The following is a 103,009-nucleotide window of genomic DNA, read 5'->3' on the forward strand; positions in this document are numbered from 1 at the left end:
ACTTCAATCTCAAACAAGCCATTGAAATCACTCACTACGTGAGTCCCAGTTTCAAACATAAATCGACAGCCACCAACTGCATCGTGCTCGGCCGCACCGAATCCTTCGCCCGCACCAACCCGCCGCTGCCCTCGATGGTCGACGCGCTCGGCAACGGGCTCGGCTACGGGCTGATGCTGGTGGTGATCGGGACCTGCCGCGAATTGTTCGGCACCGGCAAGTTGCTCGGCTTTCAGATCCTGCCGCTGGCCGAGCAGGGCGGCTGGTTCACCCCGCTCAGCCTGATGCTTCTGGCTCCCAGCGCCTTCTTCCTGCTCGGCGGGCTGGTCTGGGCGATGCGCAGCATCTGGCCGGAGCAGGCCGACGATCCCGACTTTCCGCCGCACGAGATCGGGGAGGAGCGCCGATGAACGATCTCGGCGCGCTGTTCCTGCGGGCGATGTTCGTTGAGAACATGCCGCTGACCTATTTCCTCGGCCTGTGCACCTTTCTGGCGCTGTCGCGGCGGCCGGACACGGCCTTCGGTCTCGGCGTCGCCGTCATTCTGGTGATGGGCTTCACGGTGCCGCTCAACCAGCTGATCTATTCAGCGGTGCTGGCGCCGGGGGCATGGCGCTGGGCCGGCTTGCCGGATGTCGACCTTTCCTACCTGTCGCTGCTGACTTTCATCGGTGTGGTGGCGGGCTGCGTCCAGCTGCTCGAAATGGTGCTCGACCGCTACCTGCCGAAGCTGCGGGCGGCGTTCGGAGCCTTCCTGCCTCTGCTGACGATCCATTGCGCCATCATCGGCGGCAGCCTGTTCATGGTCGAGCGCCGCTATGATTTCGCGGAAGCCGCGGTCTACGGCCTCGGCAGCGGCGCGGGCTTCGCGCTCGCTGTGGTGATGCTCGGCGCGGTGCGCGCCCGGCTCGCCTATGCCGACCTGCCCGCCGGCCTGCGCGGGCTCGGCATCGCCTTTCTCATCACCGGCATGATGTCGCTCGGCTTTTCCTCCTTCGCGCAGATGGCGGCCCAATGACCGAGATCGCGCTGGGCTCCCTCTTCGTCATCGCGCTCGTCACCGGCCTGTCGGCGGCGCTGCTCTTCGCGCGAAGGCTGCTGATCCCGCAGGAGGCGGTCGCCGTCGTCGTCAATGGCGGCACGCGCATCGAGGCGGGGCGCGGCGACCAGCTTCTCGCCGTGCTTCATGGCGCCGGCATCGCGGTTCCCGCCGCCTGCGGCGGGGCCGGCACATGCGGGCTTTGCCGGGTGGCGGTCGAGGGGCCGGGGCTGGGCGAGCCGCAGGCGACGGAACTGGGCATCCTGTCGCCCGCCGAGCGGCGCGAACATCTGCGCCTCGCCTGCCAGACCAAGCTGCGCGGGTCGGTCGACGTGACTGTCGCGGCCGACGTGCTGGCGGCGGAATCCTTCCCCTGCAAGGTGCTGTCCAATTGCATGCTCGCGCCGCTGATCCGCGAACTCACGCTCGAACTGCCGCAAGGCCGCGAATTCCGCTTCCGCGCCGGCGGTTTCGCGCAGCTGACGGCCCCGGCCTACAGCCTCGATTTCGCGCAGATCGAGGTCGATCCCGCCCATGAGCAGGCATGGCGCATCGCCGGTTGGCCGGCGCTGAAATCGGCTTCGCCGGTGCCGGTGACCCGCGCGTATTCGATCGCCAGCCGCCCGCAGGATGCCGGGCGCATCGTCTTCAACATCCGCCTCGCCGTGCCGCCGGCTGGCCGCGAGCACGACATTCCGCCCGGCATCGTCTCGTCCTGGCTGTTCTCGCTGAAGCCGGGCGACATGGTGCAGGCCGGCGGCCCGTTCGGCGAGTTCTTCGTCCAGCCGAGCGAGCGCGAGATGGTGTTCATTGGCGGCGGCGTCGGCATGGCGCCGCTGCGCGCCATGATCCACGAGCAGATTGGCCTCGGCACCAAGCGCAAAATGTCGTTCTTCTACGGCGCGCGGGCGGTGGCGGATCTGTTCTATGTCGAGGAGTTCGAGGCGATCGCAGCCACGCATGAAAACTTCTCATGGACGCCGGCGCTCTCCGACCCCGCGCCGTCCGACCGCTGGACCGGCGAGACGGGCTTCATCCACGAGACCGTGCGCAAGGCGCTCGCCGGCCATCCGGCTCCCGACGAGTGCGAATTTTATCTCTGCGGCCCGCCGGTGATGATCTCGGCGGTGCTGGCCATGCTGCACCGGCTGGGCGTCGAGCCGCATTCCATCTACAATGACGATTTCGGAGGTTGAGCCATGCGCTTTCGACACGACCGCCGCCGTTTCCTCGCGCTCAGCGGTGCCGCCTGCCTCGCCGCACCGGCGCTAGCCCGTGGCGCGCCGGCGCTGGCCCACATCGAGGGCGGTGCATTCGGGACGGGCTGGCGCATCTCCCTGCCGGACGTGGCGGAGACCGGAAGTCTGCGCATGAGGGTGGAAAATCTGCTCGCCGATCTCGATCTCGCCTTCTCGCCATGGCGCGGCGACAGCGCGATTTCGCGCTTCAACAGCGGCGCCGCGCGCGACATGGCCGTCTCACCGGAGATCGCCGAAGTCACGCGGGAAGCCCTTGCGGTGGCGGATGCAAGCGAAGGGCGGTTCGATCCGACCGTCGGACCGCTCGTCGCCCGCTGGGGCTTCGGCCCGATCCATCAGGGCAGGGCTGGCGGCTGGCAGGGGCTTGCGGCCGACGACCGCCACATATCCAAAGCCAACCCGGCGCTGACGCTCGACCTGTGCGGCATCGCCAAGGGCCACGCGCTCGACCGGGTGACGGCGCTGCTGCTCGACGGCGGCCATGACCATTTCCTCGCCGATCTCGGCGGCGAGCTTGCCGCGCGCGGCCGCCACCCTTCCGGCCGCATCTGGCAGGTCGGCATCGAAGATCCACGGCGGGAAGCGACTAGTCTTGCCGGCGTGCTGCTTCTGGACGGAATGGCGGTCGCCACCTCGGGCGACCGTGCCAATGGCTACGACATCGGCGGAAGGCGGTTCAGCCACATCATCGATCCGACCAGCGGCGAGCCGGTGGAAAGCAGGCTTGCTTCGGTTTCGGTGCGTGGCGCGACCGCGCGGCAGGCCGATGGCTGGGCGACGGCGCTGATGGCGGCGGGCGACGCCGGGCCTGAATTGGCAAAGCGGCAGGGATTACCGGCCCTGTTCCTGTTCCGTGAAGGCGGCGGGCTGCGCCGCGCCGTCACGGGACGCTTTATGCAGCATCTGGTGTAAAATCATGATGGAAGCCATACTTGCCGTTCTGATCGTCTGCCTCGCCGCCTTGTGCCTCGGTGCCGGCCTGCTGATGGGGCGCGGTGAACTGAAAAGGGGCTGCGACGGCCTCGCCTGCGTCGGCGGACAGCGCTGCGGCGGCTGCCCGCACAAGGACGAGGAACCCGCATGAACACCGGATCCACGATCGAGCCCGTCATGCGCACGGATTTCCTACGCCTGTCGCCCGCGACGCCGATCCGCGAGGCCGCCGCCGCCTTCGTCCGCACGGGCCTCGCCGCCGCGCCGGTGCTCAACGATGCCGGCGTCCTCGTCGGCATGCTGACCGAGAAGGACTGTCTGCGCCCGATGCTGAACGCCAGCTACTACCAGCAATGGGAAGGCAGCGTCGCCGATATCATGAGCAGCGATGCGCGCGCGCTGCCTGTCGATCTCGACCCCGTCTCCGCAGCCGAGGAGTTCCTCACCCGCTCACACCGGGCCTATCCCGTCATGCGCGACGGCGTGGTGGTAGGCCTTTTGCACCGGTCCGACCTGTTCGCGGCAATTCTGATGCTGTCGGAAAGGCATTAATGCGCTGTCTCACTATGTTAGCCGACCATATCGTTCCGTTAACCGAGGTTTAGAGGCCCCGACAGGGATCTGTATACCCTACGCCTTTAGGTGGCAGGGATGGGGCTATTTCCGGTGTAGATTGTCCGGATAGAAGCGTGCAAATGTGGCAGCCACACGGTTTGAGGCTGCAAACCCGCGCTGCATTTGGTCCGAGAAGGTCGTCTTCCGGTCCTGACGTCGAGGCCAGTCTCGATGCTCAGCGCGGAGATGGTTGACGACCGCGCGCTTCTGTCCAGAATGCGATGCGGTCCGAACGCGTCGGGAAAAGAACGTATTTGCGCCGGATGAGCGCGACACGCCGTGGACAGCGATTAGCAAAGAACGCCTTTAGCTTAACCGCCGTAGCCCGCCGGCAGCTCGTGCACGTCCTTGAAACTCCTAGTCGAACACACTCTTCACCGCATCCACCGTCTTCTCCACGATGGTGTCCGCTTCGGCGTGGGTCAGACAAAACGGTGGCGCGAAGCCCAGAATGTCGCCCTGCGGCATGGTGCGGCCAAGGACGCCGCGTTCGGCTAAGGCAGCGGCGATCTGCGGTCCGATCTTGTCGGCGGCATCGAAGCGGTGGACCTCGCTGTGGAGTTGATCAAGCAAAACGAAGATGAACTGCATCAATGCTGGCGCGACGAAGCGGCACATTCGTTCAAATGGCTGCGTCCACTATACTTCTTGGCGTTATTCGTTTGATCTGGTGCGAGGAGGCTGTCATGTATCCCGGTACACAACGCTGGCCTCTGACGAAGAAGGTCTGGCGGCAATTCGACGTCTTCGATCTGGTCATGAAGCGGACCCAGGTCAACCCAGCTTGCGCCGCACGTGAGCGTTCTGGCATCGCTATTGCCGAGGCTCGTAATGTCTGCCTTGCCTGCCCGATGCAGGAGCGATGTCACACATTGCTGGATCGCAACGCCAACCCTGACGAAGTGCAAGCGATCTGTCCCAATTCCGGTTTCTTTGCGCGTCATCGTTTGCCATAAAGCACGGTCGTCGGGAATTTCTGTGTTATCGTAGTAGTTTTATTCAGAGTGCCGATGGTCAATAACGCAGAACACCGCGTTCCTCCGTCGGTCCACTCATGAGCCTCCTCCTATCGTCAGGTCATCGACTTTGCTCTGGATGGCAGATCAATATCCAGCCGCGATGCCCCCGATCCGGAACATACAGTGAATAATTGCAATCTATAGATTGTGCTTTGGTTGTGGCAGGTAGTGAAAAGAGAACAAAGGTTCTGAGTGCTCAGCTGAGGCGCGCCCGCCCTTTCGCTCGACCTCATCTTAGCGGTTGATGCTCGCCCAGGAACTGATCGGGCTATGTGCGGTCATCGCCGTCGGGCTTTCATCTGGCTATCCGGCCTCCGCAGGCTTTGCGTGCACGATTGTCAATTTCGACGTCGGCGCTCACCCCCGACGATCCAGCGTCGTCATGCTCGCAACGGTGATAACGGTTGTGGGCACACATAATCTGGCACTCGGCGTTGGGGTCGGTGTGCTGCTGTCAGGAACCTTCTTTGCATGGACAGTTGACAGATATTCCGTGTCACCTCGACGCTCTCAGAAGACAGCAGGCGCCGGCACTACCGTATCGAAGGTCAGATATTCTTCGCGTCAGCCGATGATTTCCTTGCCGCCATCGACACGGCCGTGTTGAAATTTCGCAAGACCAGCGCGGATGTTGAGGTCATCGGCCTCAACGACGCCAGCGCCACCATCATGGACAAGCTCGCCGTGCATGACCAGCCGAACGCAATGGAAAAGGTGCTTGGGCACTAGCCAGCAGCGAGAGCGGTGAACCAGCAAGTCCACCAGACATATTATGGACGTTGCCCGTGAACGCGCACGCCAGCAGGCCCGCCACCCTCACCCAGAGCTGGAATCAGGTCTCAAGTGAATTTGAGACCGAGTTTCTTTTGTCTGGCGGGAGCCGCTGGCGGAACCTCGGCGGGCGCTGCCTTGCGTCCCAGTCCGGCGGCCTTTGCCAAGGCGGAACGCGAAGCTGAATAGTTTGGCGCCACCATCGGATAGTCCGCTGGCAGGCCCCATTTCGCGCGGTACTCGTCCGGCGTAACTCCGTGGTGGGTCGCCAGGTGCCGCTTCAGGGATTTGAACTGCTTTCCGTCTTCGAGGCAGACGATGTAGTCCGGTGTGACCGACTTCCTGATCGAGACGGCCGGCTTTTGCGGTTCGGAGGTATCTTCCGCCGGTGCTGCAATCTGATGCTGAAGGGCAGCGTGAAAATTGACAATCAGGCCCGTCAATTCCGCGACGGGCACAGGATTGTTCGATACATAGGCCGACACGACATCAGCAGTCAGTTCAATGAGCCTGTCGGCGTCGCTCGGGAGGTTGTCACTCATGAATATTTCCCTTGCCGTTTAAACTTCTTCTACACGTCACTTACAGGATGGCGGCTGTGCAATACAATGGCCGCTTGTGACGCAGCCCTGCAATCAGGGCGGTTGTCGCAACTGAAGCGCTGCGAGGTTTCAGCGGTGGGGGTTGCCATTTCTTGACGCGCAGGAGGCAGTGAGTGGGCATGTTTGCAGCCATCGGCAGCTGGATAGACCATCGGCGGGAGCTGCGCCGCCGCTGGCGGGATGATGCACGACGGCTTCTCGGCGCTGAGGAAATCTACGCCTATTACGAGGCGCAGCGCCGGGCAACTCGTGCCCGTATACATGGCGACAGACGTGAATTCTATCACTGGGCAAAGGTCTCGGCCGAAATCGCCCGTCTCTCGCCGAAGGTGGAAATGGACATCGCAGTGCTGCGCGCGATCGTCGCTGAGGAGAAGGGGCGATGGGAGAGGTCCCGCACGTGAAGTCCGATGGTTATACGCGCGCAAATTCATCGTGGCGTTTCGTGCCGGGCGAGCCGTATGGAGTCATCACCGATCGGTCAGTATGGCAGAAACCGGAAAGCATATCGCTGGCTAAAAAATTGGTCCCGGCCTCTTTGGGCATTGAGGGGGTAAGGGGAGGGCCGGGACCAGGCTCGCAGCGGCAACGCGAGCACGGAGAGATTGCATCTCCCTGCTGAGAAAAACAAGGGCGAGGATCTTGCACAAAGAGCTGACAGCGATACCGAGCAGGATCTCTTGGCAGTTACCCGCAAGGATATGGGCCCAGATCATCAGCGACGACGTGCTCGAGGTGATGTCCACGGCGAACTCGACGACGCGGATGTCGAGGTCATCATCACGTATACCCCCCATATCAGGTCGGGTCGTCCTTATTAGGTCCGCTCGACTATCGCGGCCATAGCTCGGCAGAAATGCCGGGTTGTGTCGTTGTGCTCTTCATCTTTGGCTGGCGAATGGTGAACCTGCCACTGGCGAGCTGGCGGCCGCAAGGGAAGCTCATGCCGCGGCCAGGAGGCCGCGCCCTTGCCCCCGCCGCTCTTCGCGGCCGGTGAGAAGGGTCCCGGTAAGGTTTACGGGGGAAAGAAACCTGACAAAGGAAAGGCCGGCCGCGCCAGGCGCGCCGGGCAAAACATGGAACGAGAAGACATTGACGAGCTACGGAGCCAGGTCAAGTGCGCGGCAGTGCTGGAACAGGCGGGATTTGGTATTGACCAAAAGGAAAGCACACGAAAGGCGATGAAATATCGCCGGAACGCCGAGATCATCATCGTCATCCATGACGGCAAGGGCTGGTTCGACCCACTCGGCGAGAGCAAGGGGGACGTGTTTAATCTCGTCGAGCACCTGCAGGGTGTGCGCTTTGTCGAAGCCATGCACGAGGTGGCAGGTCTTGTCGGATTCGTTCCGTCCGAACCCGTCTGGAAGCGAGAATCGCGCGACCGAAAGCCTGACCTTTCGATTCCCGAGCGATGGCGCACACGGCGCAAGCCCTGGAAGGGATCGGCAACCTGGCGTTATCTGATTGATGAGCGCGGTCTTAGCGAACGGATCGTCCGTATCGCGATTTCCACCAATCTGCTGCGCGAAGGTCCCCATAGCAGCATGTGGGCTGCCCATGCCGACAATGATGGCGCCATCACCGGCTGGGAAGAGCGCGGACCCGACTGGCGTGGCTTTGCATCCGGGGGCGCCAAGGTCCTGTTTCGCCTTGGGCGGCCGGAGGCTTTACGCCTGTGTGTGACCGAGGCCGCGATCGACGCCATGAGCCTTGCGGCGATCGAGGAGATGGGAGCCGGCACACTCTATCTCAGCGCCGGGGGCGGCTGGTCTCCGGCCACATCCGAAGCTCTGAGCCGGCTGGCCGAGCGCCCCGGCGCTGAACTTGTCGCGGCCACCGACGCCAATGCGCAGGGTGAGGTGTTTGCCGAACGGCTCCTCGAGATCGCTGAACAGACCGGCTCTGCCTGGTCGCGTCTTCTGCCTCCGCATGACGACTGGAACGATGCTCTGCGTGCCCGCAACAAGGAGCGAGAATAAAGGAGAGAGGGAGGATAAGGCCTGCCGCATGCCCGCCGGCTGCGTCAAGGGTGAAGCTTCGCCCGGCTAAAGCCGGCCCTTGACCCTGCCGGACGGAGAGGCGGCCGCCCGAAGGTGTTTTTCAACACCAGGAAAAGGGCAAGGCAAATGGACCTGACTGAACGGCTGGGCGCAATCCTGCGGGCGCTCGAGATCACCGAGATCGTCTACTCATTGAACGGGAGCGGCGATTCCGGAGAAACCGACCTTGACAGCGTTACTTATCGCAATGACCCGGAGGCACACGACCTGCCGGATATTCCGATCTTCATCTCCGACCGCGGCGATATCAGATATCTGCCGGCGCTTCTGGAAAACATCGTCTCCGATGCCCCCGATGGCGACTGGGTGAACAATGAAGGCGGTTATGGCACCGTCTATGTGCGCCCCTTTGAGGACGAGGAGGCCCTTACCGTCGAATGCGACATGGCTTTCCGGGAGGATGGCGACTATGGCGATGACGATGACTACGAGGATGAGGATTTCGATGATGACGATGCGTCCGACATGGATGAGACCACTGCGGAGGTCTCGCCATGACCTGTCGAACCTGGAACCGGCTCAAATCCGATGCTGCCACCCTGCTGATCGAGGCGTGTCGGCCACTATCTGATCAGGCTGAGGCGCTCGAGGCGCTGTCGAGCGTTGTTGCTCTGGCAGAGCTGGACTTCACCGTCAGGATTGTCGACGGGCGGCTTGAGCCCGACCTGCGGACCCGCCCAAATGCGATGAATCATCAGCTGGCGCGGGAACTGCTCGATCTCATCGCCGAATTCGCAACGGACCATGTTTCCAGCGCTCGCCCCGACCACGATCCGGCCCTTGGAGGCTGGATAGAAGAGCGCGGCTTTTCGGATCTCATGATCATCTTGCTGGAAAAGGGAGCCGAATGGCAGACCCTCACCGATCTCGCACGGCTCGTGGCCAACGCGATCACCAGCCTGGCGAAGCGGTCGAGGGCGCTCGCCCATGCGCATGTGAAAAAGGTCGTTGTTCGGGACTTGCCGGCAATTGCATCGACCCAGCAGAACCTGTCCGTGATGGCGGCCTGGCTTCTGGCGCCGGAGACGAGTGGACAGCCGCACCGTGCCGAAATCTTGCAGCGTCGCCTGCAGGCTGCCACGATCTACGGTGCGCTTTCGATGACGCTCAGGCAGCCAGACATTACCGAAGCCATCGACACGGGGCGCCCCCTCGCTCCATTGCTGATGGCACGCCACACTCTGACCGTGGCGGAACTGCGAGCGCTGAGAGGTGCCCGGCTCCTGGCGCATACGATCGAAAACCACACCGATTTCCACGTCGCGATCGAGGAGTTAAAAGCCCATCAGGTTGCGCTTTGTGAATGGCCGGGCCGCGGCCGACCGGAGCAACAAGCCGCGTGGGAGCGATCGGCTTGGATCAAATCGCCGCGGCAGCATTTCGTGCGGCCAGACGATCTCGGCCCCAATGGCCAGGGCGTCACAGACGCGATCGAGGCGCTTCGCCAGGATCTCCTGCGCCCGATCGTCGTGGAACGAATTCGCCTTGGCGGGTTCAGACCGAACCATCAGATCGGATCATTCGCCCAGTCGCTAACGCTGGGCGGGGCGAAAGGGGGCGGCCAACCGCGCCGCCTTCTTCTTTCTGGCTTGCACAGGGCCATTGTCGGGCCACGAAAGCCCAAGGCATTCCATGAGGCTGTCGGGATATGGCATCGCCGCGTCGCCTCGCTCTCGGCGCTCCGGCACGAGCGTCGGGCCGACCGCCCCGGATGGCCGCGCCTTTGTGCGCCATGGGTTTCGCCATGCGGTCGATTCGAAGTGGTGGCATTGTCGTCAGCAGCCGATCTCGTGGAAGAAGGCCGGCTGCTCGATCATTGCGTTGGCGGCTATTATGACATCTGCCGCCGCGGCGACACGCAGATTCTCTCGTTGCGAGAGGCTGGCAGACGGGCAGCGACGATCGAAGTCAAGCTCGGTCACGAGACCAACGATCTCACCTTCGAGATTGGCCAATTCAAAGCGCGGCGCAATACGGCGCCGCTTGCGCACCACCATGAGGGATTGCGGGAGTTCCTGCGGGCAATCCGTAAGGGCGGGCATCCCGTCGAGGCGCAGGCCATCGCCCGCCATCGCAAGCGGATGCGAAAAATATGGGACGGCAACTGGCACAGCGACGCCATGACGCTCGCCCATGCCAGGGAGGTTTTTTCTTTCTATCTCCCGTTGCTGCCCCGCGGTACGCCGCCGGATCTGGACTCCTGGGCCGAGAGTTCCGGCCTCAATGCGGTCCTCGATAGCACGCTTGCCTATCTCGAGACCGGCCCGCGGGTCGAGATCGACACCTACATCCCCTACTGAATCCCGACATCCTCAAAGGAGAGCGATATGCACCCCTACGACCATGCGCGCTCGTCGGCGCGCATCCATGGCGGCGTCTGGCAAGATTATTATTCACTTCATGCCTGGTTCGACGCTACAAAGGCCGTCCTGTGCCGATTTACGCACCGGGCGCTGCGCCATCATATTGAAGGCGCCGCCGAGGCAATGGCGCATTTCGGTGCCGATATCCAGAATGCCGACCATGTCGATGTCGACGTGATGACGCTCGGGCTTCAGCATCTCGAGGAAGATTGTCCGCGCATAGTCCACGCGAGCGACTGGCTCGTTGGCTTCGCTGCTCCCGACTGGCTTCCCACCTCGATCCCGGCGCCGGAAAACCTCGCCGAGACGAGCGTCATGCGCTTCGGGGGCGAGGTTTCCGACTATCTGCCACTCCATCGATGGTTCCTTGCGACGGCGCACTGGACGCCGGGGTTGGCGCATCTCGCCTTCCGGCATCATGCGTTCGGGATTTTTGAAGCCGAATCCCGGTTTGGTCCCGTCTTCAGGCTCGGCAATGGCAAGGCCGTCCCGACCAGGGTCGTTGCTGAACGCCATGTGCAGAAAGTGCTTGGGCGCGTGCCCCCTGCAACCGAGTTCCTCAGGCACATCAATGGGGAACGCTGGATGCTGCAGGCAACCTCGCCGCGTCGGCTGGGCCTTGACGATCCGGCTGCTTCCAACGCTGTTCTGGAAAGGACTTCGCCATGACAAGCGCCCCAGAAATCCGCCGCTTTATCGTCGTGTCCACCGGGCATGTCACCGAGACGACCGCCAAACTGCTCGACACCATACCGCCGTCGAGATGGCCCTGCCTGGGCGGCCAATATGGGGACTATGGCTGGTTCGTCTATGCCCATGACGAGAACGCCGGCGTCGGATCCGATGCTATCCCTGACGATTTGTTTGCCGTCATGACCTGGGCGCGTAGCCAAGGATGCGATTACCTGCTTCTCGATTGCGATGCCGACCAGGTGGAGGGGCTTCCTCACTACGAATGGTGAGGCGGCCCGGCCTAGATCCGGCGTTAGCCGTGGGCATGGGAAACTTGGGTGCAGTGGGGTGTGCGCATCAGGAGGGAGAGAAAGAGAAGGAAAGAAGCCGACTGCCGCATGCCCGCCGGCCGCATCAAGGGTGAAGCTTCGCCCGGCTGAAGCCGGCCCTTGACCCGGCCGGACGGAGAGGCGGCCGCGGGGAAGGGTCCGGAAGGGCTGAAGATGATGGTGATCCACGAGGGATAACCGCGCTTCGGCCCGAAAAAGGCCAGGAGCCTCCCCATGACCCATCAAACTTCCCCCAGAAAGATCTATTTCGGCGTCGCAGACCGTCGGCAGATGTGCCGCCTTTTCGACCGCCATGCCCAGCGGCCGAACCGATTTGAGGGCGACAGCGATCATCTCTACGCAGGTGAGTATTTCGAGATCGCACGGACAGAGCATGAATACATGCTCGAGATCCTGCCCCCGCTCTGGATGCGCGGCGAGATGTTCGCCATGCGTGAATTCCTCACCGACCGCGTCACCAGTATTTTCTACCAGCTCAGGATTGACGGGAAGGTCCGCTATTTCCATGGCTATTGCGACCTGACGCAAGCCCGCTCGCCGGTCGAGATGCGCGACGCCATCGTCGAGCGCGAGTCCTGGCCGGTCAGGGCGATGACGCATGAGGAGCGGCTCGAGCATATCTGGAGCGCCACCTACGACGAATATCGCGGCTATGCCGGTGAACGCTGGCTGCCGGAGTTTCGCGGACAGCGCACCGTGCTGGTCTATGGTCGCCGCGGCGGCACGACGCTGAAGCTGTTGAGTGAACTCACCGAGGAGGAGATCCAGGCCAAGCTTCCTGTGCATCTGCGTCACCTGCCCGAGCGGCAGGCAGCGTGAAGGGGAGCGCTGCCATGTTCACCTTTCCGATTCTCGCTGTTCGCAAGGTCATCGCGCGGGGCATCGAAGACGCTGCCGCCAATGGCGGTTTTCGCAATCCCTATTACGGCACCCGTCCGGGCGAGGGTGAACTGCCCGGCCTGTGGCTGGTGGGGGACGAAGGCGTCTACATCCTCTCCAATGGCAAACTCGCCGACGGACAGAAGCCGCTCGTCGTGTACGCCGAGCAGTGCCACCCCAAGGGCGACATCGACTGGTGGGACTACAAGCGCCGCCATTTCGGCGCCGATGACGGCATCGAGTTCATCGACGCCGAGCGGCTGACCCCGCTTTTTGACCGCAACATGGGCGCCACGCACCTCAATGTGCAGCTCACCGAGGCCGAAATCGCGCTCTCGCTGATGTCCCGCTGACATTTTCAACAATCGCAATGCCGATCGCCTGGCCGTCATCAGCGGCCGGGGGATCGCGCACGCCATTATCGCAGGAGAATACCAATGTCGCATGACGACCTGTTCACGATCTCGTCTTCAGCCATCACGTCCCAATCGTCCGGGCTCGGCCTTGGCATCGCCGGGTTTGGTGCAGATCTCGCCGCCAACGATTTCGATGACGATCCGCCACTGAGCGAGCCTGCTCCGGCGATGCCTGCACCGTCTGGTGTCTCGGCGCGCACGTCGTCATCGGCGGAACGCGCCAACTTCTATCTTTCCGGAAGCCGCAATCTCGCGCGCGGCTGGAAGCAGCGAGCGCTCGACAACCTCGCCGCCATCCGTCTCGCCGCCGAAATCGAGGCGGCCGACCGCGCAGCGACGGCGGACGAACAGGCGCAGTTGATCCGCTTTACCGGCTTCGGTGCATCCGAGCTCGCCAATGCCGTGTTTCGCCGTCCCGGCGATGACAGTTTTCGGCCGGGTTGGGATGAAATCGGCAGCGGTCTTGAGGGAACCGTCTCATCTGGCGAATATGCGTCGCTGGCGCGCTGCACCCAATATGCGCATTTCACGCCAGAGTTCATCGTTCGTGCGATCTGGTCCGGACTGCAACGGCTCGGCTGGCGCGGGGGCAGGGTGCTCGAGCCCGGCATCGGAATGGGCCTGTTCCCCGCTACGCTGCCCGAAGCGCTGCGAGAGGTTGCCCACATCACGGGCATCGAGATCGATCCCGTCACGGCTCGCATCGCCCGGTTGCTGCAACCAGGGGCGCATATCGTCAACGCCGACTTTGCCCGCGCCGACCTTCCTGCCAGTTTCGATCTGGCCATCGGCAACCCGCCGTTTTCCGATCGCACTGTCCGGTCGGATCGCGCCTATCGCGCGATGGGACTGCGTCTCCACGACTACTTTATCGCCCGCTCCATCGATCTGCTGAAGCCCGGCGGGCTTGCGGCCTTCGTCACCAGCTCGGGAACGATGGACAAGGCGGATTGCTCGGCGCGGGAGCACATCGCGAAATCGGCCGATCTGATCGCCGCCATCCGGTTGCCCGAAGGCAGCTTTCGCGCCGATGCCGGCACAGACGTCGTGGTCGATGTGCTGTTTTTCCGCAAGCGCAAGATCGGCGAGCCCGAGGGCGAGCAATATTGGCTCGACACAGAGGAGATCAGGCCGGCGACGGCCGATGAGGGGGCCATCCGCGTAAATCGCTGGTTTGCGCGTCATCCCGGTTTTGTCCTGGGCGATCATGCCTTGGCGTCCGGGCCATTCGGCGAAACCTATACCTGCAAGCCCCTTCCGGACGTCGATCTCGAGCAGGCGCTCGCAGCTGCAATCTCTTTTCTTCCGGAAGCGATCTATGACGGCGAGCCCGAGCTTGTCGATGACGATGCTGTTGACAGCGCAGTTTCGCTAGTCGCCCGGTCGGAAAGCGGCGGTATGCGCGAGGGCAGCTTCTACGTCGGCGACAATGCCCAGCTCAAGCAGATGATCGATGGCATTCCTGTCGCGATTACCATCCGCAAAGGCAGGTCGGCCGATGGCGTGCCGGAAAAGCATGCACGTATCATCAGCAAGCTGATCCCGATCCGCGATGCCGTGCGGGAAGTTCTGAAGGCCCAGGAGTACGACAAGCCCTGGAAGCCGGCGCAGGTGAAGCTGCGCATTGCCTGGTCGAACTTCGTCCGGGAGTTCGGCCCGATCAATTTCACCACGGTCTCGGTTTCCGAATACGCAGAGACCGGCGAGGTCCGCGAGACGCATCGGCGGCCCAACCTGCAACCCTTCCTCGACGACCCAGATTGCTGGCTGGTGGCTTCAATCGAGGACTATGATCTTGAGACCAATACCGCACGTCCCGGCCCAATCTTTTCCGAACGGGTCATTGCGCCGCCTTCCGCACCCATCATCGCCTCTCCGGCCGATGCCCTTGCCGTGGTGCTGAACGAGCGGGGTTATGTGGACATCGATCACATCGCCGAGCTGCTGCACAACGACCCCGAGACCGTGATTGCCGCGCTGGGCGACGCGATCTTTCGCGATCCGGAGACCGGCGCCTGGCAGACCGACGATGCCTACCTATCCGGCCAGGTCCGCGACAAGCTCAAGGCGGCTGAGGCCGCCGCCGCGCTCGATCCCGCATTCGAGCGCAATGTCCGCGCCCTGGTCGAGGTGCAGCCTGCCGATCTTGGGCCGTCGGATATCACCGCCCGTCTGGGCGCGCCGTGGATTCCGGCCGCCGATGTCGTCCTCTTCGTCAAGGAGACGATGAATGCCGACATCAAGATCCACCACATGCCCGAACTGGCATCGTGGACGGTGCAGGCGCGCCAGCTTGGCTGGGTGGCCGCCGGCACATCCGAATGGGGCACCGATCGCCGCCATGCCGGCGAGCTGATTGCCGATGCTCTCAACAGCCGCGTGCCGCAGATCTTCGACATTGTGAAGGAAGGCGACAGCGAAAAGCGGGTGCTCAATGTCGTCGACACCGAGGCGGCCAAGGAGAAGCTGCAGAAGATAAAGACCGCGTTCCAGGCCTGGATCTGGTCTGATCCCGACCGCACCGACCGGCTGGCGCGGATCTATAATGATCGCTTCAACAACATCGCCCCGCGAAAATTCAACGGGGATCATCTCCAGCTTCCAGGCGCCTCGGGCGCCTTTTCTCTTTATGGGCACCAGAAACGCGGCATCTGGCGCATCATCTCGGCCGGTTCGACCTATCTTGCCCATGCCGTCGGCGCCGGCAAGACGATGACCATGGCGGCTGCGGTCATGGAGCAAAAGCGCCTCGGCCTGATCGCCAAGGCGATGCTGGTCGTTCCCGGCCATTGCCTGGCGCAGGCTGCGCGCGAGTTTCTGGCGCTCTATCCGACCGCCCGCATCCTGGTTGCCGACGAGACCAATTTTACCAAGGACAAGCGGCATCGCTTCCTCAGTCGTGCCGCGACGGCCACGTGGGATGCGATCATCATCACCCACTCGGCCTTCCGCTTCATCGGCGTCCCTTCCGCCTTCGAGCAACAAATGATTCATGACGAGCTGGAGCTTTACGAAACGCTGCTCACCAAGGTGGAAAGCGATGACCGGGTCTCGCGCAAGCGCCTCGAGCGTTTGAAGGAAGGGCTGAAGGAACGGCTGGAAAACCTCGCCACCAGAAAGGACGATCTCCTCACCATATCCGAAATCGGGATCGACCAGATTATCGTCGATGAGGCGCAGGAGTTCCGCAAACTCAGCTTCGCCACCAATATGTCGACCCTGAAGGGGATCGATCCGAACGGGTCGCAACGGGCCTGGGATCTCTATGTGAAGTCCCGTTTCATCGAGACGAGGAACCCGGGCCGCGCGCTCGTGCTGGCGTCCGGCACGCCGATCACCAACACGCTGGGCGAGATGTTCTCGGTACAGCGTTATCTCGGCTTCGACGCGCTGCATCAGCGCGGCCTGCACGAGTTCGATGCCTGGGCCTCGACCTTCGGCGACGTCACCACCGAACTCGAACTGCAGCCCAACGGCAAGTACAAGCCGGTGACGCGGTTCGCGACCTTCGTCAATGTGCCCGAGCTTATCGCCATGTTCCGCACCTTCGCGGATGTGGTGATGCCCGAGGATCTGCGCGCCTACGTCAAGGTGCCGACGCTCTCGACCGGCGCACGCCAGATCAGAACTTCAAAACCTTCAGCTGCCTTCAAGCGCTACCAGGTCCTGCTCGATGCCCGCATCAAGGCGATCGAAGCACGCGAGGGTCCTCCCCAGCCCGGCGACGATATTCTGCTCTCGGTCATCACCGATGGTCGTCATGCCGCCATCGACCTGCGTCTCGTCGATGCCGACAATGACAATGAGGCGGAAAACAAGCTCAACGACCTTGTCGGCAACGCCTTCCGCATCTGGCGGGAAACGGCAGACCACGGCTACGTCCGGCCCGATGGCAAACCCTTCGAGCTGACCGGCGCGGCCCAGATGATCTTTTCTGATCTCGGGACGATCTCGGTGGAAAAGACGCGCGGTTTCTCAGCCTATCGCTGGATCCGTGACGAGCTCATTCGCCACGGCGTGCCGGCGTCGGAAATCGCCTTCATGCAGGACCACAAAAAGTCCGAAGCCAAGCAGCGGCTGTTTGGTGATGTACGCGCCGGCAAGGTCCGCTTCCTGATCGGGTCGTCGGAAACAATGGGCACGGGCGTCAATGCCCAGCTGCGCTTGAAAGCCCTGCATCACCTCGACGTGCCCTGGCTGCCGTCCCAGATCGAGCAGCGCGAGGGCCGCATCCAGCGGCAAGGCAATCAGCACGATGTCGTCGACATCTTCGCTTACGCAACGGAAGGTTCGATGGATGCGCAGATGTGGCAGAACAACGAGCGCAAGGCCCGGTTCATCGCGGCCGCTCTTTCGGGCGACACTTCGATCCGTCGGCTGGAGGATATGGGTGAAGGGCAGGCGAACCAGTTCGCCATGGCCAAGGCGATTGCCTCAGGCGATCCGCGGCTGATGCAAAAAGCGGGGCTCGAAGCCGATATCGCCCGGCTTGAACGACTCCGTGCTGCACATCAGGACGATCAATTCGCCATTCGCCGGCAAATCCGCGATGCCGAGCGCGACATCGAATACGCCACGCGTCGCATCGGTGAGATCGGGCAGGATATCGACAGGCTGGTGCCAACGGCTGGCCCGTCCTTCTGCATGGGCGTAGGTGATGAGGCTTTCGTGGAGCGCAAGCTCGCTGGTCGCGCATTGATGAAGGAGATCCTCACCCTCGTCCAGCTTCAGCGGGATGGCGATGTCGTGATCGCGTCGCTCGGCGGCTTCGATCTCGAATATTGTGGCGAGCGGTTCGGGAGGGACGGATACCGCTATACCACCATGTTGATGCGTACGGGCGCCGACTACGAGATCGAGCTGGCCGTCACCGCGACCCCGCTGGGTGCTGTTGCCCGGCTTGAGCATGCATTGTCCGGGTTTAGCGATGAGCAAGGGCGGTATCGGCAGCGGCTTGCCGATGCCCAGAATCGCCTCGCTTCCTATCGCTCGCGCCAGGGAGGGGAGTTCTCCTTTTCGGATGAGCTGGATGAGAAGCGCAGACAACTGGCCGACGTGGAAGAGGCACTCGCGGCGAATTTTGGGCTTTCGAGCGACGCTGCCGCAACCGCCGCCTGACGCAATAATTCAAGGATGGCGTGGCGATCTATATGGTTGGTAGCTTCTAGTTCGCGATGGGCATCATTGTCCAACCCCGCTGAAACGGCAAACTTGGGGTGGCTTCCGGAACGGCAGATCATGGTTTACAAGAAGCATTAGCTGCCGCCCCGGCAATACTGGCTATAAGGTCGAACCTTCGCCAGCAGTTAAGTTCAGCCCGTTCGGTGCTGGCGAGGTCGTCAAGCATTTGGGAGTGCTAGATGTCTAGTGAGGAGGGGCTTTCGAAGTGGCTTTCTTCATTTCTGCTAAAGACGAGTTTGCGCCTCCCGGACAATTTGGAACGGCTAGATGGGCGATATGGTGATCTAGATGTTTTTATAAAGAATGTGCCACGGGCACACGGCGAAGAGTACTTTCTTGATTTGAAGTTCGTTTTCAACGCTATCGACATCGATGAAGCTCATGAGGTCGCCGAGGAAATGGCGGCTGAAATCACCCATACACTAAGCTTTGTGAGTGCTGCGAGCGTACGGGTGCATCGCCCAGTGTTTCTCATTAATTGGGATGCTGGAGTAACAATGCGGGACCAGTACGTATATGGTCGCTACCCCATCGTTGACCCCAAAGACGCGCTAGATGCAACTATGTGGCGGACAGTAAACTTGATGTCCGAACATGAAGTGACGTATGCAAAGAGGTCCGCTCTGAGATGGCATACTCGCGGCACACGGGCCTCCAACTTTGAAGATCAGTTTCTTTATCATTTCTTTGCAGTCGAAATTCTGGCAGGCGCAGAGACTTTCATTGGCAAGGTGATCGACAAGTGCCCACATTGCCGGGGAGATCTAACGTGCCCCAATCCCCATTGCGGCAAACCGGAACACCGGCCATACCCAAAGCAAAAGATTGGTCTCCTGCTTCGCGAGGTTGGGTTAAGCTCTAACATTATTGATGAGTTATTGGAACTTCGGAATCTTATTTCACACGGCAAAGAGCGGCCACAAATCAAAGCGCATATGAAGAAGCGCGCCAGCGACTTCGAGTTCGAGAAGGCGATATCGCTAATCGAAGTGGCTTCGACACGTGCGGTTCATCGAGCCCTCGACCTGCCTCAACAAGAACCGCCGTTGGTTTTCTATTTCCAAGAAACTTGGGAGCACGTCATGGCAATACCACGGCTTCATGCACGAATTGGTCTCCCCGGCGACCCCAACAATCCTGATATAGAGGAGGTTTGGATGCCGGAATTAAGCATGATTTTGACCGATCCAAAGACGGGAGAGGAAGAGGTTGTGGTAGTTGGTGGTAAGAATGCATCGCCATAACCGTGTGCGACCGCTTTCGGGATGCAGAAACTCGACAACAATTGACCGCGATGTGGTCGAAAACGGAACGTTGCGTCTATGCTTCCGGATTCCTGATGACGATCAGGCCTGAGCCCGACGCCATCCGACTGCGAGAGCGCCAGCACCGATCATGAGCGATCCCCCCACGCGGTTGACTGCGCGCTGGATGCTCGGCTTTCGGATCGTCTTCCGTGCCATCGAGGCGAGAACACCGTAGAGCGCCGCATTCAGGGTCGCCAGCACGAGGAACGTCACCTCGAAGACGACCATCTGGCCCAAGACGGGCAGGGAGATGTCGAGGAATTGCGGGAGGAATGCCACGAAGAAGATGATGCTCTTCGGGTTCAAGGCTGTCACGACATATGTGTGCAGGAAGATGCGAAAGGGTCGCTCCTTCGATGTGTCCGCCACGGCGTCGTCGACCGCGTCCGTTGACACAGGTGCCCGCCAGAGCTTGATGCCAAGGTAGACAAGATAGGCGGCACCGACCCACTTCAGCACGGTGAACAGCGTGGTCGAGGTCGCAAGGAGCGCGCCGAGACCGATCATTGAGGCCGTCATGGCAGTAAAGTCGCCGAGCGCGACGCCCGCAACAGTCGAGCCGGCCGCCTTCCGGCCGTGGGCGAGCGCATAGGAGATGACGAGAAGAATCGTCGGACCAGGGATCGCGAGCAGCACCGCGGACGCTGCGACGAAAGCTAACCAATGGTCAAGCGACATGAAGGCTCTCCGGTTTGAGGCCTGGAGCAATCCACACAAACCGTGTCAACGCAAGCGCCAAGCCGAGTATCGTAAAGGTCAGCTTTAGGGTGGTTCCGAAAGACCTGCGTCACGGCCGCAAAGGAGTCGGGAGCTGGGTTTGCCGGTTGTCACTCCGCCGACAGTGTGGCACACCCTGCCACATTCACCTCGGACCCGGTGCAATTCCGGGTGGCTCTTCCGGCCGCCAATCCGCCGGACAATCAAGAAAAGCCAATTTTGGTCGGATCGCGCTGCGAACCGCTCATACGGACTTGTGTGCTCTTGATGTTCTCAATCGAAAAAATTCGCCGTGACTGGTTCACGGATGTCCGCTCCAACGGGCTTTCGGGTATCGTCGTTGCTCTTGCCCTCATCCCCGAAGCCATCGGCTTTTCGATCATTGCCGGGGTCGATCCGCGCGTAGGGCTTTACGCCTCGGTCGTGATCGCCATCGTCATATCCTTTGCCGGCGGACGTCCGGCGATGATTTCGGCTGCAACCGCCGCCACCGCGGTCCTGTTTGGCGCTCTGGTGCGCGACTATGGCCTGCAATACCTTTTGGCTGCGTCCATCCTTGCGGGGGTCATCCAGATCGCCGCAGGCTGGCTGCGCGTTGGTTACATCATGCGCTTCGTTTCGCGCTCGGTGCTCACCGGCTTCGTCAATGCGCTGGCCATCCTGATCTTCATGGCGCAATTGCCTGAACTGATCGGGGTCACATGGGAGACCTATGTGATGATCGCGGCGGGCCTGGCCATCATCTATCTATTCCCGCGCCTCACTAAAGCCATTCCCTCCCCGCTCGTTTGCATCCTGGTGCTCACGGCGGTTGCTCTCGCCATCGGCATCGATATCCGTACGGTTGGCGATCTGGGCGAATTGCCTGACGCACTGCCGATGCTGTTGTTCCCCGATGTGCCGCTCAATCTCGAGACGCTGTGGATCATCCTGCCGACCTCAACCGCCGTGGCTGCCGTCGGCTTGCTTGAAAGCCTTCTGACCGCGTCGATCGTCGACCAGATGACCGATACGGGCAGCGACAAAAACCGTGAAAGCGTCGGCCAGGGCATCGCCAACATTGCCAGTGGGTTTTTTGGCGGCATGGCTGGCTGCGCGATGATCGGCCAGTCGGTCATCAACGTGAAATCAGGCGGACGCACACGCCTCTCAACCTTCGTCGCGGGTGCCTTCCTGCTCTTCCTGCTGCTGGCGCTTGGTGATCTGGTGGGGTTGATTCCCATGCCGGCCCTGGTAGCGATCATGATCATGGTGTCGATCAGCACGTTCAACTGGTCCTCGCTCCGCGACCTGGCCCACCATCCGCGCCGCTCCAGCCTCGTCATGCTCGCCACGGTCATCGTGGTGGTCTGGACCCATAACCTCGCGCTCGGGGTCGGCGTTGGCGTGCTGCTCTCGGGCATTTTCTTTGCCTGGAAAGTGGCGCAGATTTTCCGCGTCACCTCGACGTTGAGCCAGGATGGAACCAGGCGCAACTACCTGATTGAAGGACAATTGTTCTTTGCCTCGGCCGAGGACTTTCTGGCCGCCTTCGACTTTTCAGAACCGATCACCGCAGCCAATATCGACGTCAGCAAGGCCCATATCTGGGATCTGACCGGGGTCAACGCCATCGACATCGCCGTGCTCAAGTTCCGCAAGGCGGGGATCGAGGTCGAGGTGATCGGGCTCAACGATGCCAGCGCCACCATCATGGACAAGCTGGCCATGCACGATCAGCCCAATGCCATGGCGAAAGTGCTGGGGCATTAGCGGGTGGCCGATTTGGGGTGTCGATCAGGGTAGAGGCAATGAAGGGCGATAGCTATCGCGACAGCCTGTTTTCGTCATCGATCAAAGTCAGGCGGGAGGGCGGAGTATCGCTCCATGTCCAGAGGACGAGGTTGAAATCATCCTCGCCAGCACCCGGAGCAAAGCTCTTGACCAACAGACCATGATAGCCTGCCATGGCGAGCCGCCGGGCGAACGTCTGGGTTTTGGCCTCTCCAGTCGCCTTCATCTGATCGCGCCAGGTTGGATCGGCGAGCGTCGAGGGATTCATTCCCTCCGATTTAAGGGCCGCGCCGTCGCGCGTGTCAAAGACGTGCTCGATATGCGCCTCGTAGGAGACCAGTGTCGTCGGTTGCAGACTGCCGACCTGGTTAGCCTCCCGCAACGCCGTCATGACGGACAGGGAGAGATAGAGCGCTGGCACACCCTTCCTGTTGAAACGGCCACCATAGATCTCCGCGCCGCGGCCGGACATCGGCTCGCGTGCATAGATCGGGTTCAATGCCCGGTAGAGGGTTCCATGGAAGCGCATCGCTCCGATCAGGCGTGAACGCCAGCGTCGATCGCGTCGATATAGTCGAGCACGTCATCGGCACGCCCGTCGCGCACGAGCTGCATCGCCGTCTGACCGGAAAATCCCGGCAGCGGCTCGGAACGATACCAGGCATAGGCCATCAATGCTGACCCGAAACGCGGCTCGACCTTGTTGACGATCTCGGTCATCTCGCGCAGCCGACGCTGCGTCTTGTCGGACCGGATGCGGTCCTTGCGCTGGATTGCATCCTTTCCAAGACCGGCTGTGCGGGCGATCTCCTCGCTCGTCGTGCGCAGGGCGGCAGCGATCTTGCGCGGCGAAAAGAGCCCATCATCTGCATATTGGGCAAGACCCATGGCACCTTCTCCATTATTCAATGGCGATGATTATGACGCAATATAGCGTCAAAATGGGCGGTATTCAATGGAAGTTGAAATAATGAAGAAAGGGAGGGCGGAAAAATCCGTTCGCAGACCTGGCGGGTCGCAGACGCTGACGCTCAATCGCCGCCTGCGCGATCCCGGCCCGTCGTCCTGCGCAGGGCTGTGAGCCCCACTTGGCCAGCCGGACAGGGATGCTCGCCCGCAATTGCTCCGGCCCGCCCGCTCCGCGGGTCGGGGGGTGTCTTCGGCAAGAAGACGGGAAAGGGCCGGCGCAGTGCCGGCTCCAAAAGGAGCATCCCCATGGAAATCAAGCTGATCGATCCGCGCTCGCTCGTGGAAAATCCCGATAGAACCCGCCGGAGCAAATCCAGTCCGCAATCCGACGCGCTGCTCTTGGCCACCATCAAGGCGGTCGGCATTGTGCAGCCGCCGGTGGTCGCGCCGCAGACGGACGGCGGCAACGGATTTGTCATCCACTCCGGGCATCGCCGTGTCAGGCAGGCCATAGCGGCTGGTCTGGAGGAGATTGCCGTTCTGGTAGGCGAGCCCACTGAGGACGGTGGCGCCATGCGGTCGATGGTCGAGAATATCGCCCGCGAAAATCTCAACCCCGTCGATCAGTGGCGGGCTATCGAGCGGCTTGTCGCGCTCGGCTGGACCGAGGAAGCGATCGCCGTCGCCCTCGCGCTGCCGATCCGGCAGATCAAGAAACTTCGCCTTCTCGCCAATGTCCTGCCAGTGATGCTCGATCATATGGCGAAGGGCGATATGCCAGACGAGCGTCAGCTGCGCACGATTGCGGCCGCTTCGCTCGATGAGCAGAAGGAAGTCTGGAAGGCGCACAAGCCCTCCAAGGGTGATCCCCAGGTGTCGTGGTGGAGCGTCGCCAATGGGCTCGCCAGAACCCGCATGTATGCCCGCGATGCCAGCTTCGGTGATGATCTGGCGCAGGCCTATGGCATTGCATGGGTGGAAGACCTGTTTGCCCCGGCCGACCAGGACAGCCGCTACACTGTCGATGTCGAGGCATTCCTCGGCGCGCAGCAGGAGTGGATGAGCCAGAACCTCCCGAAAAAGGGCGTCATCACCGAGGCGAACAACTATGGCGAGGTCAAGCTACCGCCGAAGGCGAGCCGGGTCTACGGCACGCCCAAGAAGTCGGACCACACCGCCATGTATCTCGATCGCGAAGGCAAGGTGAAAACGGTTCATTTCCGCATGCCGGAGGCTAAAAAGACCAAAGGCAATGGCGCAGGGGCGGACGCCGCCGATGAGCCGATCGTTGTCTCCAAGCCCCGACCGGACGTGACGCGCAAGGGGGTCGAGATGATCGGCGACCTGCGCACCGATGCCCTGCATGACGCGTTGTCGCGTGCGCCCATCGAGGATGACACGCTGATGGCGCTGATGGTTCTGGCTTTCGCCGGCCAGAACGTCCGGGTCGACTCCGGCGCCGGTGGCGACTATCGGTTCGGCAATCGTTTCGGCCGGCACGCCGCGATCCTGTTCGACGCCGACGGCAAGCTTGCCTTCGATATGGATACGTTGCGCGTCGCCATGCGCAGCGTGCTGATCGACGTGCTGTCGTGCCGGGAGAACATGACCAAATCCGGCATTCTGGCGCTTGTCGCCGGGCAGATTGTCGGTGCGGACGGCTTTCTGGCCAGTATGGGCACGGAGGATTTCCTGTCCTGCCTGTCCCGTCCGGCACTCGAGGCTTCGTGCAAGGATACGCCGGTGCTCCCGCGCCAGCGGGTCAAGGATACCCGCGCCGCGCTTGTCGAGCATTTCTCGGATGGCCATTTCGTCCACCCTACTGCGCTGTTCGCACCCGACGCGCTGGCGCTTGGGGAATGGCTGACGAGCAACGCTCCCGTCGGGGATGAGGACGATGCCGCCTCCGTCGTCGATCCGGCCGGGTACGATGGCGACGCGCCGGTCGAACCGACCCACGACGACACCGACGTGGTCGATGAAGATTATGCCGACGGCTTCCGCGAGGCTGCCGAGTAGCCGTCCTTCCTCTTCCGCACCCATCTTCCCGCCGCCGGTCATTCCGGCGGCGGTTTTGTTTCCACCGTCAAAATCTGGAGGACATCATGTCCGCACTTTCCATTTTCGAAGATGCCCCGATCGGCTCGATCGTGGCCTGGTCCGACAATACACCGCGCCCGCCGGAGCGGCACCGCAAGAAGCTCTCGGCCTGGCAGAACAACAACAGCAAGGGTCGCCTGATCGCCCGGCAGGGCGAGCGGCACAGCGGCAATGTGGCTTTGGCCGCGTACTTTACCCTGCACGAGGCCGATTTCGGCGCCGGTGGCGTCATTGCGATCCGCGTGCATCGCACCTTTTCGATCGATTCCGCCCTGCGGTTCACGATCGAGGAGCGACCGGCACCTGGTTCGGTGCGCGTCTTCGATCGTCCGGGTGAGAATGCTGAGCTGGTTCATCTCGCCTCGCATCGCGCTGCGGCCGAGGAATGGCTGTCGCGACATGGCTATCCCAATGCAGTGCTTGAGGAGGTCAGCGCTGACGAGGTCGCCGCCGATATTGTCGAAGGGAGGGCTGCATGAGCATGACCGCCTCCCAGTTGAACAGTGACATCACCCCCGGATTTCCGGGGGTTTCTTTTGGTCGCAGCGTCGACGGCCTGCGGGTCGCGCTTGTTGGTGATACGGCATTCGCCATGGTGCCGGGCCGTGATGGCAAGCACTTCCTCGCCAGTGGCTGGCGTATCACCCGGCCGATCGAGCAGTGGCGCCGGGACGATTTCTTCGGACATTCCGGTGATCTCGCCGATGAAGCCGATTTCCGGGCGAGGGTCATAGAGAACGCCGAACATCAGCGGGAGAAGCGCGCGCTTGATCGCCGTGACGTCCATTCGTCGGCCAATACGCCCTGGGGATCGTCTCAGGGCGCAACGATCTATGCCGAAGGCGTCACCGCTCATTCGACGGCCGGCCATGGTGGTTTTCACCTATCCGCCGAGCGCAACCGCAAGGTCCATCCGATGCTCCGCGCTCCGGGCGGATGGTATGAAGAAGATGAATGCTGGGCGATCGTCGCACTCACCTATCCCCATCTCTTTACGACCTTCGAGTGGCGCTGCGCGGAGCGCACGATCAAGGATTCCTGGCCTGACGCCTGGGAGACGATATCCGGCACGATTCTGTTGCCCGGCGAATCTCGCATCAAGGACCAGCGTGCGTTCGAACGGGACCATGCCGAAGACTGGATCGTGATCTCTGCGATCATCTCGGAACAGGAGAAAGGCTTTGTCGAGTGTGTCGCTACCCAAGGTGGGCGGCGCGGCGCCGATGCAGACGAACGGCGTTTCCTTGTTTCCGCCGCCGAATACGAGGTCGGCCGCTTCGGCTTCGTCATCGATCTGGAACGCCATGCTGCCTATGACGGCCCCTCCAGTTTTGTCAGCTGGCTGGGGAGGGGGCGCCATGGCCCGCGCTCATGAGCATCGTCGCCAACTCTCCCGCATGGAAGAAGAGCGGCGCCAGACCCAGCGGCAACTGGATCGGATCGAGCGGCAGATCACGCGGCGCATGACGGCGTTGATCCCGACGCTTTTGCCGAAAAAGACCCACTATCGCCGCGGCCAGGCGCCCGACCCGGGTGCGTTTCTCGAGCGCTATCGATCTCAGCTTGCGGCCCTGACCGCAGAACACCAGGCCGAAATCGACGCCCTAGCGGGCAAACTGGCGCGGCAGGATCAGGCGATCGGGGCGTTGCATGAGAGGAAAGGACAATGGCGATAGTCTGCGGCCGGTCAGCGTAAGTTCCCGACCACGCGCCGATCTGCCATATTAGCGACAACGGAGGGTACGGAAATGGATGATTGGACGCGCGCTGCATTCGAGAGACTGCTGAACCTGGCGCAGAGCGATACGGGACAATCCCGGCGTGCGGCCAACTTCCTTCTCGCATGGTGGAATGCCGATAGCCTGGGCGGCTTCGACATGGGTGATCTTTTCCGCGTCGATAGCGCCATTGCCGCCGATATGGCCACCGTGTTTACCTGGCTCGCCGGGCAGGGTGTTGCAACCTATCCCACCGAGTACCGTGCTTCGATCGAAAAGCTGATCGAAGAATGGCGCCCCGACGTCTGGGCGAAATCCAGAGCGTCGAACTAAAGCCCGCGCTGTCGCTCCGCAGGTCCTGGTCTTCGCCGTGGTACATCGCGGCTAACCCAAGCTCGCCTCTCAAACGGTTTCGGTCCCGGTTTGGAGAGTAGTCTCTGGAGCACCGCCGAAATCTGCCCCCTGCCGCACAAGCGAGCAGGCGGGACCTGGGCAAACGTCCTGTTGTTCGATCTGCATTCTGCATCCACATTGAGCGGGCCTGGCCAGGGGGCTGTTCGTCCGGCATGTTGGCGCGTATCGGGCATATGTGGATGACCGCACTCATGGCAGCGCCGAAAATAGTGTGGGTGATCGCGGCGGCGGCCAACGAGATCCGAGCGTTATACCGGCAGCATATTGGTCATCACCACCTGCCTTTCGCGTTCCCGTGTCGATATCGAGGCCCGTGCCGGTCCTCCTCGGTCCGGTTGCGGTTCTGAACCGGCGGCCGTTCACTTCAAGGTCGCGTTCCGCGCCGCGGGGCGGCCGGATCGGCCCGGCCTCGCCATAACAGGCCCGCGTCCCGCGCGAGGGCTCATAAGCCCTGCTTGTCCGCAAACCTGTCACGCTCGCCTTCGGTCCGCCCGGACCCTGAAGCGCCCGTCATTCCGCCGGTTCCTTTGACCCGCGCCCGAGGGAGGGCCGGCACGGAGCCGGTTCGAGCCTCGGGAAACCGAAGAAAGGACATTCCATGGCCAACCCAACTGCCAATTCCCGCGCATCCGCCCGTGTCGTTCCGCTGCGCAAGGGCACCACACTGGAAATGATCAGGCTCGCCTGCCCAGATGCCGCCCAAAGCACCCTCATTTCCGAAAGCTTCGGCCTTCCCGTCCTTGACAGTGACGGTATCCGCGACCTGCACGAAAAGCTCATTGTCGAGACGGCATCCGCCCTCGATGAAGGACTTGGCGAGCGCGCCATGCAAATCCACCTGCAACGGATTGTCGGGGCATTCGTCGGTTCGGCCTATGGCGCCGGCCAGTTCTACAGTCGGGCGGTGACCGAAGCGCGAGACGCAACGGCCAAGGCCGCGTGCGACGAGCGCGATGAAGACGTCGGTGGACCCGTCGGATTCGACAGCGCCGCCCAGCGCAAGCGCGAATTCGCTGCCGACATGGCGCTCCAGGCTCACGCGCTGCGCATGGCCGCCGAGGGCACAGTCGCAGCCTACGAACACGTCATCGGCGAGAAGTGGAAACCCTTCGAGCGGATCGTCGAGAACCCTGGCCGCAGCGTCGACCGCAAGGCGGCCGAACTCCAGATGTCAGCCCTCGGATAATCCACTCGGGCGGGGCCTCGGCTCCGCCCATCTCCGTGTTAAAAAGTCCATTAACGATAAATAGGAATCCTATCTAAATAGGGCATGGGAACTCCTTTCGCTGCACCGCCGGTCCATGCACGCATTGTCGAAGCCCTTGAACGGATCGCCACGGCATTGCGGGCGGACGATTGGGTGCGTGCTCGCAGCGCCGGCGTGAACCCGACGCAATTGGCGATCCTTCGCCTGCTGGACGGCCGCGGTCCCGGATGGACGGTCAAGGAACTGTCCTTGCAGCTCGGCGTATCGCAGCCGACCGCTACCGATTCCATCCTCGCGCTGGAGCGCAAGGCGCTGATCGAAAAGCGCACCGATCCCGTCGATGGCCGCGCCGTCCGCATCGTCATCACCGGTGCGGGCCGGGCTGTGGTCCGGGCCGGCGGGGAAGCCGCCGGCGCGGTGGATCGGGCCACGGCCGCCCTTGATGATGACGACCAGGAGCAACTGCTCGTGCAGCTCGTGTCCGTCATCCGCCAGCTTCAGGAGCAGGGCGCCATTCCCATCCAGCGCATGTGCGTGAGCTGCCCGTATTTCCGGCCCTATGCGCATGCTGATGCGGCGAAGCCGCATCATTGCAATTTCGTCGACGCGGCCTTCGGCCAACAGGATCTTCGGATCGACTGCCGCGACCACGAAACCGCCGATCCTTCCGTCCGGGCTGCCACCTGGGGCGAGTTTCACAAGGATCACCACCCTCCAGGCGGTTGAAGAAGGAGACGAACACATGCACCGAACAACTTTGACGGCAGCGGCGCTGCTCTGCGTGATGTCGGCCGCGCCGGGCCATGCCCATGACAATGCGGTGACGAGCCAGCCATCCGACGCCGTTCCGGCCTCGTTCGACATCATTGAAACCAATATCGTCACCCATGGCGACAATGCCGTCTTCACCACGCGGGTGCGTGGCGAAGCGGGCGTCGACAAGCCCGACGCCACCGGCAGGTTCGAAGGTTCGGGGGTCTATGCCTATGTCTGGCCGACCAGCCTCGACAGCGGCGACATCGGGTTCGAAGCCGGTCAGGGGATCGTGGCGCTCGCCGTCACCTTCCATCCCGATTTCGACGATGCCGCCTATGGTGGAGAAAACCGCCATGTCTGGCATCCCCACTGGCCCCCATCCCGGTCACCATGCGGCGCTACGGGTTTCGCGGCACCCCATCCTCGGTGCTGATCGGGCGCGAGGGAGCGATGCTGCACGAGACATTCGGCGTCGAGGAAGATCTCGTTGTGGGCGCCCGGATCGCCATGGCGCTGGCGAGCACAGGGACTTCGTGATGACCGTCATTCCATTGCAGGCCCTGCTCGTCGGTGATGTCCGCCCCCTCGGACCGCGCGGCGTTCCGAGCGGGATCGCCAAGTCGCCGGTCGATCGACCGCTGATCCTCGGCGCGCAGGGCCTTGCCGGTGACGCGCAAGGCGACACCCGGCATCACGGCGGCGCTGAAAAAGCCCTCCACCACTATGCGCTCGATCATTATCCCGCATGGCTTGCGGAAATCGGTCAGCGCGATGTGCTCGGCGCCGCCGGCGCCTTTGGCGAAAACCTCGCCACTTCGGGACTGGTGGAGAGCGACGTGGCGGTCGGCGACGTCTTCGCCATCGGCAGTGCCGTCATCGAGGTGAGCCAGGGCCGTCAGCCCTGCTGGAAGCTCAATGAGCGCTTCGCGCAACCAGATATGGCGCGGCGCGTACAGGCCAGTGGTCGCACTGGCTGGTATTATCGGGTGCTGGAGCCGGGTGAAATTGCGCCCGACAGTCGGCTTGAACGCATTCACCGTTCCGCACCGACCTGGACGATCAGCCGCATATGGCGGGTGTTTTATGTCGACACGCTCAATCGCTGCGAACTCGAGGCGCTTGCGGAGCTGCCACAGCTGGCCGAGGGCTGGACACGCCATGCGCGGCGCCGACTGGAAACCGGACGGGTTGAAGACTGGACATCGAGGCTGGCCGGCGACACGCGCGCCGACTGATGTCGACCGGGAGATAATGACGGGCAGAGGTCGCTTCCGAACTCAATCTTTGCCCGCGCGCCGTGGTCTCTAATCCCCGCATCGTCATTCTCCTGCCTTTGGGCTGGCGGTCGGCACAGAGGCGGCCACCGGAAGCCGGCAAATCCGCTCTCTCTTGATGGCGTCCTGACCCGGTCCCGGATCTTCCACGATCAACCCGCAAGGGGTCCGCTACGCAAAGCGTGCGGCCGCTCTGGCTTCGCCTGACGCGGTGATCGCGCCCGGGGCCGGGCCTTTCGAGGAGCCATCGAGCGGGAATTGGCCCGCTCCCAAGATGGAGCCCTCAAATGTCGCACAACCTCGAACTCGCCCAAAAGCACGCCTGGAACCTCGCCCGCACCCTCATGACCACCGTGATCCTCTTCCGGTCCGACAACGAGTACGGCGTCCTGCCCGCCGATGAGCTCGAGGACGCCGAAGTCGAGGCCCTCTACGAGTACGATCCTCACACGGGTAGCCGCTCGGTTCATTGAACCGAGCGGCTACCCGTCATCGCAACAGGGCGGCGCAACGCGCCGCCTTTCTTCTTCCTGTCGCCCGAATGCAGCCCCGTCCGGTCGCGGTCCTGGCGGAGCCGGACAGGCTGCGCAACGGCTGCGCCGTCCGCCGCTTCGCTCCGGCCCTAAGGACCACCCCATTGCGCAAGCGCAACGGGGACCCCGGTGGGTGCGCCGCCTGCCGTGCTGCCCCGCCCTTTTCGGACCTCGTGACGGGGCCGCGATCGGCGCGGCCTCCAAGGATGGAGGTTCATGAAAATGAGCAGGAAAGAAAAGAGCGCAGCCCGGGTCGATATCTATGCGCGGATCACGGAGCGGATCGTCGCGCAGCTCGAAGAAGGTGTTCGCCCATGGGTGCAGCCCTGGCGCGCCGGCAATGCAGCCGGGCGCATCACGCGGCCGCTGCGCCACAATGGCGAGCCTTATTCCGGCATGAACGTGCTTCTGCTGTGGTCCGAGGCCATGGCGCGCGGCTACGCTACGCCGATCTGGATGACGTTCAAGCAGGCAAGCGAGCTGGGCGCGCATGTCCGCAGGGGCGAAACGAGTAGCACCGTCATCTATGCCAGCCGGTTCACCAAGACCGAAACCGATGCCAGGGGCGATGAGGTCGAGCGCGATATTCCGTTCCTGCGGGCATATGGCGTCTTCAATGTCGAACAGATCGACGGCCTGCCTGAGCACTACTACCATAAGCCTGCCCCGGTCATCGACCCGGTCGAAAGGATCGAGAGTGCCGACCGCTTCTTCGCCAATACCGGGGCGACGATCAGGCATGGTGGCTCGCGGGCGTTCTACGCCCCGTCCAGCGACCACATCCAGATGCCGCCGTTCGAGACGTTCCGGGATGCGGCTTCGTATGTCGCTGTTCTCAGCCACGAGCATATCCACTGGACAGCCAAGGCTGATCGCGTCGGGCGCGATCTCACCCGCTACGCCAAGGATAGAACCGAACGCGCGCGCGAGGAACTCGTCGCTGAGATCGGTTCGGCACTGCTCTGTGCGGATCTCGGCATCGTGCCCGAGCTCGAGCCGCGGCCCGACCACGCGGCCTATGTCGGCAGTTGGCTAACCGTGCTGGGCGATGACAGGCGCGCCATCTTCCAGGCCGCCGCCCATGCCCAGCGGGCCGTCAATTTCCTCCACGCGTTGCAGCCGGCCGCGTCCGACGAGCGCGAGGCGGCCTGATGTTCAACGCACCACATGTCGCGGGGGAGGGCATCGGCCCTTCCCCTATCCGGTTGCGCGCGCTTTCGCTTGGCGCTGGAGTGCAATCCACCACCATGGCATTGATGGCCGCACATGAAGAAATTGGGCCCATGCCCGATTGTGCGATCTTTGCCGACACCGGCTGGGAGCCGAAGGCCGTCTACGATCACCTGGCCTGGCTGATGTCGCCCAATGTCCTGCCGTTTCCCGTTTATACCGTCTCGGCAGGCAGTATTCGTGACCAGCTCCTTGCGGCCGGCAATGGAAACCGTTGACCCCGAGGAACGTCGACATCGATCACGAGGTCATCGCGGATGAGCCTGAACGGCCTGGCCTTACTGCCGGCGCTGGGGAGCCAGCTCGCTTTTCCTTCTCGATCGGAGAACGTTGAACACTTGCGCAGGCTGGCCCGGTGAAGGCTGAATCGATCAGGCAGAAGCCGCCTCCAACTGGTGCGGTTCCGCCAATGGCCGGACAGCGCACAGCCGCCAGCCAAGTTGGGGTCGGGCGAACGGTCAAGGATGTCGTTGGTCGCCAATATCGAAGACGCTGGCTAAGATGAAGCGATCAGGCTGCTGGCTTTGATGCGGATTTCATCGGCGTGCCCAGGGCAGGCGTGCGGATACCATGACGGTGCGTCCTTTCCTCGAACGTGTGGCCGCCCCTTTCTGCGGCTCGATTGGGCATGTCTGACCTGAAACCGGCTTCGCCTCGATCGTTCTCCCGCAACGGCCGTTCACGACTTTCTTCCCCTGGCGCTGCGCGCCATTCCTGGCGGTCCAAGAAAGCCGCTTCCGGCCGCCCTCCATTGCATTGCGGCCTCTTCGAGGTGCGGTCCGATCGTCTCCGGTCTTTCGACTGCCATCAAGGCCGCGAAGGGCGCGGCCCGAACAAAGCGAAAAGGAACACCACCATGGCTACCATCGGCACCTTCACCAGCACCGCCAACGGCTTCACCGGCACGATCAAGACCCTCAACCTCAACGTCAAGGCGCGCATCGAGCGGGTCGAGAACCCCTCCGACAAGGGCCCTCACTTCCGCCTCTACTCCGGCGCAGTGGAACTGGGCGCAGCCTGGCAGAAGACCGCCAAAGAGAGCGAACGCGACTATCTCTCGGTCAAGCTGGACGATCCGAGCTTCCCGGCTCCCATCTACGCCACCCTGATCGAGGTGGACGGACAGGACGGCCTCCAGCTGATCTGGTCCCGGCCGAACCGGGACTAAGGTTCCCGGCCCAGCTGGCCCCGCCACCAGGCGGGGCCATTTCCGCGGAAGGTACAGATATTGCAGCAAAGACGGCAATGCTGTATATAACGACTATCAAAGCAAGCTGGAGTTGCCGATGTCCGGATCAAACAGCACATTCACGACCAGCGACTTTTCCCGAAAGTCAGGCGACATCATCGCCGAGGCGCTGCGCCGCCCGGTGACGATCACCCAGCGCAACAAACCGCGCCTGGTGATCCTTAATATCGAAGATTACGAACGCATGCGCCGCCAGGCCGATACCAGAATGGTGGGCACGCTCGAAACCATGCCCGACGCGCTTCTTGATGAAATGGCCGAAGCCATCGAGGCCTATGCCGACGATAATGAGGGCGGCCGGTCTTGAGTTTCGAGGAAATCCAGGCCGCCAGCGTTGTCCGCTACCCCTATCGGTGGGTTCGCGAAGCCGGTCATGGCGAATTCCGGTGCGACGCTACGCAATATACGCCAGAACTTGGCCATTTCGTTGCCTGCTATGGCCGGACTGCTGGCGGGCGTGTTCAACGGCGATGTCCATATGGTTGAGGGTATGCTGATCCATCAGCTTGCAGTGCTGGTGGTGACCGCGAACGCCATTCGCTTTCTTAGCGTCCCGCGTGGTCCCGGCGGGTGCCAATTTGTGCCGGCAGCGGTGCCCGCGACCGCTTAGGTGATTGTTCTTCATAGAAAATTCCGTTTCCGTACCCATGGCACGGGAGCGTTTTCATGGGGGATGACATGACCGATAGCAATAATGCCAGACAGATCGGCGAGGTTCTGGATTTCTGGTTCCCTGAGGACCGCGCACTGGATATCGACCCTGACCGCCATGCCGAGCACTGGCGCTGGCGGATGCATGGCGGCGCGGACGGAACGATTGCGGCGCGCTTTGGCCCGCTGACCGAACGCGGCGCGGCGGGGGCGCTGAATCATTGGGCAGGGACGCCCGAGAGCCGGCTGGCGCTGATCGTGGTGCTGGACCAGTTCCCGCGCTCGCTGTGGCGGGGCAACCCGCGGGCCTGGGCGCAAGACCTGGCGGCATTGGCGCAGGCGCTGGAAGGGTTGGAAAACGGAGACTGGGACGCACTTGACCTGCCGTGGTTCCAGATCGCCTTCACCCAGCCCCTGGGCCATGCAGAGGGGTCGGACCATCTGACCCGCATCGACCGGCTGATCGCCCTGCGCCGCGACATCGCCGCCCGCGCGCCCGCGCCGTTGCGGCCGCTCTATGCCTCGCTCGTCGATCAAGCGGAGCAGGTGCACCGCATCATCGCCAGCTTTGGCCGCCACCCGCACCGCAACGCCATTCTTGGCCGTAGATCGACGCCCGAGGAGGAAGCCTATCTGGAAAAGGGCGCGTTTCCGCATCTGCGCGTCTTTCGGGGGTGAGCGCATCCCCACGGTTCAGGTAGGCTGCGCGACACCCGCCAGCGCCTAGCCGGCAACAGACGCCTTCGGCTGGCGGATCGGGTCGGACAGCAACCGTAGGCCATTCAGCACCACAAGCACGGTTCCGCCTTCATGGCCGATCACCGCCAGCGGAAGCGGCAGGTCAAGGAACAGGCCGCCGAAGACCAGCACCACCATTGCACCAATGGCAAAAGTCAGGTTCTGCCGGATGATCCTCGATGCACGGCGGGAAAGACGGTGCGCGTCGGCCAGCCGCTCCATGTCCTCCGACAGCAGTGCGACGTCGGCTGCCTGGAGCGCGACCTCGGAGCCGGCGGCGCCCATGGCGATGCCGACATCCGCGCGAGCAAGGGCCGCCGCGTCGTTGACGCCGTCGCCGACGAAGGCGATTTTGCCGGTTGCGGCCAGTTCGCCGACCTCGCGCACCTTGTCCTGCGGCAACATCCCGGCAAGTATCTCATCGGGCTCGATCCCGAGTTCCCGGCCGATGCGCAGCGCCACCGGTTGCCGATCCCCGGTCATCATGACGATCCGGCGCACGCCGCTGTCGCGCAGGGCGGCCAGCGCCGAAGCGGAGCTTGCCCTGGCCTCGTCCGCCACGCTGACGGCGCCCAGCACCGTCGCGCCGCGCCCGAGATAGACGACTGTATTGGCGCCGTCCGCAAGCGCCTGCAAAGCGGGGTGCTCGATCGAGGCATTCATTTCCTCGACAAGGTAGGCATTGCCGGCCCAGACCGGCCCACGTGCGTCGACACCTTCGATGCCGATGCCTGGTCGAGCGGTCACGTCGACGACGTTTGCCGCATCGAGCCCGCGCGCAGCGGCCTCACGACGAACCGCCGCCGCGAGGTGATGCTCAGAATGTGCCTCGATCCCGGCCAGCAGCGACAGGAAGCCGTCCTCATCGCCATTCAGCGCCACCATCCCGGTGACCTCGGCCCGGCCAGTGGTCAGCGTTCCGGTTTTGTCGAAGGCAAAGGTATCGACCGTAGCCAGCGTTTCCAGTGCGCCGCCGCCCTTGAACAGCACACCACCGCGTGCCGCCGCCGACAGGGCCGAGAGGATCGCGGCGGGAACCGAGATGACGATGGCGCAGGGGCTGGCCGCGACCAGCAGCGTCGCCGCGCGGTAAAGCGCGATCTCCCAGTCCCGTCCCAGAATATAGAAAATGGCAAAGGCAACCGCCGCGCCCGCCAGAACCGCAATCGTGTAACGCTGCCCGAACCATTCGCTGAAGCGTTCGGAGGGGGCACGGGCGGCTTGAGCCTCCGTCACCAGTCGGATCATGCGGGCAATGGTGCTATCGCCGACCGTGCGTGTGACGGCCATGTCCATGATGCCGTCGAGATTGACTGTCGCTTCGAAGACCTGCGCGCCGACCTCCTTGGAGACTGGCATCGATTCGCCGGTGATGTTGGCCTCATCGATGCCGCCGCGCCCGGCGACGATCACGCCGTCTGTTGGCACCCGCGCTCCGGGCCGCAGCACCACCACATCGCCGATCGCTAACGCCGAGGCGGCAATCTCCTCGATCGCGCCGCCGGGGGTCTTGCGCAGCGCGGTTTCGGGGCGCAACGCCATCAGCGCCTCAATGGCGCGCCGCGCCCGACCGAGCGCGCGGTCCTCCAGCGTGGTCGAGATGCTGAACAGCGTCAGCAACACCGCCCCCTCAAACGGGGCGCCGACGATGGCTGCGGCGATGGCGGCCACGATCATCAGCAGATCGATGTCGAGCACACGCTCGCGCCAGAGCGCGGCGAGCGCGCGCCACGCAGTCGGCAGACCACCCGCCGCGTAGACGAGCACCAGTCCTGGAAGTTCCAGAACGCCGAGAGCGTCATTCAGGGGCCATTTGCCAATCGTTGCCATCGCCATGCCGAGGACGGTGGCAAGTGAAAGGACCAGTGACAGGTCAATCGACGGTAATCGCTTCATATCGGGTTCCTGGCTGGCGCAGTCGCGGCCTCGGCCGCCGGTGCTGGCTGGGTACGGGAATTGTCAGGCGGCTTTTCCGCGCCGCAATGCAAAGGCTGCAATGGCGATCCAGGCAGTTGTACGCAAGACCATCGCGCCCATCGTGCGCGGCTCCCATGCGCCGCCGGAGCCGACATGCCACAGGAACGCAACGAAGACCGCAGCCGTCGCGGCGGCAATGGCAAGCGACAGCATCGGTGCCCATCCGGCGCCGCGCCACAGGCCGACCCCGGCGAGAACATAGGCAAATCCCGCGACGAAATTGAATCGCAGCACGAAAGGCACAACCGCCCCCATATCCACATTGCCGAACAGCGCCCTGCCGCCCGAAAGAATAGTCATAAGACCGAAAGCCATCGCGACGACGGCGGCTATCTTCAGGGTGCGGGATCGTTTTGCAAGCATGGAGCGGCTCCGGATCAGGCGTCGGCAATGCGGCCGTCGCGCAGGTGGATCAGGCGGTCGAAACGGTCGAAGATCTTTTCATCATGGGTGACGGTGACGATGCAGGCTTCCTGCTCGACGGCAAGCTTGCGCATCAGGTCCATCACTAGCCCGGCCCGCGCGCCGTCAAGCGCCGCGGTAGGTTCGTCGGCCAGGATGATGCGGGGGCGGTTGGCCAGCGCGCGCGCGATCGCCACGCGCTGCGCCTCGCCGCCCGAGAGCAGCGCGGGCTTGACCTTGGCGCGGTGGCCGACTTCCAGATAGTCCAGCAATTCGCGTGCCCGCGCCTGGCCTTCCTCGGTCGTGCGGCCGGCAAGGGCCAATACGACCGCGACGTTTTCTTGCGCCGTGAGAAAAGGCAGAAGATTGTGGGCCTGGAAGATGAAGCCGATCTTGTCGAGCCTGAGACGCCTGAGATCGCGGCGCAGCCATTTGCCGTCGAACACCGGCTCGCCGTCCAGAACCACCCGTCCCGCCGAGGGGGCAAGGATGCAGCCGATGATGTTGAGCAGCGTCGTCTTGCCCGAACCGGAAGGGCCGAGCAGTGCGATCACCTCGCCGGCCCGCACGGTCAGATCGACCGAGCGCAGGGCATCGACGCGGGTTTCGCCCTCGCCGAAATGCTTAGCCACGCCCGAGACTTCGATGAGGATATCGCCGAGCGCCATGTCAGCTCCCGAGCGCCGTGGCGGGATCGACCTTCATCGCCGCTCGAACGCCGAGCGCCGAGGAGAGCAGGCAGACGGCGGCAATGATGCCGGCAAGCACCATGGCATTGAACGGTTCCAGCACGACGCGGCGTGGGAAATAGTCCTTCACGCTGAGGATCAGCATCAGGCCGATGCCCCAGCCCGAGGCGCCGAGGATCAGCGCCTGTTGCACGATCAGCGCGACAATGGTGCTGTCGGGGGCGCCGATCAGCTTCAGCGTGGCGATCTGCTTCAGTTTTTCCATCGTCATCGTGTAGATGATGAGCGCGATCACCACGGCGCTGACGGAAAGCAGGATGCCGAGGAACAGGCCGATCTGGCGGCGCGCCTTGTCGACCACCGAGACAAGCAGCAGTTGCTCCTGTTCGGCCTGAGTTACGGCCGCGAGATGTTTCCACTGGCGCACGGTGGCGGTCAACAGATCGACATCGGCTCCCGGCGACAGACGGGCGATCACGGCGGCGACGGACGCCGATTTGACGGAAACGGCGCCGCGTGCGGCCTGCACCCGCTGAGCAGACGGATCGAGTTCGGTCTGAAGCGCCATCGCATCTGCGAGCATCACATAGACTGCCGGGTCGCCGCCTGAATTCATGGCGCCCTCGACGAGCCCGACCACGGTGAAGCGGTTGCGCCCGAGCCGGATCGTTTCGCCGGGCAGAAGACCGGTCTTGCGGTCGGCGATCAGTTCGAAATGGCTGGCGCCGATGCCGCGTCCCTCGGTGATCGTCAGCGGCCCGCCGGGACGGCCCTGTTCGTAACCGACGACGTAGAGCCTGAGTGTGCGCCCGGCGTGGGAGGCCTCGACGTTCTGATAGTTGACCGCGCCCGCCTCGCTCACGCCGGGCATTCGCGCGATCGCATCGCGCGTATCGGCGGGAATGCTGGATGCTTCCGCGAACGGGCCCTTGGTCCCAGCCTCCACGACCCAGACATCGGCCGCTGGCGCTTTCACCACCGCCAGCGCGTCCGAGACGAGGCCGTTGTAGATGCCGATCATCGCCAGCACAACCGTCATCAAAAGCCCCAGCCCGAAACAGGTCAGCACAAAGCGGAACAAGCCGTGGCGGATGTCCTTGAGCGCAAGGTTCATGGCACATCCTTAAGGCGGGCGCGCCGGCCCTCCGCTGCGCCCTTCGGTAGTTGGGCGACGATTGCGGCTCCTTTTGGCAGGCCGCCCGTAACTTCGACGCGGCCGCGATCGTCGCGGGCGCCGAAGGTCAGTTCCACCCGCGCGAGGCGTCCGTCCCGCACCGCCCACACCGTGCCGCGATAGCCGTCGAAGCCGGCGATCGCCACCTCGGGCACCATCAGTGCGGTCGCACGCGTGCCGGTCAGGATACGTACCTCGGCCTGTTCGCCGAGGAACATGTCAGCAGGACAGTCAAAACAGGTCAGCCAGACGCGGCGTTCCTCGTTCACCCGGTCGCTTTCAACGCCGATGCGGGCAATGGAGCCGTGGAACTCAGCCGAAGGCTGCGACCGCAACCGGATCGCGCCGGACTGGCCAAGAGCAAGCTGGCCGGCACGTTCTTCATCGACATAGGCTTGAATCCAGATGGTGGCCGGGTCGATCAGGGTGAAGATCGGATCGCCGGCCTTCACCACCGTCCCCGGCTCTGCATGGCGGGCGACGACCAGCGCATCGTAGGGCGCGACCAGCCGGTGATGGGCGAGAAGGGCTTCCTCCTGTCGCAGAGCCGCTGCCGTGTCCAGGCCCTGCGCCCGGATCACAGCCAGATCGGCTTCCGCTACCGCCAGATCGGCTCGCGCCACGTCCTCATCTCGTTGGGCCTCCTCGGCACGCTGGGCCGAGGCGACGTCGCGCTGCACCAGCCCCTGCTGACGACGATTCGCCGTCTCGCGCTCCGCGAGCACCGCGCGGGCGCGTACGACTGCGGCATCGGCCTTGGAGAGATTGGCCATATTGGCCGCCACTGCCGCGTGGGCGCGCGCCACCCGCGCCTCCTGCTCGGCAGAGTGAAGGATGGCTAGCTCCTGTCCCCGGATCACGCTATCCCCGGCATCGGCGGTAAGAGAGATCAGGGCTGCACCGACCTCGAAGCCGACACGGCTGAGAATCCGCGCCTCGACGGTGCCGAGTCCGTAGATACGAAGGGCGACATCGCGTTCAGGTTGGACGACCGTCACCGCCAGCGGCCGTTCGGTGAAGAATAGAAAGCCTGCTCCTAAAACCAGGACCAGAAGAATGCCCGAAAGCCAGATGCGCCGCATCACCTATTCTCCTATTGCAGCCAGAAGGCGGCATTGCACGTCGAACAGCCGCAACCCCTCTTCGCGCAGGTCGAAATCGCGCGCACCGAGCGCCCAGCGGATTGCCACACCCTGCACGAGCGACGTCAGAAGCACCGCCACATCGTCCGGCATGACGTCACCCCGCAGCTCCCTTGCTTCTTGTCCCGCACTGATCTCGCGCGCGAGCAGGCGGTGAAAAGCCTTGAGCGTGCTGTTGAACGTGGCGCGCAGCTCGGCATTGGTGACATTCAGCTCGCGCGAGAACAGCAGCATGGGAAGTGCGGGGGTGGCAGCGATCTGCGCGAACTGTGCGGAAATCAGTGTCTTCAACCTGACGATCGGGGTGCCTTCGAGGCGCAATGCCCTCTTCCACGCCGTTGCCAGCCCCTCGGCCACATGCTCCGCAGTGGCCTGCCACAGTACGGCCTTGGTCGGGAAGTGCCGGAACAGCGCGGCCTGCGTGACGCCGATCTGCGACGCGACAGCCCCCGTCGTTACCCGGTCCGGCCCGATTCGGTCGGCTAGGTAGAGCACGGTGGCTACGATCTCGGCCTTGCGAAGCTCCGCTGTTTTTCGCACGGGGCGTTCCGTTAGTTAGTGAGTAATCACAAACATATTTAGACAATCGGATGGAATGCGTCAATCACCGAGCATTTTCTGCATGCCTTGATTGCCGATACACTGGAAACTAGGTGACAAAAAGGAAGTCGGCCTACGAGCGCGGCGAGAGCTGCGGAACGCTGTTTACCGGGACGAGCGCCGCTGGATCGAGGATGAGCTTGTGATGGCGCTTGCCGAGCGTGAGGCGATCTGGGCTGAGCAGGAAGGTGTCGTCGGCAGCGCGCCGCCCGTCTAGGTCGGCGTTGCGCCCAAAGGCGCAAGCGCCTGCCGCGCAAGACCGGCGAACCGATGGCCACAATGGATCGGCCGCGTCAGCAATGTCGTGCTTCTGCCGCTGCTGCGCGGAATGGACCCTTCGCCCATGCCGTGATCGAAGTCAGCTGTTCCGGGCCGTTCCGGATGCGGTATAGCCCCGCCGCCGCTTGGCGCGTTCGAGACGCAGTGAGGCGGCTGCGGCCTCATCCTCGCTGTCGAAGGTCTCCATCATCGACTGGCCATTGGTTCCGATGCGGCCCCAGTTGCGGATGACCGACGCGCCGCCGAACAGGGTCGGCTGGATCGCGAGCGTATAAAACCGACGCATGTTCTGCGTCGGGTCGATGCGTTGGAGATGAACCGGGCCGGCGTCCTCTTTTTCCATAGAAGGAGTCTCGCCTCCGGCGAAATCGGCGTCAAACAACTTTCCTGAATCGAACCGGCTCGACCGATTCATTGCCGTGATGGGTCAACGGCACCAGCTCCGGCGCACGCCATCCCACCGACGCGCCAAACCCTCGCCCACCAGTATCTCACCAATCGAGCGCCCGTCGCGCACCACGGTGCGCAACTTGCGGCCATACTGATCTTCGTCGCGCGTCCCCGCGACGAGCGAGAACGGCCCAGCGTTCATAAGTTCGCGCAGCCGGCGCTTGGCGGCTTCACCTTTGATGCGTTCTTCCTCGCAACGCGGGGGATTGATCTCCGGTGTGTCGATATCGGCGATCCGGATCCTTTCTCCTGAGAGCCAGAATGTGTCGCCATCGACGATGCATGTGACACGGCGGCCCTCGCCACAGAAGGAAAACGTCGCGCGCAGCATGTCGGCTTGGGAGATGGCGGCGGCAGGCGCCGGCTGGCCACCTTCCTGATAAAGATGCGCGCCATATATCCCCGCGGCAACAAGGACGACAATCGCCCAGGCCCATTTCAGATTGAAACCACGCCCGGTCGGGCGACTGCTCCGATTATGCCTGGTGGGGCGGGTTGATCTTTTCCTGCCGTAGTGCGGGTTTCGCTTCTTCCCACCGCCCTCGATACGGATGTTTCTGTTCAAACGATTCGATGCCTCTTCCTGCCTGCTGCGCGATGATTGCGGCGATGGGTTACGATCTGCTTCCGGGCTTGGTGACGCTTACTGCTTCCGGAAGAAAGGCGACTGGGCGAGACCCCTTCAGGGTACGGCTCTATTCGCTGCGCTCACCGAACTCGCTGACGCGGTTTCAGCCCATGCGGGTGACGATCCTCTCGCGGCGCGACATGGAACGGTGTGGCGCCGGTGACGCGGTACGGCAGCGGTCGAGGATCCACGAAGGGGTTGAGCCGGCTGGTCGCCGGAAGCGGACACGGCCCCTGGCGGGGCCGTGATTGCACTCACTCTGCCGGCCAATGATACGGGCCGCGCCCATCGCCCCAAGGACGAGCGGTCCCCCCGATTTTGCCGTCGGTCGCTGAAGCGTCCGGCAACAAAACCGGCTCCCCCACTCGCCGCTTCGCGGCCGCAGAAGCGGTCCTTGACCCGATGTCCGACTTGCCCGGGTCGGTCTCCGTCATCGCAATGAAAGGAGACCAGCATGACAAATATCCTCACTGCCTATCTCGTGGAAGTCGAGCGTCGGACGATCCGGATTGTCACGATCGATCCCGGTGACATTCTTGCCGAAATCCGTCGCCAAATCGGATGTGAACTTATCGATATGGTTCGCATCGACCGGAACCATTGCATCGCCGTTGATGACAATGGCCTCACCGACGAGCTGCCCTGTTTCACCGAGCTGAAAGGCTACGGTAGCCCGCTCGCGGGAAACCTGCTGATCATTGGCACCGATGCGGCTGGCGAGACGGTATCGCCAAGCCATGCGATCGAAGATAACGCGGCGATGTTGATGATCCGGTATCCGGTTCTGTCGCCGGAATTCGAGATGCTCAATGGTCCAACCGTCTTTGGAAGCCGCGTAAGCGGGCTTTCCGTCAAGCTGATCGGGGCGATCCCAACCGTCCTCACTGAAGAGCGTGCACACTGATGCACGAAAGAGGCAGGCGGCTTCGGCCGTCTGCCGCATTTCTTTCTTTCGGATGCAAAACTGAGGTTCGGGGCATCCGAATTCTTCGTTGGTCTACATATGGCGCAACCCGACTCTGCCAGAACGTCAAGGGACGGTGCTGGCGCGCTGAGCCTCATGCCTCTCCCCCTTCCGGTGAAATCTGTTTTCGCCGACGGCCGACTTCATGTCGTTTCGCCGGAACCAGATCGCGCGGCCGCATCGCAGCGGCGCATTCCCGGCCGTGAAGATGATCTGCTCGTCACCGCGCATGCGCAGGACCTCCTCGGGGAGGACCAGCGGTCGCGATGCCAGTTGCTTGGATCGTGTTCGGGACGATCCCGACATCTGCGAGGACCGGCTGACCTGGTCGACCTCGACAGTGGTGTTGCCGCAACGGCGGGAGATGTAGTCTGCCGTTTCCGGATCGTTGATCGCCGCGAACGATACCCAGGATGCGCTTTCGAACCATTTGCTTGTCGCGTCGCGCCCACCATAGGCTTCGCGCATCTGACCGATCGACTGAAACAGCAGCACCAGGCTGATGCCATATTTGCGCCCAGCATCGCGGGCGGTTTCGAGGATCCGCAGATAGCCGAGCCGCGCCACCTCATCGAGGAGGAACAGCGCCCGCCCGTTCATTTCTCCATTCCGGTTGTAGATCGCGTTCAGCAGCGCACCGATGATCGTGCGCGCCAAACCCGGATGCGTCTCCAACGTCTTGAGGTCGAGATTGACGAAAATGTCGGTCTTCCCTTCGGCGATAGCATCGGTCGAAAAACTCGATCCGGAGACGAGCGCGGCATAGTTCGGATAGCTCAGCCAATGGGTCTCCTTGACGGCATTGGCATAAACGCCGGAAAACGTCTCCGGCGTCATGGCGATGAAGGGGGCGACATTCTCCTTGACGAACTCGGATTCGGAATTGTCGTAGATCCTTTGCAGCCGCTCGCGCAATTTCGGCTCCGGCTCTGAGAGGTTCGCCCGCATCTGGCGCAGATGCTGGTTTTCTTTTTCCGTATGACCCGAGAGGCAGACATCGGCGATCAGCGCGGTGATGAGCTGCAGGGCCGAAGCCCGGAAGAAGTCGTCGCGGATCGAGGTGGATCGCCCGGTATCGGTCACCACCCAACTGGCGACCGCAACCACATCCTCTTCCTTGGTGCCCCCGAACCGCCCGATCCAGTCCAGCACATTGAATCCGGTTGCCGGATCCTTTGGATCGAGGACGAAGACGTCCCGGCCGGCCTTGCGCCGATGCGCAATCACCATCGGGGCAACCTCATTGGACGGGTCGAGGGCAACGAGGCCGCCACCCCATTTCAGCGCAGTCGGCACGGTCACCGATGTCGTCTTGAACCCGCCCGATCCGGCAAAGACCAGCCCGTGTGTCGAGCCGAAGGACGCATCAAAGCACAGGAGCGGCGATCGACCGCCCGCGCCCCATGTCTCAGCGGCGTCGGAGCGGAATCCGCGATCGGCGACGACGTCCTTGTCGACGCGGTAGGCCTCCCCGACTACAACACCCCCGGCATCGGGAAAGAGACGCTTCGCATCGCTGACGCCCATCCATGCGGCTTCGCCATGGATCGCACGTTTCCCACGAATGCGGCGGGGCGCAGCGGCGGCGAAGGCGGCATTGCCACGAAGGGTGACCCGTAGCGAGAACACGCCGGCGACCATGGCCAGCATCGCGCCGATGGCGGTTGCCGGGTCGACATAGTTGATGATCGTGCTTCCCACCGGTACATCGCCGGCGAAGGAGGCCAGCCTGACGACTTCCCGGATCGCCGCGAGGGAAACGACCATGACAGTCGCGAGCAGCACGCCCGTCCCCGCGAAGCGGATGGCGGCTGCGCCCTTGGCGGCGAAGAGGAATACGATGCCGCTCCCTGCCGCCGCGACGTAGGGCAGAGCAATGCCTACCCGGCCCAGAGCGAGCCGGGAGTCTGGTGTCGTGCCGAAGCTCGCGGTCCACTGCTCGATGCCAATGAGCAGGATGACTGCCATCGCCATGATCACACTGGGCGCGACCAGCAGCGCGATCCTAGTCGGGGTCATGGGTAAACGCCCTTTCCCCGATAGCGAGCAGTCGGGCGCGCTCATTGCCATCGGCCTTGATCCGGCTGGCGCCGTCGATCAGCAGGCCGAGCAGCAGAGCGCGCTTCTCATAGCGCAATCCGGCCTTGGCGATGAGGCCGCCAAGCTGGATTTTCTCGCGTGTGTCCTTCTTCCGATCCTCGGACTGGCTGGCTTGTCGCATGCGCTCAAGCCTCCCCACCCGACCCCGCAGCCGCGCCAGGCGCGACCGGCGCAGGAGCCGACTTGCCCGCCCGACCTCCGCCCTTACGAAACTTCCCTGTCAGGTCGTCGAATGCCGCCACCAGGTCGGCGTCATCGATCTCGATTTCGCCGAGCCCGGCTTTCAGCGCCAGTCTCCCGATGCGCTCGGCTTCGCGTGTTTCGGCGGCTTTCAGTTGCTCCTGGAGTCTGGCGATTTCTTCCCTGATCCTTGACGACGGTTTCTTCATTCCGGTGGCTCCCTTTCTGTCCATCTGCCGTTGGCAGGGACAAGAATTACCCGGGAGGGCGCGAAGCGCACCCCGGCAAAAATGCCGGGTCGGCGGAGCCGACGCTTTCTGAAATCATCCCGGCGTTCCAAAGGAATGCTCCAAGGGCGCAATTATACGTCGCTGGCGCGACGCGTTTGCTTGTCCGTCCTCTGGCCGGCCCGTGAGCTGCCTTCGGTGCGTTGGATCAACCGGATGAAGGGGCGGCGCTGCCGTGGCCATTGCGCATTTCTCTGCCAGCATCGTCAGTCGTGGTAACGGCCGCAGCGCCGTGCTGTCGGCGGCCTACCGGCATTGCGCGAAGATGGATTTTGAGCGCGAGGCCCGGACCATCGACTATTCGCGCAAAGCTGGCCTCCTGCACGAAGAGTTCATGGCCCCGGCAGATGCCCCGGACTGGCTCCGGGTAATAATCGCGGATCGCTCGGTCGCCGGCGCGTCCGAGGCGTTCTGGAACAAGGTCGAGGCGTTTGAGAAACGCGCCGATGCGCAGCTCGCCAAGGACCTGACCATCGCCCTGCCGCTGGAGCTGTCGGCCGAACAGAACATCGCTCTCATGCGAGATTTCGTGACGAGCCAGGTTCTCGGCAGAGGCATGGTCGCCGATTGGGTCTATCACGACAATCCGGGTAATCCGCATGTTCACCTGATGATGACGTTGCGCCCGCTGACGGAAGACGGCTTCGGCGCAAAGAAGATCGCGGTGCTCGGAGCGGACGGCCAGGCGCTGCGGACGAAGGCCGGCAAAATCCAGTATGAGCTGTGGGCCGGTGGAACCGCAGACTTCAATGCGTTCCGTGATGCCTGGTTCGAGCGGCTCAATCACCATCTGGCGCTCAATGGGATTGATTTGCGTGTCGATGGTCGCTCCTACGAAAAGCAGGGCATCGATCTGGTGCCGACCATTCATCTCGGTGTCGGCGCAGCAGCTATGGATCGGAAGGCGAAAGCCGAGGGCGCGGCGATAGAACTGGAGCGGATCGAACTCTTTGAAGCGCGACGCGCCGAGAACACCCGGCGCATCCAGCTCAGTCCGGAACTGGTGCTTGATCTTGTCAGCCGCGAAAAAAGCGTCTTCAATGAGCGCGATATCGCGAAAGTGCTGCATCGCTATGTCGATGATGCAGGTCTCTTCCAGAACCTGCTGTCGCGGATACTGCAGAGCCCCGACATCCTGCGGCTGGAGCGCGAACAGGTCTCGCTGGCGACCGGCAGACGCGAGCCGGCAAAGCTGACAACGCAGGAACTGATCTGGATCGAGGCCGGCATGGCGTCGCGGGCGATCTGGCTTTCCCGTCGCTCGTCGCATGGAGTCAGAAGCACTGTTCTGGAAAACACCTTCGCGCGTCATGCGCGACTGTCGTCCGAGCAGCGTGCGGCGATCGAGCATGTTGCCGGGGCCAGCAGGATTGCGGCCATCGTCGGGCGTGCCGGTGCCGGCAAGACCACCATGATGAAAGCCGCACGCGAGGCGTGGGAAACGGCCGGCTATCGTGTTGTCGGCGGCGCGTTGGCGGGCAAGGCCGCTGAAGGGCTGGAAAAGGAAGCGGGCATTGCAGCCCGGACGCTGTCGTCATGGGAGTTACGTTGGCGACAAGACCGGGAGCAGCTTGATGAGAAAACCATCTTCGTTCTCGATGAAGCCGGCATGGTGTCATCGCGGCAGATGGCGCTCTTTGTCGAAGCCGTCACAAAGGCTGACGCCAAGCTTGTCCTCGTCGGTGATCATGATCAGCTCCAGCCGATCGAGGCGGGTGCGGCGTTTCGGGCGATTACGGAGCGTATCGGCTATGCTGAACTCGGGCTCATCTACCGCCAGCGCGAGACCTGGATGCGGCAGGCATCTACCGATCTTGCCGGTGGCCGGATCGGTTCAGCACTTGCTGCCTATGACGATGCCGGCATGGTCAGAACCGAATGGAGCCGCGATGAGGCCATCGCCTCGCTGATCAGCGACTGGAACCACGATTACGATCCGACGAGGACCGCTCTGATCCTGGCGCATCGCCGTGCTGATGTGCGGCTGCTTAACGAACGCGCGCGAGAAAAACTCGTCGAACGCGGTATTGTCGGTGAAGGCTTTGCTTTCAGGACCGAGGATGGAAGCCGCAACTTTGCCGCCGGCGACCAGATCGTGTTCCTGAAGAACGAAGGGTCGCTCGGCGTCAAGAACGGCATGCTGGCCAAGGTCGTCGATGCATCGGCCGACCGCATCGTGGCGGCGATCGGGGAGGGTGACGATCGCCGTGAGGTCGTGGTCGAACAGCGGTTCTACGCCAATGTCGATCACGGCTATGCGACGACAGTGCACAAAAGCCAGGGCGCCACCGTCGACAGTGTGAAAGTGCTCGCGTCACGCACGCTTGATCGTCACCTGACCTATGTTGCGCTTACCCGCCATCGCGATGATGCAAAACTTTATGTCAGCTTGAGTGAATACACGCAGCGCGGCGGTATTCTCGTCGATCATGGTGTCGCGCCTTATGAGAACAAGCCCGGCAACCGCGACAGCTATTTCGTGACGCTGGAAACCGGTGAGGGGAAACAGAACACAATCTGGGGCGTCGATCTCGAACGTGCCATGAAAAAGGCCGCACCCGAAATCGGGGATCGGATCGGCCTTGAGCATGAAGGTTCAGAGCCCGTCGTGCTCCCGAACGGTGAGATGGTCGAGCGTCATGCCTGGAAGGTAGTCGATGTCCGGGCGCTCGCCCTTGAGCGGCTCACCGAGCGACTGTCGCGTGACGGATCAAAGGAAACCACGCTCGACTATGAAGGCGCTTCTTCCTATCGCGCGGCGCTGCGTTTTGCCGAGAACCGCGGGCTCAATCTCATCAATGTGGCCCGGACCATTGTCCGCGACCGGCTCGACTGGACCGTGCGGCAAAAGCAGCGCCTTGGCCGTATCGGTTCCCGTCTGGTCGCTCTGGCGGGCCGACTGGGGCTTGTTACCGGCGCACAGCAACATGTCCCTTCCAGTCAGATCAGGGAGATCGAACCCATGGTTGCCGGCATCACCATCTTCCCGAAATCAGTCGAACAGGCCGCCGAGGACAAGCTTGCGGCCGACCCGGCACTGAAGGCGCAGTGGGAGGAAGTCTCGACACGCTTTCGTCTGGTCTATGCGCAGCCGGAAGCAGCGTTCAGCGCTGTCAATGTCAACGCCATGCTCAAGGACCCGGCGCTTGCCAAAGTCACGGTCGAGAAAATTGTCAGCGAACCGGAAGGCTTCGGGGCCCTCAAGGGCAAGACTGGCCTGCTTGCCAGCAGGGTCGACAAGCAGGATCGTGAAACCGCCCGCGTCAATGCCCCGGCATTGGCTCGCAACCTCGAAAATTACCTGCGCCAGCGTGGCGAAGCCGAACGCAAGCACGAAGCCGAAGAGCGTACCCGTCGTCTGAAGGTCTCGGTCGACATTCCAGCGCTTTCCGACAATGCACGAAACGTGCTCGAGCGCGTCCGAGACGCCATCGATCGCAACGATCTCCCAGCGGCTCTGGGCTTTGCGCTGGCTGACAGAATGGTCAGAGCCGAGATTGACACGTTCAACAAAGCGGTGTCCGAGCGGTTCGGCGAGCGCAGCCTTCTCTCCAACGCTGCGAAAGATGCGACTGGTCCTGCGTTCGAAAAGCAGGCCTTCGGCATGTCGCCGGGTGAGCGCCAGAAACTGGCAACGGCATGGCCGATGATGCGGGCTGGCCAGCAGCTTGCCGCCCATGAACGAACGACCCAGGCTCTCAAGGAGGCTGAGGCACTGCGTCAGACCCAGCGCCAGTCGCAGGTGCTGAAATGACAATTCAGGTGCGGCGTGCCGCCATCGTGTTGTCGGCGATCGTCACGCCAATCCTGATGTTCACCACATTCTGCGGGTTCGGGTTTCGTCTTAATCTGACACCGAGCTATCCGCTCGGGCTTTGGCAGATTGTCCCTATGGATCGCCCGATAGCCACCGGGGATCTCGTCTTCATCTGCCCGCCGGAAAACGCCGCCTTCTCAGAAGCTCTCGAGCGCGGTTACGTCCGGCGGGGCCTTTGCCCGGGCTGGTTGAGTCCGCTCATCAAGACAGTGGTTGCACTGCCCGGCCAGCACGTCGCCGTCGACGATAGTGTCACAATCGAGGGCAGCGTTCTGGTGCATTCCGACATTCGCAGCACCGATGCTGAGGGCAGGGCGCTTTCTTCCTGGTCCGATGGAATTGTGCCCACGGGTCACCTCTTCCTTCATTCCACTTTCGCAGGTTCCTATGACTCGAGATATTTTGGCCCGATCCCTGCTTCCGGCGTTCTTGGCCTCGCCCGGCCAATCCTTACGGTCGCACCCTGAACTCGTAAAACCGGCATTGCTCATCATCGCGGCAATCGTCATCGGCATGATTGGCTGGAGCGGCAATCCTTATTATCTTGCCGTGGCCATGCTGTTCCCGGCTCTCTGGGCGATGACGCGGACGCGGACAGGCGCAGCGCTGGTTGCCGCCGGGTATTTCCTCGCCGCGTCACACGGCCTGCCGCAGGGGGTCATCAATTTTTACGGTGGCGGCATCGGAGCGGGACTTGCGCTCTGGGTTGCAGCATCGGCTGGTTTTGTGCTCGTTCATGCCGTGCTCTGGACCAAGCGGCCGGGATGGGGCCGGGCGGCTCGCTATGGCATCGCAATGGTGCTGATGAGCCTACCACCTTTCGGTATTGTCGGATGGGCGCATCCGATCACGGGTGCCGGTATGGTGTTTTCCGGATGGGGATGGCTAGGTCTGGTAGCTGCCGCGATCGGCCTTCTGGCGATGACAACCAGAATCTGGCCGATCACGGCGCTCGCGATCGCCGTTCTATGCTTATGGTCCGCAACAACCTGGACGCCTCCGGGCGCCCCTGAAGGATGGGTTGGTATCGACACGCAGTTTCGTGGCGAGAACGGACAATATGCCGACTATGCGCAGCAGGTCGAAACCATCGACCTTGTCATGGATGCAGCCGAAGATGGTGCGCGGGTTGTTGTATTACCGGAAAGTTCAGCAGGCATCTGGACGCCGACGACAGCGCGCCTCTGGGGCAGGGCCTTCACTGATAGTGGCCTGACCGTCATCGCCGGCGCAATCATCGTTGATGCCGCAGGCTACGACAATGTCATGGTGGAAATTTCCGGCAAGGGATCTCGGATTCTCTACCGTGAGCGGATGCCGGTGCCGGTGTCGATGTGGCAGCCCTGGCGGAGACTTGTCGGTGAGCCGGCAGGAGCACGAGCGCATTTCTTCGACAATCCAGTTGTCGAAATCGATGGCCACAGGATCGCCCCGCTGATCTGCTACGAGCAACTCATCATCTGGTCGATCCTGCAATCTGCCTTGTACAGCCCGGACGTCATTGTTGCGACGGGCAATGGCTGGTGGACCGAAAACACCAACATCGTTGCCATCCAGCGAGCAAGTGCGACCGCTTGGGCGCGATTGTTTTCGCTTCCGCTCATCATCTCATTCAACACTTGAAAGAAAGGCTCGCCATGATCGAGGCCGCGCTGATCCATCAATGTGCTGACCCCCAGATCGAGATCGCAATTGTCGAGCGCTTTATTGCTGTGGTGGGATCGGACAATCCCCTTTCCGTAACCATCACGTCCGGTGACAGGATTATCCTGCCACAGGCGCCGCAAAATGCGGATGCTGCAGTGAGTTTGATCCGGCGTTTCGTCGGTCAGGCTACGGTACGTGTTGGGGTCACCCAATATCCCGCAGGCTACGGCGTTTCAGATGCGACGGAAATCCCGGCGGATCTGGTCGACGCCTGTCAGAACATCCGCATGGGTTCGGCACTATTCGGCAAGGTCTATTGGATTGTTGCCCACGCACGTGGAGAGGCAGGTCCCGGCACATTTCGGGAAGCACTCGCAGCCTGGCGGACGGGAATTTTTGAGGACGCTTATGTCTTTGGCGAAGCAGACCCTGGACCGCTTTCTGGTGAGGAGGATACCTCGATGGAGAATACACCAGAAGTGATAGAAGGTTCAGAGTCGGATCGCGCACCGATGTCAGAACAGAACTTCGATCCATATGCTGCCGGCATACGCGTCGATCTTTCCACGCTCAAAGGGCAGAAAAACCATGAATAACATGATGTTGTGCTACAATTTCCAGCCTTTAGCTACTGCGGGCGAGCAGCCCGGTAACGCCGATGTGACCGGGAACAGTCGATTTGTCGCGGATGCAGATTGAGTTCCTGAGGTTTCAAAACCAAAATGGCTAAAGAATTTCACCGCTTAGAGACGCCGCGAAGTCTGGAACAGGAGGTAAACTCGTAGGAGTTCGATAATCGCGGCAAAGTGACGTCGTGAGGAGGACGAAATGCAACCTGCAAGGCGAATAAACCCCTTGTCGGACCAGATTTCTGGCTTGCTCGAAGCGCTAGAACTCAACCGCGACGAACGTGCGGTACGTGCCGCGTTGCATAAATTCACGGTCGCTGCGGGACTGCAACGTTTTGCCTATGTCGGGGTCAGCAGCGATGGGGCTCGTACTCTCACCGATCTGCCGCAGGTGTGGGAGGACTATTATCTCGACGCGCAACTATCGATCGTCGATCCGGTGGTGAGACATGCCCGCAAGACGGCTGCGCCGTTCTGGTGGTCATTGGCGCGAATGGATTTGACTGAGCCTGTTGCACGAAAATATCGCGACGAGATCGGCGATTTCGGCGTCGTGTCCGGTATGACGATCCCCATGCGTGCCGGGTTCGGGAGAATGGCTATGCTGACGTTCATGTCCGAATGCGACATGGACGCGCCGTATAATATCGCCGCGCTTAAATCTGCCGTGGCGGCTGTCGCCTACACTCACATGCACGTATCCAGTGTGGATTTCGCCGCACGCCAGATGCTTTCCAACCCGCTGACCCCGAGAGAACTCGACTGTGTCATGTGGACTTCGATGGGCAAGACAAAAGCGGAAATTGCCCAGATGCACGGGATTACCGAAAGGACGGTCAGGTTTCATATAGAAAATGCTCAAGCCAAGCTGAACGCCACCAATGGGCCTCATATGGTACGAATTGCTCTCGAGCGCGGGCTCATTCCTCTTCGCTAGGGCCTTCCTGATCAATGATCGGGATGTAGCCGAGCCGGTCTGTCAGCGCTGCGACAAGGTTCATCTGGGCCTGGTGCCTTTTCAGGGCGTTGAGGTAGGTGCGCTCAAGCTCTTTCAGTCGGCAGTGTTCGCTGGCGAGCGCAGATTTTGCCTGTTCCCATTGCTGATGGGCATCTTCTGCGCATTGTAGCAGGCGGCGATATTCTCTGATCGCCTCGATCACAAGGGTCAAAAGCTGATCGTTATCGAGTGGAGCGATCAATGGGTCGAGTTTTTCGGACAGATCGGTAATCTGAACCTTTAGCGAAGGGTCTCGCATTGTCATTCGACCTTCAGGGTGGGTGATTTGCGGTACGCCCCCGCAATCGATAATCCTGTGAACCCAAGCCGGGGTTTCGAAACTGCGTCCACCGCAGCCCTGTGACCTTTAGTACCGAGGCACCTGGACATACGTCGCAGGACCCCGGCCAATGGCCATAGGATCGCGGCGCCGTAACGGCCGGCACCAACCGGTGGACAGGGGTTTCGAAGCCCCAAAGCGGCGCGTACCGCCTCAAGGAAACAATATGAAACAAAACGTTAAAGTTCCAGCGTGAATGAGCATCGAACGAAAAATTCGTTCGAGCGTACATTAAAATGATGACGAGAGCGGGAATCTCTACCCATGACCCTGATCGTTCGATAGCTGCTAGCGTAGACTGACGTGTGTGCGCCGAACTGGAACTGAGGACTGATCAGATAGACCATCGCAAACAGGTAGGTTGACGAAGCGAGGTAATTCGGATCCGACGCGAACCCTGGTCGAATATCTTGCTGTCAGTCGTCAGCGATAGCTCACCGGTCGAAGCGTTCCGTCAGGCCCCACCAGGTTCGTTTCCATATGAGGCACGATGTCGGTGTTATGCGCCGAGGCGCAACTCCAGCTCCCATTGCGGCGGTGCACGATAAAAGAAAAGATGGTGTTGCGTACACCCGGACTATCGATTGGCCCGGCACTGCTTTGTCCCTCGATGCGTATCCGGGCGTGGACGATGGCAATATCCTCAGCCAGCATCTTTACCTTGACCTTCATCAGGCGCAGCGTCGATGCACCGAAAATGTGTTCGAAGCCATAAGCGTGCGCCTTGCGGATCGCAGCGCGATCATGCCACCAAAGGCCTGTCACATTGACGAATTCGGCGTCTTCATCGAAAAGAGACGCAAGTTTGTCCGCGTCCCGATGGGCCCATGCTTGTGCAAAGACGTGGGCGATGCTTTCCGGTTGATCGAGCGGGCTGTAATTCAACTTCTTGCCTCCTTGGAGGGCAGTCTGGATTTCGTGCAATGATAAGCGGGACTGCGGTCGTCAATACCCAGTTAACATGCGCTCATGACATTCGGTTCATCATCACCAGGCCTTATATGAAGAAGACCGCAACAATACAGGAAAGGGCAGCATGAAGAATTCATCCGCCCAGTTCGATCTCTTTGACGAAGCACCGGGCTATCGTGAGGTACCGCGGCCTGCCCCGAGACCGGTGAGGAAGCAGGCTACGCCCCCGCTTGATGCCCGGGACGAAGAAGAAGTAGCCCAACGGCTTGAAGCGACTGGTCGATTCCAGGTCCTGCGTAAACTGGTTCCACGCCCGGTCATACCGCGTTCCGAAAGTGCCCATCCCCGACTTGCAGTTCTGGTCGATACGGAGACTACCGGCCTCCAGCATGCAAAGGACGAGGTGATTGAGATCGGCGCAGTTGCTTTCACCTATGACGACGATGGCACGGTGGGCGATGTGGTCGGGGTCTATGGCGGGCTGCGTCAACCTTCCTCACCGATCCCGCCCGAAATCACCCGCCTGACCGGTATCACCGATGAAATGGTCGAGGGTCAGGAAATTGATATTGATGCCCTCGATGTGCTGATCAAACCGGCCGATCTGATTATTGCGCACAATGCCGGCTTCGACCGGCCATTCTGCGAGAAGCTGTCGCCATCCTTTATCCCCAAGGCATGGGCGTGTTCTGTTTCTGAAATCAGATGGGCAGATCTGGGCTTTGAAGGCAACAAGCTTGGCTATCTGGTCGGCCAGTCCGGCCTCTTCCACGAAGGACATCGTGCGACTGACGATTGTCATGCGTTACTCGAAGTTCTTTCCCGGCCAGTGGGCGACGAGATGATCGTACCCTTTGTCGAGCTTCTCCGGTCAAGCACTCGCAGCAGGGTACGAATTTTCGCAGAAAACTCACCCTTTGACATGAAGGATCATCTGAAAGCCCGCGGCTACAGGTGGTCAGACGGAAGCGACGGGCGGCCCAAGGCCTGGTGGACCGAAATCGACGAAGAGCGTTACGACGATGAACTCCGCTATCTTCGCACGGAAATCTACCGCTGGGAGGATGCCGAACCGCTGACATTGCATATCACTGCAGAAAATCGGTTTCGATAAATCATGCGTTGGCAAAATTTGATAGAACCGATCGCTCAGAATGGTAGAAATTGACCCTATTCAAGTCATGTTAGATTAAGTGAAGTATTCCTGAAAGCTGCCATTCATCGTTCAGGAGAGTTGTATGGCGATCAGTCGGGTTGCTGTTCGATTTTGTGCGTAATGTCTTTTACCTGAAACAGCCGACACCACCCGACTTCGAAATCGTCAACATTGAAAATCGCGACATTGTAGCCGTCTTCGCCGAACGAGCTCTTGTACGCCACACCGCCGTATCCGAGAGAACGGAACAGTTCCGCGAGTATCTGTGTGGGAGCGTATTCTGCTGTGTCGACGGACCTATCTGTCGGCGCTGAAAATGCCCTGTCGATATCCGACCAAACAGCCTTCTCCATCTCCATGCGTTCTGGCTCTTTGAAGTATATGAACTGCCTTTCGGTGAGAACGCTGCAGTCGATCAGTTTCAATTCGCGCAAACTTTTCATACCAGCGACGGTCACGTAAGCGCCGATCGCAGGCCTGACTTCCGACACTGCCGTGGCGTCGTTTGTCGCCATATAAAGACAGGGTATGCCGCGGGGGTTCACGCGCCCGTCGCTGGCACGGTCACGCAAAGGCACCATGCGGGCCTTGCTGGCTGCGCACTCGATATCGTCGATGTAGATGTCTTCACCGGCGTCGCCGGTTTGATAACATGGGTCTCAGGCCATGTGCCACTTGGGCGCGTCTTAATCCCGCGCCCACGTTGACGATATTCTCTCGGGCATGACACGTGGCAGCGACGGCTCGCAGAAATGCTTCCGTCTCTGGAGACCGAATGTAACGACGGGACTTCATGACCTCACGTCGAAAATGATGGTAGTCACGGTGCGATTTGAAAGTCGGAGCAAAACTCTCTTCAGTCACGAATTCACTCTCCAAAATCGACAGTCAGGAAGTAAGTCCTAGCAGGCTGTTGAAGAAGTATCTCTTTTGGCTTTAAGGATCGCCTCGTCGCCGTTGTGGTAAGCGAATGTGATCTCGATCGAGCCGTCGTCGAGCAATTCAGCGGAACCATCGCCAGTGACGTCGTCCATCTCATCGAAACCGGCCCATGTGAAGAACACCATATTAGGGCCATAGCTGAGGTCGAGGCCGGCTTGCAGGGCGCCAAAGGCGATCTCACCGTGGTTTTCCGCTCCGATGGTGATAGTGGCGGGATCGACAAGGTCGAGATGATCGCGATCCCACAGATCGGCCTCGACGATCCGCCAACGGCCAATCAACGGGCAGTTCGCCGGCGCACTCATATCGGTGCCGCCAGCAACTTCGGCAACCGCACGAGATTGTAGGCAGCGGCGCTGAAGGTGAAGGCCCATCCGACGCGGTCGCGGCCACGCAACTTCGTCTTCGCCTGTCCGGCGACGATCTTGATCCATCCGAACGCCTCCTCAATGCGCTTGCGAATTCGCTGGCTGACGGCATAGCCGCCGTGCCGCGTCGTGCGCCCGTCGATCGCCGAACGACGGCCGTTCGTGTTCTGCGCCACGTGCGGCGTCACTGTCATCGAGCGCAGCTCATTGATGAAGTCCTCAGCGTCATAGGCCTTGTCGGCGCCGAGTGTGATCGCTTGTGGCCGGTCGGCGCGGGGCTCGATCATGTGCAGCGCCGCCACCCGCTCCGCATGCCCGTCGGCCAACGTCAGGCAGGCGTCGACCAGCAAGCCGTGGCGGTTCTCCATCAGCCCATGCCCCATGAAGCAGAGCTTGGCCTCCTTGCCTTTCCCCTTGCGATAGAGCCTGGCCTCGGGGTCGGTGGTCGAGGCATGCGTGTCGTTCGACCGCTTCTGACCGTGGAAGTCCGCTTCCGCGTTGCGTCCGCCGCCCTCTGCCGGCGGCTCGCTCGAGCGGTTCCCCCGGTCGGCGTCCGACGGCGAGCCCTTCGGCTTGACGCTCTTCATTGACGCCCAAGCCTCGACCAGCGTGCCGTCGACCGAAAAATGATCCGTGGAAAGAAGCCTCTTCACCTTGGGCTGCGCCAGAATCGCGCTCAGAAACTTCGCCGCGATGTCGCCCTCCAGCAGCCGGTCGCGGTTCTTCGAGAACACCGAATGATCCCAAGCTCCATCATCGACGCCGATCCCGACAAACCAGCGGAACAGGAGATCGTATTCCAGCCGTTCCATCAAAAGCCGCTCCGAGCGGATCGAGTAGAACGCCTGCAGCAGCATCGCCCGAAGCAGTTTCTCCGGCGGGATCGATGGCCGCCCAATCGCCGGATATAGCATCGCGAAGTCCCGCTCCAGCGCCGACAGCGCCTCGTTGACGATTACCCGGACCGTGCGCAACGGATGATCCCGCCGCACCCGCGCCTCAACGTCTACGTAGCTGAATAGTTCGCCCGTCTGTCCGTCTTCGCCCCGCATAATTCACTCCCACCCCTTCGTGATCGCAGTGAATCACGAACCTGGGACTGTCGCGAGCCCTTTTTCAACAGCCTGCTAGACCTCGGACATCTAAAAGCCCGATTCATCGATCTCCACCGCGTCTCTCAGAGCTTTACAGTCCTCGTTATTGGTCTGTCGAAGCGTTCAATGGCTCACCGTGGTGTAAAATTTAATAAGGCGATCGTGCGTACTTTTTTTTGAGTACGGCGCAGGGTCTCAGTCAGACTTACTACATTAACCGGTTGTAGGCTTTGGCAATTTCTTGTGCTGCATATATTGCATCTTCAATTGTGGTCGATGAACCGATGCTAAATCTGATAGAAGATCTCGCCTCATCTTCCGTCAGACCTATCGCAGTCAGAACATAGGAAACCTCTTGAGTCCCCGAGGTGCAAGCAGAGCCAGTGGAGGCTGATATTTTTGGCTGGATCAACTGCAGCAATTGCTGGGCATCAGCGCCGTTGATGCTGATATTGAGGTTTCCAGGGTGACGGAGACATAAATCTTTTACTCCATTAATTCGAAAATCAACACCCTGTTCTCGCAGTGCCTTTGAAAAGGCGTCCCTGACTGAGGCGATGCGTTTCCGTCCATCTTCATTTGAGGCAGCAAGGTCGCATGCAGCCCCCATGCCCACACAAAGCGCAAGCGGAAGTGTTCCTGGTCTCATCCCTCCTTGCTGATCGCCACCGAAGAGGATGGGAGCAATCCGAGGCTGTACAGCACGTGCGATATATAATGCGCCAATTCCCATTGGACCTCGCATCTTATGGGCCGATAGCGCCATCAGATCACAGTGGTCCGCCATATTGGCCATGCTTACTGCTTCTGGGCCTTGCGCCGCGTCACAATGGAAGAGAGCTCCTTGCTTGCGGCTATTGATAGCGGCGATATCCTGAATGACGCCGATCTCGCTGTTCACCAAGCCAATTGAGATCAAAGCTGTTTGTTCATCAATATTTTCTTCTATCGCTTCGAGTCTCACTCTGCCGTCTTGATCTATAGGCAAGTCATTGATTTCAAAGCTGAACTCTTGGGATAATGCTCCACATGCTGACAGCACACTCTTGTGCTCTATTGGACTTCGAAGGACCTTGCCCTTCAAGTTTTTCATCGATCTTCTAATGCCGAGAATTGCCAGGTTATTGGCTTCTGTGGCGCCTGACGTAAAAAATACCTCGTCAGGGTCGGCTCCGATTAGAGCAGCGGTTTGCTCCCGAGCGCGGTCCACTTTCTTTGCCGCCTCCCAACCCACCGCGTGTTCGCTCGAGTGAGGGTTCCCGAAGCCGGCGTTCCGCATTTCTTCTGCTACGCGGTCATCAAGCTGCGTGGTTGCCTGACAATCCAAATAGATGGGTTTCATTTAACGACTTCCAATCTGGATAGCTCCTCCAGGTGCCCATTGATCGTATCGCCGGCGTGCTCTATTGTCACCAAAAAATGGCTTGGTGGGTTTAGTTATGGGTAGAGGTCCGCTTTATGAATTTGAATACCGACCACAATTTTCAGGCCATGAAACATTTCCGCTCAAGTACGGCTGGCTAAAAAAGGCAGTCGACGCTGTCTCTGCAAGCCAAGAGTCAGAGTACAATAGAAAATTATTTTTAGCAGATGACGCCATCGGACATTTCGGCGTTGGCAAGAACATGGTTGCCTCAATAAGATACTGGTCTGAGTCAGTGGGCATGATAACGCCAGCAGACTCGGCCGGGAGGATAATGGTTACCCCGCTTGGGAAGCTAATTTTTGGCTCGCACGGATTAGACCCATTTATGGAGGTCGCGGCGACCTCGTGGCTTGCCCATTGGCTTTTGTGCGGCCGGCCAAACCGGACCACATGGTATTGGGTATTTGGATACCTACCTGACATTGATTTTGAGCGTGACGGCCTTACTCGCGCACTTGTGGCACTGGCCCAAGACAGGAGGTGGCCCAGGATTTCTGACGCCACCATCAAGCGTGATGTTGACTGCTTCATAAGGACCTACGCATCGCGTGCGACCTCCGCCGGAGGGGCACACGAAGACAGTCTAGAATCTCCCCTCGTCGAACTCGGTCTCATACGGGGGATCGGGCGCAAAGATGGGTTCCGCATGGTTCGTGGCGGCAAGCCCACGCTCGGCATGGGTGTCTTTCTCTACGCTTTACTCGATTTCTGGGAGCGATACGCAGGATCTGTGGGTTCGCGCAGCAATTCGCTCTCCTTTGAGACGATTGCTTATGAGCCCGGATCTCCCGGTCGGGTCTTTTTGCTTGATGAAGCCGCTCTCTCCGAACGCCTCGCTGATCTCGATTCGTTCACTGACGGTGATCTGATGTGGTCTGAGACGGCCGGCCTCAAGCAAGTGCTGCGCCGTCGCGTCATCGACGAGGCTGCTGCTCTAGAATATGTGGCGCGTGATTTCGCCGATGTTGTCGGTTCCATAAGGGCAGCATCATGAGCCTCATCGAACGTGTAGCCATCGAACCCCGTTTTCAACGCGCCGTGCGCATCGATACCGATCTCGGTGACGCAGAGGCCTTGCGCGGTTTCATCTGCCCTCCATCTTCGATCGCTGTTCTGCAATCGATGGCCGAGCACGTCTCAGATACCGGGCAAGCAGCTTTCACCTGGACGGGTCCCTATGGCTCGGGGAAGTCGAGCCTTGTCGTCGCGCTGAGTGCTCTGATGAACGGCAATGCCTTGCTGCGTGATGAAGCGGCGGGGATCATCGGTCAGGACATAGCTAACGAGATCTGGGGCAAGCTACCACCCCGCAAGAAGGGGTGGCGCATTCTTGGAATCGTCGGCCGCAAGGATGATCCGATAGCGATCTTTGGCGAAGCGCTCGTCAGGTCAGGATTTGCTCCCGCAGACACGGTTTGGACAGAGACTGGCGTCCTAGACACCCTCAAGAGCTTGGCGGCCGAGAAAACTGATAAGCATGGCGGGCTTCTCGTTTTCGTAGATGAAATGGGCAAGATGCTCGAGGCCGTGGCGCGGGGACATGGTGACGTTCATCTAATCCAGCAGGTAGCCGAGATCGCTTCGCGTAGCGGCGGAAGGCTTGTCTTTGTCGGTATCCTGCACCAAGCGTTCGACGAGTATGCCGCGAAGCTCTCGCGTGATCTGCGTGATGAGTGGATCAAGATCCACGGCCGGTTCATCGACCTGCCGGTCAATGTGGGCACAGAAGAACAGATCGCCATCCTTTCGCGTGCCATCAAGGGCGAGCCCGGGAATAAGGCGCATGTGCCTGCGGCCAAAGTCGTGGCTACTTCTATCGCGTCCGGCCGGGCCGAAGCCGTCAAATCACTCACGGAATTACTTGCAACGTGCTGGCCTCTGCACCCGGCAACGGCGGCCCTTCTCGGCCCGATCTCGCGCCGTCGGTTCGGTCAGAACCAGCGCAGTATCTTTGGTTTTCTTAATTCTGCTGAACCACACGGGTTTCGTGATTTTCTGCGGCGCTCACCGAGCGGCATGTTCACCCCCGATCATCTTTGGGACTATTTGAGGGTCAATCTCGAACCAGCCATCCTGTCCTCTCCGGACGGTCACCGCTGGGCTGTAGCGGCCGAGGCGATCGATCGGTGCGGCGCCATGGGTGGGGACGAGGTGCACTTTCGGGTGCTCAAGACAATTGCCGTAATCGATCTGTTCAAGGATCGCTCTGGCCTTTCCGCCTCCGAAGCAGTTCTCGCTGTGTGTATGACCGGCAGTTCAGCATCCGAGATTGATGCAGCGCTTGAGCAGCTGGCTGAATGGTCTCTCATCGTCTTCAAGAAGTTTCTTGGCGGCTTTGCGGTCTACGCCGGCAGCGACTTCGACATCGAGGCAGCGATCGAGGCGGAGGTTGGCGAGCATCCCCAGCCCGACATGGCGTTGGTTCGCTCGCTCTCGGGACTGCAGCCGGTCCTGTGCAAGCGCCATTATCACAAGACCGGCGCACTGCGCTGGTTCGATATCGATATCGTATTGTCGAGCGAGCTCGAAAAACATATTGAGAGCTATCGGCCGGCCGACGGTACAATCGGGCAGTTCGTGCTCGTGGTGCCAGACCAGGGCGAGACCCTCAGGGACCTGGCGACAATGCTCGAGGGGGTGGATGTCACGAACACCGATTGGGACACCGTTTTCGGAATCGCCGCTAGCACCGACTACATCCTCAATCTCGCCCGCGAGGTCCAAGCCCTCGGCCGGGTTCGAGCTCACCCCGATCTACAGGGTGACGCCGTGGCGCGGCGCGAGGTTTCGGCGCGGCTGGCGGCCGCCCAATCAATATTTGAATCAGAAGTGACAAAGGCTTTTGAGCAGGTTGAGTGGCATCACGGTAAGGACCGTGTCGTACGCATACCGTTGCGCCACTTGAGCCAGATGGCCTCCGAGTTTGCGGACCACCGCTTCATCAAGGCGCCGGTCCTGCACAACGAGTTGCTCAACCGTATAAAGCCGTCGAGCAATGCTGTCGCAGCCCAGAATGTCCTTCTCAAGAAAATGGTCACCGAGGGTCACCTCGAGCGGCTTGGGATCGAAGGGTTTCCCGCCGAGGGCGGTCTCTACTTGTCCCTGCTGGCCAAGACCGGATTGCATGGGAAGCAAGGCGATGGATTTGGCTTTCTTGATCCGCGTGAAGGCAAAGACCCCGCTGGCCTAGGGTCACTCTGGAGCGCGGCGGAAAAATACCTCAAAGCCAACGCCAAGCGCTCGGTATCGCTCGACGAGATTTATACCCTTTGGGGCAAGAAGCCGTTTGGTCTCAAGCGCGGAATCATGCCGGTCCTGGCGATCACTTTTTTGATGACCATGCGGTCAACGCTCGCCTTTTATCGCGACAGCATTTTTCAACCCTTTCTGCGGGACATCGACATCGACTATCTCGTCAAGGACGCGACGCTGATACAGATCCGGTGGATGGATCTCAGTGAGGACGCCCGCGAGCTCCTTTCCGGCCTCGCCGACGTGGTTCGCGACCTCGATCCTGAAAACACCTTGAGCAATCTCGAGCCGATCGATGTGGGACGTGGACTTGTGGCAATCTATACCCGTCTGTCTCCATGGTCCCAACGTACCCAGCGCCTATCCTCCAACGCCACGGCGGTGCGGAACATCTTCAAGAAGGCTGCCGACCCTAACAAGCTGATCTTCAATGATCTGCCAGGCCTGTTCTCGGCGAAGGGCGATGACCACGACGGGGTCATCGCCAATGTTCGGCAGGGGCTCGAAGAGCTCGTTGCCGCGCACCCCGAAATGCTACACCGCCTACGCTCTGAGTTACTCTCCGAGCTGCAGGTCCCTAACGCCTCGCCCAATGCGATCGCCGATTTACGAGCCCGGGCCGAAAACATCCGGGATCTAGCGGGGGATTTCCAGCTCGAGGCGTTCGTTGGGCGCATCGCGACATTCCAAGGCAGTGACGAGGACATCGAGGGTTTGGCAAGCCTTGCGGCCAATCGCCCGGTCCGGGACTGGTCCGATGCCGATATTGATCGAGCCGCTATGGGGCTGGCTACGCTCGCGCTGAAATTCAACCACGCCGAAGCCTTTGCGCATGTGAAGGGTCGCAAGGACAAGCGTGAAGCAATGGCATTCGTTGTGAGCGTCGGGGGGCGGCCGGCTCCAATCTTTGGTGAATTCGATGTCAGCGAGACCGAAGGCGAAGTCGTGGACAATCTCGTCGCCAAACTTTCCGCTCAGATGTCGGGTGCCAACAACAAGCTGGTCCTGGCCGCTCTCGCGCGGTACGGGGCCAGAGTTTTGACGTCTGAAAAGGACGACGAAAAGAGAAAGGCCGTCTGATGGTTGAACGCCACGTTCTGGGGTTGTCTGGTGGCAGAGACAGTGCCGCGCTGGCGGTCTATATGCGTCACCACTATCCTGAATTCGACATTGAATACTTCTTTACTGATACCGGCAAGGAGCTTCCCGAGGTCTACGAATATCTCGGACGCCTCGAAGGTGTCCTCGGAAAGCCGATCCTGCGGCTCAATCCCGACCGGGATTTCGATTTCTGGCTCATGCAGTACAATTCGTTCCTTCCCTCAGCGCAGACGCGTTGGTGCACTCGCATGCTCAAGCTACGCCCTTTCGAGAATTGGGTGAAGCCCATGCTCAAGAACGGCGACGAGGTCACCTCCTATGTAGCGATCCGTTCGGACGAAGATTACCGTGAAGGCTACAGTTCGAAATCGCAGAACCTGTCCGTCCGCCTACCCTTCCGTGAAGACGGAGTCGATAAGGCAGGCGTAATCGAGCTGCTTGAGGCCTCAGGCCTGGGATTGCCGTCGTATTATGAATGGCGTTCGCGCAGCGGTTGCACCTTCTGCTTTTTCCAACAGAAGATCGAATGGGTACGCCTTATGGAGCGCCATCCAGAGGCCTTCGAGGAGGCCAAGTCCTACGAAAAGACGGCAGTGGAGCATGGCTCGCCCTTCACCTGGAGCCAGGGGGAATCCCTTGAGGAACTATCCCATCCGGATCGCGTGGCCCAGATTCGCAGCGATCATGCAGCGCGCCTCGAGCGCATGAAGGCAAAGATTCAGCCTAACCCGCTGCGTCCCGACGGGGAGCCGATTGATATCGATGATCTCTATGGTCAGTCCAAGATGTGCCTGACCTGTCACAAGTAACGGGCGGCGGGCTCGACTTTGACGAGTCCTCCAGATTTAATGCCGATTACTCTGGGCAAGGCTCTGTCGGGACTGGTATTCTGAGGGAGCGGAGGGGGCTGGAATGAGTAACAATGCATTGGTCGACTTTCTGGCGGCTTATGGGCCGACGTCGGACGGTAACAACATGTACGACGAGTTCGTCGTTGATGCCGCCGCTCGGGCTGGGGTCGAGCCGATCTCCATTCCGGAAACTCATTCCGGCCGGATCATCGCCGATCTGAGAGGGTCGCCTGCCCGGTCCGTGGTGCTCACGGGAACTGCAGGGGATGGAAAGACCTACACCGCCCGCAAGGTTCTTGAGCGGCTGGGTGGTCCCACCACCCTCAAGGAGATCACACCTTTTACTGATCCTGAAACTGGGCGGTCTATCGTCTTTGTCAAGGATATGAGCGAAGTCACAGCCTCGGAGAAGTCGTCTCTGTTGCCGCGCATGATCGCGTCTTTCACGGATCCGGATCCACGCGAGATCTTTGTCTTTTGCGTCAATGACGGCCATCTGCTGCGCTCGTGGGAAGAGCATATGGGTGGCAGCGCCGCCGGCAGGAATATCCTCACAATATTTCGGGAACTCCTGCGCGACGACGAGGAACTACCCCCCTCCCCTTATTCCTTCCGCCTCGTCAACATGTCGAGGACCTCGCACGCCTCGACGATCAACGCCATCATTGACGAGATCTGCAACCACCCCCGCTGGAGCGATTGTGGCTCGGGGTGTGAGATCGGCGCCCAAGGTCGGTGCCCGGTCCAGACCAACCGCGAGATCCTGCTCAAAAATGGTGGCGCTTCGATGCGCACCCGCCTTCGGGCGCTGGTCGAGATCTCGGCGGCCGATGAACGGCATCTTTCGATCCGGCAGATCATCATCATTGTGGTCAATGCCCTGCTCGGTGACGCCAAGAACGTTTATGCCGCGCCTCTGCTGAATTGTGCGCGGGCGTCCCAGCGCGCCGCGGACGGAGAATATGCCTACACCAACCCCTACACCAATGTTTTCGGCGACAACCATCCGCCGACCCGACGTACCCAGAACGCTGCGTTCTCCGCACTTAATGAATTCGCCATCGGATTTGAGACCAACAATTTCTTCGACGATATCCTGATGGATGCAAAGCTAGACGGCGTCGATCACCCGCAATATGGCAGCGCGAGCTATGCGAAGGCGCGGGCTGACTATATCGAGAATCCGGCTGATCATATCGTCGAGCTTCGTCACATTCTGACCGCGCAGCGCCGCCGGCTGTTCTTTGAATGGCCTAATGCCGCGCCCGACGCGCGAGAACAAAGCCCTTGGCAGCTCTCAGTCCATACCTATGGTGATCACTACCTCAATATCCTATTGAGCGAAGCTGAACGCGATCCAGACATGTTTCGCAGGACGCGACCGCGCTTGGTCAAAGGCCTTAACCGCGCCCTGACGGGATCGCTGACCGAGACATCGGACCGACTCTGGCTGACCCAGCCCTCGGGTGTCTACAAGGGCACCGGCGTCCCGATCCTCGTAACCAGCCCGATCAGCTGGACGGGTAAGCCGTACAACCTCAATTTGGCTGCTCCTGCGTCCCCCGGTCGACCACCCCTTCTTCAGCTGATCGCATCTTACCCGCCGGTTGAGATTTTGGCGTCACTGCCACTCACACCAACGCTTTTCGAATACCTCATGCGGGTCAACGATGGAGCATTGCCGATGAGCTTTTCCAACCAGTGCTTCCAGGATGTGCGCAATTTCCAGATCCGCTGTGTTGGCCGCATTCTCGATCGCGAGCAGGAAGACGGTACCAATTTCAAGGCGGTCGATACTGAAGGCGAAACGCTGGCCGAACGCTCGATCGGTGCCCTGGAGAGTGAAATCTGATGCTTGATGCCGTCGAAGCCCCAGCAGAACCCGTCACGTTGCGTTCGCATCTCGGTGACGGTGCCGATACCCTGATGTGGGTGCAAGAGGAGCTCTTCGGTCACCGGTTCGTCGAAGAACAACTCCCTTACATGCTAGTCCTCGAAGTCCTAGCGATCTGTCGGGTGCTGCAAATTGGCGATGACGGACGGCATTACTCCGAAACGCGGATCTTCAATCAGAAGGGGCACACCCCCCACTCCCACGAATCCATCATCATCCCGGTCATCCGATCGGTCGAGCTGCGCTACATCCTGTTCAGGGACAGTTCGCTCGATATGATCGTCAAGGACGAGCGCATCGCGCCCCAGGATCGCTTCGATACTTGGATAGAGGCCCTCAATCGCGGCTTTTCAAACGAGGTGAGGGTGGCTGGGGTTAACTTCGCCTACCTCAAGGACCGCTTCGATGGCAGTTTCGAGGATGCCCGCCAAGCGGTCCGGATCATCAAGGGCCTCGAACTCGATGTCCTCAACAATCGTCGTTACACGTCGAAATTTCTCGCGCCCCGCGGCCCAAGCCTTATTCTCAACGATGTTGATCTGAAGTTCGTCGCCGACCGCGCCTTCTTTGGCCGCGGCGGCGAAATGATCTACCTGATGCTCAATCGTTCGGCGCTCGCGAGCAATGTGGCACGTGAGGTGAAGCGGTATTTCCTCGGCGCGACCGATCCCGCAGAAATACTGGCCGCTCGCCTCGTTCCAAGTACCAACGATCGCACGCAGGGCGGGCCGATCGGGTATCTCCCGCTCAACACGCACCCCGCCTATGATCGCTTGGCCGAGGATTGGGATGCAATCCTGACCCTGCGCAGCCTGCCGGCGCCGCAAAAGTTCGAGCCCCTCTTTCGCATGACGGCGCTCAATCTCGTGTGCTATTTTGCCGATCGTGCGCGGGAGGTCAGCGGCAGCGCGGTTGACCCCATTCCGCTCGATATGACCGGTGGCGCCAATGCCAACCTGCGTGACGTTTCCAAGAATTATCTCAACCGGCACAAGCAGGTAATCGACGACGCGGTGGAAACCCACATCCGGGAAAAGATTGCTGGCGTTCATGCCTGGAACGTGGCGCTCGCTCACGAAGATCCTGCAACCTGTTCTGAGATGGCCGTCGACTCCATCGTACGAACCTTCGATGCCAAGCGGTGGGCCGACAAGGCGGCTTCGTCTGAAGGCGTTAAGAAACCTGAGGTATGGCTCGAAGCCTTCATCTCCGCAACCAAGCGTCGCGATCGCAACAACATTTCCTCGATGATCACGCCTCTGGGTAAGAGCAGTGGCTTTGTCGTCGCTCGTCGCAGTGCAGGCACCTGGTTTTCGGCATCCGACGAATTCCTCGAGGCCTTGGTACTTGCGACCGTCCGTGGCCCCATCACTATCGACGATTTCCTCGCACAGCTCTACCAGCGCTACGGGATCGTCATCGGGCCGGCCGAGCAGCGTGAGGCTTTTGATGAGCCACCTTGCGATGTCTCCGCTTTTGAAGAAAATTTGCGCGTACTGGAAAAGCGCCTCACGGGCCTTGGTTACGTGAAGCGGCTGTCGGACGATTGCGCCTTTGTCTCCAACGTCTACAGCCGGGACGAACAATCATGAACGCAATCACCATCTCTCCCGGCGCTGCCGACCGTCATGCAATCGAACGCGCCGACCTGATCGGTCGGGTCATCTGGGGCATGGTCGGTCAGGAGGTCGAACGTAAATCCGGCCGTACCCTGATGTTGCTTGCCGGTCTCAAACCTGAGCACCTAGCTGGCGTGGCACGACATTACCCTGTGATCAAGGGCAAGACGGTTACACTTGCCATCTCGAGGGAGGTCGACCCTACCTTGGCACAGACCCTCGACGCCCGGTTCCTGACTGATCGACCGGGTGTATCCTATCGAAATTCCGATGAAGCCGACATTGTTCTGTTCGCTGTTTCCGACAAGCAACGCGATACAGTAGGCGCCAGCCTCAACGCCGTTACACGCGTTGATCGCCGTTCGATACAGGACAAGTCCGATCTGTGGCTCGCGGCCATTCTCGAAGGTGCAGGGGACGCGATCAAGGGTGACGAGCACCGGACGTGGATATCGGCTATGCTCGCCGGGCTCGATGCGGCCGATGTCACGAAGGACCTCGATCAGTTCGCCGAGTTTGTGCGCAGCTTCATGGCGCTCAAGGAAGAACCTCTCGATAATCGACTGCGCAAGTCTGCTCCTGCTCTCAAGCTGCCAATGGCAAGCTTCGGTGCCATTCCTGTTCGGGGGCAGCCCAAGGCCAAGCTCGTTGCCGATTTCAAGGCCATGTTCAGGAATACCTACCGGGACCTTTCCGACATACCCTATCTGCTTGATGCCAAATCGGTCCGTATGCCCGTCGAGCCGATCCTCGATTATCTGGCTGTACGCGAGGGGGAGTTTAAGGCCGAGGAAAAGGTGATGGCTGAGGCGATCGCCGAACTGATCGCCGATCGCAAGCATCTGCGGCACGGAGAATGGCGGCCGAGCCAGCGACGGTTCTGCGAAGTCGTCGAATGGAACGACTTCGGTAAGAACGTCTTCGCCTTTAAGGCACGCAAGCAGACCCCGAGTCTGGTCCAGCGCACGCGCACTTTCATCGAAAACGAGTATCCGGCACGCCTCAAGGAGCCGGCCACCAGTGAATATCTCGAGCGGCTTGAGGGCGGCTCCAACACCCCTGAGCAGGATCAGGAATTTTTTAACGCTTGGCAGGACCAGATCCGCACGGTCAAAGACAAGAAGCTCTATGAGAGCTGGCGCCGGCATCTGTTCACCGACGAGGTGAAGGAGACCGATCTTTTGTCCCTGATCGTCAAAGGCGTGCGCTCGCTGCTGATCAAGAACGCTGAGGACGGGATGATCGTCTCGGACGCCGAGGTCATCGTCAAGATCAAGAACGGGGAGAAGACGTCGGCCTGGACCGATCTCAACCCGCGCCTCGTCAAGCTGCTGCGCCTCGAAGGCCAGCTCGTCCAGGATGTACTGGCAGACCACGTCACCTTCGAATTCGGCAAGTGGCTGACCGCACGCGGCGAGGCGCGCAGCCAGTCGGCCGGTGCCAACCAGATCGAGTTCGAACTCAGGCTCAAGGTCGAGGACGATATCGCACCGGCGCAGGTGCGGCTGTTCTGGCAACCTGGAGCTTCGAGCATCGCTCTTGCTTGGCCCGAGGACATTGAAGCGTTCGGCAAGGCTGCGTCCAGTGGTACGGTGCGTGTCGTCACCGGGCATTTCGACCTCAAGCAGGGCGCGGCTGTGGGTGGCATCCCAGCGTCACTGACAGACACCACCAGTTTTATCGATATCGGCGGCGGCGAGGCGGGCTCCACCGCAGATCCCTTTGATCACCCGGCCGCAAACGACTTCTTTGCGGTGATCCCGTCCAATCTCGAACAGGCTGTCGCTAGTCGCACGATCGAGCCCAAGGCCCGGGATACGATCTCTGAAGCCATAACTAGCTTTAGAGAAGCCTTCGGCGCCGCGGTGACGGCCATCGTCAAGGATCCGAAGACCGTATATGCGGGTCGTCTGATCGAGAATCAGGCCGCCGCCTTTGGCCATCTGTGTCGGGTGGCGCGCGAGAAACTCGGGAACCGCGCCACTGTGCGTGAGACCCTGCTGCGGCCGATCGTCGAGTTTGGCCTTTTGCCATCATCGAACGGGCAGGCTGTGATCGTGCCGGCGTGGCATCCCTTGCGCCTGCTCGAGCGGAAGGCCAAGGCGCGCGATCTCGCCGAATTCATCAGACTCGCCATCGGATCGCAGAACACTTCGGTTGACGGCCTCGAGCGGGCCACCGAGGTCCAACGCTCGATCTTTGTGGAATGGTTCTTCCCTAAGGTCGTCTCTTACGGCCTACAACCGTTTGCAACGGTTGAGGACTGCGCTGGCTATAGCCTCGCCGTTCCGGTCAACTCGCGGGCGTCGAGCGAGCAAAAGCTCGAAGCCACCGCCGGTATCGCCTGCCGCGAGTTCATGCTAGCCTCAGACAAGTTCATTGAGCTCAACCCTCATGAGGAAGGTAATTTCTCCGCAGCTCTCTACAATGCCGACGCGGTCAGTCTTGCCGGATTGGTTGCCAAGGATCTCGAAAAGCGCATGAGCAAGAAGGGGCATTTGCGCGCCAGTCTACTCATCACCCATGATAGCTCGTCGCAGCTGCGCGAGGTCTACACCCAGCAAAATGCCCGTCTGAGCGGGGAGAACCTCGACGAAGTGACAGAAGGGTTTCTCTCGCGGCTGCGCGTGGGGGTGGGGCGAGGTGATCCCACAACCCCTGGGCGGCGCTCCAATATCGACGTCGTCTTCCTGCATGATGCCTTCTTCAAGCATGCGCGCATGGCGTGGGAGCTGGTGGATGGGGCGTCTGAAGATGTCGGTGAAGAGATCGATTTCCGCAACGCCTCCCTGCCCAGGCGCCGCACGGATTCCGATGCGGCCGGCAACATCGCGACCAATGCCATCGAGATCTTCATGACCGCCTCGCGTCCGCCCAGGGCGGTGGCCCAATTCACTGACCTTTGCTTTGTCGCGTCAGAAGATACCAAGGTCCTGCCGGCCGATAAGCGCGCCTTGCCGATCCAGAGGGTGAACTGGAATGACACGGAGGTTTCCAATACGATCCGTAAAGCGCACGAGCTTGGCGAATGGGTGGTGAGCGTAGACACCATGTCAAGCCGGCAGATGCTGGCGGTAAACGGCATCAAGGTAATCCGCGACATACAGTTGCCCGACGTGGATATGCGGGTCCTCGTTTCCTCGCGCGAACCTAGCCAGAACCTGTTGCGTCATCTGCAGGAGGACTTCTCCCAGATGCAGGACAACTATCTTGGCTCCAACGCTGCCACGCTGGCCGCGCAGGTCGTCAACACGGTAGTCGAGGTCTGCGGGCAAAAGATCCTGTCTTCGGCTCGTTCCCGATCCGCCGCACGCGAGATCGTCGGTCTGGCGGCCGCCACCGCAATCGTCGATCGCGAAAAGGCCGTTGGTGGGGTCAAGCCGGTCTGGTTCTCACTCGACGACAATCGCGCGTTTTTTAGCCATAAGGGCAAGCTAGCCGACACGCTCGCGCTCGCCATTCGTCGCGAGGATGGAAAGTTCGTCATCTCCATGACCGTGGTCGAAGCCAAATGCGTCAGCCAAGCGTCTGAGCTGATCGAGGCGAAATCGAGCCGGGACCAGGTGGTTTCGACACTTGCGACAATCGAGACGCATTTCGTCACGCAGGCTGATCTGATGGCCAAGCGTGCCTGGGGGCGGCAATTGCTCTATCTGATGTCACTGCGTCCCGACTACATCCACTTCTTCGCCAACAATGTGGAACTCGAAGAGTTCCGCCAGGCAGTGGCCGATGGCGAGGTCGAATACGAAGCCGAAGGGCGCTCGATCGTCGTGGTCCACGATGATATCGCTTCGACCTCACTTACAGTGGCTGCTGCCGAACAGAATGATGCTGTCTGGCAGTATACGGTGCGCCAGAAATCACTTTCTGCCTTGCTTCAGCTTCTCGTCGATCCTCAAGGCGCGTCACCGTCGGATCTTCCTCGGCCGGTCCGAGAGAGTGCTGTCACTCTGCCCGAGCCGATTGCTAGCCCCGAAGTCGATGAAACGCCCATTGCTACCGATCCAACACCATTGGCCGACGAAGCCCTGATGCAGGCCGTCGCTCAGGGTATCGCGGAGGAAGAGCTTGAGCCTAAGGGACCGGTGGCTGAAGACCTTGAGCCGCTGCCGGCCGTCGAGATATTTCGTCAAAATCCGGGCCTGCCTCCGGCGCTGGAATCCGTTATGCGCAGCGTTGCAGAAGGTAAGGGCACCGGGCGGCTTAAGGAGGCAGAGGAGATCTTTGCCGCCGATACTGCTCGCAATTTGCAAGCGGCGTTAACCGAGTTCAATATGGTTGCGCAACTGGTCGAACCTCGGACCATTTCTACGCCCAACGGGGTTCTTGTAAACTTTGCCGGGCACTCCACTCTGACTGTCCCAAAGCTCACAAGCAAGATCACGGAGTTGCGGACCACATTTGGCCTCGACGTCACCGACATCAGGGCCGGGTTAGGGCGCATCTCCCTGTTTGTGGCCGCCCAGGAACGCCGGGTGGTCGATCTCGCCCGTGTCTGGCTCGAGACGAAATGGCCCGAGAGCTCGCCGCAGGCGATCTCTAACTTCCTGCTCGGGCTGCGTGAGGATACGGGAGAGCCCCTCTGGCTCAACCTGCGCGACAAATACGGTTGCAACGAGGAGCACGGGCCACATACGCTCATCGCCGGCGAGACCGGATCGGGCAAGGGCGTTCTGATGCAAAGCTTGTTGCTGCAGATGGTCGCGCTCAACTCACCCCAAAATCTGAAAATCTATCTTATCGACCCCAAAATGGGTGTCGACTTCCCTTGGATCGAGAACGCGCCGCATATGGCCCGGGACATCATCACGGACCAGGAAGAGGCCGAGATGGTGCTCGAATCGGTCGTCAGAGAGATGGATCGGCGCTACGAGCTAATCAAAGAAAAGCGCGTCCCCAAGATCTCGGAATACAATCGTCTGGTCGCGCCAGAAAAGCAGCTCCCCTACATCTTTGTCATTCACGACGAGATGGCGGACTGGATGGCAAGCTCGGACGAGTACCGTAAGGTGATCCAGCAAAAGGTCACCCGGCTTGCCGCCAAGGCCCGCGCGTGTGGTATCCATGTGATCATGATCACCCAGCGCGCCGCTCAGGAGGCGATACCGCCTGGCATCCGCGACAACCTCAACAACCGGCTTGTACTCAAAGTTGCCGGCGAGGCGGGTTCTGTTCTCGCGTTAGGGGTGAAGGGCGCCGAGCGCCTGTTGGGTAAGGGGCACCTAGCGGCTAGGCTCGGAGGAGACAAGCCTGCCGGCGAGGAGTATTTTGTTGCCCAGGTACCCTTCGCCTCAACCGAGGAGCTCCAAATGTACGCAGATTCCTTGGCAACAGATTGAACCATTTTGAAAAGATTCACAAAATCGCGTGCCCCATGTAACGAGTATATAGCGCGAATTCTTTGATGAATATGAGTTGTAATTCCGCCATGTCACTTGAAAAAGAAGCCTACGAGCAGAACTACCTACAATTCCGGTCGTTAAACCAGATCATGTGGCAAATTCCTGTGCTTGCGATGACGCTGACGGGCGGCTTATGGTTTGCAGTTTCTAGAGCCGATAGTGAATCATTGGTTGCACCCATGCTTCTTTTGACAGCCGTGGTGGGCAATCTCGCACTGGTAGTGGTGTTGCGGCGTTTTCGTTTCGTAATGGGAAAATACCTCGATTGGTTGAAAAAATCTTATCCTTCGGGCTTTGTTGACGCCTCGAGTCCCGATGACGACATGAACCCCGTTCAGCGGTTCTTCGTGTCTAATGAAAGAGTTAGACAGACATTTTCCCTACTTCTTTTTTGGGCTGCCGGCGTAAGCGCAGTGCTTTTTGGTGTTCAGGTATGGGCTGAGATGAACAAGGAGTCGAAAATGGACAACAATCCAGGCATCGCCTTCTATGAGCAGCACGCCGCAGCACTGGCCGATAGTTATGAGGCAGTATCCTTCGCGGACGCTTATCCTTTCTTGGTGCCAGTATTTTCTGGTAATCATCTCCAAGTACTGGATATTGGAGCAGGCACTGGACGAGATGCTGCCTGGATAGCCGAACGCGGGCACCGAGTTTACGCGGTGGAACCATCTGCAGCTATGCGAACTGTTGCGAGATCCTTGCACCCCGACCGACGTATTACGTGGATTGATGCGCGGCTACCAAGTTTAGAGGCACCGCCAATACAGCCTGAAGCATTTGAAATCGTTCTTGCGAATGCCGTATGGATGCATATTGCGCCGGAGGATCGAGGGCGCTCGTTGGCACGTATGTACGAAGTCACTGCCCCAGGCGGTAGCGTATATGTTTCACTCCGTATTGGACCGCAGGACGCGCGGCGTGGAATGTTCGAGGTATCAGCCGATAGCTTTGTAGCTCTGGCTCAGGCTGCCGGCTACGACACCATACATCACGGTGAATTTCCTGATCTTCTCGGACGACCATCTGTCAGTTGGAGTATGTACCAACTGCAGAAGCCTCTTTAGTCGAGGCGGAGTGTAGATACTTCCGCAAGCAGCCGTCGCTAGATGCAATGGGCTTGGCGCTTTCGCTGGCGTGACTACCCATGAGCGATAAGCTTGATTGTCAGCGGTTCACTTGATCCCAGCGGCAGATTTGACTCCAAATACGCTATCTCCTCTCGCAATACTCCTATTCCGCATTAGGTCGGTGCAACATCCTAGCGAATTGCGCTGGGAAAAACGATGTCCTGATCGACCAGCACGTTGAACCGGTATCCCGGTCGGATTTTCAAGGTGGGCTGGACATTGAGGTTCCGCGACAGGGTCTGCTGCGACATCTGGCTGAAGCTTTCGGCAAATGAGCGCCTGGCGGCATCCTCGGCGCTGTTGGATGTTCCGAACGCATTGCGATCCTGCGGGATCATCATGTCGGTGCCGGCACCGATCAGGGCAACGAGGACGACCGAGCCGAAGGTACGGAAGTAGTGGTTGTCGACCTTATCCCTGAACCCGCCATACCCTGCGGCATCGGTTCCAGCCATACCGCCGAGCTGCAGTGTCGACCCATTTGGGAAAACAATATCGGTCCAGATGACCAGCACGCGGTTCTGTCCGAACGATACGTTGGAATCATAGCGGCCGAACAGCTTTGCGCCCTGGGGGATAAGGAGATGCCGGCCTGTGGCGCTGTCATAGACATTCTGGCTGACCTGAGCGCTGATGCGACCGGGAAGATCGGAATTGATGCCGGTTATGAGCGTTGCTGGAATGACCGAGCCGCGCTTGAGTTCATAGGGCGACATCTGTGGCGCGACCGGGTTGGGCAGATATCCAAGCTCCGCGATGTCCTGATTGAAGAAGCGTTCTTTTCCGGCCTGCCCGTTCGGGTCGCCGTTGGGGCCGGTTAGGCCACCTTGCATGGCGGCGGCGTAAAGGTCGAGTGCGCTTGGGGGCCGTCCAGGCGAGCCGGCCGAGCTGGCCCCTCTCGCCGTTTCCACATCCGATTCCCGGTTGAGGTTATTGATGCTGACAGCAATCGGAGAATCATAGGCAGCATCGTTGGCCTGTAGCCGCGCCATGCGTTGCCGGTGCTGCTCACGCAGATATTGCTCGCGCTGTTCCCGCTCAAGCCGCGCCCGCCAGACCTCTTCGGGCTCGAGCTGTGATGTGGCAGGCTGCGGGGCGGTTTGAGGTGCGGTCTCTGCTGCCGGGAAGGGATTGGTAGCGGTCTCTGCCGCTGCGGGCGGCCGTGGCTGGAATTGCGGTTGCGCCGGCTCACCGATGATGCCGTCGGGAACGCCACGGGTGAGCTGGTCGGCATAGGTTGAGGCCGATTGCGATCCGGCCGCACCAGCACCGCCATCGTCGCGAAACCGCAGCCCGCGCGATGTCAGCCCATAGAAGATAACGGCAAGGAAAATCACCACCAGAACAATGGCGCCGATAATCGGCAGCCGGTTGAGACGGCGGATTTTCGGGGTGGCCGCAGTGTCAGCGCCGCCAAGCTTCAAAGACTGCGTCATGCCGTGCCTGCCGAGCCATGTTGCAGGATCGAGAGCGGGCTGACCGGGGTGGCACCGTCAGTGGCGGGCTTGTACATGCGGGTCAGATCGAAGCGCAGCGTCGACAGCCTGACCAGAACTGCTCCCTCGAACTCGTCGACGGTATAGGCAAGGGCAAGGATATTGGCTTCGTCGGTTTTCTGGTCAGTGATGACGGCATAGCCCCAACTTTTCAGGGATGCCTCAAGAGCTTGACCGAATACGGAACCATCAGGGGTGAACCGGATCGTCGTGCTGGCGGGGCCGGCCTGTTCGGCAAGCCTGCCGACCATGTCGCTGGCAATGCTGTTGGCGGCTTCCGGCGACAATTCTGCCGTTACTGTGCTTTGGATCAGCCCGGCTTGCCCCAGCGTCTGACAGCCTGAGAGAAGACCGGTTAAGACGATCGCAGCGATGAGGCGACCGGCTACGGAAAAGCTGCGCATCCCCTACCCTCCCCGCCGGATGGTGATTTTTTGTTGCTGGCGGCCGACGCCGGAGACGAGGATGGCGTGATCGATATGATAGTCGACCACCATCATCGAGCCTTTCATCCGGTAGTTGACGATGCGGTTTTCCCCGCCGGAAACGACGAACAGCACCGGCGCATCCTGGCCGGAAAGCGAGGATGGAAACTGGATATAGGTCTTGCTCCCATCGCTATAGATGCGTATCGGCCGCCAGCGCGCTGTGCCGCTCGTCCGGAAGCCAAAGTTCAACTGGTCGGCGGGCACACCTGCACCTGGAACGATGCTGGCTTCCATGCGCGCACTGATTTCGGCAAAGCGGGCATTGACGTCCTCTGGATAGTCAAAACCGACTCGGGCCATATACTGGCTTTGATGCGATTTGAGCTGGATGTGATAAGTGCGCCGCGAGGTGGTCACCACCATGGAGGTGACAAGTCCGGCCTCCGAGGGCTTGACGATCAGATGCACGGCCTGGCCGCCGGGGGCGCCGGAAGTTGCCGGCTCGACCTTCCAGCGAACCGTGTCGCCAAGCAGCACGTCGCGGACGATTTCGCCTGCTTGCAACTCGATATCGCAGACCTGTAGCGGTGAGCAGACGACTGAAGGCTGGACTTCGCCATAGAGGAAGATGACCTTGCCGTCAGGGCCGCGCGTCACCACCCCCTGCCCCGATTGCCACTGCCCCGACAGATTGGTTCCGCGCACCTCGTTGGCGCTCAGATTCTGAGCTGCGACGGGAAGCGATGTCAACGCCAGGAGCAATGTGGTGCAAAGGCTGATGCTCCGGATGCTGGGTAGACTCATGAAAACTATCCTCCGGGCACTCACAGTTGCGCCGTCCACTCGAAATCTCTCAAATAAAGTCCGATCGGGTTGAAGCGGATGACAGCTTCGTCCTGCGGCGGGTTCAGTGTCACGGTGGCGATGCCACGGTAACGACGCGTGCCAAGTTCCTTGCCCTGCCGGTCGCGCTGGAATTCCGTCCAGTCGACCTGATAGCTCTGGTTCGACAGAGGCACGATGTTGGTGACCTCGATGGCGACGGTCATGGTAACGGCGCGATCAAATGGCGAATTGCCCCGGAACCAGGCATTGATCTTCTCGGTGGCGGGGTCTGACGTGCGCAGCAGCGCATAGGTGCGGTCGATATATTGCTTCTGGACGACGGCATCGGGTGTCACCGAACGGAAGTTGCTCACGAAACTGCCGAGCGTGGCGCGTACGACCCTTGCATCGGCATATTCGATCTGCTGCGGGAACCCGGCGCTGGCGGCTGTTCCGAGGCGATCGACCTCGACGATATAGGGAACGAGTTTGACCTGCGTGCTTTGATAAAGCGCGTAGGAAAAGCCTATCACGGCCATCAGCATGCCGGTGATGCCGACAATGCGCCAGGCCCGCGCCGCCATCACATAGGAGCCGTAGCGCTCGTTCCATTCCTGACGCGCGGCAAGATAGGGGTTCTCGGGTGGATTGCGTCCGGCCATGTCCTGTCACTCACGCCCTGTCGTCGCTGGAGGGTTTACGCGTCGTTCGGCCCTGGGCCTGATCGAGCTTGGAATTGGCAAGACCGAGCGTGGAAGCGCCCCATGTTCCGGGAACGCCGATTGCCTTGTCACGGGCAGCACCTGCCAGTGCGCCACCGGCAGCACCGGCTCCCGATGCCATGCCCTTGAGCGCTGCCGCGCCAAATGAGGAACCGGCGGCACGCGCATCTGAGTAGGCTGCCACTCCTGCCCTTGCGCCGCCGGCGGCAAGGGCCGCGCCACCGACTGCAGAGCTTGCAGCCTGCCCGCCATGGCGGATGGTTTCCATGCCGCCGGTCACGGAAACGCCCTGCACAACGCCCTGAATGATGTTGGGCACATAGATCGAGATGATGAAGACGACGACGGAGATACCGGCAATGGCGAGTGTCGAAAGATATTCGTCAGAACCTGCCGGGCCACTCGCCAGATTGACCAGCACCTGCGATCCAATGCGGGCGATCATCACCAGCGCCATCAGCTTCATCCCGACGCTGAAGGCATACACTAGGTAGCGGACGGCAAAATCCTTGGTGAAGCTTGAGCCTCCAAGGCCCAGCATGATCATGCCGGCGAGCAGTCCGACATACATTTCCACCATTACCGAGATGAAGATTGCAGCGACGAGGCTGAAACAGATGACGACGACGATCATGGCAAAGACCGCGGCGATCGCGAGCGCGTTGTCTTCGAAGAGACCGAACTGGGCCTTGCTCGACATGGCGCTTGCCACCTGAAGGCCGGCATTGAACACATTGGCCGGCGAGGCCGAGCCACCGCCGGCGCCGATCTGGAACAGGCTGTCGACCATGGCTTTTGCAAAGGCAGATCCCTGTTCGAGAATGAAGACGAAGAGACCGATGAACATGATGCGGCGCACGAGTTCGGCAAACCATGTATCGAGCGACGCGGCTGCAAGAGCCAGCCAGACGGCGGCAATGCCGATCTCGATGCCGGCAAGGATCCAGAACAGCGAGCGGGCCGCCTGCAGGACGGTTGTCTCCCAGCCCTGGGCAGCACTTGCCACCTCGTTTTCCAGATTGGTCAGGAGCGAGCCATCCTGCGCGAAGGCCGGTCCGATCAGGATCGACAGGCCAAGCAGGGTGAGGAGCGCCGCCCTAATTCTCGGCGGCGTCATTGCCCTGCTCCTCTGAAGTGTCCCAACGCGGCCGCATTTCCTGGCCGCCGGTCGTGTCGAATTGCGGGGGAGCCACAGTGGCAGGAGCTGCTGAGGCCGGTGCATCGGCGGGGTTCTGAGCAATCCAGACCGTGACGCCGATGCTGATCACAACGGCGATGGCTACAACAATGAAGAAAATCCTGTTCACCAGCGCGGCTCCATCATTTGGCCGCCGGAACTTGACGGCGCGGTTGATCTAAAAAATTCCTCACGCCGTGTCTGGGCAAGGTCCTTTGCCGCCTGTTCGGACTGATACCAGGTGGCCATCATCGTCATTTGCTGGGAGACCAGCCCGCGCAGCTTCTGGGACTGGGCTACCTGCTGGGCTGCGATCTGATGTCCGACCTGAAGGGCCTGCATCTGGCCGACCGCACTTTGCGACATCGAGCGTAACTGCGACATGGTTGCTTCCTCGCTGCCAAATTGTTCGGCAGTGAAACCGGCGGCACGCAATGTCGCTGCGATGGTGTCGCGATTGGTATCGGACCAGTCCTGATAGCTTGAAGAAAAGCTCTCGCCATTGGCAAGGCCGGTTTTGAACTCGGCAAAGCTCTGGAACCGCTGCTTGAGCACATCGTCGATATTGCCCATCGAGAATGCGATCCCCTGCCCCTGATTGACGAGGCCCTGAAGGCGGGTGAGATCGCTTTCCACCTGTCCCCAAATATGGTTCGGGAGCTGCAACGTGTTTTGCAGCATGTTCTCGTAGATCCGGATCTGGTTCTGGATCTGTTCGGCCAGTTGCGTGATTTGCTGCACCTGGTTCTGGATTTGCTCAGCCGACTGACCGACCAGCCCCACCAGCTCGGAATTGTTGAGTAGCTGCGTCCATTCCGTCGCCTGCCCGGTGACAGCGCCGGCATGAGCGGGTGCAGACGGGATTGTGCTGGTGATGATGACCACCGCCACGGCGATCTTAACGGTGTGCGAGAATGGTTTCGGCATTGCCGATCCCCCTTTCCGTAAGCCAGACCTTGGGCCAGTTCGCGCCATGGTCATGGCCAAGCTGCTCAATGCGTTTGAGATCGTCCTTGCCGGCCGCCCCAACGAAGGAAAGCGCGACCGGTCCAAGCGCCATATCGAACAGGCGTCTTCCTTCAGGCGAGGCGACGTAATATTCCCGTTTGGGTGTGGCCAATGCCACGATCTCGATCTGGCGTTCGTTGAAGCCAATGCGCTCGTAGAATTCGCGGGTGCCGGGTTCACGTGCCGCGCCATTCGGCAGGCAGATTTTGGTCGGACAGCTTTCTTTCAGCACATCGATGATGCCGGAGCGCTCAGCGTCCGATATCGACTGTGTGGCGAGCAGCACCGCGCAATTGGCCTTGCGCAGAACCTTGAGCCATTCGCGGATCTTGTCCCTGAACGTTGGATGGCCGAGCATCAACCAGGCTTCATCGAGTACAATCAGGCTTGGCGCACCGGTGAGGCGCTTCTCGATGCGACGGAAGAGATAGAGCAGCACGGGTACGAGATTGCGCTCGCCCATATTCATCAGTTCCTCGACTTCGAAGCACTGGAAGGTACCAAGCGTCAGACCGTCCTGTTCGGCATCAAGCAACTGGCCCATGGGTCCGTCGACGGTGTAATGGTGAAGCGCATCCTTGATCTCGCGCAGCTGCACGCCGCTGACAAAATCCGACAGCGAGCGGCCGGGCGCAGAGACCATGAGCCTGATCTGGCGCGAAATTGCATTGCGATGATCGGGTGTGATCGTCACCCCTTGCATGGCGACCAGCGTTTCGATCCATTCGGCTGCCCAGGCGCGGTCACCATCATTGTCGAGTTCGGCCAGCGGGCAGAAGGCGAGCATGGCATCGCCCTCCCCTGCCCCGATTTCGTAATGATCGCCGCCGGCCGCCAGTGTCAGCGGCAGAAGTGACTTGCCCTTGTCGAAGGCAAAGATCTGCGCATCTCGGTAGCGGCGGAATTGTGCGGCGATCAGGGCCAGCAGGGTTGACTTGCCGGAGCCGGTCGGGCCGAACACCAGCGTGTGGCCGACATCATCAACATGAAGGTTCAACCGGAAGGGAGTGGAGCCGCTGGCAACCTGCATCAGCGGCGGTGAGTTGGGTGGATAAAAGGGACAGGGCGCTGTTGCGCTGCCCGACCATACCGAATTGACTGGGATAAGGTCAGCGAGGTTGCGCGTGTTGATCAGCGGTTCGCGAATATTGGCGTACCAGTTGCCCGGCAGTGAGCCGAGATAGGCTTCTGTGGCATTGAGCGTTTCGATGCGCGCGCCAAAACCTTCGGCCTGGATCAATCGGCGCACCGCCTCGGCCTGTTCGCGCAGGCGGTTATCATCATGATCGAACATGACGATGACGGGCGTATAGTAGCCATAGGCAACCAGTTGCGATGCGGCTTCTGCGATCGCGTTCTCGGCTTCTGCCACCATCAGCATGGCGTCCTGATCGACCGACCGGCTCTGGGTCTGGAACAGCTGGTCGAAGAAGGGGCGCACCTTCTGCTGCCATTTCTTGCGGGTGCGCTCGAGCTTCTGTCGTGCGTCCTGCTCATCGAGGAAGACAAAGCGACTCGACCAGCGATAGGTTAGCGGCATCAGATCAAGGTGGTTCAGGGTGCCCGGCCAGCTTTCTGCTGGAAAGCCATCGATGGCGACGACAGCCAGATAATGACCGTCGACCATCGGCGACAGCCCATGATGGAATTCGGCCGTCGCCAGCCAGTCGAGATACATCGGGATTTCCGGCAGGCGGACTGGATGGTTCTCGCCGACGATGCAAAAGCGAATGAACTGGAAGAGTTCGTCGTAGCGCGCCTCGCGTCCGGTTCCGGGATCAATAACGGTCCGCGTGACCATGCGACGGATCGAAAGAACGTTCGCCAGATATTGCTCGACCTCGCGGATCGATGTCCGAAAACTGTCGAGCGCAGTGTCTGCATAGGTCTCGGAGCGGCTTTCGGCATCAGAATAGACGTAGCGCGCCATCGCCGATCGACGCCGTTCAGGCGGGCGATAGGTGAGGATCAGTGCATGCTGGCTTTCATAGTGGCCGCGCTCAGCCTCGAAATGAGCACGCCGCTCATTATCGATAGCTGCCGTCACTGCGTCGGGGAAATAACTTTCTTCGCGTGACGGGTAGGAAACGGCTGGCACGCGAACGGCCTCGATCTGAATCATCCAGCCGGAACCAAGCCGTGACAGGACCGCGTTGATCTGGCGCGATACCTCATTGCGTTCGGAGTTGGTCGAGCTTTCCGAATCCGGACCGGCAAAATACCATCCGGCCATCAGGCTCCCGTCCTTGAGCAGGATCACGCCATTGTCGACCAGCCCGGCATAAGGAACGAGATCGGAAAACGACGACTGTGTGTTTCGGAACTGACGAAGTGCGACCATGGGCGGATCAGTATCTGCGCCATGGCGAGGACGTCGGGCGGTAGGTCTGCCGATAGCGAATATGGCGCAGATAGACCTGTCGCATCATTGGATCGGCCTTGGCCATCATCCGCAATGCGCCAACGACGCCAATCCAGATTGCGATGCCGAGCAGCGCAGAGAACCAGGTCAGGACCACAAAGATCAAAATGACCGTCGCCAGCCCAGTCAGCAAAACCAGTTCGCGATCGGCGCCCATCAAATGGTTCGGGCGCGACAGCGCCCGATGAATGCGGGATCGTGCGAGCGGAGCGACTGGCTCAACCATCACCGCCCTCCCCTGCCCCGCCCTTTCTTGCAGCGGTCGACTGGACAGTTTCGACTGTGCCGATAGATGCGCCGGAGGCACCGAAGAGCCCGACGATCTGTGTTGCGCCAAGCAGAATGCCGGCGACCAGCACCACATACATCAGCCGTCTGGCAAAATCGTTCAGCTCGCCGCCGAAGATCAGCATCCCGCCGGCGACGGCAACTGCCGCGAGTGCGATGAAGCCGGCCACCGGCCCGGTGATCGATTGCTGGATCTGTTGCAGTGGCCCCTCCCAGGGGAGTCCGCCGCCGCCAGCAGCAAGAGAGGGGCCCATGGAGAGGATGAGAACGGTGAAGCTTACCGTCAGAAAGGTGACGGTCCGGTTATGCTGCATCGAGGTGTCCCTCTTCCGGATAGGTTTCGATCTGGTAGTTGCCGTCGCGCCAGGCCTCGACATGGATGACTTCGCGCACACGCCGACCGGTCGGTGTGCGCTCAATCGAAACAACGAGATCCACGGCCTCGCCGATCACGTCGTGCATCGGCTGCTGGCTGGCTTCGGCGGTCAGTTGTTCCAGCCGTCGCAGGGCCGATAACGCATTGTTGGCGTGGATGGTGGTGATGCCGCCCGGATGACCGGTGTTCCATGCCTTGAGCATGGTGAGCGCTGCACCATCGCGGACCTCGCCGACGATGATACGATCAGGTCGTAACCGCATGGTGCTCTTCAGCAGCCGGGCCATATCGACCGTATCCGTGGTATGAAGCTGAACCGCATTCTCTGCTGCGCATTGGATTTCAGCCGTATCTTCCAGGATCACCAGCCGGTGTTCCGGCGATGTACGCACCATTTCAGCGATGACGGCATTGGCGAGCGTCGTCTTGCCCGAGCCTGTGCCGCCGGAAATGACAATATTGAGGCGTGCCTTGATAGCTTTCCGGATCAAAACTGCCTGTGCAGTCGTCATGATGGCGCTGCGGACGTAATCCTCCAGCGGGATCAGGCGTGACGCACGCTTTCGAATGGTGAAGCTTGGACCTGCCACCACCGGCGGCAGCAATCCCTCAAAGCGGTGGCCACCAATCGGCAACTCACCGGAGATAATCGGTTGGTCTTCATCGGCTTCTGTCTGCAGTGCATGCGCAACGCTGCCGATGATGATTTCGGCCGCTCCTGGCTGCAGGGTGCCCATGCTGTCGATCCCCTGCCCCAGCCGCTCGACGAACAGCCTTCCGTCCGGGTTCAGCATGATCTCGACCACGGATGTGTCCTCGAGCGCTGAGCAAATGGTCTCGCCAAGCGCATCCTGCAGCTTGCGCACCAGACGGAGGTGGGAGCGCGAAGCGGTCATGCCAGACGCCTGCTCTCATAACGCATAGCCGTCGGCATATGCCCGGACGTGGAATGAGTAAGTTGATGCTGCCGCATGTGGAACCGCTGCCCCTTTTGATGGGGCTACATCAACATCAGATCGGCAGATGCGTCAGCCCGGCATAAATGCCGGGTATGGAGCCTAGTGAGTCGCTTCTATCCTTGAAGCCCCATTGGTAGCAGGAAGACAGAGTGGAGCGTTCATGAGCTACTTTCCCCCTGGCATTTATACCGGGCCACTCTACGCTGAGTATTAGAACAGGAAGTCTGACTAACTAACTGGAATCGTGTAGATATTCGTCCGGGTGTGTGGTCAGGGAGTTGACGAGCGAACGCTTCCGTTAAGTTCTTGTTAACCTTATTCTTCTTGCCAAGCGGACAGAATCGGAGATACTGGCGCTAAATTCGGCCAAATGATGAAGTTGGCGCTATTATCGTTAAGGATGAGATGGGATGAATTCGCTTCCGTCATTTGAGTTCGACGAGAAGATCCTGGCGCAAGGCGCGGAGATCTCGCGGAAGCTCGACCAACTTCGACTGGAGAAATTTCCGCCCAACGCCATGAAGACCCTACGTCGCTTTCCGATGGCAGAAGTAGCTCACTATCTCGGCGTCAGTCCCAATAACCTAAAACGTTTGCACCTCGAAGGGAAAGGACCTGAACCCCATATCGCCTCGGGTGGCCGTCGTTTCTATTCAGCCGAGCAGATGATCGAATTGCGCGATTATCTGGACAAAAACGGTCGTTCGGACGCGAAAAAGTACGCCCCTTTTCGAAAGGAAGGCGAAAAATTGCAGGTCATTGCTGTCGTCAACTTCAAGGGAGGCTCAGGAAAGACGACGACCACGGCGCATCTTGGTCAGCATCTTGCGTTGACTGGACATCGTGTGCTCGCAGTTGATCTCGATCCCCAAGCATCTCTCTCTGCACTGCATGGCTTTCAGCCTGAACTAGATCGTAATCCGTCACTTTACGATGCAATCAGGTACGATGAAAAGCGACGACCGGTGACTGACGTCATTATGTCAACGAACTTTCCACTGTTGGACATCATACCGGCGAACCTTGAGCTGCAGGAGTATGAATACGACACGCCTCTCTCGATGCAGACCTCGAATGAGGGAAAGCGGTTTTATACACGGCTAGGGCGGGCCCTGGAGGAGGTCGATGATCGTTATGATGTTGTCGTGATTGATTGCCCTCCCCAACTCGGCTTTCTGACATTGACTGCACTTACCGCGTCGACATCGGTATTGATAACCGTCCATCCGCAAATGCTCGACCTCATGTCGATGAGCCAGTTCCTTCTGATGCTAGGCAACTTCGTTAAAACGATCCGCGAAAAAGGTGCGCCAGTCAAAATGGACTGGCTGCGCTATTTGATTACGCGCTACGAACCGACTGACATCCCGCAGGCTCAGATGCTTGGTTTCATGCAATCTATGCTTGCTGAGGAAATTCTCAAAAATCCCATGTTGAAGTCAACCGCGATTTCTGATGCTGGCTTGACGAAGCAGACGCTGTACGAAGTCGAACGCGCAAAATTTAACAGGGAGACGTACGATCGAGCGATCGAATCTCTTGATGCAGTCAATTTTGAGATCCAGGCACTTATTCATCAGGCATGGGGACGGCTCTAATGTTGACTGCCGTAAAAAGTGAAGAAAAGTCCTTCATTATCAAGCGAGTAAGTTCACGGATGAGGTTAAGTGATGGCTCGTAAAAATCCATTCGCGAGCGTTCTTGACGACAATGATAAGCCAGCGTCGCCGTCTGCCGTGCAATACGCAGCTAGAGGCGCGTCGCGGTCTATTCTGAGTTCACTTGATGAGATAGCGGCACGGGCTGATAAGCTTGTCGAGGGCGAAACCATCGTTGAGATTGATCCGGACCTGATCGATCCGTCGTTCGTGCGTGATCGGCGCAGCGATGATGAGCAGGAGTTCAAGGAACTCCTCGAGGCAATTCGGGAAGGTGGCCAGAACTCACCTATACTCGTCCGACCTCACTCACAGGCCGCCGGCCGATACATGGCTGTGTTCGGTCACAGGCGATTAAAGGTTGCGAAAGCGCTTGGCCGAAAGGTGCGGGCCATAGTTAAGGATATGCAGGATAGGGAGCATATTCTGGCGCTAGGGCACGAAAACTCCGCTCGCGCGAATGTGCCGTTTATCGAGAAAGCGCGATTTGCGGCGGATGTTGCTCGACTCCGATACGAGGAAGATAACTCCACCATCCTGAGTGCTCTATCGATCGATCGCACTACGCTCTCCAAAATGCTTTCGGTCGCGAGCTTACCCGAAGCAATTTTGGACGCTATCGGCGAAGCAAAGACGATTGGCAGAGATCGCTGGTACGACCTCAAACTGTTGCTCGATAATCCGGCTAACCTTGAGGTCGCCACTACAATGGTGGCTGAAGATGGTTTCACTACGGTTTCAAGTGAGGAGCGGTTTGATCTTTTAGTGCAGCGTTTGAAGGCAGCGGCATCGCGAAAAGGCGCCAGGCCGAAGCCAACGAAACGTAGTTGGGCACCGAAAGACAATTCATTAACTGCGGAGATGGTCGCGGACACTAAGCGCTTCACTATGGCGGTGAAGTCAAAAAACTCGGACGCACGAGAATTTGGCGAGTTTCTGTCGAGGAACCTCGATCAACTCTATGATGCGTTTCGCGAACGTACCGATGTCAAAACTAAAGGAGGCTAACCCGCAAAAGAAAAAGGCCCCCCGAAACAGCGTCCGGAAGACCTTCTCTCTAGTTTGGCGACTTAGAGAATCTCATTTCCGCGAATCAGTGTCAAGCCCAACTCGGCCTGAGTAGTCGTTTCGGCGAGCAGATTTCTTTTGCCTAGCGATAGGTGAAGGACAATGCAGACGCATATCTCAACGACGCCCTTCGGGCGGCGAACGATGACGCTTGGCCAGATTGCAAATCAGGCAAGAGCAAGGGCGATGCCGAAAGAGGCGGTCGCCAATAAATGGCATGTATTCCAGCATATTCGCGAAGCCCGCGAACTGCTTGGCGCAACGGATCGCTCACTGGCAATCCTCAACGCCTTGCTTTCGTTCCATAGAGAAACAGAACTCTCGGCCGAGGGCGAGCTTATCGTCTGGCCATCGAACGAGCAGTTGATCGCCCGCGCCAATGGCATTTCGCCGGCGACACTCCGGCGGCATCTTGCTGTTCTGGTCGAATGTGGATTGATCATCCGGCGCGATAGCCCGAACGGCAAACGCTTTGCTCGTCGCAGCAGGGCAGGGGAGATCGAACAGGCCTATGGTTTTGATCTGTCACCAATCGTCGCTCGCGCTGCAGAGTTCAGGGATCTGGCTGAAGCAGCCCAGGCCGAAAAGAGGGCCTTCCGCGTCGCGCGGGAGCGCTTGACACTGCTGCGGCGCGATATCGTCAAGATGATCGATGCCGGGATCGAGGAGGGAGTGCCAGGGAACTGGGGCAGGGTGCTTCAGACCTATCAGGCTGTCATCTCCCGGCTTCCGCGCACGGCTTCGAGGCAGTTTATCGAAGACATTTGCGCTGAGCTTCACGAGCTGCATGCTGAAATCCGGGATGCATTGGAATCCTTTACAAAAACCCAGAATCTGAACGCCAATGAGTCTCATTTTGAACGCCACATACAGAATTCAAAACCAGACTCCATTTCTGAATCTGAAAATGGCTTTCGAAAAAAGAAAGAAGCGAGCGGCAGCGTTGCGGAAACCGACAACGTACGCAGCCTGCCTAAACGCGATCTGCCATTGAGCATCGTGCTGGATGCCTGCCCGGACATGCGGGAAGCGGCCCAAGCGCGCGAAATCCGACAGTGGCGCGATTTTCTGGCGGCAGCGGAACTGGTGCGAACGATGCTGGGGGTCAGTCCGAGCGCCTGGCAAGAGGCCCGCGAGGCCATGGGCGAGGTTCAGGCGGCAATTGCACTGGCGGCGATCTATCAGCGGGCGGAGCAGATTAACAGCGCCGGTGGCTATCTGCGCAGCCTGACCGACAAGGCGCGCGAAGGAAAATTCTCGACCTGGCCGATGGTAATGGCCCTGCTGCGTGCACGGCTGGACGAGGGGAAGCACCGACAAACCCCGGAAAACGTGATATCGGAACCCGGGCCACTGCTCGAAGTGTCGGATTCCCTTCTGAACAGCCTGCGAAAGCGGAAGCTGTGAACCCGTTACGCTCATCACCTGACAGAAGACGCTGGATCAATTGGGTGGAATTGGATGGGAGAATAGCTAGCCACAGGATGGGTCGATGTCCACGGATTGCAGAGATCGATCTCTAAGCTGCCGAAATCCAAGATGTTGCGCGTTGCAAGAGTGAGGTTGTGCGCGATTGCGGTGGCGCCGATCAAGCCATCCATTGACGACAGGCCGCGACGCTTTGAAAGGCCATCAAAGCTTCTCAAGCTAGCTCGGTTCCCGAGAGCCCGACCCGAAGGATGACGCTCAAATCTTCATCATCCGCGCAATCAGGACTTGATAACAGTTATTAAATGCCTCATTTTTAGAAGAAATCAGGAGCGAGGTGACGTCATGATCAGTGCCGACCTGGGCAAACAACTGGAAAGCTACGTCAAGCAGCTTGTCGATACGGGCCGCTATGGCTCAAAGAGCGAAGTTCTGCGCGAAGGCGTCCGGCTGATTCAGGATAGAGAGACACGTCTTGCTGCGCTGGACGCTTCGATCATGCGTGGTGTTGCCGATGCTGAAGCTGGCCGAACCGCGCCGGCCGGGAAGGTCTTCGATCGACTTGAGGCCAAGTACAAGGCTATGGCTCAAGAGGCAGAACGCTCCGCATGATCGTGGAACTCACGGATGAGGCGGAAGGCGATCTGGAAAGGATCGCCGACTACATTGCACGGGACAATCCCCGGCGGGCTCTAACCTTCATTCAGGAGCTTCGGACCAGCTGCCTGGAGCTGGCAGACACGCCGGAGGGCTTCGCGTTGGTGCCTCGCTATGAACGCCAAGGCATTCGCCGCCGGGTTCATGGCAGTTATCTGATTTTCTATCGCGTCCAGGGAGAGCGGATCATTGTGATCCACGTCCTTCACGGCGCGACCGACTACGCGGAAATCCTTTTCGCGAGTTAGCTCGACCGTAGCCGCCCGAAGAGGGTGGGGCACCTTGCCCAGTTTCGGGGTGCCTTTCTGAGCGCGACCCAGGAACTGGCGCAGCCTCTCGGCTTGGTGTGACGCGGATTACGGCTCAGCACAAATAGCCGGAGAGTAGACTATTCCTCAATCACCACGCTGCCGTCCCTGTGCTTTTTCGCACGATACATGGCCGCGTCGGCTGTCCGCAGAAGAGTTTCGAAGTCCACGCCGTTTCGGGGAAAGAGCGCGACGCCGATGGAAGCGGAGCAGGAAATTTGCCGGCCTTCGATCTCGAATGGCTGTCGAAGAGCATTCGAGATGCGGGAGAATATCCCCTCCGCATCAATCGACCGGAGTGGATCATCGACACAAATAATGAACTCATCACCACCGATGCGGCCGCAGATATCGGAGTCCCGTATGCTCGAGCGGAGCCGTTCGGCGACTTTGCGCAGAAGTTCATCGCCCATAATATGGCCGTAGGCATCATTCACGCGCTTGAAGTCGTCGAGATCGATAAACGCCAGCGCCAGCCTTCCTTCAAGGCCTCTCTGGGAAAGCCGGTTTTCAACCAGCGTCTTGATGAAGCTGCGATTGGGCAAACCAGTCAGATCGTCGTGATTTGCCTTGAAATTGAGCTCATCTTCACGCGCCTGAAGGTACTCGACACGCTGTTCCAACTCCGCTTGCTTGCGATCGCTTTCATGCAGCATCTCCGTCATGCGTGCACAGCCGAGCAGGGTCGTGATCGCCGGCAATTGATCGGTTTCGATGCGGATAGGCTTCCCGCCGGGGGCATCTGCCAGCAGAAGCAGAAAGCGATGTTTCCCGTGCTCGATCGGCAGATAGGCGATCGCCGGATTGTCATGTTCCGGAATCAGGCTTCCATATATGCTTGAAACGGCCTCGTGTTCGATCATTTCCGGCCCGCATGCAGGCCCGAACAGCGTGGCTGCCGGGACCTCGATGCTCCACGTCTGGCCAACCATGAATCGATCAGTTGAGAATACGCAAATGGCGTCACCGTGATCATCGAACCGAAGCAGGGCTGCCCAGCACCCAGCCCGATCCACGAGAACGTGGCTGATAGCGATTTCATAGGCCGATGACGGGGCACGACATTCCAGCACTGCTGAAATCTGGAGCGCCAGATCATCCCGACATGTTACGTCATCGGGAAGATCGATGCTGCTCAAGCCACAGTGCGGAAGTTGCGAATACCCCGATTGCTTCATGATGACGCTGCAAAACTCATGACCCGTACAAGTCGACCGGAAGCGATTTTCCCCGACGTGCACCCGAGATGCACCCGATCGTAAATATGAGCCGATATTATTTTGACCTGCTGGATCGTACCCCTCGTCACCTGAACAGTTTTCAATCAGCGCAAGCTGATGTAAAATAGTGACAGGGAGAAATTGAATAAATTTAACTGTTTACGGAGAGTGTGGTGCAGCGTCTCGCCGAGCCCGTCATGTCAATCTGTTCGGCGAATTCGGCGGTGGAACTGCAGCAGGCTTTGCAACTGGGTGTCGAGCGCTTCGGGTTCCAGAGCTACAACCTCTCGTTCCGAAAGAAAGATCGTCGCGAGTTCATGTCCCAGCCGACTATCACGAGCTGGAGCAGCGAGGATCTGGCGCGCTACGCTGACGAGGGATGGGTAGATAGGGATCCCCTGCTTGAACTGGCTGTGCGACCCACCGCGCCAATGGCCTGGACCCCTGCGCAATGGAGTTCTTCCGCTGAGCACGTGGCTTACGGACAATATATCGCCAGTACGGGGATTGTGAGTGGCGCGACAGCGCCGCTGGATCAGCGCGCGGAAACTCTGAGTGCGGTAACCGCCCTGTCCTTCATTGCGGCCCCGAGAAGCCAAAGCGATGCATACGCTATCCAGATACTTGGACAGATCGCGGTCACCCGGGCGGCGGTGTTGGGAATTCCGGGCGCCGACATTGCCGGCTTCCAGCATTTGCGCAGGCTTTCATCACGGCAGATGGAAATCCTGCAATGGGTAGCGCATGGAAAATCCAACGCGGATATAGCGGTCATTGTTGGCGGTTCGAAGCGGACCGTCGATTATCATGTTGCGGAAATTCTCAGAAAGCTCGAAGTCGCCAGCAAGGCACAGGCTGCCGCGATCTACTCCAGCCGCTGAGGCGGCGATCGAGACCATCCGCAAGATGATTGCCAGGACTTTGGGCTGTAATCGGGTAAGCCCGGCAGTTTTTGGCGACGCCTTATATGGTCCTTCCTGACAAAGGTAGGACCCCGAGCCTGATCTAGCCACAGATTACACCGTCTTGCCTGGCAAAAGCCCGGATCGTTTGGCTCGATCGAGCAGGTTCTTGACCGAAGACGGCGACCATTTTGTCCCGCCGCGCGGTGTGCGCTCGTGCAATCGCTCAAGCTGGCTGGCGATTTCGCGCAATGTCAGGTCGGGATTAGATGAATGAATGCCGGCAACCAGCGTCATCAGGCGATCTTCCGGCAGGCGAGGTGGCGATTTACGGAGCAGGGCTGCATCAGCCATGCCCTCGGCCACCATCCATTTGACCGCTCGTCGAAGGCGTTCCGGTGTCCAGTCGAGACCACGTTGCTTCAGGACACGGGCAATATCATCCCAGGTGTGATCGGGTCGCAGACGCTTCACGGTCGGAAGCCACTGGTCTGCTGTCGCCTGGATGCGTGTACCGTAGGCCGCTTTCTGCGCGGCCGTCATTTTAGCCAGCGCTTCCGGTCGGCGCTCCCGTATTCCCGGATTGCCTGGCAACCGCCCTTTAGCTTTGGCAGCCCTTATCCCGGCCTTGGTGCGCTCGGAGATCAGTGAACGCTCCAGCTGCGCCACGGCGCCGAGCACCTGCAGCGAAAACATGCCTTGAGGCGTCGAGGTGTCAATCGGATCGCGAAGCGACCGGAAATGCACGCCTTTTTCGGTCAGCCCCTCGATAACCTCAAGAAGATGGCTAACTGAGCGCGCCAGGCGATCGATCCGGACGACGACGAGCGTGTCGCCGCTGCCGATGTCGCGCAGAAGCTTCGACAAGGCAGGGCGAGCGCGTGATGCCCCCGAACCATGTTCCTGGACGATCGTCTCGCAGCCGGCTGCACGCAGCTCCATTTCCTGCGCTTCGGTCGCCTGTTCGTCCGTGGACACGCGGGCATAGCCGATAAGCCGGCCCTGTGGTCGACGGGAAGCACGATTTTGTATGTCAGCGGCCATTTGCAGCGCCTGAGAGAGAGAGAGAGGAAAGCGGTTTTCCAAATACATAGGATACGAATAAAGGATCGGTTGAGGGCGGCATTGACTCCTCCCGTCAGTATCTCATATATACCCCATTGGGTTATAGAGATCGCATGCAAACCATCGCAGAGACACCTTTGTTCATCAAGCAGGCGGCGGAGCTGTTCAGCGAAGACGAACGGAAGGAACTGATCGACTTTCTTGCTGCCAATCCGCAGGTGGGAGACGAGATTCCGGGCACTGGTGGCGTCCGCAAGATGCGGTTTGGCGCAAAAGGCAAGGGTAAGCGCGGCGGAGCCAGAGTCATCTACTACTGGTACAGCGACGATGCACCCATCTATGCGCTGCTGGCCTATGGAAAGAACGAGAAGGTCGATCTGAAGCCCGATGAGGCGAAGGCGGTTGCCGCGTTCGCCAAGGCGATCAAAGCGGCGAACAGGAGCAGGATATGAGCGAGATGACAAAATTCGGCGCCGATCTCATTCAGGCCATGTCTGAAGCATTGGCGCATAGTCAGGGCAAGGATGTTCCCGGCATCAAAGTCCACACGATCGATGTTGGTGCGGTTGATGCAAAGGCGATTCGCAAGAAGCTCGACCTTACCCAGGATGAAATGGCGACTGTGCTCGGAACCAGCCCTTCTGGCTACAAGAAGTGGGAGCAGGGTGTACGGCAGCCAAGCGGCGCTGCCCGCACATTACTTCGCGTCATGGACCGGGAGCCGGAGGCCGTGCTGCGTGCCCTGTCGTCTGATGATAAGGTTGCCGAGAATAGGGAAGCTGCCCACTGAGAAGGGCAGGGGAGGGAGGCTTTGCCGCCTCCTACAGCCCGGATGCCTTGGTGAGATTGACACGAAACCGATCCCTCCGCCGCTGGTACTTCCGGGTCATTTCAGCTGAAGCATGACCGAGCTGCTTTTGAACATAGCGCTCGTCGACTTCAGCGGAAGAAGCCAGACCTGCTCTGAGAGAGTGCCCGGAGAAGAGCTTTGCCCGTTCCTTTTCGCTCAGGTCACCGCGAACCCCGGCCGCCATTGCAGCACGTTTGACGAGGCGAGCGACCTGCTGGTCGTTGAGCCGATCTGCGCCGACCGCCTTGCCTTGTCCCGTAACACGCCGAAACAGCGGTCCATGGGCGATCCTTGCGAACCTGAGCCAGGTTTCAACCGCAACGACCGGGCAGGTGGTGTCAGACGAGCCACGCCCGACCTCCACTTCGCGCCAGCCGGTCTTGCCGCGCAGCGTCACCAGCATGCCCTTGTCGAGGATCTCGATCCATCCTCGGCCGTCTTCCGTCTGGTCTCGACCGCAATCCAGCCCGACGATTTCGGAGCGGCGAAGGCCGCCCGCAAATCCCAGCAGCAGCATGGCGCGGTCGCGCAGGCCGCGTAGGGTGCCCCTATCAAGGGTTTCAAGCATGGCGATCAGATCCTCGGGCAGGATCGCTTCCTTCTGCCGCGGCGGCGCGGCGTGGGTATTGCGGATCCCCGCCATCACGGTGGCGATATGGCGGTCCTTGCGGTCGAGCGGCTGGCCGCGCTGGGCATAGTTCCACGTCAGTGCCGACAGCCGGCGTTCGATCGTCGAGACTGAGCTCGGCTTTCGGTCGCCCGTTGCCTTCCCTGAAGCCTGAGCCGTGATGTAGAGGCCGATCACCTGCGGATCCGGCGGAAATATCTCGATGCCCTGCCGCCGGCACCAGGAGGAAAAATGCTTCCAGTCGGAGGCGTAGGCGCGGCGGGTATTGGCCGAGCTCGCCGCTTCCACATAATCGCGCGCGCGGTTCGCCAGTGCATCGAGATGCCCAGGCAAGCGTAGTGTCGAGACGACCGGAAGGGCAGGGGAGGGGCCTTCGGATTCCGGTGGCAGCTCTTCCGGAAGGCGGCCCATCTCCATGACGACGTCAACAATGTCTGGCAGATCGTCTTCCGGCGTCGTGGCGTAGGACGCTTCGGAAGGTCGCTCGACGTGATTTTCGTGGATTTGATCGACGTTTTGGACCATTTCCAAAGGGTATTTCAATACGAACGATAATGCAATCTTATCCCTCGTAATCTGAAGGAGACGAGCGGTGCGGTTACACCCAAAAAACACCAACATACTGCTCCACGACACCCGGCGATGTCCAAAAGTAGTCGCAGTAGTAATATGACCGTTCCGCTGCTTACTTTCGTGCCGGTGATAGCGCGGTTGTGGCTTAGTTGATATAATGGTATACAAATATATCTTTTATCCGACTTTGGGTTTGGCAAAGCGTCAAACATTGTGAGAAAGCCAAGATGACACTCCGCAAACGCCTCGCCGAGGCTCCAATATTGCTTGCACCAGGCGTGTTCGATGCGCTTTCGGCGCTGATTGCCGAGCAGGCCGGCGCCGAAGCCGTCTATCTGTCGGGGGCGTCGATTGCCTACACGCGCTTCGGACGCTCGGACGTCGGCCTTGTATCCATGAGTGAGGTGGCGGACACGGTGGCAGCGGTGCGCGACCGTGTGAAGCTGCCGATCATTGCCGATGCCGACAATGGCTTTGGCAATGCACTGAACGTCCAGCGCACTGTTCGCGTGTTCGAGAGGATGGGTGCCAATGCCTTGCAGCTTGAGGATCAGACGATGCCCAAGCGCTGTGGGCACCTCGACGGCAAGCAGTTGATCTCACTTGGCGAGATGGCGGGTAAGATCAGGGCCGCGTGTGATGCGCGTTCGAACGATGAGACGCTTATCATTGGCCGCACGGATGCGATTGCGGTTGAAGGGTTCGAAGCAGCTATCGAGCGGGCGGAAGCGTATCTGGAGGCTGGAGCCGACATGCTTTTTATCGAGGCGCCGCAATCCGTTGAACAGTTGGACACGATCTGCAAGACTTTTGTCGGACGCGTGCCACTGATGGCGAATATGATTGAAGGTGGTAAAACGCCGATCTTTAATGCTGCCGACCTGCAGGCGCGCGGCTTCTCCTTCGTGATCTTCCCCGGTGGCATTGTGCGAGCGATCGCCAAGACTGCACGCGAGTATTATGCGAGTCTCTTGATTAACGGTTCCAATGAGGTATTCCGTGATCGCATGTTCGATTTCGTCGGGCTCAACAACGTGATCGGCACGCACGAGCTACTAGAAGGTGCGAAGATTTACGACAGGGATATTGTTTGAGCCGATATCGTCGCGAATTCAGGTGCGAAAGATATAAAACATAACCGTAGCGCGTTGATCTTCTGATAAGCTTCCCACCATGATGAGGAGCAACGTTTCAGCTGTTGCTTTGGAGAATGCCGTATGAACGCTGCAACCGGTCCTGTCGCAATTGTTGGCGGTGGTTTGATTGGGATCAGCTGGAGCGCGCTGTTTCAAGCGTTTGGACACGACGTTGCGCTGTATGAGCCTGCCGACTCGGCGCGGGAACTGGTCATAGGACGTGTCGAACGGCTTCGTGCCCAACTGGCGGATGTCCTGCCTGTAAAGTCTGTACCGGGAAACATACGCGTGACTGGTGTCCTTGAAGACGCGCTCAGCGATGCGTGCTGGATTCAGGAGAACACACCTGAGGATATTTCCATAAAGCGCGATGTCTACTCGGAAATCGAAAAGTTTGCACCGCCGGAGGTGACCATCGCATCCTCGACGTCGTCGTTTGTATGGTCGACGCTGAGTGCCCGGATGATGGAGCCGCAGCGTCTGATAACAGCGCACCCGTTCAACCCGCCGCATCTTATGCCGCTGGTTGAACTGTACGGACGGGACGTCGCGCGTGTCACTGCAGCCGTCGAATTCTATCGCAGCTGTGGGCGTCATCCGGTTGTTCTCAAGCGGGAGGCCGTCGGTCACATAGCAAATCGGCTTTCTTCTGCTTTGTGGCGCGAGGCTGTCAATATGGTAGCGGAAGGCATTGCAGACGTGTCAGCGATAGATGAGGCGCTGGTCTACGGACCAGGTCTGCGCTGGTCGGTTGTGGGTGCGCATATGGCGTATCACCTGGGCGGCGGTCCGGGGGGGATTGAACACTATCTGGCGCATTTGGGCCCGAGCCAGGAACAGAGGTGGAAAGATCTTGGCAATCCGAGTCTGGATGCGAAAACCCAAGAGCTTCTAATTGCTGGTGTTAGAGCGGAGGCTGCAGGCCGAGATATTTCAACGCTGGAAACCCAGCGCGATGACGGCTTGATCGCTGCGCAGATTGCATTGCGTTCCCGGCGTCCATGAGATTTGGTAGGCGGTCCCTCGTTGTCTAGCAGTCAGGAATTCCCTGCAGTAAGGTGTTCATAGCATGTCCGAGAGGAATTCTCCGACGCCCCTCTATCATCGCATTTACAGTGTTCTGCGCGAGCGGATTGTAAATGGCTATTATCGGGCGGGTGTGGCTATGCCGAGCGAGGCAGAACTTGCTGCGAGCTTCAATGTCAGTCGCATCACCATCCGTAAGGCGATGGAAATATTGACAGCAGAATCGCTGGTAACCCGGACACGCGGACGCGGAACATTCGTTTCCGAGCAGGCAAGTGACAACAACTTCAACCGGGCGGTGGTTGCTGATGTGCAGGGCTTGTTGAACTACCTGAACGCGGTGGGGCAGAGCACAAAGCTCAAGGTCGTCAGCCTGGATAAGGGTATTGCGCCACCACGTATTTCGGCTCAGCTGGGCATCTCGCCGACAAGCGAACTTGTACGGGCGGTGCGCGTCCGAGAGATGCAGCGCATGCCCTATTCTCTATCTATCGCCTATCTGCTGCCGCAGATCGGTGACAGCATCAAGCGTCAGGACCTGACATCAATTACGATGATTGATCTCGTGCAACGCGCGGGGGCAGATGTCGAACATGTGGAGCAGGTGATGACTGCTACACTTGCCGATGAGATTGCCGCCGAGCATCTGGAAATACCGGTTGGTGCTCCGCTGATGCGTGTCAACCGGCTGTTTTTCAACAAGCAGGCAGTTCCGTTCTATGCTGCGGAGATCTTTTACCGGGCTGATCGATATGAGTACCGCTTGTCGCTGCGGCGCGAGCCGGGCAAGGATTTTCTCCTCCAAAATTCCTGACGTCTGAGGTTTTGGATAGCCGACGCAGGGTCGGGTCTTTTCCACGCAACGGCCATGTCCGTTTGCGCAGCGAATATCTGACACCTTCAGCCGACCCTATTGGTGGCTTCAACCCCTCTTGTCCTCCAATCCACGAAGAAGCGACCGTGATGTAGTTCATCGCGTTTGATATGATGGAATCTTGCCAAAAATAGCTTTACAAATGGCATAAAGAGATAACATTATATTCTTGTGGTGTGGGTTGGGCTGCCGGCCTGCTGGAATAGTTTGTTGCCGATTGGAGGGCGTCATGGAACTATCATCGCTAACAGCGCGTCAGATTTTTGAGCACGCCAAAGCTAACCCCACACGGCGACGTTTCGGGTTCGGCAAAAAGCCGATGCTCATCAATATCGACTTGCAATGCTCCTATACGGCAGTCGGTGAGTTCAATACCGCCTATGAAACGGATCCGAAGCAGCTCGACTACGTCAATCAGCTTTCAGATCTGGCGCGCCAGAAGGGGTTGCCGGTCACCTGGACCTACGTGGCCTACATGGAATCCGGTGAAGACTGCGGTGTGTGGGGTACACGTACCGACACGCCGGACTCGCTCCAGAACATCAAGGTTGGTTCGCGTCGGGCGGATTTTGACCCGCGCCTGAAGATCGATCGCGTCAAGGACATCATTATCAACAAGCGCATGGCTTCGCCGTTCCACGAGACCAATCTGCAGTCGCTGATGGTCTGGCATCAGTGTGATACGGTCGTACTGACCGGTGGCTCCACGTCAGGCTGCGTGCGCGCATGCGTCGTCGACGCAATCTCGCGTGGCTACCGCGTCATCGTTCCGGAAGAGTGTGTCGCGGACAAGCACGAGAGCCCGCACTTTGCCAACCTCTACGACATTTCGGTAAAGTACGGCGACGTCATCCCGGTTGCAGACGCAATCGCATGGTATGAAGCCTACCAGCCTGAGGCGCGTTGAGATGAGCGAGACGGTCATGCAATCCGACCTCGGTCTCTACGACTATTTGCCCTGGCCGGGGCGTCCCAAGATCGCCTGGCCGGACGGCAAGAAGATTGCTGTCTGGATCGCGCCCAACATTGAGTTCTACGAATACAATCCGCCGAACAATCCGACGCGCACGCCATGGGGGCGCCCGAACCCCGACGTGCTGCAATATTCGCATCGCGACTACGGCAACCGTGCCGGCTGGCAGCGCATGATGGCCGCAATGGATCGCGCGGGATTCCGCGGGTCCGTCTCGCTTAACGTGGCCCTGTGCGATCACCATCCTGAGATCATCAAAGCCTGTGCGGATCGCGGCTGGGAGTTCTTCTCGCACGGCATCTACAATACCCGCTACGTCTATAACATGACGATCGAGCAGGAGCGCGAGATCATTCGCGACGCGTTCGACACGGTGCGTAAGCATACGGGTCAGAAACTTGCGGGCTGGCTGTCGCCGGCGCTGTCGAACAACATGTGGACCATGGATATCCTCGCAGAAGCCGGCATCCAGTACACCTGCGACATGTTTCATGACGACCAGCCGATGCCGGTCAAGGTGAAATCTGGCAAGCTGATCTCGATGCCGTACTCGCTCGAGATGAACGATGTCATCGTCTACAACAGTCAGAAGGTGACACCGCGCCACTACGGCGAGATCATCAAGCGCCAGTTCGACCAGCTCTACAAGGAAGCTGACGAGAGCGGTACGGTGATGTGCATTCCGCTGCACCCTTATCTTGTGGGCCAGCCGCATCGCATCGACGCCTTTGCCGAGGCTATCGAATACATCGCCGGTCATGACGGCGTATGGCAGACCACCGGACGCGAGATTGCGCAAGCCTATCATGCAAGCGGAGCCTATGACGCGATGATCGCTGCCATGGCCGCGCATAGAGAGGGAGGTCGCTAATGCCGCTTCCAGAGGATTATCTCGATTATCCCGAGCGCCACTATGGCATGGACCACGATCGTTACGACTGGTCCGACATGTTCGAGCGCAAGCCGATCCAGTGGCCGAACGGCGCACGGGTGGCGCTGTCGATCGTGACCCATGTCCAGCACTTCCCGTTGGACATGCCGGCAAAGCCGTTCAAAGCGCCCGGCGCATTGTCGATGCCCTATCCGGATTTCCGCTACTTCACCAACCGTGACTACGGCAATCGCGTCGGCATATTTCGCGTTCTGACGCTTCTGAAGGAAATGGGCCTGACGTCGAGCTTTGCGGTCAACGGCATCATTGCTTTGCGCTATCCGGCTGTGGTCAAGGCGGTTGTCGATGGCGGCCACGAAGTCGTGGCGCATGGTCTCGACATGGGCAAGGTACACCATTCCGGCCTGACGACCGACGAGGAAAACGCGATCGTTGCCGAGACGCTGCTTCTGTTGCGCGAGGGCTCAGGCCAGGCGGTCGAGGGCTGGCTGTCGCCTGGCCGCGCGCAGGGCTTCAACACGCCGGAAATATTGGCACGCAACGGCGTCACCTATGGCCTCGACTGGGCGAATGACGATCTGCCCTACGAGATGCGCACCAAGGATGGTCCGCTTCTGGCTATGCCACTTGCCTACGAGACCGACGATCGCGTGGTGTCCAACGAGTACTTCCATTCGGAAGTCGAGTGGGTGCAGCAGGTCAAGGACCGATTTGATGTGCTCTATCGCGAGAGCGCGGACTATGGCGGCCGGGTGATGAGCTTGCCGCTGCATTCCTGGGTTTCGGGGATGCCGTACCGCATCGAATATCTGCGCGAGGTGCTCGACTATATCGTGGCGCATGAGGGCGTGTGGACCGCTTCCGCGGGCGATATCGCCGAGGCGTTCCGGGCGCAGGCTTAGTGATTGCCGGGCCGTGCATCTCAATGACGCGCGGTCCCAAGCCGCAATGACAGGACAGTGAAAGCATGACCAGCGAAGCGCGGACAATGTTCGGAAAGATCTGGGAGGCGCATGAAATATTGCGTCATCCGGCCGGCCCGTCGTTGCTCTACATCGACCGCGACATGATTCACGAAGGCAGTTTTCATGCGTTCGCGGACCTGAAACGTCGGGGGCTGAAGCCGCGGCGTCCAAAGCAGATATTTGGCGTTGCCGATCACTATGTGCCGACGCTGGGGCGCAGCGCAGCCGATGCGGCGAGCCCGGCGATCGCGAAGATGATCGACACGTTCGACGAGAACATGGAATGGGGCGGTGTGCGCCATTTCGGGCTCAACAGCCGCGAACAAGGCATCGTGCACGTGGTCGCACCCGAGCAGGGCATCACTCTGCCGGGACTGACGATCGTGTGCTCGGATAGCCATACGTCCACACAAGGCGCGTTGGGCGCGATCGCGTTTGGCATCGGCCAGTCGGAAAATGCGCATGTTTTGGCGACGCAGACGCTGTGGCAGGTGCGCCCGAAGACGATGCGCGTCACCGTCAACGGTTCGCTCGGACACGGTGTGACGGCCAAGGATGTGGTGCTGGCGCTGATCGCCCAGATCGGCGCGGCGGGCGCGGGCGGTTATGCTATCGAATATGCTGGCCAGGTGGTGCGCGGTCTGTCGATCGAGGGACGCCTGACACTGTGCAACATGTCGATCGAGGCCGCGGCACGCCTCGGCATGGTTGCTCCGGATGAGACGACGTTCAACTACATTCGCGGTCGGCACTTTGCGCCGTCCGAACAGGAATGGGATGCAGCTGTAGCTGCATGGCGCGAACTGCCGAGCGACAACGAGGCGGTGTTCGACCGTGAAGTGGTGCTGGAAGGCCGCGACATCGCGCCGATGGTGACTTGGGGCACGTCGCCGGAAGACGCCATCGCGATCACCGCGCATGTGCCCGACCCGGCCAGTTTCGCGAGCGTCGAAAAGCGCAAGGCAGCGGCGAAGTCGCTGGAATACATGGACCTGACCCCCGGCACCAAACTCGACGGGCTGAAGATCGATAAGGTTTTCATCGGTTCGTGCACCAACAGCCGGATCGAAGACCTGCGCGCCGCGGCGGCAGTGTTGAAGGGCCGCAAGACGGCGGTGCAGGCGATCATCGTGCCCGGTTCGACACAGGTAAAAGCGCAGGCCGAGGCCGAAGGCATTGCGCAGATATTCCGCGACGCAGGGTTCGAGTGGCGAGAGAGCGGCTGCTCGATGTGCGCTGCGATGAACGGCGATGTTGTCGGGCAGGGCGAACGCTGTGCATCGACCTCGAACCGCAATTTCGTTGGCCGTCAGGGACCTGGCGCACGCACGCATCTCGTCAGCCCGGCAATGGCAGCGGCGGCTGCCGTGACCGGCGCGCTGACCGACGTGCGCAAGCTGTGAGGAGTGCGCGATGAAGGCTTTCACCAGGGAAACCTCCACTGTAGTCGCGATCCCGGGTGTCAACTGCGACACCGACCAGATCATTCCAGGCCGCTTTCTCAAGTCAGACCGCGCGCAGGGCTATGGCCAGTTCCTCTTCCATGACATTCGTCGCGACGAGAGCGGCGAGTTGTGTGCGGAATTCCCACTTAACCGGCCCGGCGCTGAGAAAGCGACAATCTTGCTGGTCGAGGACAATTTTGGCTGCGGTTCATCGCGCGAAGGCGCGGTCTACACGCTCGCCGACCACGGTATCCGGGCCCTGATTGGGCCGAGCTTCGGCGACATTTTCTACAATAACGCGCTGAAGAACGGCATCATCCCGGTAACCCTTCCGACTGCCCATTGCGAGGCCCTGGCCAACCATCTGGCGCAGTATCCGGACGTCGAGGTCACTGTCGACCTTGAAGCTGAACAGCTTGTGCTGCCGGGTAATCTCGGAACCTTCCCCGTCAAGATTGACCCGTTTGCACGGGACGCCATCCTGCGGGGGCTGGATGAGTTGCAAATGACATTGACCTACCTGGAGCGGATCCAAGCCTTCGAGAAGGCGAGAATGGCTTCAAACCCTTGGCTGGACCGATGACGGCGGGAAGGCTGCAAACAATTTTAACCGTCGGTGAACACTAGGAGATTGAAATGGCCCATACGATCGATCGTCGTACATTACTTAAAGCTACGGGTGCCACTGCGCTCGTTGGTGGTCTGTCAATGCCGTCCATCCTGCGCGCGCAGACCGCTGTGGTGAAGGTTGGCGTGGTTGAGCCGCTGACTGGCAACCTCGCTTACAACGGCACCCAGTCCGCAGCTGGTGCAAAGTTCGCTGCTGAGGCGATCAATGCTGCTGGTGGCATCAAGAGCATGGGAGGAGCAAAGATCGAGCTCGTCGTCGTTGACGCGCAGAGCCGCCCAGAAGTCGCTGCATCTGCAGTCGACACGCTGGCGGAAGCCGGAGCTTGCGCTTTTATCGGTGCATCTGCTTCGGCTCTGGGTCTCGCGTCCTCGCAGGCTGCCGCCAAGTACGACCTTGCTCAGGTCTTCAACATCGGCACCGCCGAGGCGATCGTCGAGCGTGGCCTGCACAATGTGTTCCGCTTCACGCCGGGCGTGACCAAGTGCACCAACGTTGCTCTCGAGAACCTCAAACTATTGAACGAGAAGGCCGGCAACCCGGTCAAGACCGCAGCGATCGTACATGAAGACGGCCCGTTTGGTTCGAACATGGCCAAGATCATGGTCGAGCGCCTGAAGGAGCAGAACATCGAGGTTGTCGAGACCATCTCGCACCCGACCCCGCATCGCGACTTCAACAACATCGCGCTGCGCGTAAAGGCCTCGAAGGCCGACATGCTGATCCCGTCCAATTACATCAACGAGTACACGCTTGTCGATTTACACTTCAATCTGAGACTCTGGCATTCTGTGCGAGAAAGTTACACTCCAATTGAGACTA

General features: G+C 60.3%; 100 protein-coding genes, 4 pseudogenes and 1 other annotated feature. Of the genes and pseudogenes, 67 read left to right on the forward strand and 37 right to left on the reverse strand.

Annotation, left to right across the window (positions count from 1 at the left end; all coding sequences use genetic code 11):
- From ACFPLB_RS13535 to ACFPLB_RS13560, 6 genes are all read left to right on the forward strand, one after another.
- Positions 1–410: Rnf-Nqr domain containing protein (locus tag ACFPLB_RS13535; RefSeq protein WP_378230499.1), on the forward strand; the 410-nt coding region annotated here is incomplete at its 5' end.
- Positions 407–1,018, forward strand: a complete 612-nt coding sequence (gene nqrE / locus ACFPLB_RS13540; RefSeq protein ID WP_378230501.1) for an NADH:ubiquinone reductase (Na(+)-transporting) subunit E — start codon at positions 407–409, stop codon at positions 1,016–1,018. The genes ACFPLB_RS13535 and nqrE, both read left to right, overlap by 4 nt.
- Entirely contained in the window at positions 1,015–2,235 is a 1,221-nt protein-coding gene (nqrF, locus tag ACFPLB_RS13545; RefSeq protein ID WP_378230503.1) for an NADH:ubiquinone reductase (Na(+)-transporting) subunit F, read from the forward strand. Before nqrE ends, nqrF begins: the two co-directional genes overlap by 4 nt.
- Positions 2,236–2,238: 3 nt before the next feature.
- Positions 2,239–3,210: an FAD:protein FMN transferase gene (locus tag ACFPLB_RS13550; protein WP_378230506.1), complete on the forward strand. Its 972-nt coding sequence runs from the start codon at positions 2,239–2,241 to the stop codon at positions 3,208–3,210.
- Positions 3,211–3,214: 4 nt separating this feature from the next.
- Positions 3,215–3,382 (forward strand): hypothetical protein, encoded by a 168-nt coding sequence (locus ACFPLB_RS13555; protein ID WP_378230508.1) that lies wholly within the window; start codon positions 3,215–3,217, stop codon positions 3,380–3,382.
- Positions 3,379–3,783 carry a CBS domain-containing protein gene (locus tag ACFPLB_RS13560; protein WP_378230510.1) on the forward strand — a complete coding sequence of 135 codons (405 nt, stop codon included), beginning with the start codon at positions 3,379–3,381 and terminating at the stop codon, positions 3,781–3,783. Before ACFPLB_RS13555 ends, ACFPLB_RS13560 begins: the two co-directional genes overlap by 4 nt.
- A 420-nt stretch (positions 3,784–4,203) precedes the next feature.
- On the opposite strand, the pseudogene ACFPLB_RS13565 reads toward ACFPLB_RS13560, so the two are convergent.
- A pseudogene (locus ACFPLB_RS13565) lies at positions 4,204–4,386 on the reverse strand (aspartate aminotransferase family protein); the annotation flags it as partial.
- 146 nt (positions 4,387–4,532) lie between these two features.
- On the opposite strand from ACFPLB_RS13565, the gene ACFPLB_RS13570 reads away from it, so the two are divergent.
- Together ACFPLB_RS13570 and ACFPLB_RS13575 are read left to right on the forward strand one after the other, a co-directional pair.
- Positions 4,533–4,802 (forward strand): DUF6455 family protein, encoded by a 270-nt coding sequence (locus ACFPLB_RS13570; RefSeq protein WP_378230513.1) that lies wholly within the window; start codon positions 4,533–4,535, stop codon positions 4,800–4,802.
- 421 nt (positions 4,803–5,223) lie between these two features.
- Positions 5,224–5,594: pseudogene (locus tag ACFPLB_RS13575) on the forward strand (sodium-independent anion transporter); the annotation flags it as partial.
- 110 nt (positions 5,595–5,704) lie between these two features.
- On the opposite strand, the gene ACFPLB_RS13580 reads toward ACFPLB_RS13575, so the two are convergent.
- A complete protein-coding gene (locus ACFPLB_RS13580; RefSeq protein ID WP_378230515.1) occupies positions 5,705–6,178 on the reverse strand; it encodes a Ros/MucR family transcriptional regulator in 474 nt (157 codons plus the stop codon).
- A gap of 179 nt (positions 6,179–6,357) precedes the next feature.
- On the opposite strand from ACFPLB_RS13580, the gene ACFPLB_RS13585 reads away from it, so the two are divergent.
- From ACFPLB_RS13585 to mauJ, 10 genes are all read left to right on the forward strand, one after another.
- Positions 6,358–6,642: a hypothetical protein gene (locus ACFPLB_RS13585; RefSeq protein WP_378230518.1), complete on the forward strand. Its 285-nt coding sequence runs from the start codon at positions 6,358–6,360 to the stop codon at positions 6,640–6,642.
- 672 nt (positions 6,643–7,314) lie between these two features.
- Positions 7,315–8,220 carry a DUF3991 and toprim domain-containing protein gene (locus tag ACFPLB_RS13590; protein WP_378230521.1) on the forward strand — a complete coding sequence of 302 codons (906 nt, stop codon included), beginning with the start codon at positions 7,315–7,317 and terminating at the stop codon, positions 8,218–8,220.
- 147 nt (positions 8,221–8,367) lie between these two features.
- Positions 8,368–8,799, forward strand: a complete 432-nt coding sequence (locus tag ACFPLB_RS13595; protein WP_378230523.1) for a hypothetical protein — start codon at positions 8,368–8,370, stop codon at positions 8,797–8,799.
- Positions 8,796–10,601 carry a PcfJ domain-containing protein gene (locus ACFPLB_RS13600; RefSeq protein ID WP_378230525.1) on the forward strand — a complete coding sequence of 602 codons (1,806 nt, stop codon included), beginning with the start codon at positions 8,796–8,798 and terminating at the stop codon, positions 10,599–10,601. Before ACFPLB_RS13595 ends, ACFPLB_RS13600 begins: the two co-directional genes overlap by 4 nt.
- A gap of 27 nt (positions 10,602–10,628) precedes the next feature.
- Complete coding sequence (locus ACFPLB_RS13605; protein WP_378230527.1) at positions 10,629–11,333, forward strand: DUF6915 family protein; 705 nt, start codon at positions 10,629–10,631, stop codon at positions 11,331–11,333.
- Positions 11,330–11,626 carry a DUF5983 family protein gene (locus tag ACFPLB_RS13610; protein WP_378230529.1) on the forward strand — a complete coding sequence of 99 codons (297 nt, stop codon included), beginning with the start codon at positions 11,330–11,332 and terminating at the stop codon, positions 11,624–11,626. The genes ACFPLB_RS13605 and ACFPLB_RS13610 overlap by 4 nt, the downstream gene beginning before the upstream one ends.
- A gap of 273 nt (positions 11,627–11,899) precedes the next feature.
- A complete protein-coding gene (locus ACFPLB_RS13615) occupies positions 11,900–12,505 on the forward strand; it encodes a DUF1419 domain-containing protein (RefSeq protein ID WP_378230531.1) in 606 nt (201 codons plus the stop codon).
- Between the two features lie 14 nt (positions 12,506–12,519).
- The gene (locus tag ACFPLB_RS13620) at positions 12,520–12,918 is read left to right on the forward strand and encodes a DUF3085 domain-containing protein (RefSeq protein ID WP_378230533.1); all 399 of its coding nucleotides are present in this window, start codon (positions 12,520–12,522) and stop codon (positions 12,916–12,918) included.
- Between the two features lie 84 nt (positions 12,919–13,002).
- Positions 13,003–18,099, forward strand: coding sequence for an Eco57I restriction-modification methylase domain-containing protein (locus tag ACFPLB_RS13625; protein ID WP_378230535.1), 5,097 nt, complete (start codon positions 13,003–13,005; stop codon positions 18,097–18,099).
- Positions 18,100–18,341: 242 nt separating this feature from the next.
- Positions 18,342–19,406, forward strand: a complete 1,065-nt coding sequence (gene mauJ, locus ACFPLB_RS13630) for a methylamine utilization protein MauJ (RefSeq protein WP_378230537.1) — start codon at positions 18,342–18,344, stop codon at positions 19,404–19,406.
- A gap of 102 nt (positions 19,407–19,508) precedes the next feature.
- Here the strand turns inward: mauJ and ACFPLB_RS13635 are convergent, their stop codons facing one another.
- A complete protein-coding gene (locus tag ACFPLB_RS13635; protein WP_378230539.1) occupies positions 19,509–20,147 on the reverse strand; it encodes a LysE family translocator in 639 nt (212 codons plus the stop codon).
- A 188-nt stretch (positions 20,148–20,335) separates the two neighbouring features.
- Positions 20,336–20,391: a sequence feature (sul1 is cis-regulatory element that is thought to sense ions involved in sulfur or methionine metabolism; They are found in Alphaproteobacteria), on the forward strand.
- A gap of 62 nt (positions 20,392–20,453) precedes the next feature.
- Between ACFPLB_RS13635 and ACFPLB_RS13640 the strand changes: the two genes are divergently transcribed.
- Positions 20,454–21,938, forward strand: a complete 1,485-nt coding sequence (locus ACFPLB_RS13640; protein ID WP_378230685.1) for a SulP family inorganic anion transporter — start codon at positions 20,454–20,456, stop codon at positions 21,936–21,938.
- 52 nt (positions 21,939–21,990) lie between these two features.
- Here the strand turns inward: ACFPLB_RS13640 and ACFPLB_RS13645 are convergent, their stop codons facing one another.
- On the reverse strand, positions 21,991–22,488 hold the full coding sequence (locus ACFPLB_RS13645; protein WP_378230541.1) for an RES family NAD+ phosphorylase: 498 nt from the start codon (positions 22,486–22,488) through the stop codon (positions 21,991–21,993).
- A gap of 8 nt (positions 22,489–22,496) precedes the next feature.
- Positions 22,497–22,847: an MbcA/ParS/Xre antitoxin family protein gene (locus ACFPLB_RS13650; RefSeq protein ID WP_378230543.1), complete on the reverse strand. Its 351-nt coding sequence runs from the start codon at positions 22,845–22,847 to the stop codon at positions 22,497–22,499.
- 327 nt (positions 22,848–23,174) lie between these two features.
- Between ACFPLB_RS13650 and ACFPLB_RS13655 the strand changes: the two genes are divergently transcribed.
- The 16 genes and pseudogenes from ACFPLB_RS13655 to ACFPLB_RS13730 all read left to right on the forward strand — a co-directional run bounded on the left by ACFPLB_RS13655 (position 23,175) and on the right by ACFPLB_RS13730 (position 34,678).
- A complete protein-coding gene (locus ACFPLB_RS13655) occupies positions 23,175–24,887 on the forward strand; it encodes a ParB/RepB/Spo0J family partition protein (protein WP_378230545.1) in 1,713 nt (570 codons plus the stop codon).
- Between the two features lie 86 nt (positions 24,888–24,973).
- Positions 24,974–25,447, forward strand: coding sequence for a hypothetical protein (locus ACFPLB_RS13660; RefSeq protein WP_378230547.1), 474 nt, complete (start codon positions 24,974–24,976; stop codon positions 25,445–25,447).
- The gene (locus ACFPLB_RS13665; protein ID WP_378230549.1) at positions 25,444–26,343 is read left to right on the forward strand and encodes a DUF7007 domain-containing protein; all 900 of its coding nucleotides are present in this window, start codon (positions 25,444–25,446) and stop codon (positions 26,341–26,343) included. The genes ACFPLB_RS13660 and ACFPLB_RS13665 overlap by 4 nt, the downstream gene beginning before the upstream one ends.
- Complete coding sequence (locus tag ACFPLB_RS13670; RefSeq protein ID WP_378230551.1) at positions 26,327–26,644, forward strand: hypothetical protein; 318 nt, start codon at positions 26,327–26,329, stop codon at positions 26,642–26,644. Before ACFPLB_RS13665 ends, ACFPLB_RS13670 begins: the two co-directional genes overlap by 17 nt.
- Before the next feature lie 72 nt (positions 26,645–26,716).
- Positions 26,717–27,019, forward strand: coding sequence for a DUF7673 family protein (locus ACFPLB_RS13675; RefSeq protein WP_378230553.1), 303 nt, complete (start codon positions 26,717–26,719; stop codon positions 27,017–27,019).
- A gap of 679 nt (positions 27,020–27,698) precedes the next feature.
- Positions 27,699–28,286, forward strand: coding sequence for a hypothetical protein (locus tag ACFPLB_RS13680; protein WP_378230554.1), 588 nt, complete (start codon positions 27,699–27,701; stop codon positions 28,284–28,286).
- Positions 28,287–28,370: 84 nt separating this feature from the next.
- Positions 28,371–29,033, forward strand: a complete 663-nt coding sequence (locus ACFPLB_RS13685) for a MarR family winged helix-turn-helix transcriptional regulator (RefSeq protein ID WP_378230556.1) — start codon at positions 28,371–28,373, stop codon at positions 29,031–29,033.
- Positions 29,034–29,049: 16 nt separating this feature from the next.
- Entirely contained in the window at positions 29,050–29,496 is a 447-nt protein-coding gene (locus tag ACFPLB_RS13690) for a hypothetical protein (protein ID WP_378230558.1), read from the forward strand.
- 103 nt (positions 29,497–29,599) lie between these two features.
- The gene (locus ACFPLB_RS13695) at positions 29,600–30,298 is read left to right on the forward strand and encodes an MOSC domain-containing protein (RefSeq protein ID WP_378230560.1); all 699 of its coding nucleotides are present in this window, start codon (positions 29,600–29,602) and stop codon (positions 30,296–30,298) included.
- A 326-nt stretch (positions 30,299–30,624) separates the two neighbouring features.
- On the forward strand, positions 30,625–30,810 hold the full coding sequence (locus ACFPLB_RS13700; RefSeq protein WP_133676063.1) for a hypothetical protein: 186 nt from the start codon (positions 30,625–30,627) through the stop codon (positions 30,808–30,810).
- A 282-nt stretch (positions 30,811–31,092) separates the two neighbouring features.
- Positions 31,093–32,022 (forward strand): ArdC family protein, encoded by a 930-nt coding sequence (locus ACFPLB_RS13705; protein ID WP_378230562.1) that lies wholly within the window; start codon positions 31,093–31,095, stop codon positions 32,020–32,022.
- A pseudogene (locus tag ACFPLB_RS13710) lies at positions 32,022–32,315 on the forward strand (hypothetical protein); the annotation flags it as partial. The gene ACFPLB_RS13705 and the pseudogene ACFPLB_RS13710, both read left to right, overlap by 1 nt.
- A gap of 641 nt (positions 32,316–32,956) precedes the next feature.
- On the forward strand, positions 32,957–33,268 hold the full coding sequence (locus ACFPLB_RS13715; RefSeq protein ID WP_239801972.1) for a DUF736 domain-containing protein: 312 nt from the start codon (positions 32,957–32,959) through the stop codon (positions 33,266–33,268).
- Between the two features lie 118 nt (positions 33,269–33,386).
- Positions 33,387–33,656: a type II toxin-antitoxin system prevent-host-death family antitoxin gene (locus tag ACFPLB_RS13720; RefSeq protein ID WP_186400791.1), complete on the forward strand. Its 270-nt coding sequence runs from the start codon at positions 33,387–33,389 to the stop codon at positions 33,654–33,656.
- 66 nt (positions 33,657–33,722) lie between these two features.
- Positions 33,723–33,959, forward strand: coding sequence for a hypothetical protein (locus ACFPLB_RS13725; protein ID WP_378230565.1), 237 nt, complete (start codon positions 33,723–33,725; stop codon positions 33,957–33,959).
- A gap of 68 nt (positions 33,960–34,027) precedes the next feature.
- Positions 34,028–34,678, forward strand: coding sequence for a DUF924 family protein (locus ACFPLB_RS13730; RefSeq protein WP_378230567.1), 651 nt, complete (start codon positions 34,028–34,030; stop codon positions 34,676–34,678).
- Between the two features lie 45 nt (positions 34,679–34,723).
- Here the strand turns inward: ACFPLB_RS13730 and ACFPLB_RS13735 are convergent, their stop codons facing one another.
- The 6 genes from ACFPLB_RS13735 to ACFPLB_RS13760 form a co-directional block, all read right to left on the reverse strand.
- Positions 34,724–36,634, reverse strand: coding sequence for a heavy metal translocating P-type ATPase (locus ACFPLB_RS13735; protein WP_378230569.1), 1,911 nt, complete (start codon positions 36,632–36,634; stop codon positions 34,724–34,726).
- 63 nt (positions 36,635–36,697) lie between these two features.
- On the reverse strand, positions 36,698–37,078 hold the full coding sequence (locus ACFPLB_RS13740; RefSeq protein WP_378230571.1) for a hypothetical protein: 381 nt from the start codon (positions 37,076–37,078) through the stop codon (positions 36,698–36,700).
- A 14-nt stretch (positions 37,079–37,092) separates the two neighbouring features.
- Complete coding sequence (locus tag ACFPLB_RS13745; RefSeq protein WP_378230573.1) at positions 37,093–37,785, reverse strand: ABC transporter ATP-binding protein; 693 nt, start codon at positions 37,783–37,785, stop codon at positions 37,093–37,095.
- A 1-nt stretch (position 37,786) separates the two neighbouring features.
- On the reverse strand, positions 37,787–38,920 hold the full coding sequence (locus tag ACFPLB_RS13750; protein ID WP_378230575.1) for an ABC transporter permease: 1,134 nt from the start codon (positions 38,918–38,920) through the stop codon (positions 37,787–37,789).
- On the reverse strand, positions 38,917–40,062 hold the full coding sequence (locus tag ACFPLB_RS13755) for an efflux RND transporter periplasmic adaptor subunit (protein ID WP_378230577.1): 1,146 nt from the start codon (positions 40,060–40,062) through the stop codon (positions 38,917–38,919). Before ACFPLB_RS13755 ends, ACFPLB_RS13750 begins: the two co-directional genes overlap by 4 nt.
- A gap of 3 nt (positions 40,063–40,065) precedes the next feature.
- Positions 40,066–40,662: a TetR/AcrR family transcriptional regulator gene (locus tag ACFPLB_RS13760; RefSeq protein ID WP_378230579.1), complete on the reverse strand. Its 597-nt coding sequence runs from the start codon at positions 40,660–40,662 to the stop codon at positions 40,066–40,068.
- A 97-nt stretch (positions 40,663–40,759) separates the two neighbouring features.
- Between ACFPLB_RS13760 and ACFPLB_RS13765 the strand changes: the two genes are divergently transcribed.
- Positions 40,760–40,939 (forward strand): hypothetical protein, encoded by a 180-nt coding sequence (locus ACFPLB_RS13765; RefSeq protein WP_378230688.1) that lies wholly within the window; start codon positions 40,760–40,762, stop codon positions 40,937–40,939.
- 141 nt (positions 40,940–41,080) lie between these two features.
- On the opposite strand, the gene ACFPLB_RS13770 is transcribed toward ACFPLB_RS13765, so the two are convergent.
- Together ACFPLB_RS13770 and ACFPLB_RS13775 are read right to left on the reverse strand one after the other, a co-directional pair.
- Entirely contained in the window at positions 41,081–41,344 is a 264-nt protein-coding gene (locus ACFPLB_RS13770) for a WGR domain-containing protein (RefSeq protein WP_378230581.1), read from the reverse strand.
- A gap of 84 nt (positions 41,345–41,428) precedes the next feature.
- Positions 41,429–41,893: a thermonuclease family protein gene (locus ACFPLB_RS13775; RefSeq protein WP_378230690.1), complete on the reverse strand. Its 465-nt coding sequence runs from the start codon at positions 41,891–41,893 to the stop codon at positions 41,429–41,431.
- A 640-nt stretch (positions 41,894–42,533) separates the two neighbouring features.
- Between ACFPLB_RS13775 and ACFPLB_RS13780 the strand changes: the two genes are divergently transcribed.
- On the forward strand, positions 42,534–42,983 hold the full coding sequence (locus ACFPLB_RS13780) for a DUF3846 domain-containing protein (RefSeq protein WP_378230583.1): 450 nt from the start codon (positions 42,534–42,536) through the stop codon (positions 42,981–42,983).
- A gap of 126 nt (positions 42,984–43,109) precedes the next feature.
- Here ACFPLB_RS13780 and traG read toward each other — a convergent pair whose 3' ends face one another.
- From traG to traC, 3 genes are read right to left on the reverse strand one after another with little or no spacing between them, the layout of a single operon-like run.
- The gene (gene traG, locus ACFPLB_RS13785; protein ID WP_378230585.1) at positions 43,110–45,062 is read right to left on the reverse strand and encodes a Ti-type conjugative transfer system protein TraG; all 1,953 of its coding nucleotides are present in this window, start codon (positions 45,060–45,062) and stop codon (positions 43,110–43,112) included.
- A complete protein-coding gene (gene traD / locus ACFPLB_RS13790) occupies positions 45,049–45,264 on the reverse strand; it encodes a conjugal transfer protein TraD (protein WP_133676038.1) in 216 nt (71 codons plus the stop codon). The genes traG and traD overlap by 14 nt, the downstream gene beginning before the upstream one ends.
- Positions 45,265–45,268: 4 nt before the next feature.
- Entirely contained in the window at positions 45,269–45,532 is a 264-nt protein-coding gene (gene traC / locus ACFPLB_RS13795) for a conjugal transfer protein TraC (protein WP_378230587.1), read from the reverse strand.
- Between the two features lie 253 nt (positions 45,533–45,785).
- Between traC and traA the strand changes: the two genes are divergently transcribed.
- From traA to ACFPLB_RS13820, 5 genes are all read left to right on the forward strand, one after another.
- On the forward strand, positions 45,786–49,364 hold the full coding sequence (gene traA, locus ACFPLB_RS13800; RefSeq protein WP_378230590.1) for a Ti-type conjugative transfer relaxase TraA: 3,579 nt from the start codon (positions 45,786–45,788) through the stop codon (positions 49,362–49,364).
- The gene (gene traF / locus ACFPLB_RS13805) at positions 49,361–49,894 is read left to right on the forward strand and encodes a conjugative transfer signal peptidase TraF (protein ID WP_378230591.1); all 534 of its coding nucleotides are present in this window, start codon (positions 49,361–49,363) and stop codon (positions 49,892–49,894) included. The genes traA and traF overlap by 4 nt, the downstream gene beginning before the upstream one ends.
- Positions 49,857–51,050, forward strand: a complete 1,194-nt coding sequence (locus ACFPLB_RS13810; protein WP_378230593.1) for a conjugal transfer protein TraB — start codon at positions 49,857–49,859, stop codon at positions 51,048–51,050. Before traF ends, ACFPLB_RS13810 begins: the two co-directional genes overlap by 38 nt.
- 14 nt (positions 51,051–51,064) lie before the next feature.
- Positions 51,065–51,670 carry a lysozyme family protein gene (locus ACFPLB_RS13815; protein WP_378230596.1) on the forward strand — a complete coding sequence of 202 codons (606 nt, stop codon included), beginning with the start codon at positions 51,065–51,067 and terminating at the stop codon, positions 51,668–51,670.
- A 232-nt stretch (positions 51,671–51,902) separates the two neighbouring features.
- Entirely contained in the window at positions 51,903–52,640 is a 738-nt protein-coding gene (locus tag ACFPLB_RS13820; protein WP_378230598.1) for a helix-turn-helix transcriptional regulator, read from the forward strand.
- Here the strand turns inward: ACFPLB_RS13820 and ACFPLB_RS13825 are convergent.
- Together ACFPLB_RS13825 and ACFPLB_RS13830 are read right to left on the reverse strand one after the other, a co-directional pair.
- A complete protein-coding gene (locus ACFPLB_RS13825; protein ID WP_378230600.1) occupies positions 52,624–52,965 on the reverse strand; it encodes a transcriptional repressor TraM in 342 nt (113 codons plus the stop codon). The two genes, ACFPLB_RS13820 and ACFPLB_RS13825, sit on opposite strands and share 17 nt — an antisense overlap.
- Before the next feature lie 498 nt (positions 52,966–53,463).
- The gene (locus ACFPLB_RS13830) at positions 53,464–53,925 is read right to left on the reverse strand and encodes a YybH family protein (RefSeq protein WP_378230602.1); all 462 of its coding nucleotides are present in this window, start codon (positions 53,923–53,925) and stop codon (positions 53,464–53,466) included.
- 151 nt (positions 53,926–54,076) lie between these two features.
- Between ACFPLB_RS13830 and ACFPLB_RS13835 the strand changes: the two genes are divergently transcribed.
- Positions 54,077–55,066, forward strand: coding sequence for a 3'-5' exonuclease (locus tag ACFPLB_RS13835; protein ID WP_378230604.1), 990 nt, complete (start codon positions 54,077–54,079; stop codon positions 55,064–55,066).
- A gap of 131 nt (positions 55,067–55,197) precedes the next feature.
- Here the strand turns inward: ACFPLB_RS13835 and ACFPLB_RS13840 are convergent, their stop codons facing one another.
- From ACFPLB_RS13840 to ACFPLB_RS13855, 4 genes are all read right to left on the reverse strand, one after another.
- Positions 55,198–55,689 carry an RES family NAD+ phosphorylase gene (locus ACFPLB_RS13840; protein WP_378230606.1) on the reverse strand — a complete coding sequence of 164 codons (492 nt, stop codon included), beginning with the start codon at positions 55,687–55,689 and terminating at the stop codon, positions 55,198–55,200.
- A gap of 321 nt (positions 55,690–56,010) precedes the next feature.
- On the reverse strand, positions 56,011–56,355 hold the full coding sequence (locus ACFPLB_RS13845; protein ID WP_378230608.1) for a hypothetical protein: 345 nt from the start codon (positions 56,353–56,355) through the stop codon (positions 56,011–56,013).
- Positions 56,352–57,470, reverse strand: coding sequence for an IS5 family transposase (locus ACFPLB_RS13850; protein ID WP_378230610.1), 1,119 nt, complete (start codon positions 57,468–57,470; stop codon positions 56,352–56,354). The genes ACFPLB_RS13845 and ACFPLB_RS13850 overlap by 4 nt, the downstream gene beginning before the upstream one ends.
- 250 nt (positions 57,471–57,720) lie before the next feature.
- The gene (locus ACFPLB_RS13855) at positions 57,721–58,854 is read right to left on the reverse strand and encodes a cysteine desulfurase family protein (RefSeq protein ID WP_378230612.1); all 1,134 of its coding nucleotides are present in this window, start codon (positions 58,852–58,854) and stop codon (positions 57,721–57,723) included.
- A 97-nt stretch (positions 58,855–58,951) separates the two neighbouring features.
- Here ACFPLB_RS13855 and ACFPLB_RS13860 point away from each other — a divergent pair, with 97 nt between their 5' ends.
- The 7 genes from ACFPLB_RS13860 to ACFPLB_RS13890 all read left to right on the forward strand — a co-directional run bounded on the left by ACFPLB_RS13860 (position 58,952) and on the right by ACFPLB_RS13890 (position 74,127).
- Positions 58,952–59,932, forward strand: a complete 981-nt coding sequence (locus ACFPLB_RS13860; protein ID WP_378230614.1) for a DUF4007 family protein — start codon at positions 58,952–58,954, stop codon at positions 59,930–59,932.
- On the forward strand, positions 59,929–63,270 hold the full coding sequence (locus ACFPLB_RS13865; RefSeq protein ID WP_378230616.1) for an ATP-binding protein: 3,342 nt from the start codon (positions 59,929–59,931) through the stop codon (positions 63,268–63,270). The genes ACFPLB_RS13860 and ACFPLB_RS13865 overlap by 4 nt, the downstream gene beginning before the upstream one ends.
- Entirely contained in the window at positions 63,270–64,100 is an 831-nt protein-coding gene (locus ACFPLB_RS13870) for a phosphoadenosine phosphosulfate reductase domain-containing protein (protein WP_378230618.1), read from the forward strand. Before ACFPLB_RS13865 ends, ACFPLB_RS13870 begins: the two co-directional genes overlap by 1 nt.
- Before the next feature lie 103 nt (positions 64,101–64,203).
- Positions 64,204–65,994, forward strand: coding sequence for a P-loop NTPase family protein (locus ACFPLB_RS13875; protein ID WP_378230620.1), 1,791 nt, complete (start codon positions 64,204–64,206; stop codon positions 65,992–65,994).
- Positions 65,994–67,628, forward strand: coding sequence for a hypothetical protein (locus tag ACFPLB_RS13880; RefSeq protein ID WP_378230622.1), 1,635 nt, complete (start codon positions 65,994–65,996; stop codon positions 67,626–67,628). Before ACFPLB_RS13875 ends, ACFPLB_RS13880 begins: the two co-directional genes overlap by 1 nt.
- Complete coding sequence (locus ACFPLB_RS13885) at positions 67,625–72,997, forward strand: FtsK/SpoIIIE domain-containing protein (protein WP_378230623.1); 5,373 nt, start codon at positions 67,625–67,627, stop codon at positions 72,995–72,997. Before ACFPLB_RS13880 ends, ACFPLB_RS13885 begins: the two co-directional genes overlap by 4 nt.
- A gap of 89 nt (positions 72,998–73,086) precedes the next feature.
- Positions 73,087–74,127, forward strand: a complete 1,041-nt coding sequence (locus ACFPLB_RS13890) for a class I SAM-dependent methyltransferase (RefSeq protein ID WP_378230625.1) — start codon at positions 73,087–73,089, stop codon at positions 74,125–74,127.
- A gap of 194 nt (positions 74,128–74,321) precedes the next feature.
- Here ACFPLB_RS13890 and trbI read toward each other — a convergent pair whose 3' ends face one another.
- From trbI to trbB, 11 genes are read right to left on the reverse strand one after another with little or no spacing between them, the layout of a single operon-like run.
- Entirely contained in the window at positions 74,322–75,626 is a 1,305-nt protein-coding gene (gene trbI, locus ACFPLB_RS13895; RefSeq protein ID WP_378230627.1) for an IncP-type conjugal transfer protein TrbI, read from the reverse strand.
- Positions 75,623–76,090 carry a conjugal transfer protein TrbH gene (trbH, locus tag ACFPLB_RS13900; RefSeq protein WP_378230629.1) on the reverse strand — a complete coding sequence of 156 codons (468 nt, stop codon included), beginning with the start codon at positions 76,088–76,090 and terminating at the stop codon, positions 75,623–75,625. Before trbH ends, trbI begins: the two co-directional genes overlap by 4 nt.
- A 3-nt stretch (positions 76,091–76,093) precedes the next feature.
- Positions 76,094–76,918, reverse strand: coding sequence for a P-type conjugative transfer protein TrbG (gene trbG, locus ACFPLB_RS13905; RefSeq protein ID WP_378230631.1), 825 nt, complete (start codon positions 76,916–76,918; stop codon positions 76,094–76,096).
- Positions 76,919–76,938: 20 nt separating this feature from the next.
- Positions 76,939–77,601 carry a conjugal transfer protein TrbF gene (locus ACFPLB_RS13910; RefSeq protein WP_378230633.1) on the reverse strand — a complete coding sequence of 221 codons (663 nt, stop codon included), beginning with the start codon at positions 77,599–77,601 and terminating at the stop codon, positions 76,939–76,941.
- 10 nt (positions 77,602–77,611) lie between these two features.
- Positions 77,612–78,778, reverse strand: coding sequence for a P-type conjugative transfer protein TrbL (trbL, locus tag ACFPLB_RS13915; protein WP_378230635.1), 1,167 nt, complete (start codon positions 78,776–78,778; stop codon positions 77,612–77,614).
- Complete coding sequence (locus tag ACFPLB_RS13920; RefSeq protein WP_378230636.1) at positions 78,759–78,968, reverse strand: TrbJ/VirB5 family protein; 210 nt, start codon at positions 78,966–78,968, stop codon at positions 78,759–78,761. Before ACFPLB_RS13920 ends, trbL begins: the two co-directional genes overlap by 20 nt.
- Entirely contained in the window at positions 78,965–79,765 is an 801-nt protein-coding gene (gene trbJ / locus ACFPLB_RS13925; RefSeq protein ID WP_378230638.1) for a P-type conjugative transfer protein TrbJ, read from the reverse strand. The genes ACFPLB_RS13920 and trbJ overlap by 4 nt, the downstream gene beginning before the upstream one ends.
- Positions 79,737–82,187: a conjugal transfer protein TrbE gene (locus tag ACFPLB_RS13930; RefSeq protein ID WP_378230640.1), complete on the reverse strand. Its 2,451-nt coding sequence runs from the start codon at positions 82,185–82,187 to the stop codon at positions 79,737–79,739. Before ACFPLB_RS13930 ends, trbJ begins: the two co-directional genes overlap by 29 nt.
- 7 nt (positions 82,188–82,194) lie before the next feature.
- Positions 82,195–82,494: a conjugal transfer protein TrbD gene (locus ACFPLB_RS13935; protein WP_378230643.1), complete on the reverse strand. Its 300-nt coding sequence runs from the start codon at positions 82,492–82,494 to the stop codon at positions 82,195–82,197.
- A complete protein-coding gene (locus ACFPLB_RS13940) occupies positions 82,487–82,870 on the reverse strand; it encodes a TrbC/VirB2 family protein (protein ID WP_378230645.1) in 384 nt (127 codons plus the stop codon). Before ACFPLB_RS13940 ends, ACFPLB_RS13935 begins: the two co-directional genes overlap by 8 nt.
- The gene (trbB, locus tag ACFPLB_RS13945) at positions 82,860–83,828 is read right to left on the reverse strand and encodes a P-type conjugative transfer ATPase TrbB (RefSeq protein ID WP_378230647.1); all 969 of its coding nucleotides are present in this window, start codon (positions 83,826–83,828) and stop codon (positions 82,860–82,862) included. Before trbB ends, ACFPLB_RS13940 begins: the two co-directional genes overlap by 11 nt.
- Before the next feature lie 473 nt (positions 83,829–84,301).
- On the opposite strand from trbB, the gene repA reads away from it, so the two are divergent.
- From repA to repC, 3 genes are all read left to right on the forward strand, one after another.
- Complete coding sequence (repA, locus tag ACFPLB_RS13950; RefSeq protein ID WP_378230649.1) at positions 84,302–85,489, forward strand: plasmid partitioning protein RepA; 1,188 nt, start codon at positions 84,302–84,304, stop codon at positions 85,487–85,489.
- Between the two features lie 72 nt (positions 85,490–85,561).
- Complete coding sequence (gene repB, locus ACFPLB_RS13955) at positions 85,562–86,557, forward strand: plasmid partitioning protein RepB (protein ID WP_378230651.1); 996 nt, start codon at positions 85,562–85,564, stop codon at positions 86,555–86,557.
- Positions 86,558–86,719: 162 nt separating this feature from the next.
- A complete protein-coding gene (gene repC / locus ACFPLB_RS13960) occupies positions 86,720–88,024 on the forward strand; it encodes a plasmid replication protein RepC (protein WP_378230653.1) in 1,305 nt (434 codons plus the stop codon).
- 86 nt (positions 88,025–88,110) lie between these two features.
- Here repC and ACFPLB_RS13965 read toward each other — a convergent pair.
- Positions 88,111–88,248: pseudogene (locus ACFPLB_RS13965) on the reverse strand (VapC toxin family PIN domain ribonuclease); the annotation flags it as partial.
- 142 nt (positions 88,249–88,390) lie between these two features.
- Here ACFPLB_RS13965 and ACFPLB_RS13970 point away from each other — a divergent pair.
- Both ACFPLB_RS13970 and ACFPLB_RS13975 read left to right on the forward strand, forming a co-directional pair.
- Positions 88,391–88,657 carry a type II toxin-antitoxin system ParD family antitoxin gene (locus ACFPLB_RS13970; RefSeq protein ID WP_091523833.1) on the forward strand — a complete coding sequence of 89 codons (267 nt, stop codon included), beginning with the start codon at positions 88,391–88,393 and terminating at the stop codon, positions 88,655–88,657.
- A complete protein-coding gene (locus ACFPLB_RS13975) occupies positions 88,654–88,950 on the forward strand; it encodes a type II toxin-antitoxin system RelE/ParE family toxin (protein ID WP_378230655.1) in 297 nt (98 codons plus the stop codon). Before ACFPLB_RS13970 ends, ACFPLB_RS13975 begins: the two co-directional genes overlap by 4 nt.
- A gap of 140 nt (positions 88,951–89,090) precedes the next feature.
- On the opposite strand, the gene ACFPLB_RS13980 is transcribed toward ACFPLB_RS13975, so the two are convergent.
- Positions 89,091–90,149 (reverse strand): diguanylate cyclase domain-containing protein, encoded by a 1,059-nt coding sequence (locus ACFPLB_RS13980; protein WP_378230657.1) that lies wholly within the window; start codon positions 90,147–90,149, stop codon positions 89,091–89,093.
- Positions 90,150–90,403: 254 nt separating this feature from the next.
- Here ACFPLB_RS13980 and ACFPLB_RS13985 point away from each other — a divergent pair, with 254 nt between their 5' ends.
- Entirely contained in the window at positions 90,404–91,111 is a 708-nt protein-coding gene (locus ACFPLB_RS13985; protein ID WP_378230659.1) for a helix-turn-helix transcriptional regulator, read from the forward strand.
- Between the two features lie 135 nt (positions 91,112–91,246).
- Here the strand turns inward: ACFPLB_RS13985 and ACFPLB_RS13990 are convergent, their stop codons facing one another.
- Positions 91,247–92,176 (reverse strand): recombinase family protein, encoded by a 930-nt coding sequence (locus ACFPLB_RS13990; RefSeq protein ID WP_378230661.1) that lies wholly within the window; start codon positions 92,174–92,176, stop codon positions 91,247–91,249.
- Between the two features lie 134 nt (positions 92,177–92,310).
- On the opposite strand from ACFPLB_RS13990, the gene ACFPLB_RS13995 reads away from it, so the two are divergent.
- On the forward strand, positions 92,311–92,649 hold the full coding sequence (locus ACFPLB_RS13995) for a type II toxin-antitoxin system RelE/ParE family toxin (RefSeq protein ID WP_378230663.1): 339 nt from the start codon (positions 92,311–92,313) through the stop codon (positions 92,647–92,649).
- Complete coding sequence (locus ACFPLB_RS14000; protein WP_378230665.1) at positions 92,646–92,987, forward strand: helix-turn-helix domain-containing protein; 342 nt, start codon at positions 92,646–92,648, stop codon at positions 92,985–92,987. Before ACFPLB_RS13995 ends, ACFPLB_RS14000 begins: the two co-directional genes overlap by 4 nt.
- Positions 92,988–93,018: 31 nt before the next feature.
- Here the strand turns inward: ACFPLB_RS14000 and ACFPLB_RS14005 are convergent, their stop codons facing one another.
- Positions 93,019–94,200 carry a site-specific integrase gene (locus ACFPLB_RS14005; RefSeq protein ID WP_378230692.1) on the reverse strand — a complete coding sequence of 394 codons (1,182 nt, stop codon included), beginning with the start codon at positions 94,198–94,200 and terminating at the stop codon, positions 93,019–93,021.
- Positions 94,201–94,475: 275 nt separating this feature from the next.
- Between ACFPLB_RS14005 and ACFPLB_RS14010 the strand changes: the two genes are divergently transcribed.
- The 9 genes from ACFPLB_RS14010 to ACFPLB_RS14050 all read left to right on the forward strand — a co-directional run.
- Positions 94,476–95,342 (forward strand): isocitrate lyase/PEP mutase family protein, encoded by an 867-nt coding sequence (locus ACFPLB_RS14010; protein ID WP_378230667.1) that lies wholly within the window; start codon positions 94,476–94,478, stop codon positions 95,340–95,342.
- A 123-nt stretch (positions 95,343–95,465) separates the two neighbouring features.
- Positions 95,466–96,389, forward strand: a complete 924-nt coding sequence (locus ACFPLB_RS14015; protein ID WP_378230669.1) for a 3-hydroxyacyl-CoA dehydrogenase NAD-binding domain-containing protein — start codon at positions 95,466–95,468, stop codon at positions 96,387–96,389.
- 64 nt (positions 96,390–96,453) lie between these two features.
- On the forward strand, positions 96,454–97,224 hold the full coding sequence (locus tag ACFPLB_RS14020; RefSeq protein WP_378230671.1) for a GntR family transcriptional regulator: 771 nt from the start codon (positions 96,454–96,456) through the stop codon (positions 97,222–97,224).
- A gap of 289 nt (positions 97,225–97,513) precedes the next feature.
- On the forward strand, positions 97,514–98,191 hold the full coding sequence (locus ACFPLB_RS14025) for an isochorismatase family protein (RefSeq protein WP_378230673.1): 678 nt from the start codon (positions 97,514–97,516) through the stop codon (positions 98,189–98,191).
- 1 nt (position 98,192) lies between these two features.
- Complete coding sequence (locus tag ACFPLB_RS14030; protein ID WP_378230675.1) at positions 98,193–99,128, forward strand: polysaccharide deacetylase family protein; 936 nt, start codon at positions 98,193–98,195, stop codon at positions 99,126–99,128.
- A complete protein-coding gene (locus ACFPLB_RS14035) occupies positions 99,128–100,051 on the forward strand; it encodes a polysaccharide deacetylase family protein (protein WP_378230676.1) in 924 nt (307 codons plus the stop codon). Before ACFPLB_RS14030 ends, ACFPLB_RS14035 begins: the two co-directional genes overlap by 1 nt.
- Positions 100,052–100,116: 65 nt before the next feature.
- Positions 100,117–101,517 (forward strand): 3-isopropylmalate dehydratase large subunit, encoded by a 1,401-nt coding sequence (gene leuC, locus ACFPLB_RS14040; RefSeq protein ID WP_378230678.1) that lies wholly within the window; start codon positions 100,117–100,119, stop codon positions 101,515–101,517.
- A gap of 10 nt (positions 101,518–101,527) precedes the next feature.
- On the forward strand, positions 101,528–102,142 hold the full coding sequence (leuD, locus tag ACFPLB_RS14045; protein WP_378230681.1) for a 3-isopropylmalate dehydratase small subunit: 615 nt from the start codon (positions 101,528–101,530) through the stop codon (positions 102,140–102,142).
- Positions 102,143–102,195: 53 nt separating this feature from the next.
- Positions 102,196–103,009: ABC transporter substrate-binding protein (locus tag ACFPLB_RS14050; protein ID WP_378230683.1), on the forward strand; the 814-nt coding region annotated here is incomplete at its 3' end.

The organism is Aquamicrobium segne (genome assembly GCF_042656785.1).
GTDB classification, from domain to species: Bacteria; Pseudomonadota; Alphaproteobacteria; order Rhizobiales; family Rhizobiaceae; genus Mesorhizobium; species Mesorhizobium segne.

Excerpts from the sequence above, each read along its gene's own strand:
- ACFPLB_RS13750 (WP_378230575.1), bottom strand. The coding sequence starts at position 38,920 with ATGAACCTTGCGCTCAAGGACATCCGCCACGGCTTGTTCCGCTTTGTG.
- ACFPLB_RS13820 (WP_378230598.1), top strand. The coding sequence starts at position 51,903 with ATGCAACCTGCAAGGCGAATAAACCCCTTGTCGGACCAGATTTCTGGC.
- ACFPLB_RS13665 (WP_378230549.1), top strand. The coding sequence starts at position 25,444 with ATGAGCATGACCGCCTCCCAGTTGAACAGTGACATCACCCCCGGATTT.
- ACFPLB_RS13970 (WP_091523833.1), top strand. The coding sequence starts at position 88,391 with ATGATCAGTGCCGACCTGGGCAAACAACTGGAAAGCTACGTCAAGCAG.
- ACFPLB_RS14015 (WP_378230669.1), top strand. The coding sequence starts at position 95,466 with ATGAACGCTGCAACCGGTCCTGTCGCAATTGTTGGCGGTGGTTTGATT.
- repB (WP_378230651.1), top strand. The coding sequence starts at position 85,562 with ATGGCTCGTAAAAATCCATTCGCGAGCGTTCTTGACGACAATGATAAG.
- trbI (WP_378230627.1), bottom strand. The coding sequence starts at position 75,626 with ATGACGCAGTCTTTGAAGCTTGGCGGCGCTGACACTGCGGCCACCCCG.
- trbJ (WP_378230638.1), bottom strand. The coding sequence starts at position 79,765 with ATGCCGAAACCATTCTCGCACACCGTTAAGATCGCCGTGGCGGTGGTC.
- ACFPLB_RS13560 (WP_378230510.1), top strand. The coding sequence starts at position 3,379 with ATGAACACCGGATCCACGATCGAGCCCGTCATGCGCACGGATTTCCTA.
- ACFPLB_RS13865 (WP_378230616.1), top strand. The coding sequence starts at position 59,929 with ATGAGCCTCATCGAACGTGTAGCCATCGAACCCCGTTTTCAACGCGCC.
- ACFPLB_RS13585 (WP_378230518.1), top strand. The coding sequence starts at position 6,358 with ATGTTTGCAGCCATCGGCAGCTGGATAGACCATCGGCGGGAGCTGCGC.
- ACFPLB_RS13745 (WP_378230573.1), bottom strand. The coding sequence starts at position 37,785 with ATGGCGCTCGGCGATATCCTCATCGAAGTCTCGGGCGTGGCTAAGCAT.
- ACFPLB_RS13995 (WP_378230663.1), top strand. The coding sequence starts at position 92,311 with ATGCAAACCATCGCAGAGACACCTTTGTTCATCAAGCAGGCGGCGGAG.
- traC (WP_378230587.1), bottom strand. The coding sequence starts at position 45,532 with ATGAAGAAACCGTCGTCAAGGATCAGGGAAGAAATCGCCAGACTCCAG.
- ACFPLB_RS13890 (WP_378230625.1), top strand. The coding sequence starts at position 73,087 with ATGTCACTTGAAAAAGAAGCCTACGAGCAGAACTACCTACAATTCCGG.
- ACFPLB_RS14025 (WP_378230673.1), top strand. The coding sequence starts at position 97,514 with ATGGAACTATCATCGCTAACAGCGCGTCAGATTTTTGAGCACGCCAAA.
- trbG (WP_378230631.1), bottom strand. The coding sequence starts at position 76,918 with ATGAGTCTACCCAGCATCCGGAGCATCAGCCTTTGCACCACATTGCTC.
- ACFPLB_RS13735 (WP_378230569.1), bottom strand. The coding sequence starts at position 36,634 with ATGAAGCGATTACCGTCGATTGACCTGTCACTGGTCCTTTCACTTGCC.
- ACFPLB_RS13845 (WP_378230608.1), bottom strand. The coding sequence starts at position 56,355 with ATGAGTGCGCCGGCGAACTGCCCGTTGATTGGCCGTTGGCGGATCGTC.
- ACFPLB_RS13875 (WP_378230620.1), top strand. The coding sequence starts at position 64,204 with ATGAGTAACAATGCATTGGTCGACTTTCTGGCGGCTTATGGGCCGACG.
- mauJ (WP_378230537.1), top strand. The coding sequence starts at position 18,342 with ATGTCTAGTGAGGAGGGGCTTTCGAAGTGGCTTTCTTCATTTCTGCTA.
- ACFPLB_RS14030 (WP_378230675.1), top strand. The coding sequence starts at position 98,193 with ATGAGCGAGACGGTCATGCAATCCGACCTCGGTCTCTACGACTATTTG.
- ACFPLB_RS13940 (WP_378230645.1), bottom strand. The coding sequence starts at position 82,870 with ATGCAGCATAACCGGACCGTCACCTTTCTGACGGTAAGCTTCACCGTT.
- leuD (WP_378230681.1), top strand. The coding sequence starts at position 101,528 with ATGAAGGCTTTCACCAGGGAAACCTCCACTGTAGTCGCGATCCCGGGT.
- ACFPLB_RS13610 (WP_378230529.1), top strand. The coding sequence starts at position 11,330 with ATGACAAGCGCCCCAGAAATCCGCCGCTTTATCGTCGTGTCCACCGGG.
- ACFPLB_RS14035 (WP_378230676.1), top strand. The coding sequence starts at position 99,128 with ATGCCGCTTCCAGAGGATTATCTCGATTATCCCGAGCGCCACTATGGC.
- ACFPLB_RS13725 (WP_378230565.1), top strand. The coding sequence starts at position 33,723 with ATGGCGAATTCCGGTGCGACGCTACGCAATATACGCCAGAACTTGGCC.
- ACFPLB_RS13975 (WP_378230655.1), top strand. The coding sequence starts at position 88,654 with ATGATCGTGGAACTCACGGATGAGGCGGAAGGCGATCTGGAAAGGATC.
- traD (WP_133676038.1), bottom strand. The coding sequence starts at position 45,264 with ATGCGACAAGCCAGCCAGTCCGAGGATCGGAAGAAGGACACACGCGAG.
- ACFPLB_RS14020 (WP_378230671.1), top strand. The coding sequence starts at position 96,454 with ATGTCCGAGAGGAATTCTCCGACGCCCCTCTATCATCGCATTTACAGT.
- ACFPLB_RS13550 (WP_378230506.1), top strand. The coding sequence starts at position 2,239 with ATGCGCTTTCGACACGACCGCCGCCGTTTCCTCGCGCTCAGCGGTGCC.
- ACFPLB_RS13910 (WP_378230633.1), bottom strand. The coding sequence starts at position 77,601 with ATGGCCGGACGCAATCCACCCGAGAACCCCTATCTTGCCGCGCGTCAG.
- ACFPLB_RS13555 (WP_378230508.1), top strand. The coding sequence starts at position 3,215 with ATGATGGAAGCCATACTTGCCGTTCTGATCGTCTGCCTCGCCGCCTTG.
- ACFPLB_RS13850 (WP_378230610.1), bottom strand. The coding sequence starts at position 57,470 with ATGCGGGGCGAAGACGGACAGACGGGCGAACTATTCAGCTACGTAGAC.
- ACFPLB_RS13620 (WP_378230533.1), top strand. The coding sequence starts at position 12,520 with ATGTTCACCTTTCCGATTCTCGCTGTTCGCAAGGTCATCGCGCGGGGC.
- ACFPLB_RS13690 (WP_378230558.1), top strand. The coding sequence starts at position 29,050 with ATGCACCGAACAACTTTGACGGCAGCGGCGCTGCTCTGCGTGATGTCG.
- ACFPLB_RS13675 (WP_378230553.1), top strand. The coding sequence starts at position 26,717 with ATGGATGATTGGACGCGCGCTGCATTCGAGAGACTGCTGAACCTGGCG.
- ACFPLB_RS13600 (WP_378230525.1), top strand. The coding sequence starts at position 8,796 with ATGACCTGTCGAACCTGGAACCGGCTCAAATCCGATGCTGCCACCCTG.
- traG (WP_378230585.1), bottom strand. The coding sequence starts at position 45,062 with ATGACCCCGACTAGGATCGCGCTGCTGGTCGCGCCCAGTGTGATCATG.
- ACFPLB_RS13570 (WP_378230513.1), top strand. The coding sequence starts at position 4,533 with ATGTATCCCGGTACACAACGCTGGCCTCTGACGAAGAAGGTCTGGCGG.
- trbH (WP_378230629.1), bottom strand. The coding sequence starts at position 76,090 with ATGCGCAGCTTTTCCGTAGCCGGTCGCCTCATCGCTGCGATCGTCTTA.
- ACFPLB_RS13580 (WP_378230515.1), bottom strand. The coding sequence starts at position 6,178 with ATGAGTGACAACCTCCCGAGCGACGCCGACAGGCTCATTGAACTGACT.
- repC (WP_378230653.1), top strand. The coding sequence starts at position 86,720 with ATGCAGACGCATATCTCAACGACGCCCTTCGGGCGGCGAACGATGACG.
- ACFPLB_RS13740 (WP_378230571.1), bottom strand. The coding sequence starts at position 37,078 with ATGCTTGCAAAACGATCCCGCACCCTGAAGATAGCCGCCGTCGTCGCG.
- ACFPLB_RS13840 (WP_378230606.1), bottom strand. The coding sequence starts at position 55,689 with ATGGTGCCTTTGCGTGACCGTGCCAGCGACGGGCGCGTGAACCCCCGC.
- ACFPLB_RS13730 (WP_378230567.1), top strand. The coding sequence starts at position 34,028 with ATGACCGATAGCAATAATGCCAGACAGATCGGCGAGGTTCTGGATTTC.
- ACFPLB_RS13860 (WP_378230614.1), top strand. The coding sequence starts at position 58,952 with ATGGGTAGAGGTCCGCTTTATGAATTTGAATACCGACCACAATTTTCA.
- trbB (WP_378230647.1), bottom strand. The coding sequence starts at position 83,828 with ATGACCGCTTCGCGCTCCCACCTCCGTCTGGTGCGCAAGCTGCAGGAT.
- ACFPLB_RS13815 (WP_378230596.1), top strand. The coding sequence starts at position 51,065 with ATGATCGAGGCCGCGCTGATCCATCAATGTGCTGACCCCCAGATCGAG.
- ACFPLB_RS13640 (WP_378230685.1), top strand. The coding sequence starts at position 20,454 with ATGTTCTCAATCGAAAAAATTCGCCGTGACTGGTTCACGGATGTCCGC.
- ACFPLB_RS13650 (WP_378230543.1), bottom strand. The coding sequence starts at position 22,847 with ATGGGTCTTGCCCAATATGCAGATGATGGGCTCTTTTCGCCGCGCAAG.
- ACFPLB_RS13825 (WP_378230600.1), bottom strand. The coding sequence starts at position 52,965 with ATGACAATGCGAGACCCTTCGCTAAAGGTTCAGATTACCGATCTGTCC.
- ACFPLB_RS13720 (WP_186400791.1), top strand. The coding sequence starts at position 33,387 with ATGTCCGGATCAAACAGCACATTCACGACCAGCGACTTTTCCCGAAAG.
- ACFPLB_RS13685 (WP_378230556.1), top strand. The coding sequence starts at position 28,371 with ATGGGAACTCCTTTCGCTGCACCGCCGGTCCATGCACGCATTGTCGAA.
- ACFPLB_RS13595 (WP_378230523.1), top strand. The coding sequence starts at position 8,368 with ATGGACCTGACTGAACGGCTGGGCGCAATCCTGCGGGCGCTCGAGATC.
- ACFPLB_RS13880 (WP_378230622.1), top strand. The coding sequence starts at position 65,994 with ATGCTTGATGCCGTCGAAGCCCCAGCAGAACCCGTCACGTTGCGTTCG.
- ACFPLB_RS14005 (WP_378230692.1), bottom strand. The coding sequence starts at position 94,200 with ATGGTCCAAAACGTCGATCAAATCCACGAAAATCACGTCGAGCGACCT.
- repA (WP_378230649.1), top strand. The coding sequence starts at position 84,302 with ATGAATTCGCTTCCGTCATTTGAGTTCGACGAGAAGATCCTGGCGCAA.
- ACFPLB_RS14000 (WP_378230665.1), top strand. The coding sequence starts at position 92,646 with ATGAGCGAGATGACAAAATTCGGCGCCGATCTCATTCAGGCCATGTCT.
- ACFPLB_RS13625 (WP_378230535.1), top strand. The coding sequence starts at position 13,003 with ATGTCGCATGACGACCTGTTCACGATCTCGTCTTCAGCCATCACGTCC.
- ACFPLB_RS13935 (WP_378230643.1), bottom strand. The coding sequence starts at position 82,494 with ATGGTTGAGCCAGTCGCTCCGCTCGCACGATCCCGCATTCATCGGGCG.
- ACFPLB_RS13705 (WP_378230562.1), top strand. The coding sequence starts at position 31,093 with ATGAGCAGGAAAGAAAAGAGCGCAGCCCGGGTCGATATCTATGCGCGG.
- ACFPLB_RS13615 (WP_378230531.1), top strand. The coding sequence starts at position 11,900 with ATGACCCATCAAACTTCCCCCAGAAAGATCTATTTCGGCGTCGCAGAC.
- ACFPLB_RS13835 (WP_378230604.1), top strand. The coding sequence starts at position 54,077 with ATGAAGAATTCATCCGCCCAGTTCGATCTCTTTGACGAAGCACCGGGC.
- ACFPLB_RS13680 (WP_378230554.1), top strand. The coding sequence starts at position 27,699 with ATGGCCAACCCAACTGCCAATTCCCGCGCATCCGCCCGTGTCGTTCCG.
- ACFPLB_RS13770 (WP_378230581.1), bottom strand. The coding sequence starts at position 41,344 with ATGGAAAAAGAGGACGCCGGCCCGGTTCATCTCCAACGCATCGACCCG.
- ACFPLB_RS13605 (WP_378230527.1), top strand. The coding sequence starts at position 10,629 with ATGCACCCCTACGACCATGCGCGCTCGTCGGCGCGCATCCATGGCGGC.
- ACFPLB_RS13930 (WP_378230640.1), bottom strand. The coding sequence starts at position 82,187 with ATGGTCGCACTTCGTCAGTTCCGAAACACACAGTCGTCGTTTTCCGAT.
- nqrF (WP_378230503.1), top strand. The coding sequence starts at position 1,015 with ATGACCGAGATCGCGCTGGGCTCCCTCTTCGTCATCGCGCTCGTCACC.
- ACFPLB_RS13780 (WP_378230583.1), top strand. The coding sequence starts at position 42,534 with ATGACAAATATCCTCACTGCCTATCTCGTGGAAGTCGAGCGTCGGACG.
- ACFPLB_RS13990 (WP_378230661.1), bottom strand. The coding sequence starts at position 92,176 with ATGGCCGCTGACATACAAAATCGTGCTTCCCGTCGACCACAGGGCCGG.
- traF (WP_378230591.1), top strand. The coding sequence starts at position 49,361 with ATGACAATTCAGGTGCGGCGTGCCGCCATCGTGTTGTCGGCGATCGTC.
- trbL (WP_378230635.1), bottom strand. The coding sequence starts at position 78,778 with ATGACGCCGCCGAGAATTAGGGCGGCGCTCCTCACCCTGCTTGGCCTG.
- ACFPLB_RS13870 (WP_378230618.1), top strand. The coding sequence starts at position 63,270 with ATGGTTGAACGCCACGTTCTGGGGTTGTCTGGTGGCAGAGACAGTGCC.
- ACFPLB_RS13655 (WP_378230545.1), top strand. The coding sequence starts at position 23,175 with ATGGAAATCAAGCTGATCGATCCGCGCTCGCTCGTGGAAAATCCCGAT.
- ACFPLB_RS13645 (WP_378230541.1), bottom strand. The coding sequence starts at position 22,488 with ATGCGCTTCCATGGAACCCTCTACCGGGCATTGAACCCGATCTATGCA.
- ACFPLB_RS13755 (WP_378230577.1), bottom strand. The coding sequence starts at position 40,062 with ATGCGGCGCATCTGGCTTTCGGGCATTCTTCTGGTCCTGGTTTTAGGA.
- ACFPLB_RS13715 (WP_239801972.1), top strand. The coding sequence starts at position 32,957 with ATGGCTACCATCGGCACCTTCACCAGCACCGCCAACGGCTTCACCGGC.
- nqrE (WP_378230501.1), top strand. The coding sequence starts at position 407 with ATGAACGATCTCGGCGCGCTGTTCCTGCGGGCGATGTTCGTTGAGAAC.
- leuC (WP_378230678.1), top strand. The coding sequence starts at position 100,117 with ATGACCAGCGAAGCGCGGACAATGTTCGGAAAGATCTGGGAGGCGCAT.
- ACFPLB_RS14010 (WP_378230667.1), top strand. The coding sequence starts at position 94,476 with ATGACACTCCGCAAACGCCTCGCCGAGGCTCCAATATTGCTTGCACCA.
- ACFPLB_RS13590 (WP_378230521.1), top strand. The coding sequence starts at position 7,315 with ATGGAACGAGAAGACATTGACGAGCTACGGAGCCAGGTCAAGTGCGCG.
- ACFPLB_RS13635 (WP_378230539.1), bottom strand. The coding sequence starts at position 20,147 with ATGTCGCTTGACCATTGGTTAGCTTTCGTCGCAGCGTCCGCGGTGCTG.
- ACFPLB_RS13700 (WP_133676063.1), top strand. The coding sequence starts at position 30,625 with ATGTCGCACAACCTCGAACTCGCCCAAAAGCACGCCTGGAACCTCGCC.
- ACFPLB_RS13695 (WP_378230560.1), top strand. The coding sequence starts at position 29,600 with ATGACCGTCATTCCATTGCAGGCCCTGCTCGTCGGTGATGTCCGCCCC.
- ACFPLB_RS13670 (WP_378230551.1), top strand. The coding sequence starts at position 26,327 with ATGGCCCGCGCTCATGAGCATCGTCGCCAACTCTCCCGCATGGAAGAA.
- ACFPLB_RS13885 (WP_378230623.1), top strand. The coding sequence starts at position 67,625 with ATGAACGCAATCACCATCTCTCCCGGCGCTGCCGACCGTCATGCAATC.
- ACFPLB_RS13660 (WP_378230547.1), top strand. The coding sequence starts at position 24,974 with ATGTCCGCACTTTCCATTTTCGAAGATGCCCCGATCGGCTCGATCGTG.
- ACFPLB_RS13855 (WP_378230612.1), bottom strand. The coding sequence starts at position 58,854 with ATGAAACCCATCTATTTGGATTGTCAGGCAACCACGCAGCTTGATGAC.